Source organism: Dorea amylophila, from assembly GCF_025567265.1.
GTDB classification, from domain to species: Bacteria; Bacillota; Clostridia; order Lachnospirales; family Lachnospiraceae; genus Dorea_A; species Dorea_A amylophila.
This window is the reverse complement of sequence record NZ_JAOQJW010000012.1, coordinates 1-115,343: the sequence shown is the minus strand read 5'-3', so window position 1 is coordinate 115,343 and position 115,343 is coordinate 1. Positions and strand designations below refer to the sequence as shown.

At 40.7% G+C, this 115,343-nt stretch carries 112 protein-coding genes and 3 pseudogenes (1 of these 115 running past the window's edge); 27 read left to right on the top strand and 88 right to left on the bottom strand.

The window, feature by feature from the left end; genetic code table 11:
• From OCV72_RS09230 to OCV72_RS09170, 13 genes are all read right to left on the bottom strand, one after another.
• Positions 1-1,274, bottom strand: the 5' portion of a protein-coding gene (locus tag OCV72_RS09230; RefSeq protein ID WP_055283367.1) for a beta-propeller domain-containing protein. It extends 691 nt beyond the left edge of the window; 1,274 of the gene's 1,965 nt are visible here — the first part of the coding sequence; its start codon is at positions 1,272-1,274; its stop codon lies beyond the left edge, outside the window.
• The gene (locus OCV72_RS09225; protein ID WP_055283365.1) at positions 1,258-1,764 is read right to left on the bottom strand and encodes an RNA polymerase sigma factor; all 507 of its coding nucleotides are present in this window, start codon (positions 1,762-1,764) and stop codon (positions 1,258-1,260) included. The genes OCV72_RS09230 and OCV72_RS09225 overlap by 17 nt, the downstream gene beginning before the upstream one ends.
• A 267-nt stretch (positions 1,765-2,031) precedes the next feature.
• Positions 2,032-4,311 (bottom strand): hydratase, encoded by a 2,280-nt coding sequence (locus OCV72_RS09220; protein ID WP_055283363.1) that lies wholly within the window; start codon positions 4,309-4,311, stop codon positions 2,032-2,034.
• A 68-nt stretch (positions 4,312-4,379) separates the two neighbouring features.
• Positions 4,380-5,465, bottom strand: a complete 1,086-nt coding sequence (locus OCV72_RS09215) for a PucR family transcriptional regulator (protein ID WP_055283360.1) — start codon at positions 5,463-5,465, stop codon at positions 4,380-4,382.
• Between the two features lie 245 nt (positions 5,466-5,710).
• Positions 5,711-6,823, bottom strand: coding sequence for an ABC transporter ATP-binding protein (locus OCV72_RS09210; RefSeq protein WP_028087022.1), 1,113 nt, complete (start codon positions 6,821-6,823; stop codon positions 5,711-5,713).
• A gap of 159 nt (positions 6,824-6,982) precedes the next feature.
• Positions 6,983-7,828, bottom strand: coding sequence for a 16S rRNA (cytidine(1402)-2'-O)-methyltransferase (gene rsmI, locus OCV72_RS09205; RefSeq protein ID WP_055283357.1), 846 nt, complete (start codon positions 7,826-7,828; stop codon positions 6,983-6,985).
• A 3-nt stretch (positions 7,829-7,831) separates the two neighbouring features.
• Positions 7,832-8,596, bottom strand: a complete 765-nt coding sequence (locus OCV72_RS09200) for a tRNA1(Val) (adenine(37)-N6)-methyltransferase (RefSeq protein WP_028087024.1) — start codon at positions 8,594-8,596, stop codon at positions 7,832-7,834.
• Positions 8,586-9,497 carry a PSP1 domain-containing protein gene (locus OCV72_RS09195; RefSeq protein ID WP_055283355.1) on the bottom strand — a complete coding sequence of 304 codons (912 nt, stop codon included), beginning with the start codon at positions 9,495-9,497 and terminating at the stop codon, positions 8,586-8,588. Before OCV72_RS09195 ends, OCV72_RS09200 begins: the two co-directional genes overlap by 11 nt.
• A gap of 4 nt (positions 9,498-9,501) precedes the next feature.
• Entirely contained in the window at positions 9,502-10,491 is a 990-nt protein-coding gene (gene holB, locus OCV72_RS09190) for a DNA polymerase III subunit delta' (protein WP_055283354.1), read from the bottom strand.
• The gene (locus tag OCV72_RS09185) at positions 10,478-11,065 is read right to left on the bottom strand and encodes a nucleoside/nucleotide kinase family protein (RefSeq protein WP_055283352.1); all 588 of its coding nucleotides are present in this window, start codon (positions 11,063-11,065) and stop codon (positions 10,478-10,480) included. The genes holB and OCV72_RS09185 overlap by 14 nt, the downstream gene beginning before the upstream one ends.
• Positions 11,058-12,599: an aminotransferase class I/II-fold pyridoxal phosphate-dependent enzyme gene (locus OCV72_RS09180; protein WP_055283350.1), complete on the bottom strand. Its 1,542-nt coding sequence runs from the start codon at positions 12,597-12,599 to the stop codon at positions 11,058-11,060. The genes OCV72_RS09185 and OCV72_RS09180 overlap by 8 nt, the downstream gene beginning before the upstream one ends.
• Before the next feature lie 31 nt (positions 12,600-12,630).
• Positions 12,631-13,518, bottom strand: coding sequence for a hypothetical protein (locus OCV72_RS09175; RefSeq protein ID WP_055283347.1), 888 nt, complete (start codon positions 13,516-13,518; stop codon positions 12,631-12,633).
• 153 nt (positions 13,519-13,671) lie between these two features.
• Positions 13,672-14,364: a 5'-methylthioadenosine/adenosylhomocysteine nucleosidase gene (locus tag OCV72_RS09170; protein WP_055283346.1), complete on the bottom strand. Its 693-nt coding sequence runs from the start codon at positions 14,362-14,364 to the stop codon at positions 13,672-13,674.
• 200 nt (positions 14,365-14,564) lie between these two features.
• On the opposite strand from OCV72_RS09170, the gene OCV72_RS09165 reads away from it, so the two are divergent.
• Positions 14,565-14,807 (top strand): TIGR03905 family TSCPD domain-containing protein, encoded by a 243-nt coding sequence (locus OCV72_RS09165; RefSeq protein ID WP_028087031.1) that lies wholly within the window; start codon positions 14,565-14,567, stop codon positions 14,805-14,807.
• A gap of 520 nt (positions 14,808-15,327) precedes the next feature.
• Here OCV72_RS09165 and OCV72_RS09160 read toward each other — a convergent pair.
• Together OCV72_RS09160 and OCV72_RS09155 are read right to left on the bottom strand one after the other, a co-directional pair.
• Complete coding sequence (locus tag OCV72_RS09160) at positions 15,328-15,801, bottom strand: DUF6147 family protein (RefSeq protein ID WP_055283344.1); 474 nt, start codon at positions 15,799-15,801, stop codon at positions 15,328-15,330.
• 71 nt (positions 15,802-15,872) lie between these two features.
• Complete coding sequence (locus tag OCV72_RS09155; protein ID WP_055283342.1) at positions 15,873-16,787, bottom strand: DUF4367 domain-containing protein; 915 nt, start codon at positions 16,785-16,787, stop codon at positions 15,873-15,875.
• A gap of 148 nt (positions 16,788-16,935) precedes the next feature.
• Between OCV72_RS09155 and OCV72_RS09150 the strand changes: the two genes are divergently transcribed.
• Complete coding sequence (locus OCV72_RS09150; RefSeq protein WP_055283340.1) at positions 16,936-18,003, top strand: undecaprenyldiphospho-muramoylpentapeptide beta-N-acetylglucosaminyltransferase; 1,068 nt, start codon at positions 16,936-16,938, stop codon at positions 18,001-18,003.
• A gap of 56 nt (positions 18,004-18,059) precedes the next feature.
• On the opposite strand, the gene OCV72_RS09145 is transcribed toward OCV72_RS09150, so the two are convergent.
• Together OCV72_RS09145 and OCV72_RS09140 are read right to left on the bottom strand one after the other, a co-directional pair.
• Positions 18,060-18,623, bottom strand: coding sequence for an RNA polymerase sigma factor (locus OCV72_RS09145; protein WP_055283337.1), 564 nt, complete (start codon positions 18,621-18,623; stop codon positions 18,060-18,062).
• A gap of 20 nt (positions 18,624-18,643) precedes the next feature.
• On the bottom strand, positions 18,644-19,054 hold the full coding sequence (locus tag OCV72_RS09140; RefSeq protein WP_262568955.1) for an HIT family protein: 411 nt from the start codon (positions 19,052-19,054) through the stop codon (positions 18,644-18,646).
• An 86-nt stretch (positions 19,055-19,140) separates the two neighbouring features.
• Between OCV72_RS09140 and OCV72_RS09135 the strand changes: the two genes are divergently transcribed.
• The gene (locus tag OCV72_RS09135; protein WP_055283333.1) at positions 19,141-19,887 is read left to right on the top strand and encodes a sensor histidine kinase; all 747 of its coding nucleotides are present in this window, start codon (positions 19,141-19,143) and stop codon (positions 19,885-19,887) included.
• Here OCV72_RS09135 and OCV72_RS09130 read toward each other — a convergent pair.
• From OCV72_RS09130 to OCV72_RS09055, 16 genes and pseudogenes are all read right to left on the bottom strand, one after another.
• A complete protein-coding gene (locus tag OCV72_RS09130; protein WP_028087038.1) occupies positions 19,843-20,451 on the bottom strand; it encodes a rhomboid family intramembrane serine protease in 609 nt (202 codons plus the stop codon). The genes OCV72_RS09135 and OCV72_RS09130 overlap by 45 nt on opposite strands.
• A gap of 71 nt (positions 20,452-20,522) precedes the next feature.
• Positions 20,523-21,272 (bottom strand): DUF6382 domain-containing protein, encoded by a 750-nt coding sequence (locus tag OCV72_RS09125; RefSeq protein ID WP_055283384.1) that lies wholly within the window; start codon positions 21,270-21,272, stop codon positions 20,523-20,525.
• A gap of 15 nt (positions 21,273-21,287) precedes the next feature.
• A complete protein-coding gene (locus OCV72_RS09120; protein WP_055283331.1) occupies positions 21,288-21,707 on the bottom strand; it encodes a TadE family protein in 420 nt (139 codons plus the stop codon).
• Between the two features lies 1 nt (position 21,708).
• Positions 21,709-22,137, bottom strand: coding sequence for a prepilin peptidase (locus OCV72_RS09115; RefSeq protein WP_055283329.1), 429 nt, complete (start codon positions 22,135-22,137; stop codon positions 21,709-21,711).
• On the bottom strand, positions 22,125-22,964 hold the full coding sequence (locus OCV72_RS09110) for a TadE/TadG family type IV pilus assembly protein (protein WP_055283327.1): 840 nt from the start codon (positions 22,962-22,964) through the stop codon (positions 22,125-22,127). Before OCV72_RS09110 ends, OCV72_RS09115 begins: the two co-directional genes overlap by 13 nt.
• A gap of 104 nt (positions 22,965-23,068) precedes the next feature.
• Positions 23,069-24,463: a DUF5702 domain-containing protein gene (locus OCV72_RS09105; RefSeq protein ID WP_242859244.1), complete on the bottom strand. Its 1,395-nt coding sequence runs from the start codon at positions 24,461-24,463 to the stop codon at positions 23,069-23,071.
• 5 nt (positions 24,464-24,468) lie between these two features.
• Entirely contained in the window at positions 24,469-24,645 is a 177-nt protein-coding gene (locus OCV72_RS09100; RefSeq protein WP_006428847.1) for a Flp1 family type IVb pilin, read from the bottom strand.
• Positions 24,646-24,683: 38 nt separating this feature from the next.
• Positions 24,684-25,889: a type II secretion system F family protein gene (locus OCV72_RS09095; RefSeq protein ID WP_155515223.1), complete on the bottom strand. Its 1,206-nt coding sequence runs from the start codon at positions 25,887-25,889 to the stop codon at positions 24,684-24,686.
• Complete coding sequence (locus tag OCV72_RS09090; RefSeq protein ID WP_070099627.1) at positions 25,889-26,647, bottom strand: type II secretion system F family protein; 759 nt, start codon at positions 26,645-26,647, stop codon at positions 25,889-25,891. Before OCV72_RS09090 ends, OCV72_RS09095 begins: the two co-directional genes overlap by 1 nt.
• Positions 26,595-27,005: pseudogene (locus OCV72_RS09085) on the bottom strand (ATPase, T2SS/T4P/T4SS family); the annotation flags it as partial. The gene OCV72_RS09090 and the pseudogene OCV72_RS09085, both read right to left, overlap by 53 nt.
• Positions 27,006-27,144: 139 nt before the next feature.
• The gene (locus OCV72_RS09080; RefSeq protein ID WP_055151996.1) at positions 27,145-27,441 is read right to left on the bottom strand and encodes a hypothetical protein; all 297 of its coding nucleotides are present in this window, start codon (positions 27,439-27,441) and stop codon (positions 27,145-27,147) included.
• A gap of 131 nt (positions 27,442-27,572) precedes the next feature.
• Entirely contained in the window at positions 27,573-27,953 is a 381-nt protein-coding gene (locus tag OCV72_RS09075) for a TnpV protein (protein WP_055151993.1), read from the bottom strand.
• A 20-nt stretch (positions 27,954-27,973) separates the two neighbouring features.
• Complete coding sequence (locus tag OCV72_RS09070; RefSeq protein ID WP_227218205.1) at positions 27,974-28,363, bottom strand: DUF6262 family protein; 390 nt, start codon at positions 28,361-28,363, stop codon at positions 27,974-27,976.
• 1 nt (position 28,364) lies between these two features.
• On the bottom strand, positions 28,365-29,873 hold the full coding sequence (locus OCV72_RS09065) for a tyrosine-type recombinase/integrase (protein ID WP_227218204.1): 1,509 nt from the start codon (positions 29,871-29,873) through the stop codon (positions 28,365-28,367).
• Positions 29,860-31,590, bottom strand: coding sequence for a tyrosine-type recombinase/integrase (locus OCV72_RS09060; RefSeq protein WP_055151987.1), 1,731 nt, complete (start codon positions 31,588-31,590; stop codon positions 29,860-29,862). Before OCV72_RS09060 ends, OCV72_RS09065 begins: the two co-directional genes overlap by 14 nt.
• Before the next feature lie 18 nt (positions 31,591-31,608).
• Positions 31,609-32,712, bottom strand: coding sequence for a tyrosine-type recombinase/integrase (locus tag OCV72_RS09055; protein WP_055151984.1), 1,104 nt, complete (start codon positions 32,710-32,712; stop codon positions 31,609-31,611).
• A gap of 240 nt (positions 32,713-32,952) precedes the next feature.
• Between OCV72_RS09055 and OCV72_RS09050 the strand changes: the two genes are divergently transcribed.
• The gene (locus OCV72_RS09050; RefSeq protein WP_055151981.1) at positions 32,953-33,750 is read left to right on the top strand and encodes a helix-turn-helix domain-containing protein; all 798 of its coding nucleotides are present in this window, start codon (positions 32,953-32,955) and stop codon (positions 33,748-33,750) included.
• A gap of 469 nt (positions 33,751-34,219) precedes the next feature.
• On the opposite strand, the gene OCV72_RS09045 is transcribed toward OCV72_RS09050, so the two are convergent.
• Positions 34,220-35,107: an aldo/keto reductase gene (locus OCV72_RS09045; protein ID WP_055151978.1), complete on the bottom strand. Its 888-nt coding sequence runs from the start codon at positions 35,105-35,107 to the stop codon at positions 34,220-34,222.
• Between the two features lie 112 nt (positions 35,108-35,219).
• Between OCV72_RS09045 and OCV72_RS09040 the strand changes: the two genes are divergently transcribed.
• Entirely contained in the window at positions 35,220-35,612 is a 393-nt protein-coding gene (locus OCV72_RS09040; RefSeq protein ID WP_207747255.1) for a MerR family transcriptional regulator, read from the top strand.
• Positions 35,613-35,669: 57 nt separating this feature from the next.
• On the opposite strand, the gene OCV72_RS09035 is transcribed toward OCV72_RS09040, so the two are convergent.
• From OCV72_RS09035 to OCV72_RS08965, 15 genes and pseudogenes are all read right to left on the bottom strand, one after another.
• Positions 35,670-36,236 (bottom strand): hypothetical protein, encoded by a 567-nt coding sequence (locus tag OCV72_RS09035; RefSeq protein ID WP_055283378.1) that lies wholly within the window; start codon positions 36,234-36,236, stop codon positions 35,670-35,672.
• 1,204 nt (positions 36,237-37,440) lie between these two features.
• Positions 37,441-39,162, bottom strand: coding sequence for a DUF262 domain-containing protein (locus OCV72_RS09030; protein WP_055150156.1), 1,722 nt, complete (start codon positions 39,160-39,162; stop codon positions 37,441-37,443).
• A gap of 22 nt (positions 39,163-39,184) precedes the next feature.
• A complete protein-coding gene (locus OCV72_RS09025) occupies positions 39,185-41,989 on the bottom strand; it encodes a DNA methyltransferase (RefSeq protein ID WP_055150158.1) in 2,805 nt (934 codons plus the stop codon).
• 110 nt (positions 41,990-42,099) lie between these two features.
• Positions 42,100-42,588 carry a hypothetical protein gene (locus OCV72_RS09020; protein WP_055150161.1) on the bottom strand — a complete coding sequence of 163 codons (489 nt, stop codon included), beginning with the start codon at positions 42,586-42,588 and terminating at the stop codon, positions 42,100-42,102.
• A gap of 57 nt (positions 42,589-42,645) precedes the next feature.
• Entirely contained in the window at positions 42,646-42,966 is a 321-nt protein-coding gene (locus tag OCV72_RS09015) for a helix-turn-helix domain-containing protein (protein WP_013976760.1), read from the bottom strand.
• Positions 42,967-43,090: 124 nt separating this feature from the next.
• The gene (locus OCV72_RS09010) at positions 43,091-43,306 is read right to left on the bottom strand and encodes a hypothetical protein (RefSeq protein ID WP_015525605.1); all 216 of its coding nucleotides are present in this window, start codon (positions 43,304-43,306) and stop codon (positions 43,091-43,093) included.
• A 669-nt stretch (positions 43,307-43,975) separates the two neighbouring features.
• Positions 43,976-44,830: pseudogene (locus OCV72_RS09005) on the bottom strand (CpaF family protein); the annotation flags it as partial.
• A 5-nt stretch (positions 44,831-44,835) separates the two neighbouring features.
• Positions 44,836-45,753: a P-loop NTPase family protein gene (locus OCV72_RS09000; protein ID WP_055283321.1), complete on the bottom strand. Its 918-nt coding sequence runs from the start codon at positions 45,751-45,753 to the stop codon at positions 44,836-44,838.
• Between the two features lie 202 nt (positions 45,754-45,955).
• The gene (locus tag OCV72_RS16805) at positions 45,956-46,165 is read right to left on the bottom strand and encodes a pro-sigmaK processing inhibitor BofA family protein (RefSeq protein WP_028086545.1); all 210 of its coding nucleotides are present in this window, start codon (positions 46,163-46,165) and stop codon (positions 45,956-45,958) included.
• 154 nt (positions 46,166-46,319) lie between these two features.
• The gene (locus OCV72_RS08990; protein WP_055283376.1) at positions 46,320-46,808 is read right to left on the bottom strand and encodes a deoxycytidylate deaminase; all 489 of its coding nucleotides are present in this window, start codon (positions 46,806-46,808) and stop codon (positions 46,320-46,322) included.
• Positions 46,809-46,824: 16 nt separating this feature from the next.
• Positions 46,825-47,454, bottom strand: a complete 630-nt coding sequence (gene upp, locus OCV72_RS08985) for a uracil phosphoribosyltransferase (RefSeq protein ID WP_028086547.1) — start codon at positions 47,452-47,454, stop codon at positions 46,825-46,827.
• A gap of 27 nt (positions 47,455-47,481) precedes the next feature.
• Entirely contained in the window at positions 47,482-48,534 is a 1,053-nt protein-coding gene (locus OCV72_RS08980; protein ID WP_055283318.1) for an L-threonylcarbamoyladenylate synthase, read from the bottom strand.
• A 20-nt stretch (positions 48,535-48,554) separates the two neighbouring features.
• The gene (locus OCV72_RS08975; RefSeq protein WP_055283316.1) at positions 48,555-49,235 is read right to left on the bottom strand and encodes an N-acetylmuramoyl-L-alanine amidase; all 681 of its coding nucleotides are present in this window, start codon (positions 49,233-49,235) and stop codon (positions 48,555-48,557) included.
• 74 nt (positions 49,236-49,309) lie between these two features.
• A complete protein-coding gene (locus tag OCV72_RS08970; RefSeq protein WP_330376577.1) occupies positions 49,310-51,190 on the bottom strand; it encodes a glycosyl hydrolase family 18 protein in 1,881 nt (626 codons plus the stop codon).
• 115 nt (positions 51,191-51,305) lie between these two features.
• Positions 51,306-51,518, bottom strand: coding sequence for a hypothetical protein (locus tag OCV72_RS08965; RefSeq protein ID WP_028086551.1), 213 nt, complete (start codon positions 51,516-51,518; stop codon positions 51,306-51,308).
• Between the two features lie 482 nt (positions 51,519-52,000).
• Here OCV72_RS08965 and OCV72_RS08960 point away from each other — a divergent pair, with 482 nt between their 5' ends.
• Positions 52,001-52,747: an adaptor protein MecA gene (locus OCV72_RS08960; protein WP_055283313.1), complete on the top strand. Its 747-nt coding sequence runs from the start codon at positions 52,001-52,003 to the stop codon at positions 52,745-52,747.
• A 113-nt stretch (positions 52,748-52,860) separates the two neighbouring features.
• On the opposite strand, the gene OCV72_RS08955 is transcribed toward OCV72_RS08960, so the two are convergent.
• Complete coding sequence (locus tag OCV72_RS08955) at positions 52,861-53,082, bottom strand: DUF1858 domain-containing protein (RefSeq protein ID WP_006427234.1); 222 nt, start codon at positions 53,080-53,082, stop codon at positions 52,861-52,863.
• A gap of 435 nt (positions 53,083-53,517) precedes the next feature.
• Entirely contained in the window at positions 53,518-54,399 is an 882-nt protein-coding gene (locus tag OCV72_RS08950; RefSeq protein ID WP_055283311.1) for a C40 family peptidase, read from the bottom strand.
• 274 nt (positions 54,400-54,673) lie between these two features.
• Here OCV72_RS08950 and OCV72_RS08945 point away from each other — a divergent pair, with 274 nt between their 5' ends.
• Positions 54,674-55,081: a Fur family transcriptional regulator gene (locus OCV72_RS08945; protein WP_055283309.1), complete on the top strand. Its 408-nt coding sequence runs from the start codon at positions 54,674-54,676 to the stop codon at positions 55,079-55,081.
• 121 nt (positions 55,082-55,202) lie between these two features.
• Complete coding sequence (locus OCV72_RS08940) at positions 55,203-55,745, top strand: NADH peroxidase (RefSeq protein ID WP_055283308.1); 543 nt, start codon at positions 55,203-55,205, stop codon at positions 55,743-55,745.
• 95 nt (positions 55,746-55,840) lie between these two features.
• On the opposite strand, the gene OCV72_RS08935 is transcribed toward OCV72_RS08940, so the two are convergent.
• The 6 genes from OCV72_RS08935 to OCV72_RS08910 form a co-directional block, all read right to left on the bottom strand.
• Positions 55,841-56,428: an ECF transporter S component gene (locus OCV72_RS08935; RefSeq protein ID WP_055283306.1), complete on the bottom strand. Its 588-nt coding sequence runs from the start codon at positions 56,426-56,428 to the stop codon at positions 55,841-55,843.
• A 113-nt stretch (positions 56,429-56,541) separates the two neighbouring features.
• Positions 56,542-58,386, bottom strand: a complete 1,845-nt coding sequence (locus OCV72_RS08930) for an alpha-amylase family glycosyl hydrolase (RefSeq protein WP_055283304.1) — start codon at positions 58,384-58,386, stop codon at positions 56,542-56,544.
• 9 nt (positions 58,387-58,395) lie between these two features.
• Positions 58,396-60,582 carry an alpha-galactosidase gene (locus OCV72_RS08925; protein WP_055283302.1) on the bottom strand — a complete coding sequence of 729 codons (2,187 nt, stop codon included), beginning with the start codon at positions 60,580-60,582 and terminating at the stop codon, positions 58,396-58,398.
• A 43-nt stretch (positions 60,583-60,625) separates the two neighbouring features.
• Positions 60,626-61,468 carry a carbohydrate ABC transporter permease gene (locus OCV72_RS08920; RefSeq protein WP_055283300.1) on the bottom strand — a complete coding sequence of 281 codons (843 nt, stop codon included), beginning with the start codon at positions 61,466-61,468 and terminating at the stop codon, positions 60,626-60,628.
• Positions 61,468-62,346, bottom strand: coding sequence for a carbohydrate ABC transporter permease (locus tag OCV72_RS08915; protein ID WP_055283297.1), 879 nt, complete (start codon positions 62,344-62,346; stop codon positions 61,468-61,470). The genes OCV72_RS08920 and OCV72_RS08915 overlap by 1 nt, the downstream gene beginning before the upstream one ends.
• A 45-nt stretch (positions 62,347-62,391) precedes the next feature.
• Positions 62,392-63,675, bottom strand: a complete 1,284-nt coding sequence (locus tag OCV72_RS08910) for an ABC transporter substrate-binding protein (RefSeq protein ID WP_055283296.1) — start codon at positions 63,673-63,675, stop codon at positions 62,392-62,394.
• Between the two features lie 235 nt (positions 63,676-63,910).
• Here OCV72_RS08910 and OCV72_RS08905 point away from each other — a divergent pair, with 235 nt between their 5' ends.
• Both OCV72_RS08905 and trhA read left to right on the top strand, forming a co-directional pair.
• Positions 63,911-64,777, top strand: a complete 867-nt coding sequence (locus OCV72_RS08905) for an AraC family transcriptional regulator (RefSeq protein ID WP_055283294.1) — start codon at positions 63,911-63,913, stop codon at positions 64,775-64,777.
• Positions 64,778-64,926: 149 nt separating this feature from the next.
• On the top strand, positions 64,927-65,589 hold the full coding sequence (gene trhA, locus OCV72_RS08900) for a PAQR family membrane homeostasis protein TrhA (RefSeq protein WP_055283292.1): 663 nt from the start codon (positions 64,927-64,929) through the stop codon (positions 65,587-65,589).
• 114 nt (positions 65,590-65,703) lie between these two features.
• Here the strand turns inward: trhA and OCV72_RS08895 are convergent, their stop codons facing one another.
• The 7 genes from OCV72_RS08895 to lepB form a co-directional block, all read right to left on the bottom strand.
• A complete protein-coding gene (locus tag OCV72_RS08895; protein WP_055283290.1) occupies positions 65,704-65,973 on the bottom strand; it encodes a GIY-YIG nuclease family protein in 270 nt (89 codons plus the stop codon).
• A gap of 159 nt (positions 65,974-66,132) precedes the next feature.
• Positions 66,133-66,939, bottom strand: a complete 807-nt coding sequence (locus tag OCV72_RS08890) for a M23 family metallopeptidase (protein ID WP_055283288.1) — start codon at positions 66,937-66,939, stop codon at positions 66,133-66,135.
• Between the two features lie 44 nt (positions 66,940-66,983).
• Positions 66,984-67,934 carry a SpoIID/LytB domain-containing protein gene (locus OCV72_RS08885; protein WP_172677219.1) on the bottom strand — a complete coding sequence of 317 codons (951 nt, stop codon included), beginning with the start codon at positions 67,932-67,934 and terminating at the stop codon, positions 66,984-66,986.
• 93 nt (positions 67,935-68,027) lie between these two features.
• The gene (locus tag OCV72_RS08880) at positions 68,028-70,505 is read right to left on the bottom strand and encodes a glycogen/starch/alpha-glucan phosphorylase (protein ID WP_055283286.1); all 2,478 of its coding nucleotides are present in this window, start codon (positions 70,503-70,505) and stop codon (positions 68,028-68,030) included.
• 33 nt (positions 70,506-70,538) lie between these two features.
• A complete protein-coding gene (gene ileS / locus OCV72_RS08875) occupies positions 70,539-73,694 on the bottom strand; it encodes an isoleucine--tRNA ligase (RefSeq protein WP_055283284.1) in 3,156 nt (1,051 codons plus the stop codon).
• Positions 73,695-74,046: 352 nt separating this feature from the next.
• Positions 74,047-75,615 (bottom strand): D-alanyl-D-alanine carboxypeptidase family protein, encoded by a 1,569-nt coding sequence (locus OCV72_RS08870; RefSeq protein WP_055283282.1) that lies wholly within the window; start codon positions 75,613-75,615, stop codon positions 74,047-74,049.
• 26 nt (positions 75,616-75,641) lie between these two features.
• Positions 75,642-76,199, bottom strand: a complete 558-nt coding sequence (gene lepB / locus OCV72_RS08865; protein WP_055283280.1) for a signal peptidase I — start codon at positions 76,197-76,199, stop codon at positions 75,642-75,644.
• Between the two features lie 261 nt (positions 76,200-76,460).
• Here lepB and OCV72_RS16640 point away from each other — a divergent pair, with 261 nt between their 5' ends.
• From OCV72_RS16640 to OCV72_RS08810, 11 genes are all read left to right on the top strand, one after another.
• On the top strand, positions 76,461-77,612 hold the full coding sequence (locus tag OCV72_RS16640; RefSeq protein WP_155515222.1) for a GGDEF domain-containing protein: 1,152 nt from the start codon (positions 76,461-76,463) through the stop codon (positions 77,610-77,612).
• A gap of 159 nt (positions 77,613-77,771) precedes the next feature.
• Positions 77,772-78,467 carry a GGDEF domain-containing protein gene (locus OCV72_RS08855; protein WP_055283276.1) on the top strand — a complete coding sequence of 232 codons (696 nt, stop codon included), beginning with the start codon at positions 77,772-77,774 and terminating at the stop codon, positions 78,465-78,467.
• An 18-nt stretch (positions 78,468-78,485) separates the two neighbouring features.
• Positions 78,486-79,085 (top strand): RNA polymerase sigma factor, encoded by a 600-nt coding sequence (locus OCV72_RS08850; RefSeq protein WP_055283273.1) that lies wholly within the window; start codon positions 78,486-78,488, stop codon positions 79,083-79,085.
• The gene (locus OCV72_RS08845; protein WP_055283270.1) at positions 79,078-79,827 is read left to right on the top strand and encodes a hypothetical protein; all 750 of its coding nucleotides are present in this window, start codon (positions 79,078-79,080) and stop codon (positions 79,825-79,827) included. The genes OCV72_RS08850 and OCV72_RS08845 overlap by 8 nt, the downstream gene beginning before the upstream one ends.
• Positions 79,828-79,862: 35 nt before the next feature.
• A complete protein-coding gene (locus tag OCV72_RS08840) occupies positions 79,863-80,789 on the top strand; it encodes a transglutaminase-like domain-containing protein (RefSeq protein WP_055283268.1) in 927 nt (308 codons plus the stop codon).
• Between the two features lie 64 nt (positions 80,790-80,853).
• Positions 80,854-81,903, top strand: coding sequence for a type II secretion system F family protein (locus OCV72_RS08835; RefSeq protein ID WP_055283266.1), 1,050 nt, complete (start codon positions 80,854-80,856; stop codon positions 81,901-81,903).
• 15 nt (positions 81,904-81,918) lie between these two features.
• Entirely contained in the window at positions 81,919-82,257 is a 339-nt protein-coding gene (locus OCV72_RS08830; RefSeq protein ID WP_028086577.1) for a sigma factor regulator N-terminal domain-containing protein, read from the top strand.
• Positions 82,254-82,739: a DUF4860 domain-containing protein gene (locus OCV72_RS08825; RefSeq protein ID WP_055283264.1), complete on the top strand. Its 486-nt coding sequence runs from the start codon at positions 82,254-82,256 to the stop codon at positions 82,737-82,739. The genes OCV72_RS08830 and OCV72_RS08825 overlap by 4 nt, the downstream gene beginning before the upstream one ends.
• On the top strand, positions 82,736-83,164 hold the full coding sequence (locus OCV72_RS08820) for a type IV pilus modification PilV family protein (protein ID WP_055283262.1): 429 nt from the start codon (positions 82,736-82,738) through the stop codon (positions 83,162-83,164). Before OCV72_RS08825 ends, OCV72_RS08820 begins: the two co-directional genes overlap by 4 nt.
• On the top strand, positions 83,157-83,660 hold the full coding sequence (locus OCV72_RS08815) for a hypothetical protein (protein WP_055283260.1): 504 nt from the start codon (positions 83,157-83,159) through the stop codon (positions 83,658-83,660). Before OCV72_RS08820 ends, OCV72_RS08815 begins: the two co-directional genes overlap by 8 nt.
• 32 nt (positions 83,661-83,692) lie before the next feature.
• The gene (locus OCV72_RS08810; RefSeq protein WP_055283258.1) at positions 83,693-84,748 is read left to right on the top strand and encodes a type IV pilus twitching motility protein PilT; all 1,056 of its coding nucleotides are present in this window, start codon (positions 83,693-83,695) and stop codon (positions 84,746-84,748) included.
• A gap of 4 nt (positions 84,749-84,752) precedes the next feature.
• Here the strand turns inward: OCV72_RS08810 and OCV72_RS08805 are convergent, their stop codons facing one another.
• The 5 genes from OCV72_RS08805 to OCV72_RS08785 form a co-directional block, all read right to left on the bottom strand.
• Positions 84,753-85,109: an Hpt domain-containing protein gene (locus OCV72_RS08805; RefSeq protein WP_055283255.1), complete on the bottom strand. Its 357-nt coding sequence runs from the start codon at positions 85,107-85,109 to the stop codon at positions 84,753-84,755.
• A gap of 124 nt (positions 85,110-85,233) precedes the next feature.
• Positions 85,234-85,809, bottom strand: a complete 576-nt coding sequence (locus OCV72_RS08800; protein WP_055283253.1) for a DUF4230 domain-containing protein — start codon at positions 85,807-85,809, stop codon at positions 85,234-85,236.
• Positions 85,810-85,822: 13 nt separating this feature from the next.
• Positions 85,823-86,695, bottom strand: a complete 873-nt coding sequence (locus OCV72_RS08795) for a YitT family protein (protein ID WP_055283250.1) — start codon at positions 86,693-86,695, stop codon at positions 85,823-85,825.
• Positions 86,696-86,712: 17 nt separating this feature from the next.
• Positions 86,713-88,731 carry an ATP-binding protein gene (locus OCV72_RS08790; RefSeq protein ID WP_055283248.1) on the bottom strand — a complete coding sequence of 673 codons (2,019 nt, stop codon included), beginning with the start codon at positions 88,729-88,731 and terminating at the stop codon, positions 86,713-86,715.
• 173 nt (positions 88,732-88,904) lie between these two features.
• Positions 88,905-89,375, bottom strand: a complete 471-nt coding sequence (locus OCV72_RS08785) for a pyridoxamine 5'-phosphate oxidase family protein (RefSeq protein ID WP_055283246.1) — start codon at positions 89,373-89,375, stop codon at positions 88,905-88,907.
• 322 nt (positions 89,376-89,697) lie between these two features.
• Between OCV72_RS08785 and OCV72_RS08780 the strand changes: the two genes are divergently transcribed.
• The 4 genes from OCV72_RS08780 to OCV72_RS08765 all read left to right on the top strand — a co-directional run bounded on the left by OCV72_RS08780 (position 89,698) and on the right by OCV72_RS08765 (position 95,120).
• Complete coding sequence (locus OCV72_RS08780) at positions 89,698-90,615, top strand: AraC family transcriptional regulator (protein WP_055283244.1); 918 nt, start codon at positions 89,698-89,700, stop codon at positions 90,613-90,615.
• A gap of 176 nt (positions 90,616-90,791) precedes the next feature.
• Entirely contained in the window at positions 90,792-92,210 is a 1,419-nt protein-coding gene (gene melB, locus OCV72_RS08775) for a melibiose:sodium transporter MelB (RefSeq protein WP_055283242.1), read from the top strand.
• A gap of 33 nt (positions 92,211-92,243) precedes the next feature.
• Positions 92,244-94,487 (top strand): alpha-galactosidase, encoded by a 2,244-nt coding sequence (locus OCV72_RS08770; RefSeq protein ID WP_055283240.1) that lies wholly within the window; start codon positions 92,244-92,246, stop codon positions 94,485-94,487.
• A 3-nt stretch (positions 94,488-94,490) separates the two neighbouring features.
• On the top strand, positions 94,491-95,120 hold the full coding sequence (locus OCV72_RS08765) for a YczE/YyaS/YitT family protein (RefSeq protein ID WP_008371268.1): 630 nt from the start codon (positions 94,491-94,493) through the stop codon (positions 95,118-95,120).
• A 153-nt stretch (positions 95,121-95,273) separates the two neighbouring features.
• Here the strand turns inward: OCV72_RS08765 and OCV72_RS08760 are convergent, their stop codons facing one another.
• Together OCV72_RS08760 and OCV72_RS08755 are read right to left on the bottom strand one after the other, a co-directional pair.
• Entirely contained in the window at positions 95,274-96,626 is a 1,353-nt protein-coding gene (locus tag OCV72_RS08760; RefSeq protein ID WP_055283238.1) for a sensor histidine kinase, read from the bottom strand.
• Positions 96,623-97,297, bottom strand: a complete 675-nt coding sequence (locus tag OCV72_RS08755) for a response regulator transcription factor (RefSeq protein WP_055157894.1) — start codon at positions 97,295-97,297, stop codon at positions 96,623-96,625. Before OCV72_RS08755 ends, OCV72_RS08760 begins: the two co-directional genes overlap by 4 nt.
• A 157-nt stretch (positions 97,298-97,454) precedes the next feature.
• Between OCV72_RS08755 and OCV72_RS08750 the strand changes: the two genes are divergently transcribed.
• Positions 97,455-97,934 carry a hypothetical protein gene (locus tag OCV72_RS08750; RefSeq protein ID WP_055283236.1) on the top strand — a complete coding sequence of 160 codons (480 nt, stop codon included), beginning with the start codon at positions 97,455-97,457 and terminating at the stop codon, positions 97,932-97,934.
• Between the two features lie 143 nt (positions 97,935-98,077).
• On the opposite strand, the gene OCV72_RS08745 is transcribed toward OCV72_RS08750, so the two are convergent.
• The 6 genes from OCV72_RS08745 to OCV72_RS08720 form a co-directional block, all read right to left on the bottom strand.
• A complete protein-coding gene (locus tag OCV72_RS08745) occupies positions 98,078-98,767 on the bottom strand; it encodes a DUF5714 domain-containing protein (protein ID WP_330376574.1) in 690 nt (229 codons plus the stop codon).
• A gap of 135 nt (positions 98,768-98,902) precedes the next feature.
• Positions 98,903-100,270, bottom strand: coding sequence for a GGDEF domain-containing protein (locus tag OCV72_RS08740; protein WP_055283232.1), 1,368 nt, complete (start codon positions 100,268-100,270; stop codon positions 98,903-98,905).
• 448 nt (positions 100,271-100,718) lie between these two features.
• Positions 100,719-102,689, bottom strand: coding sequence for an ATP-binding protein (locus OCV72_RS08735; RefSeq protein WP_081021038.1), 1,971 nt, complete (start codon positions 102,687-102,689; stop codon positions 100,719-100,721).
• A gap of 189 nt (positions 102,690-102,878) precedes the next feature.
• On the bottom strand, positions 102,879-103,352 hold the full coding sequence (locus OCV72_RS08730) for an extracellular solute-binding protein (protein WP_055283229.1): 474 nt from the start codon (positions 103,350-103,352) through the stop codon (positions 102,879-102,881).
• 704 nt (positions 103,353-104,056) lie between these two features.
• A complete protein-coding gene (locus OCV72_RS08725; protein WP_008392833.1) occupies positions 104,057-104,266 on the bottom strand; it encodes a DUF6219 family protein in 210 nt (69 codons plus the stop codon).
• Positions 104,267-104,341: 75 nt separating this feature from the next.
• On the bottom strand, positions 104,342-104,866 hold the full coding sequence (locus OCV72_RS08720; RefSeq protein WP_055176454.1) for a flavodoxin family protein: 525 nt from the start codon (positions 104,864-104,866) through the stop codon (positions 104,342-104,344).
• 380 nt (positions 104,867-105,246) lie between these two features.
• Between OCV72_RS08720 and OCV72_RS08715 the strand changes: the two genes are divergently transcribed.
• Positions 105,247-105,762, top strand: coding sequence for an ImmA/IrrE family metallo-endopeptidase (locus OCV72_RS08715; RefSeq protein ID WP_276554523.1), 516 nt, complete (start codon positions 105,247-105,249; stop codon positions 105,760-105,762).
• Positions 105,763-105,939: 177 nt separating this feature from the next.
• On the opposite strand, the gene OCV72_RS08710 is transcribed toward OCV72_RS08715, so the two are convergent.
• From OCV72_RS08710 to OCV72_RS16800, 11 genes and pseudogenes are all read right to left on the bottom strand, one after another.
• A complete protein-coding gene (locus tag OCV72_RS08710) occupies positions 105,940-106,512 on the bottom strand; it encodes a CDP-alcohol phosphatidyltransferase family protein (protein ID WP_006427153.1) in 573 nt (190 codons plus the stop codon).
• On the bottom strand, positions 106,502-107,566 hold the full coding sequence (locus tag OCV72_RS08705; RefSeq protein WP_005360242.1) for an FUSC family protein: 1,065 nt from the start codon (positions 107,564-107,566) through the stop codon (positions 106,502-106,504). Before OCV72_RS08705 ends, OCV72_RS08710 begins: the two co-directional genes overlap by 11 nt.
• Positions 107,567-107,597: 31 nt before the next feature.
• A complete protein-coding gene (locus OCV72_RS08700; protein ID WP_015559634.1) occupies positions 107,598-108,641 on the bottom strand; it encodes a HAMP domain-containing sensor histidine kinase in 1,044 nt (347 codons plus the stop codon).
• Positions 108,641-109,351, bottom strand: coding sequence for a response regulator transcription factor (locus OCV72_RS08695; protein ID WP_055195604.1), 711 nt, complete (start codon positions 109,349-109,351; stop codon positions 108,641-108,643). Before OCV72_RS08695 ends, OCV72_RS08700 begins: the two co-directional genes overlap by 1 nt.
• Complete coding sequence (locus OCV72_RS08690) at positions 109,330-110,763, bottom strand: phospholipase D family protein (protein WP_055283227.1); 1,434 nt, start codon at positions 110,761-110,763, stop codon at positions 109,330-109,332. The genes OCV72_RS08695 and OCV72_RS08690 overlap by 22 nt, the downstream gene beginning before the upstream one ends.
• Positions 110,764-111,053: 290 nt before the next feature.
• On the bottom strand, positions 111,054-112,613 hold the full coding sequence (gene cls / locus OCV72_RS08685) for a cardiolipin synthase (protein ID WP_006427148.1): 1,560 nt from the start codon (positions 112,611-112,613) through the stop codon (positions 111,054-111,056).
• Positions 112,614-112,648: 35 nt separating this feature from the next.
• Positions 112,649-113,329, bottom strand: coding sequence for a GTP pyrophosphokinase (locus tag OCV72_RS08680; RefSeq protein WP_005360232.1), 681 nt, complete (start codon positions 113,327-113,329; stop codon positions 112,649-112,651).
• 38 nt (positions 113,330-113,367) lie between these two features.
• Complete coding sequence (gene bsh / locus OCV72_RS08675) at positions 113,368-114,345, bottom strand: choloylglycine hydrolase (RefSeq protein WP_005347230.1); 978 nt, start codon at positions 114,343-114,345, stop codon at positions 113,368-113,370.
• A gap of 134 nt (positions 114,346-114,479) precedes the next feature.
• Complete coding sequence (locus OCV72_RS08670; protein WP_006427147.1) at positions 114,480-114,884, bottom strand: hypothetical protein; 405 nt, start codon at positions 114,882-114,884, stop codon at positions 114,480-114,482.
• Positions 114,885-114,891: 7 nt separating this feature from the next.
• Positions 114,892-115,188 carry a hypothetical protein gene (locus OCV72_RS08665; RefSeq protein ID WP_005334864.1) on the bottom strand — a complete coding sequence of 99 codons (297 nt, stop codon included), beginning with the start codon at positions 115,186-115,188 and terminating at the stop codon, positions 114,892-114,894.
• Positions 115,189-115,220: 32 nt separating this feature from the next.
• Positions 115,221-115,343 (bottom strand): annotated as a pseudogene (locus OCV72_RS16800) (ParA family protein); the annotation flags it as partial.

Sequence of the window (115,343 nt, the reverse complement as noted above, 5' to 3'; positions counted from 1 at the left end):
TCATCCAGCGAAAAGGTATCATTCAGATAACCTTTTACTTTTCCCTGTGCTGCTGCCTTTAATTTCCCCTTATTATAAGAAATTTTTCTAAGTGTTGTCACAGTCTGATTATCCTGCTGCCACCCTGATTCATAATAGTAAATATTTTTTTTGCTGACATACATCTGACCGCCTTCAGATAGAATCGCTTTATGATCTGCCGTTTCATCCGGTTTACTGATATCCACGGAACTGATCACTTCGTACATCATTCCACAGTTTTCCGGAGGCAGGCAGATACTGCTTTGGCTCATTGCTTTGTCATTCACCATCGGTACATAAGTGATCGGTTTATCTTTAACCACATTACTTCCTGTATAATACTCACTGAACAGATACAGGTATCCGTCTGCCATGCGCGATGAATTGTAAGTACCGCTCTGTGTTACTTCACCTTCTTTTACCGGCTTTTTGATATCACTGATGTCATAGGTGACTGCCGCAGTTTTTGTCTGTTGCCGGACAGCTGTACCGACCTGCTTTTTATTGTCTGCATCTGTACATTCTTTCTGACATACCGCCACCAGTTTCTTCCGGTCTGTATCTATATAAAATTCCTGGATCGTATATTCTTTTTCCAAAGTAATCTCATTGTATTTTTCCAACTGCCCTTTCCCGGCATCTATGATGTCGATCGTCCGGCCATTATCTTCCCGTACATACAGATACGTTCCATCTGTTTTTGCAATATCTCCTTCATCTACACCGGACTGCCGGACATTGGTTTGCGAATACCCGCCATCTGCGTCCATTGCTGCCGCTGATGTCTCATTCCCACTGCCTGTATCCGCTGCTGCCGATGTCTCATTTCCACTTCTTGCATACATTGCAATTCCTTCGTTACCTTGCGACCGTTTGATATATTTATAGATTTCATCATAACTTTCGGCTATCCTGATCTTCCTGCTGCCGCTGATCTTCCTTTCTGCATTACCTGCTGACATCCTTTTAGAGTCTGTCATTTCATGATGCAGGCTTCCATACTGCCACACTATGATTCCCGTCACAACTGCTACACAGGCTGCTGCAAGTCCGATCCGGTATGAATGAAAATGTTTCTTCTGCTTTTTCCCTTTTAGTAACCGTTCTATATTTTCCGGTCTCAGACTGTCCGGTACCTCTGTGTTTTCTGACAATCGTGCAATCTGATCCACCATATCCTGTTCGCAGTATCCGTTCTGCTTTTTTTCATGTTCATTCTCACGCCGCATACACTTCTCACTCCTTTCTTCCATGCTCTGTTTCTCCGTAACTGCCCAGCACACATTCCATCTTTTTAAGTGCCCGGCTCCGCTTCGATCGTACCGTGTTCGGATTCAGCCGCATCATTTCCCCGATCTCCTGACTGCAATACCCGCCGAATACGGATAATCCGACTAATATCTGTTCTTCTTCCGATAACACGAAGAATGCTTTCTTGACGTCCATTGCCAGATCATAATCCGGTACAACCGGCTGTTCCGGAAGTTCTTCCTCTCTTCCCGGCTCTTCTTTTAATGCCTTCTTCAATCTCTTCTTACATTTATTCGTCAGAATTGTAAATATCCAGCTGCGGAATGCTTCTTCTTTTTTTAATTTATGTATGTTCTCGTATGCCGCAACAACCGCCTCGCTCACTGCATCCTCCGCTTCCTGTGGATTCTTCATCAGGCACAGTGCGTAATGGTACAGATCACGGTAAACTGTTTCATACATTTCCGAGAACCTTTTTACACTGCATATCATATCGTAACCTCCCTCAGATATGAATCTTTTATCACTGTTTTTAATCTTCCGGTAATTATTATAAATCCTATATAGATAAGAGTCTTTTCCCGCTCACATTGTTGCAGGTATTTTATCATATTATACAAGAACTTTCCTTATTTCGGCAGTGTCTACATCTCCGTATAAGGAAAAACAGCAGGAAATCCGTGATTTCCTGCTGTATACATAAGTCCGAATGTCAGATCAAAATTTTCCAAAACAAAACGGTACTAAAAATAAAACATATTATCCTCTGTAATAATTGATCAGACATCCTTTCAGGATGATCTCTCTTTCCGCATCGGTCATATCACCAAGCTTCAGCGTGATCTCTTTCAGAGAATCTCCAACCACATAAGCCTTGATCTCGGCATTCTTATCTTCCACTGCTTTTCTGATCTCTGGCACGAAGATATAGTCGCCGTTACGGAAGCTTAAGTTCTCGTGATCTTCCTCCGTGATAAATGGAAGCATACCCCAGTTGATCAGGTTCGAACGATATCTCTTGGTTGCATATTCGTTCGCAATATTTGCCCAGCCGCCGAGTACCTTCTGACAGGATGCTGCCTGCTCTCTTGCAGAACCATCTCCCGGTTTTACTGCAAAGATCGTGCTTCCGATTCCGAGATTACCTTTTCCTGTCTCCGGATATGTCTCGTGGATCTTATCCATAACCGGTTTCAGTTCATCTAATACTTCTAACGGACACTGTCCTGCTTCAATTGCTTTTTCAGCTTTCTGTACTTCCTTCGCACGGCCTACATAAGCAGGATCTTTTCTGGACAATGCAAATTCTGCAAGTCCCAGAGGGTTGGATCTGTAAGAAGAGGTCTCACCGGATGGAATCAGTTCATCTGTTGTGGTGACCGGATCATGGATCTCAGATACCACTTTCAGAAGTAAGTTTTCCGGAAGTGCTGCCATTGCAGGCCAGTCTTTGATATTTGGTCCGAACTTGATCTCTACCGATGGATCTGCTACACCATGGCTGTCGAAGACACGGTTCGCATAAATGTTCTTATCAAAATGATAAGTCTGTCCTTTATATTCCACATCCAGGTCAGTTGCAGGTGTAAGGAATCCCTTATTCGCTGCTGTTGCTGCGATGGAACGTGCATCCATAAGTGCAACCGATGCGATCTGTCCGCTCTGAAGTTTGGATCCTTCACGGTTCGGGAAGTTTCTGGTTGAGTGACGGATCGAGAATGCGTTGTTTGCAGGGGTATCTCCGGCACCGAAGCATGGTCCGCAGAATGCCGTCTTCACGATCGTTCCTGCTTCCATAAGGTCAGCAACTGCTCCGTTCTTCACAAGTTCCATGTAGATCGGTGTACTTGCAGGATATACACTGAATGTAAACTCATCGGAACCGATATAATGTCCTTTGATGATATCTGCTGCTGCACAGATATTTTCAAATCCGCCGCCGGCACATCCTGCGATGATTCCCTGATCCACATATAGCTGCCCATTTACAATCTTATCCTGCAGAGAATAGTCAACTGCTCCGTCGAGACTTACCAGTGCTTTCTGTTCTACATCATGAAGGATGTCTTTTAAGTTGGTTCTCACTTCATCGATCGTGTATACATTAGACGGATGGAATGGCATTGCGATCATTGGTTTGATCTCGCTTAAGTTCACGTATACCATACCGTCATAGTAAGCAACATCTCCCGGGTTGAGTTCTTTGTAATCTTCACTTCTTCCATGAATGTCATAGAATTCTTTGATCTTATCATCGGTCTTCCAGATGGATGACAGACAGGTCGTCTCTGTCGTCATAACATCGATACCGATACGGAAGTCCGCACTTAACTTACTCACACCAGGTCCTACGAATTCCATCACTTTATTGTTAACATAGCCATTGCCGAATGTCGCACCGATGATTGCAAGTGCCACGTCCTGTGGTCCGACACCTTTCATCGGCTCGCCATCTAAGTAGATTCCGACTACCCCCGGCATCTTAATATCATATGTCTTATTCAGAAGCTGTTTTACAAGCTCCGGTCCGCCTTCTCCCATAGCCATGGTTCCAAGTGCACCATAACGTGTGTGGCTGTCTGATCCTAAGATCATCTTACCGCCGCCAGCCAGCATCTCACGGGCAAACTGGTGGATGACTGCCTGATGAGGCGGTACATAGACTCCGCCATATTTTTTCGCGCAGGTGAGACCGAACATGTGATCATCTTCGTTGATCGTTCCTCCGACTGCACAAAGAGAGTTATGACAGTTCGTAAGTACATAAGGGATCGGAAATTTTTCAAGCCCTGAAGCCCTGGCTGTCTGAATAATTCCAACGAATGTAATGTCATGAGATGTCAGCTTATCGAATTTGATCTGCAGACGCTCCATATTTCCCGAGGTGTTATGCGCTGCCAGAATGTTATATGCCATTGTATTCTTTGCAGCTTCCTGTGGAGTCACATCTTTACCTGTCTTTGCAGCAACTGCTTCTTTTTCTTCCACAATCTCTGTTCCATTCAGTAAATAGACTCCCTTGTCATATAATTTCAGCATGTTTTGTCCTCCTACTATCGTATTATGAATATATTAAAATGTCTGAGTCCAGACATCTGCTAACCTGATTATTCTTTCATATATTTCATATGATCTGCTACCATCATGGCAATCTTGAATGTCAGTGCATCGTCAAATACACGCACATCCAGTCCTGTTTTCTTCTGAATCTTCTCCAGACGGTACACCAGTGTATTTCTGTGCACATACAGACGCCTTGCCGTCTCTGATATATTCAGGTTATTATCGAAGAATGTATAAACAGTCGTCAGTTCTTCTTCTTCGAAAATATCGGCCTTGCCATCTTCGAATACTTCATTCAGGAACATCTCGCAGAGTGATGCCGGAAGCTGATGGATCAGCCGTCCGATTCCGAGTTCATTGTATGCAAGGATCTTCTTCTCTGTATAAAACACTCTTCCGACTTCCAAAGCCATATCTGCTTCTTTGTATGATCTGGATACATCCTTTAATTCTTCTACAATTGTTCCATATGCCGCTCTTACACTTACCATGGCTTCCATATTCAGCGTCGTGACCAGCTCTTTGGCGATCTGTTCTACCTGCGGATAGCTATCGGTAGACTGCAGTGACTTCACAAGAATAATATGTTTTTCATCAATTGCCGTTACGAAATCCTTTGTTCCCGTCGCATACAGACCTTTCAGAGTTTCCTGTACCAGGACATCTCCTTCATTCTTCGGTTCGATCACGAATACGACTCTCTTGAGTTCTGCCGGAATCTTCATCTTCTTTGCTTGATTATAGATATCAACCAGAAGCAGATTATCCAGAAGCAGATTCTGAATAAACCGGTTCTTATCCATCCGTTCTTTGTATACATAAAGAAGATTCCGAAGCTGACTGGCTCCCATACGTCCTGCCAGTTCCATGCCGTCTGCATTTCCATGCAGCATCAATACATATACCGGATCACTGTCTTCATAGATGCGGAACATTCCCATCTCATCTAAGATCATCTCTTCCGGTTCTTCTTCGTCATCACGGAAATCCTGAATCTGGATCTCATACCCGGTCAGAGTCTCATTCGTCCTTACGAGACAGAATCCCTGCATATCCCATATTGCACAGTCAAATCCTGTAATCTCCCTGATATCCTGTGCTGTTTTGTGTAATATCTGATTTGATAACACGCATTGTCCTCCATTTCCTATCCGCAATGCTGTTCTTCGTGTTCTTTTGCATACTTGTATACATTTTAGCACGCTAACGAACTGCATTACGAATACATTATAGCAGATAATCATGCTTTAACAAAGCAAAATTTTATTGTCTGCGAAAAAAACGAAAAGACCGGACGCTTTCTTACGCCCGGTCCTCTTATATTCATCTGTTTTTTACGATAATTGTGGCTCTTATATCAAGCCTTCATTACAGACTAGTTTGTGATTGTAACCTGTGTCTCTTTATCAAAGATATGGATCTTCTCAGCATCCAGAGCAAATTTAACAGTATCACCTGTTCTTGCTGTTGTTCTAGGATCCACTCTTGCTGTCATGCTTGATCCTTCATAATCGAAGTATAAGAATACTTCTGCACCGAGCATCTCATATACACGGATCTTTGCTTCGATTACTGTATTTGGAGAAGCTTCGATGAACATCTGCTCATCGTGCACGTCTTCCGGACGGATTCCGAGAACAACTGTCTTTCCTTCATATCCGCCATCGATCAGCTTCTTAGCTTTTGCCGGTGGAAGCTCGATCTCTGAAGGTCCTGCTACCAGGTATACTTTATTTCCGACTACTTTACATTTCGCATCAACAAAGTTCATCTGTGGTGATCCGATGAATCCGGCAACGAACTGGTTGCATGGATAATCGTACAGAGTCTGTGGTGTATCTACCTGCTGAACAATACCTGCGTTCATAACTACGATTCTGGTTCCCAGTGTCATAGCTTCTGTCTGGTCATGTGTTACATAGATGATGGTTGTACCTAATCTCTGGTGCAGTTTAGAAATCTCGATACGCATCTGTCCACGGAGTTTTGCATCCAAGTTTGAAAGAGGCTCGTCCATAAGGAATACCTTTGGATCACGAACGATCGCACGTCCCATAGCAACACGCTGTCTCTGTCCACCGGAAAGAGCTTTTGGTTTACGGTCAAGCAGTGGTTCCAGATCCAGGATCTTAGCTGCCTCACGAACCATTTTGTCGATCTGGTCCTTTGGTACTTTTCTTAACTTCAGACCAAATGCCATGTTGTCATATACTGTCATATGTGGATACAGAGCGTAGTTCTGGAATACCATTGCGATATCTCTGTCTTTTGGCTCTACGTCATTTACTACTTTGTCCCCGATCTTCAGTTCTCCGGAAGTAATATCTTCCAGACCGGCGATCATACGGAGTGTTGTAGATTTACCACATCCGGATGGTCCTACGAAAATGATAAATTCTTTATCTTCAATCTCAAGGTTGAAATCTTTTACTGCTTCAAATCCATTTGGATAAGTTTTGTTAATGTGTTTTAATGATAAACTTGCCATTGTTATAATCCTCCTGATTTATAATCGTTTTATTTCATTTTGTTACCTGTTTCGTTCTGATAAAAAGTATATAAAAAAAGTTCAACCTGGGTAATACCCAAGTTGAACAATCTTTTTTTCATTTTCTATACAAGTTGACGAACGGAACGTTATTTAAGGTCAAGGTGTCTGTAACAGTGCCTGATAGACGTCTCTTTTCCCTATACCTCTGTCCTTTGCCACCTGTTTCATCGCAGCTTTCTTATCCATGCCCTGTCCAAGATAGAGTTCCATATGCTCTTCCATGCTCATCTCTTCCCATCTGGCTTTTTCTTCACTCCGGATCTCTTCCCTGCTTTTTCCTTCGATCACCATGACGCATTCTCCCTTCGGCTCCTGTACGTCATAATATGCCAGTGCGTCTTCTATCTTTGTGGCAAATACCGTCTCATGCTTCTTCGTCAGTTCCCGGCAGATACTGATGCGTCTGTTGCCAAGCGTCTCCCGAAGCGTCTTCAACGTGCGGACCAGTCTGTGCGGTGCTTCGTAGATCACCATTGTTCTTGTCTCATCTTTCAGTTCATTCAAGACAGCCTGTCTCTCCTTCTTATCCGTCGGAAGAAATGCTTCAAATGCGAATCTTCTCGTTCCAAGCCCAGATATCGTAAGCGCCGTCACACATGCGCAGGCTCCCGGAACAGCTGTAACCGTGATCCCGGCCTCCTGGCACATCTTTACCAGTTCTTCTCCCGGATCAGAGATTCCCGGCATACCTGCATCGGTGATCACTGCAATATCTTCACCATTCTGCAGGCGTTCTACAAGTTTGTGTCCTTTTTCAATCTTATTATATTCATGATAGCTGCTCATCGGTGTCTTAATCTCAAAATGATTCAGAAGCTTGATACTGTTCCTGGTATCTTCTGCCGCGATCAGATCTGCTTCTTTCAAAATCCGCACCGCCCGGAAGGTCATATCTTCCAGATTTCCTATCGGTGTCGCACATAAGTACAATGTTCCTGCCATCTCTTACTCCTCCATCTTATGCTCGCTCTTGTTCATCCCGTACATCTCAAGCAGTTCTTCTGTATAACTTCCATCCTTCTGATATACGATCAGTGGCGGCTCCACCTGCATTCTCGGATTTCCGCCTTTCATACCCTCGATCAGAACCATGTTCGGTTCTTTGTCTATATGCGGATATACCAGCCGCATACGCTTTGGCTCGATTCCATATGCGCACATCTTTGTCATGATCTCCGGAAGCCGGAATGGCCTGTGGACCATGTAGAACCTTCCTTTGACCTTCAATAGTTTCGCACTTTCTCTTAATATATCATCCAGCGTGCAGAGTGCCTCATGTCTGGCAATATACAATGCTGTATTCTGATTCTTCAGTCCGTGGTCTCCGATCATGTACGGGGGATTGGTCGTAATAACTCCAAAAGAGGCGGCTCCGAATATGGATGCTGCCTCCTTGATATCTCCCGTTACAATGTCGATCCTCTCTTCCAGTCCGTTATGGCTGACGCTGCGCCTTGCCATATCTGCGCTCTCCTCCTGGATCTCCAGCCCTGTATAATGCAGGCCCGGATATTTAGCTTCCAGAAGGATCGGAAGAATCCCCGTTCCTGTTCCGAGATCCAGTGCTTTTTCGTGCTTTTTCACATTTGCAAATGCGGACAAAAGCACCGCATCCATTCCAAAACAGAACCGTCCCGGACTCTGGATGATCTCGTATCCTCTGATCTGCAGGTCATCCAGTCTTTCATTCGGAAGTAATTTAGTCATCATTTAACTTTGACGCTCCGTTCTTTTCTTCTAACGCCTTCAGTTCCTTCATCTCTTCTTTGGAAAGTCTTACGTCTTTCTTCTTACGTCTCGGCTTGAATCTCAGTTCTGCTGCCGGATACTCACGGATCTCTTTCTCGTCATTATCCAATGTTACAACAACCTTCACCAGCTGACGGAGTACGTTAACAGACTGGACATCTCCTCTTAAGCCTTCCGGTGTTGTGACATGATCACCATTTGCCGGAAGATGGCTGTTCAGTTCTTCGTATGTCTCCTCTTCATTCGTCAGACAGCACATCAGTCTTCCGCAGACACCCGAGATCTTCGTCGGATTCAATGAAAGGTTCTGCTCTTTTGCCATCTTGATCGATACCGGTGCGAACTCGGATAGATACGTATGACAGCAAAGTGGTCTGCCACAGATTCCGATCCCTCCGCGGATCTTCGTCTCATCACGCACACCGATCTGTCTTAACTCGATTCTTGTACGGAATACACTTGCCAGATCCTTTACCAGCTCGCGGAAATCGATTCGTCCGTCTGCAGTAAAATAGAACAGCACCTTATTATTGTCAAATGTATATTCTGCATCGATCAGCTTCATCTCCAGCCCGTGCTTATGGATCTTCTCCAGGCAGATCTTGAATGCTTCTTTTTCTTTTTCTTTGTTCTTTTCTTCTTTTTTCTTATCTTCGTCTGTTGCAAGACGGATCACGGATTTTAACGGCTGTGTGATCTTATCGTCTTCCACTTCCTTCGGTCCGGTGACTACAGAACCAAATTCCACTCCTCTTGCAGTCTCAACGATAACCTTATCGCCCGTCTCTACCTCCAGTTTTCCCGGCGAAAAGAAATAGATCTTTCCGGCGGTTCTGAATCTAACGCCTATTACCTTCGTCATATGATTAGTTCTCCTTTATGGTCAGGAACAAAAGCTCCATAACCAGATCAAAGTTAACATTCGCTTTCAGTCTGGCTTTCGCTTTCTCAAGGCTCTCCAGGATCAGTTCAATTCCTTCATAAGAGCTTTTTCTCGCCTGTTCTTTTATACTCTGTAACTGGTCTTTGAATACGACCTTGTCAATCTCTTTTGTTGCTTTATACAGTAAGACATCTCTGTACCAGATCATGATAATATCCAGATAATCCGTGATCTCTAATTTATATACAGATATATTCTTAACCGCAGCAACAATCTCACTCAGTTCCATATCATGGATATGCTTCAGGAGCTGTACCGCTTCCTCTCTGATCTCATTAAAATGCTCCGAATTCGCCAGCATGATCGCGCGTCCCACATTTCCCTGGGCAAATGCGGTACACATATCTGCTTTGTAATCCGGTATCTCCAGATTCTCCATCAGATACTTTCTGATCAGTGTATCTTTGATGTTACGCAGCTTCAGCATAACACATCTGGAGTTGATCGTCGGAAGTAACATCTCTGCATTCTCCGTCAGCAGTAAAAATACCGCATATGCCGGCGGCTCCTCGATCGTCTTCAGAATTGCATTTTGTGCCTGCGGTGTCATCAGATCTGCCTGAGGGATAATATATACTTTGTATGGTCCCTGATACGGCTTGATATCCACGGTATTGTTCACCTGTGTACGGATATCATCTACACTGATGCTGTTCGGCTTCTCATGTGTTACGCGGATAATATCCGGATGGTTTCCGCTCTCTGCCTGCCTGCAGGAATGACATTTCCCGCAAGGTTCACTGTTCCCGCTCTCACACAAAAGAGTCGTTGCGAACAGATTCGCAAGCATCCTCTTACCGGAACCTCTCTCTCCATTCAGAATATACGCATGCGACACTCTGTTATTCTCCACTGCGCTACTGATATATTTTAATATGTCTTTGTGACCAACCACATCTTTAAAGCTTCCCATCTCGTATTACCTCTACTATCTCTTCCTTACATCGTACTTTATCGTCATTCTGATATCTTCTTGTAATTCCTGCTGCCGCAAGATTCTCTTCTGAGAAATCCTTCTGATCTGCCAGAAATCTTCTGCAGACTTCTTCGTATCCCGGATGTTCCTGCTGCCGCTCTCTTGCGATCGCACGCATCAGGCGTTCCCCGTCTTCCACTTCAATATAAAGCGGAACCAGATTCTCCTGTCCATAATACGCTTTCATCTTCATATAAGATTCCAGCGTACCGATCATCAGATAATCAGACCCGGTCAGATGAATCTGTCCATCATCTATTGTAGCATATTTCCAGTCACCATACACGGTCTGATAGGTACGAAGTTCAATTATTTTGCCTTCTTCTCCATACTGTTCTAATATTTCATTCGAAACAAAATAATATTCCACGCCGTCTTTTTCACCTTCCCGCATCGGTCTGGTCGTATATAATGTCAGCGTCTTCAGCTCGGGAAGCTCTTTTCTGATCTCTTTATAGACCGTATCCTTACCGGAAGAACTCTTTCCCATCATGTAAAATATCTTACCCATCTATCCATACCTCTATGCTATCTTCTGATTGCAGTCCTTCAATTGAAAAATCGTGTTCCTGATACCAGCAGAGAATCTCCACCGCTTCCTGCGTAATGCGTTCTCCCGGAACGATCAGCGGACTTCCCGGCGGATAGAGGTACGCATATTCCAGGGAAATGCATCCGGCGCTGTCCTTGAAATTTCGTTTTTCCATCTTGCCTGGGTTCACCAAATACAGAATGTCTTCTGAATCCTTCTGGTGGTTCTGGTTCTGCATCTTATCTCTGCACTTCACTGCCTTCGCGATCGTCCACACCTTTTCCAGTGACGGCTGTCTTCCGGAAAGCGGGAGATCCGTGTCGGTCATTTGCATCGGTTTCTGCTCCTGCCCGGCATCTTCCTGTCCGGATCCTGACTTTAACTTTGTATCAATCTCAGCATCAATTGCAAGCAATGCATCCCGCAATCTGTCCAACCCTTCCTGCGTATCCCCTACCGTCGTCATTGCCAGGACATAGGTTCCGGCAAGCATCTCCATCTGCAAGTGATAATCACGAAGCAGTCTCTCATACAATTCATGACTGGACATCGGGGCATGCTTTACAGAAATCACAAATTTAGACCTGTCATATCTGTCTGTATTCTCCGTCCGGATAATCTTCAGATACTTCAGTTTCTTCAATTCTTCCCGCAGGGTATCGATATGTGCCGCATATTCTTTGAAAATACTGCACTTCTGCAGTTGTGTCTCTTCCAGCAGATGAATACACGCATCGATACTTGCCATCAGTATGTACGACGGACTGCTCGTCTGCAGCATATCCAGATACCGCTTTACTTTCCTGCGGTTCACCCGCTCCCCGTTCACATGCAGCAACGCTGTCTGCGTCAGGGCCGGAAGTGTCTTATGAAGACTGTTGATCACAAGATCTGCGCCATACATATTCGCACTCTCCGGGAAATACGGATCAAATCCAAAATGTGCTCCATGTGCTTCATCTACGATCAGCAGGCATCCCGCTTCATGTACAATCTCTGCAATCTTTTCGATGTCCGACACCACGCCGTCATAGGTCGGTGATACGATCATCACCGCACGGATCTTTGGATGTTCTTCCAGTGCTTTCTGCACATCTTCTGCATCGATCTCTGTGCTCAGTCCCAGTTCTGTATCAAACTTTGGATAAAGATAGACCGGATCCAGTTCATTCAGATATATCGCATGATACACAGACTTGTGACAATTTCTTGCCACAAGTATGGAATCGCCTTTTTCAGTTGTTCCTAATATTGCACTTAAGATTCCGACGGTACTTCCGTTAACAAGAAAATGTGTCTCATCCGCATGGTACACCTCTGCCGCTCTTTCCTGCGCTTCTTTCAAAATCCCTTCTGCATGATGCAGGTCATCAAAGCCATCGATCTCTGTAATATCGATCCTGTACGGAGAGGTTCCATCCATCAGATCCAGATTCCTTTTATGGCCCGGCATATGGAATGCGTAATAGTCGGAATCGCTGTAATTCTTTAGTTTATCAAATATATTATACATGCATATATTTTAACAAAATAACATTATATTATCAAGCCATAAACTCCCGCAGAATCTGGCGTATCATCTCGTCCTTTGCAAGCTCCTCCGGTGCATCTTTCTGTTCTTCCGCTTCCGGGCTTTTACTTCCGTCCATACCGGCAAGTCCTGCCGATGCTTTTGCCAGATTTTTTGCGGTATTTTGAGTCCGTTCTCTCCGTCTGTTCTCACGCTGCATATGGACTACACTGTGATCCGGTACCGGGGCAGGTGTCTCTTCTGTTCCGGCTTCCGTCTCCTGTACTTCATCCCTTTGTATCTCATCCTTTTGTATTTCGTCTTTTTGTATTTTATCCTTCTGTATTTCCTCTTCCGCCGGTCCGTTTTCTATGTTTACACGCACGGTCCGCTCCTTCTGATTCATCTTTTCATACTTACGGAGACATACATTTTCCAGATAATCAACCATGTAATTCTTCGCCATCTCCATACAGTAATTCTCGTCCGTTGTCAGGTGGAACAGCCACACCAGGATTCCGAGTCCGCAGCCGGCAGCACCCATCCGCAACGCTTCGTCTCCCATTCCATAGACCTGACAGGTAATTCCCGCTCCCGCAAGTCCGGTTACGATCAGAAGACCGGAACACATCTTTTCCAGTCTCCGGAGCGAATGCAGACGTAATCCACATACTTTGTATTCGTACAGATATTTATCCACAAATACCCCTACATTTTCCACCGTGTCACTGATCATACATGCATGTTCGAATTTCGCCCGGACCAGGCGCATCAACGGATGATTGCTTTTGCTCATACTTCCCGCCGCCTCTATCATACGTTTCATCGTCATACTCACGATACACTTGTCTGCCACTCCAAGTCCGGTCAGCATCCCCATAAGCACAAATAACAACTTCTTGTCCAATAACATTTCCAGCATAATAATAGCCCTCCTTTTTGATATGCATTATACTGTATATCAAAGAGAAGGGCGCTTTATTTCGTTCTTCCTATTCTGCACGGGAAATGCTGCTTTCTGTCACTTTCGTGCATATCCTGTAACATTCTGTACTGCGCAGGTCATCCCGTTATCTTAGATCATCGGAAGCAATTCTTTCATAAGCCTTACACTGTGGGCGATTGCTTTCTTTTCGAATGTCGGATAGTCCATTGTCGCACTGTTGTCGGCTTTATCCGAAATAGCACGGATAATGACATACGAAACTTTGTTCAGGTAAGCGGCCTGTGCGATTCCGGCACCTTCCATCTCTACACACATCGGGTGGAATAATGACACGATTCTTTCTTTCACTTCCTTATCGGAAATGAACTGGTCCCCGCTCGCCACTCTTCCTGTAAATGTATGAATATCCGGGTTCGCTTTTTCATTCGCTGCTACCGCCTTCTTCACAAGCTCCTTGTCTGCCGGGAATGACAATGTATCCATTCTCGGAATCTGTCCTGCCGGATCACCGAATACAGTCGCATCCATATCATGATGCAGTGCATCCGTGGAAATGACCATGTCACCAATATCAATCTGTGCATCAAGCGAGCCGGCAATACCGGTATTGATCAATGTATCTGCTCCGAATTGACTCACCAGAATCTGTGCACAGATTCCTGCATTGACCTTACCGATTCCGCTTCTTACGATTACAACATCTTTTCCGCCGAGTGTTCCCTTGCAGAATACCATACCTGCCATCTCCACGGTCTCTTCGATCTGCATATCTTTCTTCAGTTCTGCAACTTCTTCTTCCATTGCGCCGATAATACCTATCATATATTTATATCCTCCTGTGTTTCACGAATTTACCTATGCCTTATTATAGACGATAGGAAAATGGATTTCAACCGACGAAATGTATGGATAATTTGACGGTTTTCTGTTATAATCGGGAAGTATGACAGTCAACAGATTTTCTGTCTGTTGATACCGAATCATGTAAAACTATGCAAGAACATTATCAGGAGGTAATAGATATGGATTACAAACCAACCGGAGTCTGTTCTCGTCTCATTCACGTAGAACTTGACGGAGATAAAATTGCTAACGTAGAATTCGTAGGCGGATGTGCCGGTAACACATCCGGAATCAGCAGCCTTGTTAAAGGAATGGATGCACACGAAGTCATCAAGCGCCTGGAAGGAACCAGATGTGGTGAAAGACCGACATCTTGTCCTGACCAGTTATCCAAAGCTTTGAGACAGGCACTTGGCGAATAATAGGCCAGCGGCTGATCTGAATAACGCAGACAAAAAAGGATACTCGTCCCCCGACCGGGAGACTTGTATCCTTTTTCATTTTGGTGATTTTTTAATTTTGGTATTTTTTTCTCTTTTTTTTTCACACCCTGCTTTTCCCTCGTCAAAACTTCCGTTGACTGGTTACGAATAAATAATTATTAATAGTTACATTGTTTCTTTCATTGTATTTTCTAATTATTATTCGCTCCTACATATTGTGCACTTACTTATTAATGAATTTATTTATGGTTTTTTTATTGTTGTCTTCTTTTTTATATACATTACCTTATGGTTTGCTTTGTCTGTTTTACCTGTTTCATTCAGCTGTAATCTTCACTTTATCCCAACTACTGTTTGACTGTCATGGTCCGCATGGTTTCTGGTTTTTCCGTCCACTTCTTTACTTTAATCTCTTCATCTTTTGATTTGTAATCTTTTTGTTTTGCTCTTCTTTTTTTAGTCTTATGTTCTTATCCTTCTATGCTTTTTGAGGATTTGGTTACTCTACATAGACACCGTTGGTGAAGGAACTGCTCATATCACTGTTAGCAACATGTGTGCAACGGACACGGTAATAATAGCCGCCTTCAACGTAAAGCGTTCTGTTGGACATAGCTCTGTTGGTATTCTTATTTTCTTTCTTCCAATTATCATAATATGACCATTCTGTGTCTTCTTCTTTGGCACGTTCTACAAGAACAGCTATCTGTACACTTTTAACCACCTGTCTTGCAACTGTTGTTCCACCTGCATAGATTTTTCCATCACCAAGCTTTGTACACTTGGAATAACCGGTTAATAAGTCTTCACCTCTGGTAATCTTCGTATCATACCCTATCGACTCTTCCTCATGCGTTAACTCCGAACCGTCTATCACTTTACCCTCTGCGGCTCTCGCCTCCTGCATGGATGTCATCGACAATCCTCCGACCAGCATTGCGGTCAGACATACAGACACGATTTTCTTCTTCATATCTCACCTCCATTCATACTTTTTTCTGCCCTCATATATTAATACACATAATTTTTCAAAAACTGTCGCTTTTATTTTAGAAAAATTAAATTGTTTAATATTTTTTCAAATTCCTGCTGTTTCATTGTCCCCGTCAATAAATATTCTATATTGTCATATTTAAATTTTGCAACGCAACTTGATTTTTTACTTTCTTTTAATTTATAAATTGTAACTTCAATTGAACAATCCTCTATTTTTTTAGTATATTTTTTTTCAATAGGATCTTCGAAATCAACTCCCCAGGAGTTATCTCTGTATGGAATATTTATAAAATAGGCAATGGTCTTTTCGTTGTATGTATAATACATCTCTGCGATTTGCTTATCTTCATCTAAATTTATTGTATCAAATTTCATATTATTTAAACATATAGCTAATTTAACCACCTCTGTACCAAAAGCATCTCTTATCTCCTGATATGCCTTTTCCTCATCTTCTCCTTCTATGACCTTATTCTCTTTATCTGCATGATTTGAATCTACTTGATCAACCTCTCTATCCCCAACATTCTGCGTCATCATCCGCACAATCCTCTCCGGACCTCCCATACTGGTGATCCCCATTGCCAGCACACAGACAATAACTGCTGCCAGTGCGAGATACATTTTCAAAGGCTTCTTTTTACGGCGGACTTTCTTTCCGGAAGGTTCCTCCGGATCATTTTGTCCAATCCCTACCTTCAGCATCTTGCGTCCCAGCTCCAGAGCCTCGCGATCTTCTTCAGAGAGATGGTTGATTGCTTCTTCTCTTTCTTCTGTTTCTTTCCTGGTCTGCTCCATCTCATATGCACGAATCTGTTCTCTTACTCTTGCGAGGACAGCTTCCTTTGTCCCTTCAGGCACGACAAGACTGGTGTCATTTTCCAGAAATTCTTCTTCCTCTCTGGCAATCTCTTCAAATTCTCTGGCAATGCATTCTTTAAATTCGTCTTTCTTATCATTCATTTTGCTACCCTCAAATTTTTGACTGGTCTGTAAATTTCTCCATAGTTTTGCCACTTGACCTATTTCTTTCAGAAAGTATAATATAGATATAATCTTTATTATATTTGATGTATGCAAGAATAATACATATTCAAGTCTGGAGGTAATTATGAAACGTATTATCTTAACCGGTGGCGGTACTGCCGGGCATGTTACACCTAACATTGCTCTTCTGCCACGCCTGAAAGAATTAAACTATGATATTCACTATATAGGTTCTTATAATGGAATTGAAAAAGAACTGATTGAACAGTTCGGTATTCCGTATCACGGGATCTCAACCGGTAAACTCCGCCGCTACTTCAGCGTACAGAACTTTACGGATCCGTTCCGTGTGATCAAAGGACTCGGCGAAGCCAAAAAACTTGTGAAGATCCTTCATCCTGATGTAATCTTCTCCAAAGGAGGCTTCGTATCCGTTCCTGTTGTTCTTGCCGGTAAAAGCCGTCATGTTCCGACCATTATCCATGAGTCTGACATGACACCGGGACTTGCTAATAAGATTTCCATGCCATCGGCATCAAAAATCTGCTGTAACTTCCCGGAAACCATCGAGCATCTTCCTGCCGGAAAGGCTGTTCTCACAGGCTCTCCGATTCGTCAGGAACTGTTATCCGGTGATAAATATAAGGCATTGGAATTTCTGCACTTCACTCAGGACAAACCAGTGATCATGGTCGTTGGCGGAAGTCTTGGTTCTGTTGCCGTCAACGATGCTGTCCGCAGTGTCCTTCCTGAATTGCTTCAGTCTTTCCAGGTAGTTCATCTCTGTGGCAAGGGCAAAATTGATGAATCTTTGAAAGACCTGGAAGGTTATGCTCAGTTCGAATATATCAAAGACGAACTGAAGGACCTCTTCGCTCTGACAGATCTTGTTATTTCAAGAGCCGGAGCCAATGCGATCTGCGAACTTCTTGCACTGCACAAACCGAATCTTCTGATTCCACTTTCTGCAAATGCAAGTCGTGGTGACCAGATCCTGAACGCCCGTTCTTTCGAACGTCAGGGATACAGTGTTGTTCTTGAAGAAGAGGAACTGAATCATGATGTCCTTCTGAAAGCAATCACGGACCTTTATCAGAACCGTGAGACGTACATTCAGGCAATGAAAAATTCTCCTCAGCAGAATTCCATCGATACCATTATCGATCTGATCGAATCCGTTGTCAGACACTGATCTGCATTTATCTCTGTAATACATAAAAAACAGGTGGTTGTACTTCCACCTGTTTTTTATGTATTGTGTAAGCGGTCATACTCATCTTTGTACCTTTTTATCATCCATTTTCTTGCTCTTTTCAGCATACCTTCCAATGCATATAATGTAACGCCCATCTGCTTAGCGGCTTCCTTCTGCGGCATATCTACATAATATACAAGTGTCACTGCCTGATACCATCTGGCCTTTTTCTGATACAGTTCCCGGAATATATCAATTCCGAGTTTGCGGAAACCTTGTTCCTTGAGCATCGCTATCACATACTCTTCTGAACTGTCATCAACCAGAGCGTCCGGATATTTCTCTTCCGACATCGTTATTTCCTCTAACGACACTTCGCGTTTATGGTCTCTTATATAATTCATGGCTCTGTACTTTGCAAGCATCAGCATCCATGCTTTGATCTGCTGCTTGGATTCATTTCCATTCTGTACATATGCCATGAAGAAGGCATCCTGCGCAATTTCTTCTGCTACGTGATGGTTTCCAGAGTATCTGAGTGCCTCCCTGTATACAACGTCAAAGTATTCGCTATATGCATCCACAAAGGCACTTTCCCCTGTAAACTCTCTTCCCACTTTACGCTCCTACCTTTTATCTACTTAATCTTTGATAAAACATCTTCTTTTTCTTCTTCTGTCAACTCATGCATCGTCCATCCAAGTCCGACTTTGTCATCTTTATGTCTCGGGATCATGTGTACATGATAATGAAATACTGTCTGTCCGGCAGCTTCACCGTTGTTCTGGACAATATTGTAGCCATCGCAGCCCAGTGCTTTTGTGAGCTTTGTGATCATTTTCTTCGCAAGGATCATTGATTTTCCTGCAAGTTCATCATCAATCTCATACAGATTGGCATAATGCTCTTTTGGCAGGATCAGTGCGTGTCCTTTTGCTGCCGGATTGGCATCCAGGATCACACGGAAATCTTCATCCTCATACACAGTCGCTGTCGGAATGTCTCCATTCGCCAGTTTACAAAAAATACAATTCTCATCCTTCATAATCTTATCCTTCTTTCTTTTAAAATTTATGATTGATTATTTAAACCGCCAATGCTAAACTGATACCTCAGAAAGGGGCGGTAATTATTATGTTATCATCGACAGACCATGACAAATTACAACAGATTATGCAGGAAAATCCTGAAAACGAAGCACTTATAAACCGGCTTTTAACCTCTCATCAGATGGAGATCAGTACCATAAGTCACGAGATCCGTAATCCTCTGACACTGGTTTACAGTACACTCCAGCTTATCGAATCACAACATCCGGAAGTCCTTACATTTTCCCATTGGACGGAACTGCATCAGGATATCGAATACATGAAATTTCTCCTGGAGGATCTGTCTTCTTACAATAACGGAGAACGTCTGGAACTTACCCCGGTAAGTGCAAGCACATATTTCCGCAGGATTGCTTTATCCTTCGCTGCTTCTATTGTTGATACAGATATCGAATTTGTTTCCCGTATTCCCGAGGATCTCCCGGAAATATCTGCAGATACCGTAAAGCTCCGTCAGGCAGTTCTGAATCTTCTTCGTAATGCCTGCGATGCACTGAACAAAAAGGCTCCTGATTCCCAGAAGCCGGTCATTACATTCTCTGTCAGTCTCCAGACAGATTCTCTGCATATCGAGGTCAGGGACAACGGTTGCGGTATCGCTCCCGAAGATCAGGAGACTATCTTCGAGCCATTTGTCACTCACAAACCGGACGGGACCGGTCTTGGACTTGCAATCACCCGCCGGATCATCCAGGCACATCATGGAACGGTCACGCTTAACTCCGTCTTACATAACGGAACCACGTTTATCCTTACGCTTCCGGTACAGTAATACTCCCATCAGAAAACCGGCTGCCAGGCCTCCGATGTGTGCCATATTGTCTACGCCGCCACTGGTAAATCCATAATATAATGTCAGCACAACCATAAACACTAATCCTTTGCCGGATATCTCTCCTATCCTTCCCCGGTTACGGATCGCCACATACAGAAGTGCACCGATAATTCCGAAGATTGCACCGGATGCGCCTGCCGATACTGCCATACTTCCTGTCAGTATGTCCCACCATGCAGACAGGATATTCCCTGCAAGGCCGCTTACAAAATATACGATGAGGAACTTTATCTTTCCTATCTCAAGTTCCAGATTCCACCCCATCGCTACAAGCACAACCATATTATTGAAAAGATGATCGTATCCGAAGTGGAGAAACATACTCGTAAACAGCCGGTAATACTCTCCGTTCTTTATCAGATATGGAACATACATTGCCCCATGCTGTAACATGAATCTTCCATCCTCCGTCATTCCCTGAAATGACAGTACCAGAAAGACTATTACATTCACAACTGCCAGTAATACAGTACATGGTGCTTTTATTGTGTTCTTATTCATCTTCTATCGTCCGTTACCTTTCAATCTATTCATTTTCTGTCTTTATCAGTATAACATAGATTACTTAAATATTACAATTCCTCTTCTTCAATATGCAGTCCGTCCCATTCTCCCCATTTTGTTTTTTTATGTTTATTCAGGAAACGCTTTACCGGGATCCACAAATTATCTGTCTCACGCATGATCGAGCTTCCCATCTCCTGTTCCGTAATCCAGTCATGTTCTTCCGTATCGTAATAAGATGTCCGCTCTCTTTTTTCTTCCAGCAGTTCATCTATCATTGTTTTTCTTACTGGTTTTTCCATATCTTTTTCTTCTCTTTCCCCACATTCTGCGATTAGTTTCTCCAGACTGTAATTTTCTTCCATTGTTCCCTTATGCAGCAAAAATGCCAGCCGGACACATTCTTCTTCCTCGTAATCCGCAACTTTCACCATGTACTCTGTCAGCACATGGAATTTCTCCCATAGATTCTGCGTTGCCGGCGGATAATAGCAGAAAAAGAATTGCCCTTCCTCATAAAATATATATTCCGGTTCCAGTAGAATACAGTGGATATCCAGCAGATATTTTCCGGTTTCTTTCAGCACATTCCCAAATTGGTACATAAATTGCCGTATATCCTCCGCCTTTAACTTTGCTCTTGTATACATTGCCTGCATAGATATCTTTCCGCTTACATCATAATCATAATAACTGCTGCCATTCATGCCTCTTCCTGCCACCTTAAGGAATCCTTCCGGTGAATTGGCTTTCAGCATCTTCATCTGATAGTCCTCTTTATATAATACATGTTCTTCTATCGTTATCTTTCGTTCCATTCTTTCATTCCCCATTTATTTCTTTATCCTGCGGATATCCCGGATATACCGTTCCGGTTCTGTTACCACTGCCCTGCTTTCTACCGCAAGTGACATCTTCCGTCTTTTCGCCACGGCCGACACACGGATCTCTTCTTTGCTCACGGAACATACCGCCACGGCTCCCGGAAAGAGGATGCACTTTTTCCCGACCCGCTCCTGAAATAAGGCTTTTAATTCCGCTTCCTGTATTCCGTCCTTTTCTCTGGCTTTCGTACTTCCGACAACAGCAGTCTCGTATGCTGCTCCCGCAATAATATTCTTGTCATGATAATAAAAACATGCCAGGACGCACCCCATAACAAGAAATAATATCATCGGCATCAGCAGGGACATTTCCACTGTAAAGCTTCCGTTCAGAGCATGTTTCTTATCTATGTTTATGATCCGTTCCATCTCACAGTCCTCCGATACATACGCCAAACAGATAGCCCACTGTCAGAAACGGATAGAATGGGAATGCAAGACTCTTCTTCCGTCTCAGGGTCACGCATCCCAGAGCAAGAATCCCCAAAATAAAAAATGAAGTCGCAAGAACTTCCAGAAGTCCCCATACTCCCAGATAGATTCCAAGTATCAGAATCGCCAGACTGTCCCCGTATCCAATTGCTTCCCGTGTAATCTTACTGATTCCTATAAATATCATACCGATCAGCCCGCCTCCCAGCGATACCATCCAGTCTATATTCTGTGTAACTGCCTGATATAGAACCGTTCCTGCCATACACAATAACAGTACATCTCTCGGAACTTTCCTGATCTTATAATCCATAAACGACAGTCCTGTCAGTATGACCATCGCCACAATGCGGCTTACCGTCCACATTTGGAACATGCCCCCTTTCCCGCTGCCTCCGATACCGGTATCGCATAGATTGTCCGTTTTAATCCACTGCATGACAATGAACTATGATACCGGTCTCCAAAATTTGTAATGTATATAGTTCCTGCATTTCCTTTCATGCAATGTTCACATGGATAATATCTGCCGCCACTTTCATTACGAAGATCAGACACCGTACCCATATGTGTCATCCGGATCGACAGATCCAGATAGGAACAATGATAATCTTTGTGATATACAAGACCGTTCTCCGTCACATAGACCGTATCATTTCCCATATCGGATAATCCCTCTTTTTCATATCCGCTCCATGCTTTTATCTTCATGGTTTCCCTGCATTTTACCGGTCTGATACCGAATACCGGCACAGGAATTTTCACCTGATATTCTGCGTTCAATGTTCCAATCCCAGTGCGCACAGACATTCTTGATGCCGAACAGTCCATCCCACTGCTGCCGCCTGCAATGATACTTCTTTCCATCCTTGTCTCTCCGATTGCATAGACGACATCACGCTCTACCTTTGACGGCATCAGTATCTGTGTGATACAGGTGTCTTTTGCCGCCTGTTTTCCTGCATACTGCAGACTGCTCCTGACTGCAGTATGTACTGCCATCATTTCCAGAAGGTACAGCAGTGTCACAACCGCCAGGAAAAACAGCGGTACCGTTGCTGCCGCCTCTACGGTAACGCTTCCCTTTCTTTTATTACGGAATAATTTTTCCAATCGTGTTGAGGCGGATAAAGATACCCTTTCAGATACTGAATGATTGATAGGTTGTGAGGGGGAGAATAAATTATTTCTCATTTTGCGAATCCTGCTCCTTTCTTTATTATTTTTATATTTCCGGGATTTCTAACGATACCTGAAAGGGCATCTTTATCCGCCTCATGTTATTGTTCTTACACGCACTACTGATAGCCGTAATATGTCTGAAATCTATACGATATCCCTCTTCTCAGCTTACACACCGTGTCCACTTCCATTCTTCCGACACAGTAATCGATCCGAAATGACGGCTGGCTGTAAATCGTCTGCATATCCTTCTCGATCACTCCCATGGTTCTTACTGTTAATTTCCCTTTATCTTCCAGGAATAACAACATTCGCACATAGTCTTTGTAGTCCATACCACCTTCTACATCCGCCCCGTCGCCGGTGTCTTCCTCTGTTCCAAGCTTCATAAGACCGGATAATGAGAGCTGCCAGCTTGCATCATCTTTTACAACTGCAGTCTTTTTTCCATTCAGCAATGTTCTCACATCCATCACGGATTCCCCGTATGCCCATGCCAGAAGAATTCCCTGCGCTGCAGCTTCTGTAACCGCCGGTACCGCAAGCAGTGTACATAATGTCCCTGCCGCTGCCCGTGCCTCAGCCTGTCTGGTACTGTTGGTCTGCAGATACAGATAATTCGGCACGAATCTCAGCAGCACTAATTTGTTCGCAACCGCTTCCAGATTCTCCCGGTCACTTTGCCTGCCAGCCAGAATATATTCCACTTCATAGTCCAGGCTCCCACCCTTCGGTTCATCCAGAAAATCCGCAAAATGTTCCTGTATATACCCGCCCAACAATACGGAATCCAGTGTTCCTCCTTCCGATTCCACATCTTCAAATGTTCCGTGACCGGTCTGATTCTCTCGGTTCTCCGGCATGTCCTCTGACACAATCTGTTTTTCTGATACTTGTGTTTCTTTCGGTAATACCAGATTCAAAATCGGTGCCTGCTTCAGTCCTGCTACATGTTCCAACGGATTCTCTTCGCCCGGAAGTTCCATTTCCTGCCCGCTCAGAAGCTCCTCCAGATGATCTGTCTGCGCTTTTTCTTCTCTGGTAATTTCATCTGCCTGCCGTTCCTGATTCTTCCAGATGGAAGTACTCCCAAGATACTTGTCTGCCCATGAGATCCCGTATTTGTGTTTCATGTATTTACCGGCCTGATCCATGAACAATTCCCCATTCTGATCTGTGAACAGCCGGATTCTCTTTATATCATTTTCCATATCAGCACCGTAATATGACAGGCGGTCTAACAAATTCTGCTCACTGTATGTCCCGCTTTCATATCCTGCCTCTATGGCAAATACATCATAATGTTCCAGAAGTTCTTTTTGATATTCCGCAAATACGCACTCCACTGCCCGGTTCATATCTGCCCTTCTGTAATTCTTTGCCATCTGGATGGATGCGCTTTCCGTCAACGCAAGTACAAGCGAGACAAGCAGAATAAATGTCAGTGTCAGATATACCGTTACCTCTCCTCTTACATACCCTGTCGTCATCTCCTTCTTTCCGGTGCTCACCACACTTAAATTCCGGAACTTTCGCTGGTAATCTTTTCGAATATTGTCTGCACCAGACTGGTAAGCTGTGATTTGAAGATGATCACAAGTCCGATCAGTACGACCAGGATCAAGATCACTTCTACCACCCCGATCCCCCGGTCGTCTTTTAATACCTGTAATGCATATCGAATTCTCCACATACTGTATTCCCCTTTCTTCTTTTTCTTTTATTTTTCATCTATATCTGCAATGTCAGAAATGCCGGTACTATCACAATGACCAGTACCACCGCCAGCATAAGAAACATTGGAAGCAGCAGCTTTGTCCCGGCTTCTTCCCCAAGCCTTTTTGCCTGTGCTTTCCGCTCTTCAAATGCCTGTATGGATTCCAGTTTTAACAGTTCTGTCAATCCTTTTGTTCCTTTCCGCAGATTCTGTGACAACAAAGCCCCCAGTCTTATATAAACCTGAACGTCACACCGTCTGCCGAAATTCTCATAGCTCTCCGATTCTGTCACACCACTGTCCATCTCATGACAGGTCTGTATCATTTCTTCATATGCGTACCTCTTTTTCCCTTCTTCTTTTTCTCTCGCATAGCCCTCGGTTACCTTTCTCCAGGCACGCTTTACCGTCATACCTGCTCCCAGATACAATGTCAGTTTGTTAATAATATCCGGATAGTCCTTAAGCATCTGTTTTTTTCTGTCTTTCAGTGCCTTTTTTTCATTCTGTTTCTGTAATGCGCAGAGCAATATTCCGATCATTATGCTCATTGTGAGCACAATCATTCCCCGGTTATTAAACGGATGATAATAACGAAGTTCATTTTTCCCCAGACGTTCCGGCAGAATCAGCGTTTCCTGTTCCCGCTGCTTTTCATCTGCCTTTTTCATATTTTCCGTTACTGTTTTCTTTATCTCTTCCTCTCCGCTTAACTTCTTAGGATATACACAGACCACGCACTGATAAGCTGCCTGTTCTTTTTCATTTTCCGTATAAGTAAGTACCGCATTCAGTTTTACAAGCGTTCCCTTTTCTGCAATATTCTTCTCCTGTATCTCGCCCTTAACATTCATTACATCATACCTGTCCAGTTCCCAGGAGACCGTCACCGGTTCTCCCGGAATCTCTGTGATCAGGTTCAGGTCTGTCTCCACATGATCCGGCGTCTGGTTTTCATTTAGTATCAGCCTGTCCATCCTCCGGATGATCCTTCCGAACAGTTCCTGTATCTCTTCTGTCGTATACCGACGTTCCGATACTTCTATATCCGTTCTTATTTTTTTCTTTGTATTCCCGACTTTTACATCTAAGACTTCCGTCTTTGACCCTTTTCCGTAATCATTCCTCTCAATGGCCGGTTGTAGCTGCTTTACAGAACGAACGGCATCTGCTCCGGTCAGTAATATTCCGGATATGAACAGTACACAAGTCACCCGCATTATACGTCGATTCTCAATATCCTTATTCCCAGATAATAAGCGCCTGCGTAGATTCCAAGACATAATGTCATCACCCCGATTCCTGCCATATTCCCATATAATTCATTCATGAATTCCGGAAAACTAAGTGACATATAACCGATAATTCCATACGGCACTACCGACATGATCTGAAATTCATATTTCTTTGCAGCGAGCATGGTATCGATCTCTCTTTTCACTTCTATCTTGTCTCCGATCTGATTCGCTGTATTACGGATAATACCGATCATGTCCCCACCGCTTTTCTTTGCCGTTACGAATACGGTTACAAAACTCTTTACATCCTCCGACAGAACCTGTTCTGCAAATTCCTCCAACACCTGTTCAACCGGAATATGTATCCGCAATTTTCTCGTAATAACCAATAGTTCCTTAGAAATCCGGGCCTCCGGAGGATAAAGAATTTTTAATTCTTTCTGCGTTTCATAGAATGCATTTTCTACCGAATAGCCTGTGTTCAGTGCTGCCGACAGAGACTGTATCATCTCGCGGAACTGCTTCTGAAATTCCTGTTCCTTTTTCTTTTTCTCTTCTTTCAGAAATTCTCTGTACAGCCATATCCCCAGCGGGATCAGTGCCGGCACAGCCCATATCTTCCGGTAATAAAGCCATGCCGTAATCCCAATGAGTGTGGCAGCCTTTCCCCCGGCTGCCCCACGTTCTTTAAATGTGATATCCTGCTGCCATAAGCTTCTCTCGGTGACAAAGTTCTGCAATTTTTTTCCAGTCTCCGCTGACTTTTCTTTCCATCCTGATTTTTCTTTTTTCTTCATCTTCTGTTACATTCACCGCCTCCTTATATGCTTCTTCAAAGCAATACAGCGTCTGCAGGTGGATTTCTTCCTCCCAGTATCCCAGGACTTCTGTTACTTCCAGGACTTTTCTGGTCTTATCTCTCAGACGGCCGAGATGTACAATGATATCCAGACCGGAGGCGATCTGTCTCTGAATTGCAGGAAGGGGAAGATCCATTCCCATCAGTACCATCGTTTCCAGACGGCTTAGCATGTCCTTCGGACTGTTTGCATGGCCGGTGCTGAGGCTTCCGTCATGCCCCGTATTAAAGGCCTTTATATGGACTCCCTATGTTCCCATCATGCAGAAATACAATAGCTTTACTTAATATACACTGTATATAACGTTATTATCTTGCCATTCCACAGTTGCAAAAAGAAAAGAGCGCCTTTCACAGCCCTCTTTCATATCGACTTTCTCATTCATTTGTCATACTCAACAGTTTTGCAACCAATGTCTCTAAACTTTTTCCCAAAAATGGGACAAAATCTGGTATTGCACCAAATGCCATCCCAATTATTATCATTCGACCACATTCTCTTGCAGATTCCAATGCAAATCCATAACTCAAAACACCTGTCAGAATAAATATAATTGATAAAAAGTAAAGCAAAATATTTCCCAATATCATCGGAATTTTTAATAACCAGTGAATCAATGTCATTACTGCAAGAATTAAATATAAAAACACTTTTATTATGTACTTAACCAACATTTTTAATCCCTCCCTTTTTTATCTTTCCGGACAGCAAGAATCTTGCCATCCGGACTTCCATTTTTTTGCTATCCGGACTTCCACTTTTTTGCTATCCGGGCTGCAAAATTCTTGCTATCCAATACAGTTCATTATCCTTTCGTGTATATCATTTCCGTCAAAATCATCTCTTCTGCATCATGACAAAGGGTATTCATCCTCCTTGTCCATTCCATGTTGTCTTGCCTTTTTAATTCCTCTGTAATTCCTTCTTTCTCCATCATCTGTTTTACTAATTGTTCTTCTCTATCCCTTGCTTCTGCATCAATCTGATTCAAATGCTCGACAAGTTTTCCTTGTAACAACAATATTTGATATTTTGCCTTTCTGTGTTCCTGTAAATAGCTTTTACGAAGCATCCCATATTTCCCATAAGTTGGTTCGATATCTGTAAGTGCCAATTCTGGCAAATAATAATCACCACATAACATATAAGTAAGTCCATTTTTCTCATCATAAATTTCGTTCTGCATAAAATATTCTCCTTTTCTTCCTATAATTGGTCGTACATCTTCAACAGTGTTCCCTTTTTCATTTGACTATATTTCACCTGTAATTCTTCATATTTTTTCTGAAGACTTTCATATTCGTTTTTCGGAACACTATCGGATAATTTCTGTTCTAAACTCTTAATCCGTGCTTCCTGTGCTTTTGCAATAGCATCACTTTTAGGATTTCGCAATATCATTCCCTGTTGTTTTTCCTTCAATTCCATCATGACCTGTTTCACATTCGGATTATTATAGAAAAAACCTCTAGAAAGTCCTGTTAGTTTTGTAAGTTCAGCAACTGAAATTTTTATATTTTTTCTATACATTGTTTCAATAGCTGTTATTGCTGTTTCCGTCATTTCCGCACTTTTTTCTTTTGCCAGTGCTACCATTTTATCGTGTTTCTGCATTTTCCTTTTCCCTCCTGTATTGTGCTAATAATTCATTCATTTCATCTCGTACAGCCTTTGTATCCTCCGCTAATGCTTCGTTTCTTAACCGCCGATAATGTGGTATGGTTCGTGTATCCTTATGCCCCAACAGCCTTGCAATGCTATCATCATCTAATTTCATTTCTGTAAGTTTTACTCCAAAAGTATGTCTAAAACGATGTGTACGAAACTCAAAATAATTTCCATTATCATCCCTGATATCATTTTCATAAATCATGATATTTACATGATATTTCAGCATTGAATCTGTATACAATTTTCCATTATCTTGCAGAAAAATATATTCTGAATCTGGATGCTCCTTTTCTGAAACTTCTATTGCTTTTCTAATCAATTCTGCCAGCTGATCGCTAACTGGTCTTTTGTATTTCCTTGTTTTCTGCTGGATAATAGTTATAAAATAATGTCCAGATTTCTCAGATAAGCAATCCCTTCGCAAAGTCAACGTATCCTCTATTCTTGTACCGAGCATCTGATGTATTATTAAACATCTGCCTAACTGGGGCTTTAATTTTGTTAATGCACAATTAAATCTTCTGATTTCTGCATCTGAATACGCTTCTGGTAAAGCGTTGTCATATGCTCTGCAATCACTGGACAGAAAAAGGTTGCATATATTTCCTATTTCCAGTTCACGCCCTATTTCATCCAACAGATTATCCAAAACCGACAGCTCTGTCGTGTAACTGACTGATGTAAGACCGGTATCCGTTTTTATATAAACCAGATAATCTTCTATCATATCCCTGCTAATTTCTGTAAAGTGCTTTACTTCTGGGAATCGATCATACATGAAACTAGCAAACCGACGGAATCCACGCAATTCACCTTTTATACTACCCATTGCTTTTGTCTGGCAGTGGCTATACAATATTTTCTTTATTATCTCTTTAAATTCTTTCTGCCTGATCTCACGAAAATCTAATCTATATCTTCCACGAATCGGATTACTCCTTGGCACAATATCCAACTTTCTCATATCCCATACATCTTTTTCATTTTCTGGAATATCTGCTGTTTTACACTTCACAACATACTCATAATACATTTTCAGAAAAGAAATCTGAGCGCTACTTTGTTGCTCAACATTCCGCCTATCCGGTCTATTTCTTCTAACATACAGCGCCAATCCTTTTTTATATAAAAATGCTTTATAACTTCTCTCCAGTTCTTCCCATTTTTTATCAGTGATGCTGCTACAACTTGTACACTTCTCATTCAGAAATTCTTTCAACAGATCAAATCTGTAAATATCATTTACTACTGTTGATAATGACAAACGTCTACATCTATCATCGATATACCCATAAATCTCATCCTGCATCTTTTCATTATGAATCTCTGATATGTAGTACACCCTGTTTTCCTTCCATTTCAGTCCTGCCAACTGTTTTTCTGTAGCTTGTTGATAACAGTCATACGAAATCAAATTAATATTACCTTTCATCATCTTCTGCTCCTTTCAATTTAAATGACTGATTTTTAAAGAAATATTTATCTTCAGCCGATACAATACGTTCCGGCATGAAATCAATGTACTGTTTTGTCATATTCTCACTTGAATGTCCTAGATAATCTCGTACCCCTTGTATAGAAACCCCATTTCCGTACATTGAAGTTGCAAGGTTATGTCTGTAATCGTGTGCTCTAAAGATATAATCTCCGCAGGCAATCCCACGAACCTTACACTCCCGAATCATCTGATTTGAAAATGTCTGTCCATTAAATGCACCACCCTTTTTATTTTTGAATAAATACTCCCCATTTTTTATTCCATACTTTTTTTCATAATCATTCACCAGTCCAACCAATAAACTAGGAACAGGAATGACTTTTTCTCTCCGCATTTTGCTTTGATATATGCGCATCCAATTCTCATTGCCTTGTGAATAAAAGGCTCCCGATTTTATTGTGCAAACCTCGCTTTTCCTAATTCCTGTGCAAAACAAAATCAAATACATCAACTGTAAATGCTCTGGGAATGCCGGCAGCTCCTTAATTAGATGAGCAATTGTTTTTTCTGGAACACTTCTTTCATTGTGTTCCGAAAAACCTTTTTTTAAAAATCGTTCCGGATAAAACTTCAACACTTCAATATTTTTCATTTTCAAAAACTGTAGAAATGTATGCATATGTGTGATATATCGGTTAAAAGTGGAATACTTAATATCGGACTCATCCAAAGCAGACACATAATCCGCTATATCTTGCATCTCCAGTTCAGTTACTTTCTTACTCTGTCCATCCAGATATTTTAAAAATTGTGAAATAAAACTTATTGTATTTCGGATATTTGATAAAGACAGATCAGATATCCCGACCAAATATTTTGCGTATAATTGTAAATACCAACGATTTTCTTTTTCGTAAATATTAATAAATGAAAGGCTTTTAACAGGTGAACTGGCATTGATTCTCGATTTATCAAACTGAAACCTATCCATATACCAGATACACGCTTGCCAATTTGTCTCTGAATCTGTTAGAAATAACGTTCTTCTCGCAAACTCAACAATCTTAGAAGCCTGTTTTTTTATAATTTCCGACTCTTTGTTTAAATACAGATAAAATCTGTTTTCATCTGCCTGTTCCATTTCTTCAATATCATCTATTCCGTACTTATCGCAAAACCGTATAAGTGCTTTTAATGGTTCTAAAAAATATCTTCGATGTCTTTGTACCTTATCCATATTCAGAATTTCACACAGCAATATTTTTGTCTGTCGCACCAACTGTGATGAATGTATCCTCGTTAAGTCCCATAACAAATCATTCTTATCGACCACCTGACGAAAAGAGTGTGCTTTCTTCTTATTGGGGACATACAGCAAAAACAATTTGTCTTGCTTAAAAAACTCCTGTTCTACAGAGAAGGGATTTCCTTGTGAATAGACATCCGGCATATTTTCTATTTTTAAACGATCAAATAAGCTCAGTAATTCCGCTTTATATTTTTCTGAAATATCCTCTTTTTCAAGAGAATCCATATACATTTTTCTCGTTTCATAGTTAATATCTGCAGTACACTGTATATCTGTATACTGGAAAAATTTGTATAACCGGTTATAGTATTTTGCTTCTCCATTCGTAACTAAAGATATTTCTTCCTTTAATTTCTCGGATATTTTTTCCTGATATAACTTCGGAACAATTTTTAATACTGCCAAGGTAATCCCTCCTTCCTTTTACAGAAAATCTGCAATTTGGTATAAATCTTCATTATTTGAGTAGTATTGATCTGTCGCTTCTATCAATCGTTCATTATTTTCACCCAAGTATTTAATGGTAGTTTCAACTTTCTTATGCCCCAGGGCAAAACGAATGTCATTCAAATCCCATCCTTCTTTTCTTCTTTCCTCCGCAAAATAGTGTCGGAGCTGATGCGGATGAGAATTGATATCCGTTTTTTGGGATAGCCTTTTCAACATGCTATACACAGAATCCGCATCTAATGGCTCTCCTTTGTTTTTTCCAGTCAATTTTGTAAATAAATACTCCGAGTTCATCAGACTTTTTCGGTTATCAGAAATGTACTTAACCAAGAACTCAAAAGTTGTATTACTTAACAAAGCCATTCTATATTCTGCATTTTTTGCTCTTGCCAAGTTGGTATTGTATTCACGATACCTTACCCGAACCGTTCTTCTTTCAAAATCAATATCTTCGGTATAATGGATTCCCAGAATTTCCCCTAATCTAAGACCGGTTTCTGCCATCATTGCTATCAGCAATCGATCTCTATCATTCGAACAGGCATTTATCAGCTCCTGTATTTCTTCGGATGTTATTTCTTCCAGATTAGGTTCTTCTTCTTTGAAGAAACCTTTAAACGAATTCACTGCATTTTGATGATTTACTCCCATACTGTCAAAATACGATACTTTTTTTACTCGTAAGGCTTTAAGCATTGGCAAAACATCTTCCAGTGCCAAAAACTGGTAGTATCTGAAGACTGCACCAAGATACATATTGCAGGTCTTATTGCTCGTCTGTGTATTATGCTCAGTATGCTTTCCACTCTTAACCCAATACAAGAAATCAATAAAATGTTTATTCTGCTCTGAATAAGATAGCAATATAATCTCATCCAATCCTATCGTTTGCTCCTGCAGAAAATTGTAATAATATGAAAGTGCGAAAGCTGCGGATTTTACAGTATTCGGAGAAGCATTAATCTGATCCAGATGCTTCAAATACTTTGATGGAAGGATTTCAATTTCTTCAATATCAGAAATAATCAAAAAACGTGGTCTATTATCTTTCAAAATCGAAACAACCCTATATTTCAATCCACAGCCCTCCTTCCTTTCTTTTTGATTTGTTTGACTTCTTTGACTTCTTGATTTACATTATACACAAAGACGTCAAAATGTCAATTACGTTTTTGATTTCTTTGACTTTTAAGGGAATATCAATAAAGTATTTTTTGATTTCTTTATGTTTTAAATTGATTTTTAGGGATATAATTGATAAGATAAAATACAAGAAGTCAATTTATACAAAGTCAAAGAAATCAAGAGGAGATTTGAATGAACGAATTTATATCAAATTCAGGCACACTAATAAATCCTGACAGCGTTTACGATCAGGAAAGATTCATCAATATACTTCAAATCATTTTACAGAAAAAAACACAAAAAGAATTATCTGAACAAACAGGCTTAAATAATGCAACCATTTCACGAATGCTCAACGGTGCCCGATCTGGAAGACCATATAAAAGCACTATTGATAAAATTGCAAAAGCCATTGATGATCCAGAACTTATCCAAGAATTATATGATGCAACGGGATATTCTTCTAAAAAAATACGGGAACGAAAAAAGATAATTGCAGACAATGGATTTTCTTTGGATCTCTCTACTGTTCAGGTGCATGAAAAGTTTTTTTCTACCTTAATGCGTGGACTTTCCATGATGACAAGTCTGCATAAAGTTGAATGGACAATAAAATCTGGAACGCCCAGATCATACGATTATTTAATTGAATTAAAAGAGGGAAATATAGATTATTGGTATATTAGATATGTAGATAGAATTACTTCTGATGAAGAAAGGAAAAAAGCCTTAACTGCCATTTATGGAGAATTTGCAAAATTGAAATTGGGCGGAAAAATCAAAGTTTCTTGCGCCACTCCTTCTTACGAAGATTATGATTATTTTGTTACAATTCCACCATTCCAATTAAATACAAATGCTTCAATTATATATTTTGATTCTGAACTCGAAAGATTTGCAGACGAAACCTTTTTAGAGACAGCTTTACCACTTAAAGAAAATATTCCTGTTAAGGATTTTTGTAATCTTACCGAATCACTGATACTATAACTTTTTGATTTTATCACAGAGAGAGTTGCTTATGGCTCTCTCTTTTTTTAACGCTTCCTCCTCCCATATTCTAACTCATTATGGCAAATCATTTTCTAAAGCAAGTATCGCCTAGAGTAACTCAAAATCCCATTTCTGGATTATGATTCTCTGACGAACTTAATGGAGATTACGATTCCCCATACCCTCAATATCACAAAATATCAAATTTTGCTATTAGCTCATAATAAATTTTCGCAGCTATCTGTTTTTGCACTCATAGTTATCAAAAGCTTTTTATAACCATCTGCTTCTACCAGTAACAAAATGTCAATAGTTTTTTAATCACTTTTTCAAAAAAGGCAAAAAAATAGAACGTATAGATTATTTCCATACGCTCTATCTCACATTTCATATTAAATTTTTGAATTCTACAAACTGGAATTTATCTGCTTATGTTACGTACTTTCGTTGCTAACCTTTTCCTCCCTTACCAATCCTTTTTTTCTTTTGTACAGTCATGGTTCTTTTTGCGTTCTTCCACCATATTTGCAAACCATTCCACCTTAGCCGGGTCATAGTGGGAAAAGAAAGCACTCATTTTCGTGTCCAGTGCGGCAATTCTTGCCATATCCTCCGCAGAGAGTGCAAAGTCGAATACATTCAGGTTTTCCTGCATTCGTTCAATATGTGTGGACTTTGGAATCACCACTACGCCTCGTTGCAAATGCCAGCGGAGAATAACCTGTGCTGCACTTTTACCATACTTTTTGCCGATTTCATTCAGCACAGGATTCTGAAACATATTCCCTCTGCCTTCGCCAAACGGAGCCCAGGCCTCAATCTGTACGCTGTACTTGTCCATCCACTTCTTTGCCTCTTCCTGCTGATAGAAAGGATGTACCTCCACCTGATTTACCATCGGTTTAATGCGGGAAAAGGAGCAAATATCCACCAAACGGTCAGGATAAAAATTAGATACACCAATGGCACGAATTTTTCCTTCTTCGTATAGTTCTTCCAGTGCCCGCCATGCCCCGTAATAATCCGAATACGGCTGATGCAGCAGGCAAAGATCAAGATAATCTGTACGTAGCTTTTCCATAGAGTCTAAAACCGACGCTTTAGCTTTCTCATAGCCGTAATGCTCGATCCAGACCTTTGTGGTCAGGAAAATATCTTTACGGTCAACACCGGTTTTTTCGATTGCTGCACCGACCTGCTCTTCATTAAAATAGCTTTGTGCCGTATCAATGGCACGATAGCCGGCCTTTAGTGCATCCAGTACGCAACGTTCGCATTCCTCCTGTGGCACCTGAAATACACCATAGCCCAACTGTGGCATTTTCACACCATTGCTCAAAGTAATATAGTCCATAACAAAAACCTCCTGTTGTATTAAATTTTATTCTGTGATATTATCGTAACAGCCGGTAGTTACTACCGGTCAAGGATTTTTTTCAAAAACAGGAGGCTTTTTTGTGTATTCTATGAAAGAGGCTTGTACTCTCACCAATATGACCTATGAAAATCTGAAATTCTACTGCAACGAGGGATTGGTCCCCAATGTCAAGCGAGACAGACGAAATTATCGTGTCTTTGACGAACATGACATCAAATGGATTCAGAGTCTGAACTGCCTGAAAAGCTGTGGAATGAGCATTGCAGAGATGAAGCAATATCTTGCTTTGTGCATGGAGGGCGAAGGCACAATTCCAGAACGTAAGGTGATTCTTGCGGAAAAAAAAGAAACCTTGCTCCAATCCATTGTTGAACTGCAAAAGGCAGTGGCATACATTGACTGGAAGCAGAGATTCTATGACGATGTGCTGTCAGGCAAGACAGCGTATTACAGTAATCTTGTTCCGGAATTGCTGAAGTGATATATCGGTACAGTTGACACAGCAACTTCCGATTTTCTCAATTCTCCAAACTTGAATTTATTTGGAAGATTTTATTATCCATTCATCAAGAAATTTCATTTGTTCATCCGTATGAAACCAATGCTCTCTATTTTTCATAATAGAAAGTGTTGAATTAGTCCTCTGTACAAATTCAAATATCGTTCCATAAGCGGTAAGATTATCTTTTTCACCATACAAAATGTGCGTTGGGATTTCCCATATAATAGGATTTTCTCTTGCATAGCAAAGATAATCCCATGAAAGAGTCTCTCCAAAGGTTGTCTGAATTTCTTTTTTCTCTTTGAGTTCATCCTCTGTAACATTTGCCCAAATCATCATATCAGCAATAAGCCTTTCCATATCTACAACGGGCGAAATAAAATATGCTTTCTCTATTTGCTGATTTGATAAGGCATTGATAGCAAAATACGCTCCAATGCTATTGGCAATTACTTCGACAGTCTTGTAGTTTCTATAAATTGAATTAAAAAGTAATGGAAATTCTTCTTTTGCTTCCCATGGAAACTGTGCAGTATAGTCAACATAGACTGTCTGCCCGATTTTCTTTGTAAATGTGTTACCCTCTGTTTTTGTATTCATCATTTTTTCCATAATCATTTTTCCTTTCTTTTGGAGCCCCAGCAGAGAGTCATTCCATTGGTCTCTGTCAGAACATTATTCTTTAAATCAGGCCCAAAATGGGCACTTCCAGTTTCACAGGCTACCTATATATAGCCTTTTCATTTTTGCTTGCAAAAAGCCTTGTGATCACAGCACTTTTTTAACGTAAAAAGCGTTTTAATATGATGCAGCCAACGACAAGAAGCATATCTAACAAATATCATTGTCTATCACTTCTGTTTTCTCTGCCGATATCTCTCTGGTTAATGCCTAATAATCTTCCCTGCCAGACAAGACGATAAGTACAGCGTTTGCTTCTATCGTGTTTCCAAATACTTTCTTCCATCATACGATGGTTCTTCATCAAGTTCCAGTCCGTGACGTTTACAGATATCTAAAAACATTGTCCGGCAGGCAGAATCGGCTGCAGATTCAAAATTATATTATTCAAAAATAAATAAAAATGGATTCCACCAAAATACCCATCACCAAAAATGTACTGGACACTTCTATTCATTATATTTGCACCAACAACTTGAAGTTATCTTCCTGCTTACGACTTTCCAACAACATAAACTCCAAATATCATTTTGATAATATAAAGATACTTCTTTCTTACCCCAGAGCAAGATCCACCTGTGTTTAACAATATTGTCTTTCATCACAATATTCTCTCATCAGGTTTTCATCTTGCTGGGGATTCCCCAAACCCATTTTTCTATTTATGCCGAGGTCTCAGTACACACTAGAGCAAGATCCACCCCGGTAATACCATATCGCTATTTTAGCAATATAGTATTTTCCGGACGTAGGAATCTTGCTGAGGATTGTGCTCCCCAGTTCCTCACATTCAGCATAAATATACACTTGGTTCCCCGAATTTTTCCGGTCACAACACAGGGATATAAAATAGGCTAAATATCCCTATATCCCTGTGAAATCACTGTGTGATTATAAAAACAGCAAGGACAGGAAGTGTGGATACACTTCCGCAAAATTGCCAATTTCGGAGCCATATCCAAAATTGAAAAATACATAAAAATCAAAAATCCGAAACCTTACTTGATATCCAAATTTATAATTTTTACAGATTACCAAAAAACCAATATGAGAATTTTACAAATTTTGTACCACCTGTAAAATTCCCATATTGGTTTTCATTCAGCTTTTATGGATTTGGAATATTCTATATTTTCCAAATATTCTGTGCATTAGCTAAGAGCCATTCTGCACGATTTTCTATTTCATGTTCGTTCCAATCATTTTTTTGAAGTACGTCATGTAATGTATAAAGTCCGCTCGCACACAAAAGTAAACCTGGTTTATTTTGTCCCTTTCCTGCCTTTTTTACATTCCATGCAGCATCACGTATAGATGCATTTAAAGCTTGTGGAATAATCGCCAAATTCCCCAATGTCAGTAATAGAGAATCTCTTTTTTTTGCATCATCTTCTGTCGCGCAAGCTCCCCAATTATTTCTCCATTTCTTTGGCATTAAATGTTCCAAACTGTAATTATTAAATCCAAGCAATGCTGTAGAACTATTGTCTGAACGAATTTTACTTTCTAACAAATAAATAATTCCTTTTGATTGCAGATTAACCAGTTTTGATGTTTCAAAGCCAATTTTCATTTCATTATCATCTGGACAATATGTAGTTGCATCACCAATTCCTTTTAAACGTAAAGTTAAAGTCTGCGAATCCAGCACTTTATTCAAAATCAATGAAGTAAATAAATTATTGTAACTTTTAGTAGATGCATGTACCACAACTCTTCTCATTATATAACTTTCCAAAATTCCATACATTTTATTTAGCTCGTTTTTGTCCTGCACGTTTTTTGCAATATATAAAATATATGGTATCATCGTCGTATTTTTTAATCCAAAAATCACAACATTTATACGTTCAATACCTTCTTCCTTCGGTATACTCATTCCACATTGATTTGGCTTCAAATTATTTCTGAAACACTCCGCATATTCTTTCATCTGATCTAGCACAATATTTTTATTGCCACCACAATACTTATTAATGAAATGCTGATAAGACTGAGCAAGCCTGTCTACCCTGGAATACATAAGTTTGTCTTCATTAGAAATATTGTACTGCTTATCCTGAATAAATAATTGAAAATAGGAATCAAAGAATATGTCAATAATTGCTCTCTTTATTCGTCCTGTCTCAATTTCCCTATCCCAATATACTTTAGTCTCATCATCTTTTTCAAATACATCTGCCCATTTTCTTTCATATTCGCCAACAGTCTCTCGATTGAAAAAATAATTTTTTAATAACTCAGATGTAGTAAGATTCACGCCCAAAGAATTAATTGTATCAAAAATCTGCTGTTCGTCTTCATCCGCATCCAAATCAATACGAACAAATTGCGTATTTACAAATATTGTCATAATGTCCAACTTACTTTCGTCAATATGTTCCACAAAATAATTAAATGCTCCTATTATTCTGGACGCCGGCTCTGGATTGTCGATTATTTCCGCTTTGCTTAATGTCATTACTTTTTCAAAAGCCTGTATATCATTCCTTCCATGCCTAAGCGCAATCATTTGACCCATGATTCTAAATTGGCAGTCAAACAGTGCAGTCTGTCCTAATTTTAAGCAAAGCACTTTCATAAAAATCAAAAAAGTTGTTAATCTCTGCTGACCATCAACTATAGTTCTACAATCTGCAAAATTTTCTCCTTGCCTAGGTTTGCGACCTTCTTTTAAAATAATAGAGCCCAAAAAATGTGGTTTTTTTGTCTTTACTACAAACTCCATATCTTCAAGAAGTCGCCCCCAGAGATCTTCTTTCCACACATACGATCTCTGAAAAAAAGGGACTTCCACCAATGTCGAATTATTAAAAATATTGGTAATTAACGCTTTATGTGCATCCATCTTTCTTCGCTACTCCTCTTACTTATCCTTGCATTTTTTGATATAGTTTCATCAATTCTGCAACACACTCTTCTTCTGTCATTTTTATGCCAAAACCATAAGCTGCCATAACTGCCTTATCATTTGCAATATGTGCTTTTCTTAATTCCACTGGCATCGTTAAAGGATCATACAAATCTGCAAGACTGCTATCTGGATATAATGCTCTTGCATCCAATATTCCTTGTGCCGATTGTTCTATTCTTTCTTTTTGTTTTTCCTGTAATTCTGGCCAAGGGAAATTATTATACACATGATTTACTGTGTAACTATAATCACTCTTTAATCTTCCACATATAGCTCTCATCCACGCCATATGTACATTAGATTCAAGTACACCAAAATGATACAATGTTCCCATTGGCATTATTCTAACTTTATCACTACATAGCACACTTTCATCCATGTATCCCATTGGTATATACCTTCTTCGTTCAGAAGATACCTGTGGTATTACTATATAGCTCCCTTTAGGGAAATTGGATACATGAAACCTTGTTGGTGTATCTGCAATTTTTCGTGTACCTGCACTTGTGCTTTGAAGTCGATACTCTCTAACAGCCTCCACTCTTTTCATACATTCTGGCAATTCTCTTAGTTCTTTTGGTGAACAGTTTCCCAAATATAAACAATATCTTGGAGTACGATTAATAAATTCTCTTGCTCCATACCATGGGTGAAAATACTTTTGAGATTTCGGCTCCTGTTTTATAAACTCCTCCATTTCTTCTTTATCAAATAAATAGTATCCCCCATCTATTGGTTTATTTCCAATTCCTATTTCCGGTACACTACAAATAGGGTGTTTTCTACTACCAACAAAAATATCGTCTGAATCAATTAAGTACGCATTAATATTTTCAGCAATTTTCATATCCCCATTCGTATCATAAATGACTTTTCTTTTATTACTTTTAGCATGGCTAAATCCTACAATTACACAATGAACATGTGCTTTTAAATTCGCCTCACTATCCCAACGGAACGTTCTATAAGCAAAATTGATATGTATCCCCATTTCAAATAATGGCTTCCAAAATATTGCAGGCTGTTCACCTTGTGTAATAGTATTGGTTGAAACAAATGCAGTAAATATATCTCTGTTCTGAATGTAATCACTTGCCTTTTTATACCAAGCTGTTACAAAATCCAAGTTTCCAAAATCCTTTATTCCATGAAATACCAGTTCCATATCCTTTTTCTGTTCTTTATTCATCCACCTAGCACCAACAAAAGGTGGATTTCCCATAATATAAGATAGACCTGTTGCTGGAATGACCTCATTCCAATCCAATCTTAAAGCATTTCCTTCTGTAATATTTACATATGTTTTCAAAGGAAGAAAATCATCATTAAATCCATAAACAATACTTTTTGTTTCTTCTAACATCTGAGATTCTGCAATCCATAGTGCTGTCTTTGCAACGGTTACTGCAAAATCATTAATTTCTATTCCGTAAAATTGCTGTATTGAGACTTTAATTGGGTTATGAGCTTCTACTAAAGTCATTTGTCCGCCAACTCTTTCACGTATCACTTCATTCTCCAAACGTCGAAGTGATAAATAAGTTTCTGTGAGGAAATTTCCAGAACCACATGCCGGATCTAGGAATGTAAGAGTTGCTAATTTATTCTGAAATTCATCCAGCTTTTTATCTTTAGTCCGCTTTACCTGAATTTGTTTTATTGCATTAAACTCTTCCTGTAAGTCCTCCAAAAAAAGTGGATCAATGACTTTATGAATATTTTCGATAGATGTATAATGCATTCCTCCAGAACGTCTGGTCTCAGGATTTAATGTAGATTCAAATACGGCTCCAAATATAGTTGGAGAAATATCACTCCAATCAAAATCTTCTGACGCTTTTGTAAGAAGTAATTCTTTAATTTCCTCTGTAAAAGGTGGTATCTCAATAGTTTCATCAGCAAATAACCCGCCATTTACATATGGAAACTGAGCAAGATCTTCCTCCAAATACTCGTCCCGATCTGATATCGGCGTATCCAATACTTTAAATAATTCTATTAATGCTCTTCGACAATCCCTTACTTCATATGTTTCCAAATAATCATGAAACATATTTCTCTTACCCAAAATTCCAGCATCTTCAGCATATAAGCAAAAGACAATCCGTACACATAAAGCATTCAGGCTCTTTAATTTATGCTCTCTTTTTTCTTTCTGTTCGGACGTTTCATCTTTTTCTTTAATATCCGGTATACGATATTGTTTTAAAAACGCATCATAAATAAGCCCAACAATATCTCCTGCTTTTATTGATACTTCCATTTCATGCGATATTGTCTTTACTTCTTTTTTTACCAAGAAATCCAACAATGGATATTTGCTTTGTAATTCATCTAAAGCAATCTTTGTCGGTTCTGGCTGTTTCTGGTTCATATCATAAATCCAAATTTCCGCAAAATTTGACGTAACAATCCACCGAGCTCTTTCATCAAAAGTCAGCTTTCCATTATATCTGTCTGCCTGTTCAAATGGAGTAAGATCAACATCTCCTGAATTCCTGATTTTCTGATCCAATGCTTTTCCAAGACTCTTCTGTTCAATAATTACTCGTGTTTCAGGAATATATACATCAATACGTTTTGTATTTCCATCAATTACAACTTTCTTTTCAAAGTTCAAACGTTCTGTCACATTATCCATTCCCAAAACGTTCGTCAATAAATCAATCCAATAAGAACGTCCATCTTCATCTTCTTTCCCTTTTCCCATCCATCGGTTTACAAATTGACGGGCAGCCTCTCTTTGTTCTGCATCTGTCATGCTTTTTTCCTCCTAAATAATCGTGCATTCACAAATCTTTCTCCGACTATTTTTACATATCATATCCACAGTATATCATAAAATTATTACAGAACAGCATTCATATATCATTATTTGTATTGTGTCTGCACACAAGGAACTTCTACCGCCAAATCATAATAATATTGATACATGATCATGTTATCTTTTGCTTCTATATACACTCTCTGAGCTTCCTTCATCAAGTTATTCCAAATATCTTTCCATTCACTAGGAGCCGAATCTAAAAACCACATATTATTAAATGACATTTCTATCGTCCCCCATAAATCATCTTCTTTACGCTCAGTTTTTATATTCATCTGCATATTTCGTGCAATTTCCAATGCATCTTTTTGTAAAAAAGTGAATTTCACTACTTTTTGAGAATCTGGAACTTTCTTAAAACGACGCATATGAGCTTCTGCCTTTTTAATAATTGTTTCCAATTGTTCATCATGCCATTTTTTATCTTCTAGTATCTCTTCTTCTGACATTTGCGCTTTTTCTTCATTAATTTCTCTTTGCATTTCTTCCAATTCACGCTGTGCAATATCATAATATTTCTTTTCAATCACCATAATCTCCCAACTCCATAAAAAAAGAAACAGTCAACATTTTCGTTACAACTGTTTCCTTTATTTTTGAAGTCCCCGGAGCATTTGTATCACTACATTCTGTTCTTTTTCATCAAGATTATTCCAAATATTCAGAACCTCTTGTTGTGATTCTGATAAGCTTACTGGAACATCCATTCCGGCAAAGAATTGTGCCATTGTTACTCCCAGTGCATCACATATCTTTTCTACAGTAGGCATAGTTGGTAAACTTTCTTTAGCAATAATTTTTCCAATCGAAGATTGAGATATACCAGTCAATTGTGACAGCCGATATTTACTCATATCACGTTTTTTACATAAAGCTATAATATTGTCCGCAATATAATCCTCTGTGCGCAAGTAAATACACCTCTTTCCGATAGTAGTTACCTTAATTGTAACTAGAAATCCGCAAAAATATTAGAGATGTATCTTACAAGTATTTACTAAGGGAAACAGTAGTATTAAAACAAAAAAAATAGAACTATATAAAGTTGTATTCCATTAATGTCAGCTTATTATCTAAATGCTCATATTCTCTTTGTATTTCTTCAATTTTATCATATAGTTTCAGCACTGTCGAACCCTTTATCATTTTATTTTCTTGGCACATCTGCCGGAATTTTTCTTTGTACTCCCGCAGTATTCTTCCTTTTTCCTCTAATTCCTCCAGTGTTTTGATTTCCTCTTTATCTGCCATGTATTTTCCTCCCAAACATAATTTTTAATACATAAGTGATAACCCTTTTTTCGCTGTTGTTCAATTACAACTTATCGCCTTTTTCTCCCATCAATCGACAATCTTCTTTTTGCTATATACATATGATATACTTCTCTTTATACAACCAATTGCTGTTGTATAGCTCACCATTTTTCCTATCTACAACACAAAAAAGTCAAGTTGTGATGGAAAGGAGGTGAGGACATGGAAATAAATTATGCACTTATAGGCAAACGTATAAGAGAATCACTATTTTATCTTATCCCAAATTCATCATCCGCTCCATCCGCCACCTTATATATGAATACCCATTCCAAATATTTGCTTTTACCGGATACTCTTTCCTGTAAACAAATACAGTGTGATATTTAACAAAATGTATTCTACACCAATTATGTATATCTTTCATATATATGTTATTTATACCATTCACCCACTGTTCTAAAGACCATATGTCTTTATCTGACACTAACTCCATTATGAACAGTACATTATAATATTGAATGACACCTACTCTCTTCCTTTCCTCTATTAACCTTTTACACAATAACCTATACTTAATGTTCATATCGTTCCTATGTCTCTCCCTCTAATCTATATTTTCCATCCTTATATACGTTATATATATAATTATTATATAGTACATATAAGTGCCTGAAGCATATCAATTGCTTCCGCCGAGCGCACTTCCCCCACGATGATCCTGTCCGGTCGCATACGAAGTGCCGACTTGATCAGATCCCTGATGGTAACTTCTCCTGTTCCTTCTACATTAGCATTTCTTGCTTCCAGTCTTACCAGATTCTTTACATTTTGAATCTGAAGTTCTGCGTTGTCTTCGATCGTTATGATACGTTCATTTTTGGGTATATATTGCGATAGTGCATTCAAGAAAGTGGTTTTCCCGGATCCGGTTCCACCACTGATGAATATATTGTATCCGGCGGCTACTAATAAAGCCAGAAAACCCGATACTTCTGAATTGATTGACTGCCATTCCATCAGTTTTTTCATTGTAATTGCTTCTTTTGCAAATTTTCGAATTGTAACGATCGGCCCATTTAATGCGACCGGCGGAAGTACGACATTGACTCTCGATCCGTCTGCCAGTCTGGCATCTGCAATCGGCGATGCCTCATTTACCAGTCTGTTGGATCCTGCCACGATCTGCTGGATCACATCCTCCAGTTTATCTCTGGATAAGAATCTTTTGTCTGACTGGATGATCCTTCCTGCTTTTTCAATAAATATATTCTGCGTCCCGTTGATCATGATCTCTGTGATCTGTTCGTCTTCCAGAAATTCCTGCAGCAGATCCAGTTTCCGGAATGCATTGAAAAGTTCCTTTCCAAGCATTGTTTTCTGATCCAACGGCAGATATTCTTCCTGCGAAGCTTCCTGAAGTACTTCATAGATCAACTCTGTCAGTTCTTCGTCCTCCATGTCCCTTGTCATATCCAGTCTGGATAATATCCTTGCATGGAGCTGCTCTGCTTCTATCATTTTCCTCATCCTTCCAGCTCTTTCTTTACCATCTTCTGCTTTACATCGTCATAACCCATCAGATGTAATTCTTCTTCAAACTGGAATAATTTTGCCTGCGCCACCTCCTCTTTTATGACTGCCACATGTATCTCCGTACACATCCTCAAGAGCTCATATACTCCACGGATCCCTTCATCGATATCCAGTATCAGGACTTCATATATGCTCTGTTCTGCAATCTGTTCCACAAACCCTGTCCACTCTTCGATCTCCACTGCCTTCAGATCTTCCGACATCCGCATAGGCAGAAGATAGTCAAGCGGTCCCATATGTTTTACCATACCTGCCAGAGCTGCTCTTAAGTGTTTCTTCTCCTGTCTGGAATAATAAAGTGCATCCGCTACCGTCTGTCCGGCATCCGGAAAATGTCCCCCGATCCCTCCATATACTTCAAGATTCAGGTACAATACATTGTACGTCCTTGCCAGTTCTTTTCCCAGCTTTAATGCATACCCGGTCTTCTTACTCCGGTGCACCGGGGAAAAGATTCCGATGATCCTGACATTCTGCTTTTTCGCTGTCCTAAGGAAAAATCTTTCCGGTTCCCCGGACTGCGTACACTGTTCGATCACCGCTCCCATAATGGCCTCTCCGGACTGGTACTTATTGATAAGTTTCTCATTTGTCTCATGTGCTGCATTTTCCGACTGTGCCAGAACGAACACATTCCCGGCCTTTATCTTCTTCCTGTCTTCTACCGGATAACTGCTTCCAATCAACAGGATATCAACCGGTGATTCCTCCTGCAGTTTTACGGTCTGCTCAACACTGTTACATACCTGTACGCCAAGTGCCAACTCCTTCGCTTTCATAAAAACTTCCGCAAGGGCCGCAGCGTATCTCACTTCCTGGTCACAAATCACCAGATTTCTGCTTACCACATACTATCCCTCCTTCAACACGTTTACACAAAATCTGAAACGTTTGCCGATACGGCATTGAATACTTCTTGAATTTTTTGAATCTAACAATTAGAACTACAAATCAGATGCAAGCTACTTCGTAACTTGTAGGCTGATTATATACTGGATGATTTGTATTTGTCTATGCCCTTTTTAAAAGTTTTCAATCTTTGTGCAATGTTTACATAATTTGATAAAAAGTTATACCGTAAAGTAGAGCAACCCCAGGAAATCCAAAGGATCCGGATGTCAAAAAAGTGATCGGATTCATCCCGACACAGGCAGAAATTCCCTGTCCGTCAAGAAATTCGTTTACAAAAAATATGATCGCGAACCCAATAATTCCACGAATCAGAAAATTTACAATGATTTTTGTTCCCTTTTTTTTCATATTTTTCTCTTTTTTATTACTCTGTTTTTTTATTATATGATGATCTGTATCTGTCTTATACCTTTCATAATTATCAAAAAGCATCTAAAAAAACAGGCTTGAAAACTTTTTCTTTTTTCAAACCTGTCTCATGATCTCTGATCTGCTTTTTATTTTATAACGAAATCTTGATTTCCCGTTCTGTCCGATGGTATTTATGATAATTCACGCCGGCAGAATCGAACATCTTCATGGAAGCCATTACAGCTGCTGTACCTTCATACTTGTTGCTGTCATAGATAACCTCTTTGATCCCGCTTTGTATGATTGCTTTCGCACATTCGTTACACGGGAACAGAGAGACATACAACTTTGCCCCTTCCAGACTTCCTCCACGGTAATTCAAGATCGCATTCAGCTCACTGTGAACCGTGTATACATATTTTGTCTCTAAAGGATCGTCTCCTTCCCGCGCCCATGGAAATACATCATCCGAGCACCCTGTCGGAAGTCCGTTATATCCCATTGACAGAATCTTGTTATCCTGACTGACGATACAGCATCCTACCTGTGTATTCGGATCTTTGGAACGCATTCCGGAAAGCTTTGCAACGCCCATAAAATACTCATCCCAGCTGATATAATCTGTTCTTTTATCTCCCATATACGTCACCTCGCCACTATTTTGTCCCAAAAATACGGTCTCCTGCATCTCCCAGTCCCGGAACAATATATTTATGCTCATTCAGATGATCATCGAGTGCACCGATATAGATATCTACATCCGGATGTGCTTCCTGCAGACGTTTTACACCTTCCGGAGCTGCAATGATACACATAAAACGCATATGTTTTACACCTTTATCTTTCAGCATCTGAAGTGCTGCCACACAGGACCCGCCTGTTGCAAGCATCGGATCTACGACAAATACTTCTCTTTCGTCACAGTCTGACGGAAGTTTGCAGTAGTATTCTACCGGTTCATATGTCTCCGGATCTCTGTAAAGACCGATATGTCCGACCTTAGCAGACGGGATCATATTCAGCATTCCATCAACCATTCCAAGTCCGGCTCTTAAGATCGGCACTACTGCTAACTTTTTACCGCTTAATTGTTTTCCCACCATCTCGCAGATTGGTGTCTTTATCCTGACATCCTCCAGTTTCAGATCTCTTGTTGCTTCATAACACATTAATGATGCGATCTCCCCAACGATCTCTCTGAATTCTTTTGACCCTACCTCTTCGCTTCTGATGTAGCTGATCTTGTGCTGAATCAACGGGTGATCCATAACCTGTACTTTTGACATGTTTCTCCTCCTTGTTGTGAAATGATTCTATACCAATTTTTCTATATGATGTCCTGCAGCTTTCAGAAGACGGTTCATAATTGCGCTTCCGATTCCTGCAGTATCAAACGACTCACTATAGATATAATCTACCTGATCGTCATCAAACTCTCTTAAGATCCCGAACAGATTTGCGGCGATGGTTGATTCATCCGCTCTGGTTCCGATGCATTTTACGTCACCGGCCTTATATTCTGCCACAGTCTCTTCCGTTCCGATAATGCCGACTTTATAGCCCGCACGGGACTTTTCTTTTGCACGCTTATTGATCTCTGCCGTTACCTTCTCCAGTGGACCTTCTATAATGGTCAGATCCGCTTTCGGTGCATAATGACGATACTTCATTCCCGGTGCTTTCGGAACCTGCTTGCTGTCCGGTCTGATCAGCGTCCTGTCGATCGTGACTTCTCCGATCACTTCCTCGAACATCTCTTTTGTAATGGCTCCCGGTCTTAAGATCATCGGTGGTTCTACCGTCATATCCAGTATTGTAGATTCTACCCCGATCTCTACTGCCCCGCCGTCTACGATCATGTCTACCCTTCCGGTAAGATCCTCTGCTACATGCTGTGCGGTTGTCGGACTCGGCCGTCCGGAAGTATTCGCGCTCGGTGCCGCAATGTATCCGCCGCCCGCATCGATTACTTCTCTTGCGATCTCATCTACCGGCATCCGGACAGCTACCGTATCCAGCCCTCCGGTGGTTCCGTACGGCACAATATCACTTTTGTTAAATATCATTGTAAGCGGCCCCGGCCAGTATTTTTCAGCAACCTTTACAGCCTTTTCCGGGACTTCGGAAACAATTTTTTCCAGTGCTTTCATATTCGTGATATGAATGATCAAAGGGTTGTCAGACGGTCTTCCTTTTGCGGCATATATCTTCTTGGCCGCATCTTCATTCAATGCATCTGCTCCCAGACCATATACGGTCTCTGTGGGAAATGCAACCAGACCTCCTTCTTTTAAGATCCGTCCTGCTTCTCTTATAATATCTGTATTATTTTGATTTTTATCAATTTTTTCTAATATTGTTTTCATGATTGTTATTATACTACACTCTAGTTTTCCATACAAGCAAGGATTCCTTCTGCGATCGCTTCCGCAAGCTTCTCCTGATACTTTGGACTGACCAGCTTTGCGGCTTCTTCCGGATTACTTAAGAATCCGCACTCCACAATAATCGTCGGTACTTCCGTCCGTTTCAGAAGATAATAGGTATCATTCGCTTTTGCCTGTCTAGTATTCTCTTCATCTGCCTTCAGCAGCGCTTTCTGCATCACTTCGGCCATTCGCTTTCCCTCTTCCGAATGCGAATAATAGAAGACCTGCGCCCCGTGGATCTGCGCATCCTGATAGCTGTTCTGATGGATACTGACCGCAGCCTGCGGCATCGTCTTATTGATCCGTTCCACTCTCGCTTTCATATCATGGATTTTTTTATTTCCTGCAGCCGGATCTCCAAGCATTACATCCTTTTCTCTTGTCATGACGACCTTCCATCCCTTTTTCTCCAGTCTCTCTTTTGTCTTTTTTGCAATTTTCAGATTTACATCCTTTTCTTTTGCCTGATTCACACCAATCTTTCCTGGATCCTCTCCGCCGTGTCCGCTGTCCAGGACAATACATGGATTCCTTCCTGTAACCCTTCCGCTTGATACCATTTCCTCCAGATGATTACTCATCATGATAAGTACCGCCAGCAGCAGCAATACTATTGCAAATTCTATTTTTTTCCACAAATAAAAATACCTCCTGCAATTCATATATTCTACTATATGACTGCAAGAGATATTTTATCTGTTATTCTGTTTGATTAATTGACATATTTCTGGATCAGATTCCAGATATCCGAACTTTCCTGTCCAAGAGACCACTCAGCTGTACCTGCAAGCTTATATTTCTTCATGAGTTTGAGCTTTGCTTCGATTGATTTGCTGTCTTCCAGCCAGATCTCATATTTGGATCCGTCTGCTTCCCATGTGGCATAGTTCTGTCCGGCCTTCTTATCCCAGGTCGTATCGACTCCGGCCTGTTTGACGATGGCCTGTGCATTATCCATACCATATGCATCACTCTCTACGGTTGCAGAATACTGTTCCGCATCCGTTCCTTTATCACTCTTCAGTTCTTCTTCCGTCTTCGGAGTCTCTTTCCACAGACGTGTAAAGAACGGAATACCGCTGATAACCTTCTCCGCCGGAACCTCTTTTAACGTCTCTGTGATTCCTTCTTTTACATAATTGTAAGAAGATACCGGACCTGCTTCAGGCGAACCTGCATAATACTCATCATATCCCATGATCACTACATAATCTGCTACAATTCCCTGCTCTTTACGGTCATACTGTGTGTTAAAGCTCTTTGGAACATAGTTGTCCACCGACAACACCAGTCCGTTCTGTCTGCATTTTACCGATAATTCACGGATAAATTCAATATAATGTTCTCCGCACTTATCGGAAATCTTTTCGAAGTCTACATTGATACCATCAACGCCGACACGGAGTGCCTCTGCAATCAGCTGCGTGATCAATGTCTCACGTCTGGATGTATAGCTGAGCAGTTCGTAAGATTCCTTCTCCGAACTGATGCCTCCGTCAAAATCCCTGACGGTCATCCACACTTCCACATTCTGCTTATGTGCGTAACTCACATAATCTGCCGATGCGATAGAGCTGATGTTACCGTTCGTATCTGCCACATGGATCCATGTCGGAGCCAGTGTCGTAAGCCCTTTCGTCTGGGCGATCCTCTGCGCCACCGCATTGTTCGCATCCTGGTTCGTCACATTATGCCATGCCATATTGATCGTGTAATCTTTGCTGATATTGGAATAATCCTGCTCTTCAAACTTTCTGGTAATATTCTTCTTTTCTTCGTTCTTCAGAGCTTTGTTCTTTACATATCCGATCACACCATCTGCTGTGCGTACTTTTTTCCAGTTCTGTTCACTCTCAACGACTGTTACTTCATCTTTTTTCTTAAGTTCTGCCAGCACCGGGCTCTTTACTCCGCCCTGATAACGCACCTGTGTATTCTTTTTCACAGTTGCAACATCCGTTTTTCCCCATTTTGTCCTGATCATAACATGATCCGGATTATTTGACACTTCATAATCAATATTCGTGTACTGCTGGACAAAATCCAATGCAATATATGCTGTGTTTCCTTCTGTTTTTAAAATAACGTAATCTTCGCTTTTCTTTTTTCTGGATATAGAGTAATCCTTACTGCCGACATCTACCGATATCATATCTTCCGGGAGCATATACAACAGAACATTTTCATTCGGATCCCAGTAGAACCGGCTGTTGATATAATCTCTTACAATATTATACGCAACATATACTTTTCCACCTGCCAGTTTTCCTTCTGCCTCCACGACTTTATTATCCACCGTGATACCAACCTGTCCATCCTTTTCTATCCCATAATATTTCTTCATATCATATTGTTCTTTTGATGGGCTGTAACGTTTCCACAAAATGATTCCTGCAATTGCTGCAATGATTAATATGATCAACAGGACAAACCGTATCATGCGTTGTCTTTTTCTTCTCCGCCGCATACGCGCACGCTCCGCCGGAGTTCTCTGTCTTTTTGGCGGATGATTGTCTGACGGTCTTCTTCTCTGTGATTTTCCATATGTTCTTCGGTTTTCATATGTGCGGCTACTTCTTCCTCTGTCTTCCATGCTGCACCTCCTACAGGTCACATTATAACAAAACGTAAGATACACGTCATTATATTTCGACATTTTCCTTAAAACTTTCGTCTTAATCTGCGGGGTATTTACATATTTTTCCTGATTAAATTGCTATATTCTGAAACCACAACTCTTTTACATCACCTTTGTCATTGAGCACATAATCTCTCATATATGCCTGATTTTCACACATCGTATGTGCCTGTACAATCTGCATGGGGCTGGCTGGTATTCCATTGATCCTGAGGCTTATATTTTTCTTTTCATAGCCTGTCAGTTCCTGGAACATATTCTTCCATTCGTCATTGTCCCCCATGTTCCTTCCTCCTTTTTACCGGATGATAACTATGAATGTTGCGCATATCTGCAGCGAAGGAGATGCCCGTGATACAATGCTGTTTTTACGCAGCAACAAATTATGTTTCAACTGGAAATAGTCCCCGGCAATTAAATATTTTTCATATTATGTCAAAATTATACTGTGAAATATCTGCCTGAAACGGCTGTGTAATCTGATTTGCTTTTGATAGATCCATCCCACCCGGAACGTGGAATTGAAATATAAATGCCTGGTACGGCGTTCTGTTCCGTCCCCAAAATTAAAATTCAAAAAATTCTCCCTTATTGGTTCTAACAACATAGTTATCAGGGAAAACTATCTTCCAGTAGCGTCATTATATCTGATAAAATTTGAAGAATCAAGTCTTTTTTTATTTTATTATTCCTTTTTGTTTATACTAAATTTATTGAACATCAAACATTTTCTATGATATACTATTTTAGAAGGAAGTGATGATTATGAAGATTGAAAAAATCAGTGACAACCAGATCCGTTGTACTTTGACACGCGCCGATCTGGCTGACCGTCAGTTACAGCTCAGTGAACTGGCATACGGAACCGAAAAAGCAAAATCACTTTTCCGCGATATGATGCAACAGGCAGCCTTCGAATTCGGATTCGAAGCAGAAGACATTCCTCTCATGATAGAGGCAATCCCTTCCGCCGATTCGATCGTGCTGATAATTACAAAAGTCGAGGATCCTGAGGAACTCGATACCAGATTTTCAAAATTTGCACCTTCTTCCATTGCTGATGCCAGGAAAAAGAATACTCCGGGCAAGCTGGAAGGAGCAGAAGGTTTACTCGATCTGCTCGGAAAGGTTCAGGAATCATTTGAAGCACAGGCAGCAAAGTCTGCCCCGGATACCACATCCGCTTCCGGTGATGATACAGAAAAAAAAGATTCCGGTAACAATATCCGGCTCTTTTCTTTCCCTGTGATGGAGAATGTACTGAAAGCCGCCAGACTTCTGGCTCCGATGTACCACGGTTCCAATACTTTATACAAGGACGAACAGGAGGAGATGTATCTGCTGGCACTTGCCCGGTCCGATCACTCCGCCGCAGATTTCAATCGGATCTGCAATATGTTGTCTGAATACGGCGCTTTAGAAAGAGCGTCCGGCGCAACTTTCGCGTTCCTGGAAGAACACTGCAAGACATTTCTTTCCGGAGATGCGGTTCAGCAGCTCGCCAATATTTAGCCGGAATTATGATCCGGAATTGTCATAAAGCTCTGCTATCGGCAGTTCTTTACAAATAACTGCAAAAAAACTCTACAGGAATCCTGTAGAGTTTTTTTATAGTTATTTTTATATTATGCCTGGCTTGCTTCCAGTGTTGCATTCAGTTTTGCAACTAAGAGGTCTGGATCAATTCCGTGTCCCATAGCGCCTTCTTCGATAGATTCCATCTGAGAATGTGGGCATCCGATGCATCCCATTCCTGCTTCCATCAGATCGTCAACAAGCTTTGGACATGTAGAATAATATTTGGAAAGCAGTTCACCAAATGTCATGTCTTTTGTAATCTGTGCCATCTTATCGCCTCCTTTTTATTTCAGTGTTTCCATTATAGTAGCTTTTTACCATTGTGTAAACATTTTCCGCAAATTTATTCTTAATATTTGACTACTCAAATGTCAATATGGATAACTCTTTTTTTCGACATTTCTTCATTTTTATAACAACTCTACAAAACGTGCGTTCTTTTTCTATCCCCGAATAATCCCCCGTTTTTCCCGATTTGGGTGTGGATAACGTGGATAACTTTGTGAAAATCCCCATTTTTCTACATTTTTTGCATTTTTTGATGTGGATAACTTTTTTCATGAATTTTTTTGTATTTTTTATTTTTTGCAGAAATATATCGATTTTTGTGGATTTTGTATATTGTGGATAACTTTCAATTCATGTGGATAGTGTGGATAAAAAAAGAACCGGGGAATTTTTCAGAATTCCTCCGGTCTCTTTTCTTATATCAGTCGTCTTACGGTCACAATATTCGTATAGGTTGCCGGCAGGATCCCGATTCCTTTTGCACTGTTGATCGCATTTACGATCTGCCCATTTCCCATATAGATTCCTACATGGCCATTATATAAGATAATGTCTCCCGCAACTGCCTGATCGTAACTTACCGCCGTTCCCACATTCTCCATATCCCATGTCGTACGCGGAAGTGCGATTCCAAAATGTGCAAATACCGACTGTACGAATCCGGAACAATCCGCTCCGTTTGTGAGGCTCGTACCTCCCCATACATACGGATTTCCAATAAACTGACACGCATAATCTACAATTGCCTGCCCGTTTCCCGCAGCCTGCGCCTTCTGCTCCTCCTGCTCCTTTTGAAGTCTTGCCGCCTCTTCTTCTCTCGATTCGGCATACGTAAATGCATCTTCTGCATTTCCCGTGTCATTGTTCTGCACTAACTCTTCTGCCTTCTTCTGTGCCTCATTTCCTACCGTTATATATCTGGAATACACATACCCGGTCACATTTCCCGACTCAACCTTCGTCCATTCTCCCACAGGACCGGTGATCTTTGCCGCATAATCCGGATATAGTTTTCCAACCCATTCGCTGTCTGTTGTTGGTTCACTTCTTATATAAAGAAACGATTGTACATTTGCGAATGCCATATCTGAATACTCACCCTTTTGTTCCGGTACAAGATGATCATTTACCGGTATTGTCTTATCTGATGTGTAACAATCTTCCAGTATCTGCGTGTTTCCCGCCGCCGGTATATTCTGCGTATCATCTATGTCTGCAGCATGCACCGCCATTGGAAATGCTGTCATGATCCCGGTTAGACTAACCAGGAGCACTCCTTTTTTAAGAATCGAATCCATAAACTCCCTCCTTTATGTTTTCTCGTCTTTTGTAATTGTTACAGAATTGTTACATATGTTACGTTTGTTATTATATCATCCACATACGCTTTGTCAAGTATTTCTTTTATTTTCAAGCATATCATATGTCACCCCACTGTTTCCCATTCGTCTTTTTCTTTTATTTTGTTACATTTTGTTACATTTATTTATCCTTATTGACAAATGATATCAACAGCACTATACTAAAGATATCAATCGTAGTAATTATTATCGTTATCGAAAGGAGGATGTTATGGCTGCTTTAAAATACAGTAAACAGCGAGCCTCTATCAAAGAGTATTTATTACACACAACCGCACATCCTACGGCTGATACCGTATATCTTCATATAAAAGAAGAATTTCCGAATATCAGCCTCGGAACCGTCTACCGCAACCTGAATCTGCTTGCCGACATCGGTGAAGCACTCCGGATTCCGACACCTGCCGGTGGCGATCGTTTTGATGGGCGCTGCGAACCTCATTACCATGTAGTATGCACGAATTGCGGAAAAGTATTCGATCTGGAAATGGATGATTCTTATATTCAAAAGATCAACGAAGATGCTAACGCATGTTTTGATGGAATCATCGAATCTCACACTACACTTTTCCATGGTCTTTGTGCCGAATGCATAAAGAAAAAAAACGAGAATAAATAATAAAATTCATCAAAAACTAATTGACAAAACAATGATATCGTGCTAAATTAATATCAGTAACAATTACTAATATTAATTTCAATAAATCAAAAAACATTTCAAAGAAAAGGAGAACAACATTATGAAAAAATTTGTATGTACAGTATGCGGATATGTTTACGAAGGAGAGGCTGCACCGGCTGAATGTCCAATCTGCCACGCACCGGCTGATAAGTTCAAAGAACAGACAGGTGAAAGAGAATGGGCTGCAGAGCACGTTGTAGGTGTTGCAAAAGGTGTCAGCGAAGATATCTTAGCTGATTTAAGAGCGAACTTCGAAGGAGAATGTTCAGAAGTTGGTATGTATCTTGCAATGGCAAGAGTTGCCCACAGAGAAGGTTATCCTGAAGTAGGATTATACTACGAAAAAGCTGCCTGGGAAGAAGCTGAGCACGCTGCTAAATTCGCAGAGCTTCTTGGCGAAGTTGTTACAGACAGCACAAAGAAGAACCTTGAGATGCGTGTAGATGCCGAGAACGGAGCTACAGCCGGTAAGTTCGATCTTGCAAAACGTGCAAAAGCTGCTGATCTGGATGCGATCCATGACACTGTTCATGAGATGGCTAAAGATGAGGCCCGTCACGGAAGAGCTTTCGAAGGACTTCTCAAGAGATATTTCGGATAAGAATAACGGATTCTGATATCAGAAGAAGAGCGGATACACCACTTAAGGAGTATCCGCTCTTTTTGTTCATTCATTATTTTTTCCACTATCCTGTTCTATGCCATGCGCACATAGATCTTTTTCACCGGCTGGTACAGAACCGCAATTGCGATCACCATAAAGACTGCATTGATCACCGTAGCCGGAAGAGATGTAAATGCTCCCACCGCAGCCGCTGCGAATCCACTTCCAATGATCATCATAGATATGGTTCCCATAATAAATTCCATGATCACGTTGATGCATCCGTAAACCACAGCACAGATCATCGCTGCTCCGTATTCTTTCTTTTTATCACCGGCTGTCTTTTTCTTCAGCATCACAAAGAGTGCTCCGACGATCAGACACTTCAGCGCCGTCTCAACAAACGTCTTTGGCGCATCTTGCATATATCCATTTAACATATCAAAGATGGTAAGTCCCAGCGTTCCGGATACGGCTCCTCTTTTTCCTCCCTGAAGTAACAATCCCATTACGACAAATATATGTCCGAAATGAAGAAATGGTGTTCCGACTGCTGCCGGAAGCGGAATCCTGAAAGACTGGATTCCCAAAAATGTAATTGCTGTAAAGAATGCCGTGATCACCAGATTCTTCACCTTATCATTATGAATGGTCTTTCCTGCTGCTGTATTTGTACTCATTGTACTCTTCCTTCCTGTTGTAATATGTAATGAAAAATAAATTCTGCTGAATATATTAGCACGATAGTGGATTCGTCCAAACAGCCAGTTGTAACATTTCCATACAGGCCAGTTTATTTTTCACACCAAAGGAAGTCGTACCCTCTTAATCTTATATCTTTTAATTCCATCTTTTCACTCGTCAGCAGATTACGATATACTCCATCTTCCTGCATCCACGCTGTCTTCTCCTGATCACTGAAGTTGAATATTCCAAAAAATCTTCTTCCCTTATATTCACGTAATATGCAAAGGACACTGTCATCATGCACATCGTATGTATACACATCTGCATCTTTATCAAATGTTATTTCCTGTCTGCGGATCTTTTCCAGCCGGTCAAGAGTCTGGAAGATACTTCCCTGAACAGTTGTGGGATCATTCTTATTCTCTGCAAGCTCCCACTGCAGCTTACCACGATGGATGTATCTTGAATCTGCACACTTAGCAGGATCTTCTTTATAACTATAGTCGTTCACCTGCCCCAGTTCATCGCCACTGTATAACATCGGGATACCCGACTGTGTCAACATATATGCATGCAGCATAAGATCTTCCCTGACCGCAGTTTCCATTGCTTCTTTGTTTTGTTCAAATCCGGCTTTTTCAATTCCACACATCGATGCCGTTGTCCCACAGAAACGTGCATCCTGCGTTACCGGATCATCATTATACAATTCTCCGCGGCTTATACTTCCCGCTATTTTCCCTGTAAAATAATCATTCAGGTAACGCTTATGTGGGATTTCTTCCATCCCCCACTGTTTCAGGGTCTCATAATCCAGTCCCCATCCGATATCATCATGACAGCGCAGATAGTTTAAAAATACATACTGTTTCGGCAGGTGGTTCAGAATATCCATCTGTTTTTTCAACAATCGGATATCTCGTGCCGCTATGCTGTTCCAGGTCGTTGCCATGGTAGTCACATTATAAAGCATGTGACATTCCGGTTTTTCTATCGTCCCAAAATACGGCACTACTTTTTCCGGTTCCATTACAACTTCACCAAGAAGTAATACGCTCGGACATACAATTTCTGCAATCATACGCATCATACGGACGATTGTGTGTACCTGTTTGAGATTTCTGCAGGTAGTTCCTAGTTCTTTCCAGATATATGGCACCGCATCAATTCTCACAATATCTATTCCCTGATTTGTCAGATACAGGAAGTTATACATCATCTCATTAAACACTCTCGGATTGCGGTAATTCAGATCCCACTGATACGGATAAAATGTCGTCATTACATAATGGCCGTTCTCCGGAAGATATGTAAAGTTTCCAGGGGCTGTTGTCGGAAATACCTGCGGCACTGTCTCCTCGTATTTCTCCGGCACATCATTATTATCATAGAAGAAATACCGGCTCATATACTCTCCTTCGCCATTCCTTGCCCGCTTCGCCCATTCATGGTCTTCTGACGTATGATTCATAACAAAATCCATACACACATTGATATCTTCCTCATGACACTTTTCTGCCAGTTCTGCAAGATCCTTCATCGTACCGAGATCCGGGCGTACCTTACGGAAATCTGCCACCGCATAACCGCCGTCAGATCTGCCTTCCGGCGTATCCAGGAAAGGCATAAGATGAAGACAATTAATGTTGCATTCTTTCAGATACGGAATCTTTTCTTTTACACCTTGCATATTTCCCGCAAAATTATCTATATAAAGCATCATGCCAAGCATATCTTTCCTGTGATACCAGCCGGCTTCCTGCTCTCTTTTTGCATCTCTTTCTTTCAGTTTGCTGCTCCGTTGTCTGTAATACTCATACATCTTGGAACACAATTCCGCGAACATATCATCGCTCTGATAAAGTTCCATGTAAAGCCACCTGAGCTCATCATGATGTTTCTCTAACCTATATTGAAAAATACTGTTATTTTTTTCTACGCTTTTTCCCATTTTTATACTCTACTCTTCTGCTGCCAGATGCATCTGGTATGCCTTGAATTCTCCCATTTCCACAGGCATCGGAATTCCTGCTTCCATAAGTGCTGCACCATTATATATTTTTCCTGTTTCCGTGTCACGATAGATCGCACTACATTTCAATCCTTGAAGCTTTACATAATTCACAGTCATATTTCCATGAATTTCCTGCAGTACGACGTTCAGAAGAACTTCTTTCTGATCTTCGGATACAAATGCCCATGCTGCATATTCCTCCCTCGCAGGATCAGACAGCCGGTAGTACAGTCCCGTCTGGATCAGTGGTGCGAACTTCCGGTATTCTTCCACCTGTAACCGGATCTCCTGCTTCTCTTCTTCGGAAAGTTTTCCAAGATTCAATTCATATCCGAATGTTCCGGCCATTGCCACTACACCTCTGGTATGCAGAGATGTGATCCTTCCTGTCTGATGATTCGGCACTGCTGATACGTGTGACCCTACAGCGGATACCGGATAACCGAATGAAGTACCATATTGGATCTGCAATCTGTCCAATGCATCTGTATTATCACTGCACCAGATCTGCGGTGTATAATACATCATTCCGGCATCAAATCTTCCACCGCCGCCGCTGCATCCTTCGATCAGCAGATCCGGATATCTTGTCACGATCCTTTCCAGAAAATCATATAATCCAAGAACGTAATCATACATGACTCTTCCCTGATCTTCGGTTCCTCTCGAGAACACATCCATAAGGCTCCGGTTCATATCCCATTTCACATACTCAATATTTCCCTGATCCAGGACTTTACAGATCTGATCAAATATATGATCTACAACTTCTTTTCTCGAGAAATCCAACACCAGTTGATTTCTTGCATGAACCGGATTCCTTCCCGGAATAGTAAGTGCCCAGTCCGGATGTTCTCTGTACAGATCACTGTCTTCCGAGATCATCTCCGGCTCCACCCAGATTCCGAATTTTACACCCAGATCATTGATCCTCTTTATCAGATCTCCCAGTGTCCCCCCAAGCTTTTTCTCATTGACAAACCAGTCCCCGAGACCGCTGTTATCATCATCACGTTTTCCAAACCAGCCGTCATCCAGCACCAGCATGTCAATGCCTGCATGCTTTGCCTCTTTTGCCAGTTCGTATAAGGTATCACCATCAAAATCAAAGTAAGATGCTTCCCAACTGTTCACCAGAACCGGACGGACACTTTCTTTGTACTTTCCTCTGCAGATATGCTGTCTGATACATCTGTGCAGATTCTGTGAAAGAAGGTTCATTCCACTTCCGGAAAAAGTAAGAAGTACCTCCGGTGTATAGAATGTTTCTCCTTCTGTCAGCGGATACGAGAACATCTCATCCTGCAGCCCCATAAGCGCACGTGTCTGTCCAAACTGATCTTTCAGTGTCTCACCTTTAAAATTTCCACTATATACAAAAGACATTGCATAACAATTTCCATATTGATCCGTCGTATTCTCATCCGCAAGAATCATCATCGGATTATACTGATGGCTCGAAGTTCCTCTCACACTTCCGATCACATGACTTCCATGTGTGACCGGCTCTCTCTGCATCGTTCTCTCCATTGCATGTCTTCCGTAAAATGTCAGAAGATCATATTTCCCCTGAACAAAATCCAGACATGCAGACTGCGCTTTCCTGATACATATCTTTCCTTCGCCACGATAAACGATCTTCTCGCTTCTTGTGATCACATCATAATCAGGAAGCACACCATACTGCAATGTAACTTCTACGCCTGTAACCGCATCTTCCATTACGATCTCCAGTGTCTGGCTCTCCGTCTCATCCGCATAAACTGCCGGAAGACCCGGAATCTTATATTTTCCATTAAAAATGTGATGCGAACGGTAACGCAGATCACACGCTGTACTTCCATCTGCATTTTCAACGATCAGTGCCGTGCTTCTGTAATCTCCGGTTCCATAGGAAGGATACTCCTGCGGAAGTGCATCCATAGAATATGTTCTGTCATCCCCTGCATCAAACGGATTTCCAGAGAATCCCCTGTCATAATACGTCAGCAGATAATCCATGCAGCTTCCATCTGTTTTCTTTCCATAATACAGGTGCAGGAGGAACCCATAAGGGTCCACCTGCATCTGATACGTTGTATTCTTTGTCTGTATTGTAAATGTCCTGTCTGATTTACTGTAAACAATTCCCATTTTCCAGTCTCCTTTTTGTGTCTTTTTTCCGATTTGTATTTTCTTATTTTACAGCTCCATTTACCACACCGTTCAAGATATGCTTCTGACAGATCAGATAGAAGATCAGGATCGGCAGAAGTGCCAACAGGTAAGAGGCAAATGCCAGGTTATAGTTCGTTCCAAACTGTGTCTGGAAATTAAGCTGTGCCAGCGGCAGTGTGTTCTTTCCTGTGCCTGACATAATAACCAATGGTGTCATAACATCGTTCCACGTTCCAAGTGCTGTCAGAACCGCAACCGTTGCATGCATTGGTTTCATGATCGGAAAGATGATCTTCCAATAAGTTGTCCATGTACTTGCTCCATCCACGCATGCTGCCTCTTCCAGCGCTCCGGGAATGTTTGTCAGATATCCGGAATACAGCAGCACATTCATCGGCATATAAAATACCAGATATAAGATGATCACTCCGGCTCTGTTCGCAAGTCCCATCTGCGCCGTCTGTTTTACGACCGGCATCATCAGGATTGCAAAAGGTACGAACATACCACTGACAACATAAAAATAAATAAACTTATAAAATTTACTATGTGCCTTATTTCTTGCAATTGCATATCCAAGCAGTGAATGGATCAGCATTGCAAGCACTACCGTCACAACTGTGATCAGCAGACTGTTTCCCAATGAGTTCCAGAAATCTGTCACTTTCATCGCCTCTGTAAAATTACTCAGACTGAAATGCTTTGGAAGCGATAAGATTCCTGCGACATCATTCGTCATTTCCGAAGGTTTCTTCAGCGCAATGACAACAGTCATATACAATGGAAATACTACAGTGATCAGCCCTGCGATCAAAAGAATCGTTACAGGCCAGTTTATTCTTTCTTTCCCAACTTTTTTCATTACAACTGTTCCTCCTTCTTACCGGTGATAGTCAACTGCATTACCGAAATCACTACAATCACAATAAAGAAAATAACTGCATTTGCGCTTTGGAATCCAAACTGTCCACCACTCATTCCGTTATTATAGATCAGATATGAGATGGATTCTGTACTCTGGGCAGGACCTCCTTTTGTCAATGCCATGATCTGATCAAATACCATCAGGAAGTTTTTCACACTCAGAACCATATTGATAGAGAAAAATGGAATGATCAGTGGAAATGTCAGGTTCCTGAATTTCTTCCATCCTGTAGCACCATCAATGGCACCTGCTTCATATACATCCTCCGGAACCGTCTGAAGTCCTGAAATATATATGATTGTGTTCATTGCTATCGACTGCCATGCACACACGATCACAATCGCGATCCACGCAAGATTTGTATTAGAAAGCATACTGGAACTAAATGTCTTACTTCCGATCATTTTTCCAAATACAGGGAGGATATACGTAAAGAAATAGTTGAAAATGTATCCTACCACCAGTGCTCCCAGTACATTCGGGATAAAATATGCACCCCTGAGTGCGCTTTTGAACTTGATCTTACTATTTAGTCCGAGTGCCATCAGAAGACTCAATACATTTGTCAAAATTGTCGCCGCAATTGCCAACTTAAATGTAAAGATATATGAGCCTCCGACTCTGGAATCGGTAAACAGATCTTTATAATTACGAAGACCTACCCAGTCGTAACTTCCGTATCCTTTAAAATTGGTAAAACTATAGATGACACCTTTGATCAGCGGCAGCGTATTGAAGCAGAAAAATAATGCAACAATCGGAATCGTGATCAGAAGAAATGTCCGCTTTCTATCATTTAATTTATTCTTTTTCATCGTACTAACTCCTTGAACTTCCGTATTACCAGTAACTTATCTGTCTTAGTCATTATGCGATTTCTCGTAATCTTCCACTTTACGGATAATATCACGATTATATCTTACCCAGTCTGTATCAAATTTCTTAAGAAATGCCTTGCTGTCTTTTTTCATCAGGAATGTCTGGATCTGTGCGTCTACCGCCATTTCCGATGGATAATAATGATCCTGATAGTCAGACATTTTTCCTTCTTTTATATATTCTTTCATTCCTTCAAGGGTTGATGGCAGTTCAAAATCTCCTTCTTTACAAGGAACCGCCTTCTGCGCATCCAGATATGCCTGTACATTCTCATCTTCCAGGAGAAAATCTAACACTTCATATGCTGCCTCTTTATTTTTGCAGTCTTGCATTACGCAGAACTGAAGATCTATTCCTGAGTTCAACTTATTTTCTTCCTTGTTATTATTTGCCGGCATTACAAATGAATCAATCTCCATATCCGGATTCACTGTCTGGATCTGTGGAATTGCATAACTTCCGATCGTATACATTGCGGACTCACCTTTTGCAAATGCCGTACACGCCCCGTTGTAATCATATGCAAACGGGTCATCCGGTCCATATGGAAGCAGCTCCAGCATACGTTCTGCCACTTCTTTATATTTCTTCGAAAATGTTGTCTTTCCGCGGTTCACCTGTGCACACACATCTGCGGGTGCAAGATCTACCGCAACCGCATTCCACGGTGCAAGACAAGTCCATGTATCTTTAAATCCAAAATAAAATGGCTGGATTCCTGCATTCTGTATCTCCTGACACAGGCTCATGAGTTCATCCCATGTAGTTGGTATTTTCCATCCATGTTCTTCGAACATTTCCTTGTTGTAAAGAATTCCTGCTGCATTTGCAACGTATGGTACCGCATAAGTTCCTTTTTCCGGAACAAATTCCAGATTTTTATCAATTTCTTTATATGCCTCTTTAATATCTTCCAGACCCTTATAGTCGCAAATATCCATCAACATGTCAGAATCGATAAAGTTTGAATAGTTCACGTCTCCTCCGATTCCAATAATATCCGGATTATCCTCCCGGATAAATCTCGTCTTCAAAACAGTCATTGCATCATTCGGAGATTCAATTGTAAGATGAATATCATCATGTGTACGGTTGAATTCTTCTTCTATTTTCTCAAATGTTTTTACTGCTTCCGGCTTATACTGCACAAGTTCTATTTCTGTCTTTCCTGTCTTCTCCTTCTGCCCGCATCCCTGCAGCGTCATAGCCCCAGCCATCGTAAGAACCAGTCCGGCACTTACCAGTTTCCTGTACTTCCTATGCATGTTTTTCAAACTCCTTTTGTTCCGTTCCTTCCTGATTTTGAACCTTTCCCGGGATATTTTCTTGTTTTCATCGTCAGGTTTTTTTATTTTTTATTTACAATTGAATTGTAACATACCCTTATGCGTCTATAAATATCATCATATTATATGTTTTATTGCAAAATGCGATTTTTCCCGTTATATATTGAAGTCATCTAGCATTTTGGTATATACTGTTTTAAAAAGGAGGATTCCTATGAGTAATCTTTTATTTTCCGTTTTCCCAAATGAAAATTTTGTTGATATCGGACTTTATCAGTATGGCTGGGAACAATGTGAACCTTCCCATTCTTTTGGACCTGCCGCCAGAAACCATTATATCTTTCACTATGTGATATCCGGAACCGGAACTTTAATGGCCGACGATTCTTCCGGCAATACAATAAAATATCAGGTGAAAAGCGGACAGGGTTTTATGCTATTTCCTAATCAGATCAATACTTACATCGCAGATCAGGATCTCCCATGGGAATATACCTGGATTGAATTTGACGGACTCCGTGCCAAAGAGATTGTCTCTACTGCCGGACTCAGTCCGGATCATCCGGTCTATCATGCCGGTTCGAAAGATCTCCGCAATGAAATGATGAACGAAATGTTATATATTACCAGACATTCCGGTTCCTCCTCCGATTCACCGTTCCATATAATCGGACATTTGTATCTCTTTTTGGATTATTTCATGCGTTCTGCTGCTACAGTGCGCATGAAGCAGAGTGGAAAGATCAGCGATTTTTACATCAAAGAAGCATTATCTTATATTGAGCAAAATTTTCAGAACAATATTACCATTGAAGACATTGCTTCTTTCTGTGGTCTGAACCGGAGTTATTTCGGAAAGATTTTTCACGATTCCATCGGAAAATCTCCTCAGGAATTCCTGATCAGTTACCGCATGACGAAGGCTGCAGAACTTCTGAAACTGACCTCTTTATCCATTGCAGATATCGGAAATGCCGTCGGATATCCGAATCAGTTACATTTTTCAAGAGCATTCAAGAATACCTATGGAACTTCTCCAAGAAGCTGGCGCAATGAAAATAAATTAGAACCTGATATGTAAAAAATCAAGCGGAAAAGGATTATTTTGATTTTAAAAATATTTTCCTTTTCTGCTTGATTTTTTTCTTTTTCTGGTATAATATACACATATAGCAAACATAGTATTAAAAACTACATGTCATATTTTCGACATTCAGGAGGTGCATGACTATGGCAGAGCAGTTAAAAGAACACATTAAAGATCCGGGAAGTGCGATTACACATTTTATCGGAATGCTGATGGCAATATTCGCAGCAATCCCATTGCTTTTAAAAGCAGCACGCGAACCAAGTAAGATTTACATTATCGCAATTGCTGTGTATGCGGCAAGTCTGATCTTACTGTATGCGGCAAGCACAACTTACCATACATTCGATAAATCAAAAAAAGTAAATACCATTCTTAAAAAGATCGATCACATGATGATCAGCGTTCTCATCGCCGGAAGCTACACCCCGATCTGCCTGTTAGTACTTGGCGGCAGAACCGGGATCATCCTTCTTGCGATCGTATGGTCATTTGCCATCGCCGGAATCCTGATCAAAGCATTCTGGGTATACTGCCCGAAATGGGTTTCCTCCGTGCTTTATATCGGCATGGGCTGGACCTGCGTACTGGCATTTACACAATTGCTGAATTCTTTAAGTCCGGCGGCTTTCGTATGGCTGCTGGCCGGTGGTATCATCTACACCGTTGGCGGCGTGATCTATGCTTTGAAGCTTCCGATCTTTAACAGTAAGCACAAATATTTCGGAAGCCATGAGATCTTTCATCTGTTTGTGATGGCCGGAAGTGCCTGCCACTTTGTGGTGATGTATGCTTTTGTACTTTAATGATATTAAGTGAAAAAAGCTGCCGGTGGCAGCTTTTTTCACTTAATATCATTTATTTTTACTTATTCCGCGAGTTCGAATTCATTCTGGATCTTCTCTCCGATCTCGATCTGCTTATCCACACTCTTTTTCACATAAGTTTCCGTTTCCTTGGATCAGCAGTTCCTTTTCTCTCCGTGTCAACTGTTTGATCGCATATTCCCGGCTCATTGCCTCATTCTTCGTCTCATGTTCTTCGTAATACACAAGCTTCACCGGTCTTCTAGTCTTCGTGTATTTTGCACCTTTTCCACTGTTGTGTGCTTTTATCCTCTTATCCAGATCATTTGTCCAGCCTGTGTATAACGTACTGTCTGCACATTTTATGATATAGGTATAATTCATGTAGTTGTCCCCACTTATCCACAATCGGTCTGATTTTTCCTGTAATAATCCACTTTATTTTATCTGTTATCCTGCGGAAAGTCAATTTTATCCACCCCTCAAAAAGAAGGACCGCACAAGAAACGGACAGGGATTTCCGGGAATCCCTGTCCGTTTCTTTTAATCCTGATCCGCCGTATACTCCACCGGATTCACCGGCTGCCCGTTTTTGCGCATCTCAAAATATACATTACAGCCTTCTTTGCTGTAATACTTCGTCGGCTGGCTCACATAACCAAGCACACTCTTCGCTTCTACATAGTCCCCGACCTTCACAGGTACTTCTTTCAGCTGTCCGTATAACAGCTCGTATCCGTTTCCGATGTCTACATTGACCGTTATTCCCGTCTGTGCACTGACATCGATCGACTTGATGATCCCGGGTGCGCCGCAGAGTACCTGGTCTCCCTCTGCACCTTCGATGATCACGGCCGGATTATACTTATACTGATCCAGCGTCTGGAAATATACCGTCTTATCCATGCTGTAGCTCATGATCACAGCCCCGTTCACCGGCCATAGGATGTAGCTGTCTTCTGTAAAGTTGATATTATGACTCTTTCCTGCTGTTGCCTGGGTTCCCGTTCCATTCTGCTCTGACTGATCTGTCATTCCGGTTCCGTCTGATTCGTTTTTCTCATCAACGGTACTCTCATCTGCTGCGCTTTTCTTTGTACTGCTTCCGGTATTCTCACTTTTTACTTTTGATGTTCCGGTTTCTCTTGTCAGATCGCTGTTCTCTTTGTTGTCTTTCTTTGTCTCTTTCTGCCTGCTTTTTTCTTCCGCCTTCGCCAGCTCATTTTTCTGCGTTTTCCTGTAATCATTAAATGTATATGTTCCTGCTATTGCAATTGCTGCCACAAAACATAACACTGCTGCCACGGTAGCACGCCGTTTGGACATAGACGTTTTTTCGTTTTTCTTCATTTCATCACCACCTCTGACCATATTTTTGCCAGATCGTGATGTAGTTATACATTTTTTATAATTTCTGTCACTTCTTTTATATCCGTTCCTTTAAAAAAATATTTTAATATTTTTCTATATCCTTGTTTCTTTTTTGCCATCTCATTCGCTGTGTACTGGCTCATACCGATTCCGTGACCGGCTCCTCTTGTGGTTACTCTTAACTTTCCATTATAAGGCTGCAGCGTAAAACAACTGGAAGCCAGATGATATTTATTTCTGAATTCTTCCCCGCTCATTACCTTGTCTCCCACGCGGATCTTCAATACATATCCCACGGAATCCGTCTCCTGTATCTCCACATCTAGCGTTTCAATACCTGTAGTTTCCTCATTTTCGCCTTTTTGTTCACTCTTCACTTCCAGTATCACCGTCTGTATCTCATTTTCAGCATTTACATCCACGGGGCATTCCACGATTTTCAGATAAGGATACTCTTCCTTTCCAAGCACCTCTTTTGCGTCTCTTGTATATCCGTTACTCAGATTAAAAAATGGTGTCATTGCCAGATCTTTTCCATAGAACAGCACTTGTCCCGCAGTCGATTCCAGTGCGTTTTTTAACTTTCGGTAATTTTCCGCATACCGCATGCCCCACGCAGATTTCATCTGTTTTTCTGTCCAGAATTCGTCTGCTGCTTCTTCCGGCAGTGTGCCGTCTCCTCCGGCTTCCTGAATCATGCGATATACTTCTGTCCGGATGAGCACTGCCTGTGCGTTCAGTGCTTCTTTCTCATAATCTGCCGGCATATCTCTGGCCAGCACTCCGATACAATACTCCTCCACAGGCATCTTTCCGTTTTTCTCTATTTTCACCATCGTTTCATCTGCTTTGGAAGCAGTGATGATCTTCGGTCCATTTATAAATACGGTTATGATATACGGAAGCAAGACTATGATAAGCAGCCAGCAGCCGGCCTGTTTCACTTTTTCACTTATTATCCTGTATCGTCTCATATATTGCACACCTCCCCGACGGCAGAGCCACTTTCCCCGTCCCCACTGGCACAAAAAAGCCCTCCCATACCTTAAGGTATGAGAGGGTTTTTTTTAATATTCCAGTTCATCCTCATTGATCACAACATGATCCAGATGCCAGATATCATCTACATATTCCTGGATCGTTCTGTCTGCCGAGAACTTACCGCAACAAGCGGTATTCTTAAGAGCCATCTTAGCCCATTTGTCTGTATCTTTGTAAGCTTCCATTGCACGGGCCTGTGCATCTGCATAAGAACGGAAGTCTTTTAAGATAAAGTACATATCTGCTCTTGCACCACCCTGATTGTTCAGAAGGCTGTTGTAAAGGTCACGATACATCTCTTTATCACCGTTTGCATAAGTTCCGTCTACCAGCTGGTCTACCACTCTTCTGATATCCGGATCGTTGTTGTAGATATCGTATGGATTGTATCCACCGTTCTGCTCATAGTTGATAACTTCGTCTGCACTCAGTCCGAAGATAAATGCATTGTCGATTCCAACTTCGTCTACGATCTCTACGTTCGCTCCGTCCATCGTTCCGAGTGTCGGTGCACCGTTCATCATGAACTTCATGTTACCTGTTCCGGAAGCTTCCTTGGAAGCTGTAGAAATCTGCTCACTGATATCTGCTGCTGCGAAGATCAGCTCTGCGTTCGATACGCGGTAATCTTCAATAAATACAACTTTCAGTTTGCCGTTGATGCTGCGGTCATTGTTGATCACATCCGCAACTGAGTTGATCAGTTTGATGATCTCTTTTGCACGGATATATCCTGCGGAAGCCTTTGCACCGAAGACGTATGTCTTAGGATAGAAGGACATCTCCGGATGCTCTTTGATCTGGTTATACAGATACATTACATGCAGGATATTCAGCAGCTGACGTTTGTATTCGTGCAGACGTTTTACCTGTACATCGAAGATTGATCTTGGATCTACTTCTACACCGTTGTGCTCTTTGATGTAAGCTGCAAGACGCTCTTTGTTCTTGAACTTGATCGTCATGAATTCTTTCAGAGCCTCTTCGTCATCCAGCCATTCCTTCAGTCCGCTCATCTTGGACAAGTCTGTAATCCACTCTTTTGTGCCGAGCTTCTCTGTTACCCAGTCGGCAAGCAGCGGGTTCGCATGCATAAGGAAACGTCTCTGTGTGATACCATTGGTCTTGTTGTTGAATTTCTCCGGCATCATCTGATAGAAATCTTTCAGTTCCTGGTTCTTCAGGATCTCTGTATGCAGCTTTGCAACACCGTTGACAGAATAGCCTGCAACGATTGCAAGATGTGCCATCTTAACCTGACCGTCCATCAGGATCGCCATCTTCTTTACTTTCTCTTCATTACCAGGATGCTGTGCTCTTACCTGCTCGACAAAGCGGCGGTCGATCTCCTGGATGATCTGATAAATACGTGGAAGGAGTCTTGAGAACAGATCGATCGGCCATTTCTCAAGTGCTTCTGCCATGATCGTATGGTTCGTATATGCACAGCATTTTGTTGTGATATCCCATGCTTCATTCCATCCGAGATTCTCCTCATCAAGAAGAATACGCATCAGCTCTGCTACTGCTACTGTCGGATGTGTATCATTCATCTGGAATGTTACTTTCTCCGGCAGTTTGCTGATATCACCATGTTTCTTTTTAAACTTTGTAATTGCAGCCTGGATACTTGCTGATACGAAGAAATACTGCTGTTTCAGTCTCAGTTCTTTTCCTGCGATGTGGTTATCATTTGGATAAAGCACTTCTACGATATTCTTCGCAAGGTTCTCCTGCTCAACGGCTTTGTGATAATCTCCACGGTCAAAAGAATCTAACTGGAAGTCTACGATCGCTTCTGCATCCCAGATACGAAGTGTATTCACGATGTGGTTGCCGTATCCTACGATTGGATAATCATAAGGGATCGCCATTACAGATTCATAGTTCTCCTGAACGAAGTGTGTCTTTCCTGTCTCATCGTATTCCACACGGATATTTCCGCCAAAACGTACTTCTTTCGCATATTCCGGTCTGCGAAGCTCGAACGGGTTGCCGTCTTTTAACCAGTTATCCGGTGCTTCTACCTGATAGCCGTCTCTGATCTTCTGCTTGAACATACCATAACGGTAACGGATACCGCATCCATAAGATGCATATCCCAGTGTTGCAAGAGAATCCAGGAAACATGCTGCCAGACGTCCGAGTCCACCGTTACCAAGTGCCGGATCCGGCTCCTGGTCCTCGATCACGTTCAGGTCGATTCCCATCTCTTCCAGAGCTTCTTTTACTTCCTTATATGCCGTCATGTTGATCAGGTTGTTTCCGAGAGCTCTTCCGAGCAGGAATTCCATGGACATGTAATATACGGTCTTCGGATCGTCTTTCTCATACTGTTTCTGTGTTGCAAGCCAGTCATCGATGATGGCTTCCTTTACAGCATAAGAAACTGCCTGGAACAACTGCTGCGGAGTTGCCTCTTCTACTTCCTTACGGAACAATGTCTTTACATTGTTCCGTACATCTCTTTTAAATACGTCTTTTTCAAATCTTGGATTATACATTTTCTACTTCCCTTCTAACAAACTGGGCTTTGATTATCTCTTTTCCACACCGATCGTTACAGCTTCTCCATTGATCTTCCACTCTTTCGTGTAGCCTGCAGGTACTGCTTTTGTAACTTCCAGTGCAAGTGTTTCATCTGCGATCGTAGATGCATTGTCTGCAAATACTTTCTCTGCTTTTTCTGTACCTTCATAAGATACTGCGATCTTATCCATAACTTCGAATCCGGCTTCCTTACGCATGGTCTGTACTTTACTGATGATCTCACGTACAAATCCTTCTTCCAGAAGTTCTTCGGAAAGGTTTGTATCCATAACAACTGTAATTCCGTTGTCATTCTCAGATACATATCCCGGCATCTGTGCAGATTCGATCAACAGATCTTCGCGGAACAGAGTCACTTCCTGTCCATTGATATCAAGCTTCAGGGCATCTGTAGCATTTAACTCATCCATTGCTGCATTTCCTTCGAGGTTATCGAGTGCTGCTTTAATACCTCCTAACATTTTACCATATTTTGGTCCCACTGTCTTTAACTGAGGTTTAAAAGTATATGAAGTAAAGTCACGAACATCTTGTGTAAATGTTACATTCTTTACATTTAATTCATCTTTTACGATGTCTTTGTAAAATTCCGGTACTTCAAAATCAGCTTTTACATACATCTGTCCGATCGGCTGACGGTTCTTGATATTTGCAGTATTTCTGCATGCACGTCCCATAACAACCAGCTTCAGAACATTGTCCATATTAGCTTCCAGTTCTGTATCGATATGTGCTTCATTTACAACCGGGAAGTCACACAGATGGATACTTTCCGGAGCGTTCTCGTCCACGCTTCTTACCAGGTTCTGATAGATCTCTTCTGTCATGAACGGGATCATCGGCGCTGCCGTCTTACAGATCTCAACCAGTGCTGTGTACAGAGTCATGTAAGCATTGATCTTATCCTGTTCCATTCCCTTAGCCCAGAAACGTTCACGGCTTCGTCTTACATACCAGTTACTCATATCGTCTACGAAGCTCTGAAGTGCCTTTGCAGCCTCCGGGATCTTGTAGTTGGACAGGTCATAGTCTACTGCCTTGATTGCGGAATTGAGCTTAGACAGAAGCCATTTATCCATAACGGACAGCTTGTCGTATTCCAGTGTGTATTTTGTTGCATCGAAATCATCGATATTCGCATACAGTACGAAGAACGCATAGGTGTTCCACAATGTTCCCATGAACTTTCTCTGTCCTTCTACAACGGCTTTTCCGTGGAAACGGTTCGGAAGCCATGGTGCACTGTTGACATAGAAGTACCAGCGGATCGCATCTGCTCCGTATTTCTCCAGTGCGTCGAACGGATCAACTGCATTTCCCTTGGACTTACTCATCTTCTGACCATTCTCATCCTGCACGTGTCCAAGTACGATAACGTTCTTGTATGGTGCTTTGTTGAAGATCAGTGTAGAGATTGCAAGCAGTGAGTAGAACCATCCACGTGTCTGGTCAACAGCCTCGGAGATGAAGTCTGCCGGGAACTGCTTTTCAAATAACTCTTTATTCTCAAATGGATAGTGATGCTGTGCAAATGGCATAGATCCACTGTCGAACCAGCAGTCGATAACTTCCGGTACTCTGTGCATCTGCTTTCCGCAGCATGGGCACTTGATCGTTACTTCGTCGATGTATGGGCGGTGAAGTTCGATCTCATCCGGGCAGTTGTCGGACATTTCTTTCAGCTCTTCGATGCTTCCGATCGAATGCTGGTGTCCGCATTCACACTCCCAGATATTCAGTGGAGTTCCCCAGTAACGGTTACGGCTGATACCCCAGTCCTGAACGTTCTCAAGCCAGTCGCCGAAACGTCCTTTACCGATGCTTTCCGGAATCCAGTTGATTGTATTGTTGTTGGCGATCAGGTCATCTTTTACTTCTGTCATCTTGATGAACCATGATTCACGAGCGTAGTAAATAAGTGGTGTATCACATCTCCAGCAGTGTGGATAACTGTGCTCGAACTTCGGTGCATCGTAGAGAAGTCCGCGTCCGTCGAGGTCTTTTAATACTTCCGGATCAGCTTTCTTAACGAATAATCCGGCAAACGGAGTCGTCTCTCCCATGTTACCTTTTTCGTCTACCAACTGAACGAACGGCATATCATATCTACGTCCGACCTTGGCATCGTCTTCACCAAACGCAGGAGCGATATGAACCACACCGGTACCGTCTGTCAGTGTTACATAAGTATCGCATGTAACGAAGAATGCTTTCTTGTTCTGCTTAGAAGCGCAGTCATAAGCACACTGGTATAATGGCTCATATTCTTTGTATTCGAGATCTTTACCTTTGTATGTCTCAAGAATCTCGTATGCTTTTGTTCCGTTTTCTTCATCGGCAAGTCTGCCAAGTACGGTATCGAGAAGTGCAACAGCCATGTAATAAGTATAGCCGTCGGCAGCTTTTACTTTCGCATAGTCTTCTTCCGGGTTTACGCAGAGTGCGATGTTGGATGGAAGTGTCCATGGTGTAGTTGTCCATGCGAGGAAGTATGCATCCTCTCCTACTACTTTGAAACGAACGATCGCAGAACGTTCTTTTACATCTTTATAGCCCTGTGCTACTTCCTGTGCAGAAAGCGGAGTTCCGCAGCGAGGACAGTATGGCACAATCTTGAATCCTTTATACAGGAGCTTCTTGTCCCAGATTCTCTTGAGTGCCCACCACTCAGACTCGATAAAGTTATTATCATATGTTACATATGGATCATCCATATCAGCCCAGAAACCTACGGTATTAGAGAAGTCTTCCCACATACCTTTGTATTTCCATACGCTTTCTTTACATTTCTTGATGAATGGTTCCATACCGTATTTTTCGATCTGGTCTTTTCCGTCCAGTCCGAGAAGCTTCTCAACTTCCAGCTCTACCGGAAGTCCGTGTGTGTCCCATCCGGCCTTTCTTGGAACTTCGTATCCCTTCATGGTACGGTATCTCGGGATCATATCCTTGATAACACGTGTCAGAACGTGTCCGATGTGCGGTTTTCCGTTGGCTGTCGGAGGACCGTCGTAGAACATATAAATCTCGTTGCCTTCACGGTCACGCATACTTTTTCTGAAGATGTCATTGTCTTCCCAGAATTTCTCTGTCTGTTTTTCTCTGTCTACAAAATTAAGATCCGTAGAAACTTTCTTATACATATTTACCTCCATAAAATTAAAACATAGAATTAAAAAAAGCTTCCGCCCTGTATAGGACGAAAGCTGTACTTACGTTTATAAACCACCTAACATACCATCATATGTCTTCCCTGTAACGGAGGAATACCGTCAGTTTTTACTCAGTCACTTACCGAAACCTTTCAAAATCTGCAACTCAGAAGTGATATTCAGATATATCTTACTTGCACCGGACTTCCACCATCCCCGGCTCGCTGCTGCGTTCTGTTATATCCTACTGTCTTCGTCAGCGTTTTTCACACCCTTTATTATATGCAACAATCCTAAAATCCGTCAAGGGGTTTTACCTTATTTTTCATGTATCCTCTGTCTTTTATCTTCTCCGGCGTATCAATACAACGATCAGGCTGACGATCAGGATCACCAGTGCCACACATCCTCCGGCGATCATATATTGTTCCGAAGCCGATTTCCCGGCATATTTCTTCTGGCCAAACGCCCATGCTGCTTTTGCTTTCTGCACGAAATTCGTCCAGATGCTCTTTGCGCTTAATTTTCCACCGGAGTTCTTCGTTGTCCCGGAGTTATCCACATTCTCCTTCTTATTATCCACACGTTCTTTCCCTGTACTTATTTTCTGCAGGTATTCTTCCGTGAACTTTGCTGTCGCACTTCCTACCGGATGTCCGTCATAAGTATATTGGATCGTTCCTTTTCCGGTCTTTTCATCTACGTCTGTAATCTCATAGTCTGTATCTTTGTATGAGACATCCTTCGGCAGGATCACATAGCCATCTTCCAGCGGCTGGTACTCATTCCCGCCCGTCTGTGCGGATCCGGCGTCCTCACTTTCATCCGATGCCGTTATGAATTCTTTTACTTCTGCCGGTTTCTTCTCATCTGCCACCGGAATCTTCTGGAAATTATTAAATACATATTCGAACAGATTCTTTGTATCCGGATATATATTCGCTCCATGTGTCCTGAGTACGACACATACCAGTTTCATATTGCCGTTATCAGCCATGGTGATCAGTGTGGATAAGGCATTGGATGTATATCCCGTCTTTCCTGCGACCGCATACTGGTAATAATTTTTATTTTCTTTTATAAGCATCTTATGATGCTGCGGAAATACGTGCTCTTCCGTCGTATCGGATGCCGGGATCGTATAACTCTGCTCCTGACAGATCTTTAAGAATTCCGGATAACGCCAGATCTCCCGGCCGATCAAAGCCATGTCACGCGCACAGGTATAATGATTGTCATCATGAAGCCCGTTCGCATTGACAAAGTTCGAGTTCTTTCCGCCGAGACTTTTGCACTCCTCGTTCATCTGCTGTATGAACCAGTTGTAATCGTGCCCGGCATTCTTCCCGACATTTTCCGCAACCGCATAGGCTGCTTCATTTGCCGAGGCAAGCAGTGTCGCATACAACGCCTGTTCCAGTGAGATCACATTTCCTTCTTTTAATCCTGCGGAAGAATCTCCCGGCTGCATAAAAGATATACAGTCATTCGAAAATGTTACCTGGTCTGACAGGCTACCATATTTTAATGCGATAAGGCTGGTCAGAACTTTTGTGATGCTGGCAGGATATTCATGCCCGTCAATATTCTTCGCATATAAGATACTTCCGGTTCCTGCATCCATCACGATCGCTGCTTCTCCGTATGTTCCCGGTCCTTGCGGCCAGTTCTTCCAGCTGTTCGACTGGATCTCCATCTTATAAGCATCTTCTTCTGCCTTCTTCTCCAGCTCTTCCGGAGTCATGTCTTCTTCTTTTTTCTCTTCTTTCTGGGTATCATCTGCCGCTGCGTCTGCTGCCTGCGCATTCCCGGTGCTGTCCGGCTCCGCATATACCGTACTGTGCGGCATCCCTGCTGCCACCGCAAGTATCACCGCAAGAACTACGGCTGCTATCTGTTTTTTCCCCCGCATAATTTCTATTCTCCTCTGTCGTTTCGTTATGGTCTTCCCATATACCACTCAATCTTTCCTTCAATATCGGACACCTTCACCGTTCCGATCTCCCGCGAATCTCTGGATACTTCTCTGTTATCTCCGAGGACAAATACCTCTTTGTCTCCGACTCTCAGTGGATATGTGATCTTTGACGACTTCTTTTCTGTCGTTCCTATCTCTCCGTCGTATCTTACTTCTTCTCCGTTTACATATACTTTGCCATCCTGGATATTAACCATGTCTCCGGCCACAGCTATGACCCGCTTTACATAATCCTCTCCGGATGGCCGGGCGATCGCCACGATGTCTCCGGCCTTATATTCCTTACATCTTCTGTTATATATAACGATGTTCTTGTCATGAAGTGTCGGATACATCGAATTCCCATCAACAGTCGAGATTCCCATCAGTATATAGAAGATCAGGATCACCACTGCTGCTATCCCCAGGAACTGCAATGTCACGATCAGTCTCTGGACGCGCATCTCTTTCTTTTTCTTTCTGCGCGTCTCGGGATCTACATCTTCCAACACTTTCTTCTTGATTGCATCTATCTCCATATTCTATCCTTTGTCCTTTTCCTGTCTTTCCTGCGTCTTATTCCACGCGTTCTCTATTATAATCCTTTTCCCCGGTTAACTCAACAAAAAAGAACGGCCGCCCCTTTTCCCTGCCTTAATGTTCAGAAAAAATGAAGCAGTCTTCGTGTAAATCACTAAGTGATTTTTACCAGCTTTCACGTAAAAGGTATGAATAATCCAGGATATGTATTGTTTTGAAGGAAACACGGAGATATAATAAAAAAACATGGTGATAGGAAGGTGATAGAAATAATAGTTATAGAAGAAATATTGATAGCAAACGGCTTGACTGTGCTAATGATGTGGTTTCTTTTGCTTTGCAGACGGAAAAACAGAGAAAGTCTCCATGAGGAAGACAAACTATATGACGGAATGGCAATAGTGAACTTAGCGGGGGCATTGTCTGAGACAATTGCTTTTCTGGTAGATGGGAATCAATTTACCGGCTGTAGACAGATCAATTATATCTCCAACAGCATATGTTTTATAGGTACCGTCAGCATAGGTCTGCTTTGGTGTCTGTATGTAGAATTACGCATTTACCGGAATTATAAGAGAATATTCAAAAAAGTAAGAGTTGTAATGTTTCCTTGGATCGTAGAAGTAATTATGGTTTTATGTAATCTGCCCGGAACAGGGATTATGTTTAAAATATCTAAGGAGAATGTATATCAGCGAACTGCCGGTTCACTGGTAGGATATATCTCACTTATATTATATTTTGCTTACAGCATCTATCTGGTGTATCATTCCAAAAAACAGGGAGTTAATGTGAATTTCTTTCCCGTGATATATTTCGTCGGTCCCTGTTTTGCAGGCGTGCTTATCCAGTTCCTTTTTTACGGAATCACATCGTCATGGGTGTTAGTTGCGATCGCATTGATATTTGTGCAGATGCAGACATATGCCGAGAATTTATATATGGATGAACTTTCCGGATTATATAATCGGAGATATCTTAATGCAGTACTTTCTGAAAGGAAATTTATGAAATGTAAATCTTTATATGGAATCATGATGGATGTAAACGCCTTTAAATATATTAATGATAATTTTGGTCATAGTATGGGAGATAAGGCTATCTGTACGTTGGGAAATATACTTTTTAGATCTATACCAGCTGCCGGTATGGCAATCCGCTATGCGGGAGATGAGTTTATTGTATTACTGTCAGGTGTTGAGGAAGAAAGTGTCCTGGCCACAATGAAAGAGATTCATAATAACCTATCCCGTTTCAATGAATCCGGGATAGAACCATTCACTCTAAGCGTTTCCATGGGATATGCAGAATTTGGATCTGAAGATGATGCCGAAGTGTTCCTGATGCATATGGATGAAAAAATGTATGAGGAAAAGCGGAAATATCATTTGTTAAAGAAATCAGATAATTGATAACATAAACCCGGATTATTCACAGCAGACATGAATAATCCGGGTTTATGTTATTCTTTATTTATCAAAACGGCTAGTTTATGTTATACTGAAATTGTTCATACAGATCTATACCACAGATATGAAAATATCCATTTTTGAAAAAGAAGCAGGGAAGTTATGAAAAAATTCAATATTTTTAAAATTGTACAATTGTCTTTACTGATTTTGATAACGTTGATCAGTGTATATCTTTTGATGCAGCCGGAAGTGAAGCAGTATATCTTTGCATCAACTCCCGCAACGATACTGTTCATCATTATCTGGATCGTATTACTTGCAAGTTATGTATTTCTTCTGATTGATTTCAGTATCCTTTCATCGGTCAAATTAAACTATCACAATTTATACGGCGTTGCATATTCCGATCCATTGTCCGGTATCCCGAACCGTTTCAGCTGTGATACGATCATTGAAAAGTATTATGACACAACGCTTCCTGACAATCTGACATGTGTGATGATAGATCTTTCCAATCTTTCGTCCGTGAACAAACTTTATGATCATGCGACCGGAAATATGTTATTAAAAGATTTTTCCAATATCCTGTCTGCCTCCGCGCTGTCCCTTTGTTTTGTGGGACGTAACGGCGGCAATAAATTTCTTGCAATCTTTGAAAATTGCACAGATGACCAGTTGAATACTTTCCTCGCCCGGATTGCCGACCGTGTTAAGCAGCACAACCAGTCACCTTCTGCCATTTCCATTGAATATCGGATCGGTATTGCAAAGAACAGCGAAGAACACCTTGCTGAAATTACCCAGTTGATTGCTCTTGCCTATAATAGAATTTCCGATGAAACAATCGCGCACTAACCAAGGAGGTACTGTTCTATGGATGAATTAGATTATAACTATCTCGCCGAACTTGTTCTCAAGACTCAGCGCGGTGATAGTGAGGCTTTTGCAGAACTTTATACCGCCACATATCAGAAGCAGTACCGTTTTACCTATCGTTATGCAAAGGATGCTTATCTCGCACAGGATATTCTTCAGGATGTATACATTCTGGTGCTGAAAAATATCAACACCCTGAAGAATCCCCGGCTCTTCGTCTCCTGGCTGAACCAGATTACATTCCGCACCTGTTTTGATGTATGTCAGAAGAACAGCCGTCATGAAGAAGAGCTTAACCATGTTACGGAGATGACGCAGGAAAAGGATCCGCATCTGCAGCCGGATTCCATGACACACAATCCGGAAAAGCAGCTCATGGATCATTTCGACCACCCCGTACTCATGGCTTCTGTTCTCGAATTACCACCGCAATATGCACAGGCACTTATTATGCGTTATTTCAACGATATGAGTATCGATGAGATTGCCGATGCCATGAACTGCAGCCACAGCACGATCAAACGTCGACTTGTAAAAGGCAAAAAACTACTTGAGAAACTGCTGAAAAATAAGATGGGAGGCGATTGGTTTGAATAAAAACGCCACCCTTGTATTTCATCCGGATAATTCTTCTTTGAACAACACAGAACATACTGACATTCCTGAACTGGATACACAGACAGCGAACCAATTGCTGGATAATGTATTTGCCGCATGCGATATGGAACCCAGCGTAGTCCCGGTCGAAGTCCTGGAATCCTGGGGAAATTATAAAAAGCACGGCTTCAATCTCGGACGGACTCTGGCATACATTTTCCTGATCGTCCTGATCCTGCTTCCGCTTATGTTCTTCCGGCCATCGATCATCGCAGAACGAACGGATGTCAAATCCGCTTCGGATGCCATATATAGTATTCATATCAAGACACTGCTTCCTTTACATTCCGTAAGTGCCACCATAAACGGGACTCCGGTCCGGCTTCAGGAAGAGGGTTCAAAGGAATTCAAGGCTGCGATTTCCGATAACGGAACACTGAAGATCAAAGCAGTCTCTTTCAACGGACAGGTGGCCGCCAGGTTCTACAAGGTCCGTCATCTCGACAAAGAAAAGCCGGTTCTTAAGGATTCTTATTCCAAAGACGGTTATATCTACCTGGAAGTTATGGATACCTATTCCGGTATCGACTATCCGAATATCGGCGGATACGCACCGGATCACTTTGACACAAAAACCGGAATGATTGTATATCCGGTTCCGGACGCACCTGTAACCGTTACGATTCCGGATAACGCCGGAAACGAGCTGGTACTTCTGCTCTCACCGGTCGATAATAATTAACAGACAATTTATAAATACACAGGAGGATTGCAGATATGAAATACAGATTACATTTATCCTATTTACTTATCGCCATATTCTGCCTTCTTCTTGGGGGTTGTTCCGGCAGTTCTTCCGCATCCCGGAAGGAACACTCCGGTCCCCCCAGAGATTCAACGCCCAAAGTGTTAACCCCGTCAGCTGACGGGGTTACCGTTTATCAGAATGATTTTGCTTCCATTGATACATCGAATACTTCGCAGGGCTATGTTATGGTGAAATACAATGGAACAAATGAAAAAGTAAAGCTTCAGATCACATGTCCCGATCAGAGTTGTTATACTTACCTGATCAGCGACCGCGGAGCATATGATACATTCCCGCTGACAGCCGGAAATGGCTCCTATGCCTTACAGGTTCTGGAAAATGTCGCAGGTGACACTTATACCGTCTCACTTGCCCAATCCATCAACGTCAGCATCGAAGATGAATTCCTTCCTTTCCTGTATCCGAATCAATATGTGAACTTCCATACAGATTCGAAGGCTGTCTCCAAAGGCAGCGATCTTGCAAAAGACACCTACAGTGATCTGGATGTTGTACAGAACATTTACAATTATGTGATTAAAAACATTTCTTACGACACAGAAAAAGCGCAGAACGTATCTTACGGATATGTCCCGGATATTGATGATACGCTTTCTTCCAAAAAAGGGATATGCTTTGACTATGCGGCACTTATGACAAGCATGCTGCGGTCACAGAATATTCCGACCAAACTGGAAGTCGGTTACTCCGGAAATGCCTACCATGCCTGGATCAGCACATATATTGATGACAAAGGCTGGGTAGATGATATCATCCAGTTCAACGGGGATACCTGGCAGATCATGGATCCAACCCTTGCCGCAACCAACGACAGTGCCGCTGTTAAGAAATATGTCGGCGACGGCAGTCATTATATTGTAAAATATACGTATTAATCCCACCATGAAATATGTAGTATTCTATATGGCCATATATGATGGGATATGAAAGGAGACTTTTATGGCAGACAAAACATTCACTCCACTTTCCAATACAGAGATTGCCGCTTTCTGTTCCCAGACCGCCATGATCTTAAGATCCGGTATCTCTTCCATCGAGGGGATCTCGATCATGCTGGAAGATTCACAGAATGCAGGCGAGAAGGAATTACTCTCTGCGGTCAATGATACACTTATGCAGACCGGAAGCCTGACACAGGCACTGGAAGATACACGCGCTTATCCGGACTACATGATCTCTATGGTCCGGATCGGTGAGCAGACCGGCCGCCTGGATGATGTTATGGATTCCCTGTCCGTCTATTATGAGAAAGAGGATTCTCTGGCAGAATCCATCAAGAGTGCGGTTACTTATCCGCTGATCATGATCGTCATGATGCTGCTTGTCATCCTGCTCCTGATCATGAAAGTAATGCCGGTCTTCAATCAGGTATTTATCCAGCTCGGAAGCAGTATGTCCGGCATTTCCCTTGTGATCCTGAATATCGGACAGTTCCTGAACCGTCATATTGCAGTCTTTCTTCTGATTCTTGCCGTACTGACAGGAATGATTTTCTACATATGCTTTTCGAAAAAGCGGTCTCAGAACTTCCAGTCTTTCTTTGGAAAGTTTAAGAATTCCAGACAGTTATATGAGAAGATCTCTGCCCGCCGCTTCGCCAGCGGTATGGCACTTACGTTAAGCAGCGGTCTTCCGCCGGAAGAATGTCTGAACCTTACTATGGATCTGATCGATGACCATGCATTCCGTACCAGGCTGGAAAAATGCCGGGAAGAGCTTTCATCCGGAAATGATTTCAGTGAAGTACTTTTGAGCAATCACATATTCTCCGGACTTTACGCCAGACTGGTGTCCATCGGCGGACGTACCGGTTCCATGGAAGAGATCATGCAGAAGATCGCAGATCAATATGATGAAGATATTGATGTAAGGATGGCCGGAATGATCGCTGCGATCGAACCGACACTCGTCATCATCTTATCCGTGATCGTCGGCATTATCTTATTGTCCGTAATGCTTCCGCTGGTCAGCATTATGGCAGGATTATAGAAGGAGTGGATGCACATGCAGCGTTTTATAAGAGAACGTAAAACTTCATATCTGCGTAATGTTATCATCTCTGTTCTTATCTTCCTGCTGATCTTTGCCGGATTTGGCTGCGGGCTGACTGCCATGAACAAAAAGATGGATCAGGAGGAGATGCAGACTCTTCAGAATGCCATAACCCGGAGTGTAACCACCTGTTATACCCTGGAAGGGAGCTATCCGCAGAGTCTTGGCTACCTGAAAAAACATTACGGACTTCATTATGATGAGAATAAATATTTTGTAGACTATCAGCCGCTCGGTGCCAATATCATGCCCGACATTACCATTATCAGGAAGGAGGCGGATCACCGTTGAGATTCCAAAGACAGAAAAATCATGTCATTGACCTGTTATTCCCGATCGCTGTCCTCTTCGTATTTGCCATTTCTTCCTTCCTTGTGCTGGTCCTGTCTGCCCATATATACAGTTCGCAGACACAGAAAATGAATACCGGCTACACCGTCCACACATCTCTTGCCTACGTGGCGGAAAAGATACGTCAGAACGATTCTGACGGCGGTATATCAGCCGGGACTTTTCAGGGACAGGAATGTCTTGTACTAAAGGGTGGTTCCGGTGATATCCGCTACACCACTTATATCTATTCTTACAAAGGTAAATTAAAGGAACTGACTCTCCGGGACGGCACGGATGCTTCCCCTTCGGATGGCAAAGATATCCTGGCAGTCGCAGACTTCTCTGTCAGCGAGATCAGACCCGGACTTTTCAGATTCACATCCACAGATACGGATGGAACGACTGCTTCTGTCACGATATCAGAAAGGAGCCGCCAATGAAACGAACTTCCAACAGCCGCTCTTCTCTGTTTCTGATCGAACTGATCATTGCCATTCTGTTCTTCTCACTGGTAAGTGCTGTCTGTCTGAGAGCATTTGCACGGTCACACATCCTGACAGAGAATGCCCGTGACCTGAACGCAGCTCTTATGCATGTAGAGAGCACTGCGGAACTTCTAAGAGCAGGAGAATCTGTAGAGGCACAGACTTTCTACTCTTCTTCCTGGGATACCTGTGAAGAGAAGAAGGCCGCTTATATGATAACTGTAAAAGAAAAGGACGCATCCGATGAAGATAGCGGTACGGATGGCCTGACAACTTACCGGATCACCGCAAGGCAGCTTAACAACAGAAGAAAGATCTATTCTTTGAACGTTACCTGCCATACACCATACAGCATAAAGGAGGCTGCCGGTCATGAATAAACGAAAATTTCCTGTTACGAATATCGGCTCTGTATCGCTTCTGATGATATTCATCGTGCTCTGTATGGTTACACTTGCAGCGTTATCATTGTCTACCGCTTCCGGCAGCTATCGGTCTGCACAGACACTTGCCGGTCACACAACCGCTTATTACAGGGCATCCAACAAAGCAGAGAAAAAGCTTGCAGAGACAGAGAAGATCCTGCAGGCATGCTATCATTCCACTTCCGATGCAGACAGCTATTATCAACAGGTGCGTCAACAGCTTGGAATCACCGGCAGCGACGGATCCCTGATCTATTCTTTTCAGACAGCTGTCAACAAGTCACAGGAACTGGAAGTCCGGATCCAGATCACCTATCCGGACAGTTCCGCTACAGCCGGGTCTGACCGGGAAGATTCAGATACTGCTTCTGCATTCTATAAGATCACCTGTTGGAAAATGACTTCTACAAGTGACTGGAATGCCGACAATTCCATTCAATTAATACAATAATGATAAAGACTATATGATATCAGGAGGCATTTATGAATACCACAGAATTACTTGAAAAGGCTGTCAGCGCCGGAGCATCCGACATCTTTGTCGTAGCCGGGCGGCCGGTCTCTATGCGCATACATGGTGATATCCGGATGGAAGACAATACCCGTCTCCTCCCGGATGACACCCGGCGGATCATCGAACATATCTATGAGCTTGCCGGACATCGTGACATCGGCATACTGGAAGACACAGGAGACGATGATTTCTCTTTTGCGGTTCCGGGTCTCTCACGGTTCCGCGTCAGCGCATTCAAACAAAGAGGCTCCCTGTCCGTCGTGATCCGTATTATTTCCTTTACTTTGCCGGATCCTGCCGCATTCGGTATCCCGGAAAAGATCATTCGTTTTGCAGATTTCTCCAAAGGAATGGTACTGGTCACAGGACCTGCCGGAAGCGGGAAATCCACTACCCTCGCGTGCATCATCGACCATATCAATAAAAACTATGACAAGCACATCATCACACTGGAGGATCCTCTGGAATTCCTTCACCGACACAACCGGAGTATCGTAAGCCAGCGTGAGATCAATGTTGATACCGAGAATTATGTCACGGCACTGCGTGCTTCCCTGCGCCAGAGTCCGGATGTGATCCTTCTGGGCGAAATGCGTGATTACGAGACGATGCAGGTAGCCATGACTGCTGCCGAGACCGGTCATCTGTTATTCTCAACACTACATACGATCGGTGCTGCCAACACGATCGACCGTATCATCGACGTCTTCCCTCCAAATCAGCAGAGACAGATCGCAGTACAGCTTTCCATGGTCCTGCAGGCAGTGGTATCCCAGCAGCTGGTACCGACCACAGACGGTGGTATCACCCCTGCATTCGAGATTATGATCGTCAATCCTGCGATCCGCAATATGATCCGTGATAACAAGATCCCGCAGATCGACGGTCTCATCTATTCCTCTGCGGGAAATGATCTGGTCTCTATGGATTCCAGTCTTCTTTCACTTTATAAAAACGGACGCATTACTGCTGACACGGCACTTGCTTATGCATCCAATCCGGAAATGTTAAAAAAGAAGCTGTAGGAGATTACTCCTGCAGCTTCTTAATTTCTTCAATTGTTGCCTCATATTCTTTTGTTACTTTTTCCATTGCTTCCGGTATCCCCGGCTTCTCTCCAGTCCGGTCTCTCAAAAGTTCTGTAAGCTCACTGCTCACTTCATACAGACGGTCAAAGGAAAGATTCTGACATACCCCTTTCAGTGTGTGTGCACCACGAAAAGCTTCTTCGTAATTGTTATCCCCCAAAGCCTGCTTTAACAGTGGATAACTCTGATCTTCAAGGAACTTTAATGTGAATTTCCGGATCAGTGCTTCACTGCGAAGGCGTCTTAAGACATCTTCATAGTTTCCTCCAATCGCTTCATAGCATTCCTGTATTGTCATTTTTTATCTCCTGTCTATATAAGATTTCTTTATTGTAGCACATTCTTTTGCAGAAATTAATGGTTTTCGACATTCTTCACACAATCTCTACATTCTTTTACACAACATATCCGTCATTTCCGGTCTAATTCTGGAAAGACACGATCACTTCTTTTCCATTCGATACATTTTCGAACATGCCCTTGATCACTTTCTTGGCGTTCTTGTCTGCATTTTCAAGAAATCCGTATTCATCCGATCCGGCTTTTTCCTTTGCTTTCTTCTCAGCCTCTGCGACAAGTTCCATAACTGCCTCTTTATCGATACTCATAATCGCAAAATTCGTATCATATATCTTCAGATCACTGGATTTGATCTTAATAGAATCCTCATTGACCGTGCAGTGCGGAATAGATATCTGGATCTTGTCGTCTGTCTCCTTTATGACAGCTTTCTGTACATCCAGTCCCGCAGTCACTGTCGTCTTGTATTGTACGAGAAATCTGTTCTTGTTGATCAGCGGGATCTCTCCCTTTGTGCTCCTGAATACATCCGAGATGATCATCTTCTGTGTCGTCAGCTCCGCTGCATCCTCCAGCGTCGTCTCAAGCGGTATGCTCTCTTCTTTCGGACCGGTAATATGCTTATATATGGCTATCGAACCGATGCTGATCGCAATGGCAAGAACTGCCGCAATGATTATTTTAGCTTTTGTCTTCATATGTTTTCCTCCGTTAAAATGATTTAACTTTCGGCCGGTAGCGCATATCGGATACCGTGTATACGGTTACGAATGCCTCCGGATCTTTTTTACTGACATAATTCATCAGTTTCTGATATTCGTTCTTATCTACGATTGTAATGATCTCTCTGTATTTCTGCATATTGTAAGCACCCATTGCCTCGTAGAACGTTGCCCCGCTGTGCAGCTCATGTAAAATAAACTGGCGCACCTCTTCTTCATATTTTGTAATGATACAGACACGTCTCTTTACATTCTGTCCAAAGATAAAATGATCCAGCACAATACCGTTAAAGTATGTACCAAGCACACTCAGTACAACCGCTTTTTTATCATAGATCAATGCGGAAGAAAGTGCCACACACATTCCTGAGATGGACATCGCTTTTCCCAGTTCGACATGAAGATATTTATTCATGATCTTTGCCACGATATCCAGTCCGCCGGACGACGCATTCATATTAAATAAGATGCTGAGTCCGAAGCTTACAACCAGAATATAACATAACACATCCAGTTCCGTACTATTTGTCAACGATTCAAAATCCGGAAATACATGTTCAAATACTGCCAGATACAGTGGCAGCAAAATACTTGTATATACCGTCTTCGCCCCAAATTCTTTCCCACAGGTTATAAATCCGATCAGCAGTAAGACCACATTCAGTATCATCGTAACCGTTGATACATGTAACGGTACATAATGCGCAATAATGATCGCCAGCGCAGATACGCTGCTGATCGAGGTCTGGCTCGGAATCAGGAAGAAATACACGGCCGCAGCGATGATCCCCACTGCTATCGTCATGACGGCAATTTCTTTTAGATTGTCCGGTGTGACAACCTGTTTTTTTTCTTTGTTCATTTTTTTATTCCCCACTTTTATAAATATTTCATCATCGTTGGCGCAAGAATATTCATATCAACAGGCTTGGCAACGTGATCATTCATCCCGACAGAAAGCGCCTTCTGTCTGTCTTCTGCAAAGGCATTGGCAGTCATAGCTATGATCGGGATCATCGCTTTTTTATCATCCTTCATCTTCCGGATGGTTAATGTCGTATCGAACCCATTCATAACCGGCATCTGAATATCCATAAGGATCATCTTGTAATAGTCCGCATCTGCCTTTTCAATCATGCTGATACATGCAACTCCGTCAGTTGCAACTTCGACAATACACCCTTCTTCTTTCAACAGTTCTGTCGCGATCTCCGCATTGATCTCATTGTCTTCGACCAGCAGGACCCGGACGCCTTTTAGCGACTTCTTACTTCGTGGATTCTGATTTTTCTTCTCTAAAGCTTCTTCTTTTGATGCTTTTTTGCAAGGGATCGTCACTGTAAAAGTGGATCCCTCACCAAGTTTACTTTCCACCTCTATCGTACCACCCATCAGATCCACAAGCTTTTTCACGATTCCCATGCCGATGCCGCTGCCCTCAATATGGGTAATCGTAGAAGTCCGCTCTCTTTCGAACGCTTCAAAGATATGTTTTTGGAACTCTTCTGCCATACCAATTCCATTATCGGTAATACTGATGATCATATCGCACCAGTCTTCCTTCTCACAAGGTCTCTGTGCAACCTTACAGGATATTGTACCGCCCGCATTTGTATACTTGACCGCATTACTTATGATGTTGATGCAGACTTCCGATAAATGTGGTTCATCCACATATACATACGGATACAGGATCTGTTCTGTCATACACAGAGTCTGATTCTTACTTTCTGCCTGTTGCTGGAACATTGTAACACAATTCGTAAAGTCTTCCCGGACATCCGACACGGCATACTGCATTTCGACCTTGTTATTTTCAATTCTTGCAAGATCCAGGACATTACTGAGTAACGATAAAAGTTTTTCCCCGCATACCTGAATGTTATCGATATATCTGCCAAGTTTTTCTGTGTCTTCCAGATGTCTGGATGCCAGATCCGCATAACCAATGATCGCATTCATAGGCGTTCTGATGTCATGGGACATATTGAAAAGAAATGCGGATTTGGCTTTACTTGCAACTTCCGCATTTAATTTAGCTTCCCGCAGTTCTTCCTCCTGCCTCAATTCCCGCAGTTTTTCATCTGTCACATCCCGGTTTGCAAGCAGCACCGATGTAATATTTCCGTCTTTATCATAGTTCTGTGGAACGATCATGGCAAGGAACCATTTCCCATCCTTTTTTTTGAATTCAAAAGACATGGACTCTTTATTACGAAGCCGTGCGGCCATGGTCTGTGTATCAAAAAAATCTATGTACTTTTGTACAAACGGTTCTGCTATCACATCTTTGATGACCTCAAACTGCGAATCCCAGTCTGCGCTTTTTTTCGAAATGCCCAGCTCCATTTTCCGGGACCTTTTCACAAGTTCGATCTTCTTTGTCTTTAAATCCAGACGTGAGATGTGATAATAAGCAGTCCCTAATGCACTAATTGCCCGGTGCGCCTCTTCCACCTGTTTTCCCAGCGTAACCGGGAATTCTTCCCCTGTCATCTGGTCTCTGTCCGGTACTGACTGATGCAGATGCTTAACCAGCCATTTCCCGTTCACCTTTTTATAGATAATGCTAAACCGTGTGTCCATCTCAAAACAGACGGATCCATCTTCAAATAAACCGGTAAAGACTACCGATCCATACGCAAGGACCTGGTCATCACCAAGCTCTGCTTCTTCCTGCTGTAAATCTCTTATTTTAAGTCTGATTTTTCCTCTTTGTTTTACATCGAATTTATATGATTCCTGAAATTCATGCAGATTCCTGAAAAACTCATGCTTTCCTGTTCCGATTATACTACTGTTATCATCAAAGAAGTTTTCAAAGCCTATATCATCTACGGATTCCGTGTCGATATAAAATTTTAAAAGCTGCTCTGTAAGTCGTTTAAAATCATCCATAACCAATCCCTCTCATCCCGTATATCTTGAACAACTTTTTGTTTTTCCAGTTTTCTTGTTTACTTCATTTTAACATAATATCGCAGCACTGGGGACGCTTTTTATGTAATGCACGAATACAAATATAATACAGGCTAATCACCGGTGGAAGCAATAATGCCGAAAACTAAAATTTATTTTACACACGCTTTTGCCGTATACGAATCTACATTTATTTCAATTACACATACCGCATTTACCATTTTTTCATTAATTTCGTGTTCCTCTCCGGTTTGCTCTCTCATAAGAATGCGCAGTGCCGCGCACTTATCCGCTGCATTCTGGAGGATTTTTGCTTTCCCTCGGCACATGACACTCGCATATTCAGCACCATATTTGCATGGAACATCTGCTTCTATAAGTTTTTCTCCGTAATCAATTTCCACAAAAACACTGTTATTTTTCCGAATGCAATCCAGTTTATGCCCCACTTTCGCACTATGAACATAAAATGTTAGTTTCCCGCCGTTTATCTGATAACCGTAATGAAGCGGCACAACATATGGGTATTCATCATCTAATACCCCCAGATGTAAATACTTTGCACTCGACAATATTTTTTCAATCTTGTGTATATCTGTGATTTCTCTATCTTTTCTTCTCATATTATTCCTTCCTTATAATCACATGTCAGTTCTACAATCAGAATTTGCCATTTCACTTATTACTATTTTTTATTTGAAAACTAATTTTATTTTACATCCTTATTTCTTTGCATACAAGAAAAAACACATTGTCTTTTTTGGGGAAACTTATAAAGGAAGAGGCACCATTTAATACTTGGTTTGAAAACTGATGGAAGAATAACACGATACTGTGATAGAATAAGGAAAACGGTTAAACTAACTATTGCTGAGTGAGCAACAGCAAAAGTAAGCATGACTGGAAAGTGCTTGTGATCTTAGGGATTAAGAGAGGATACAGATTATGGAAGATTCTTACGTATTACAACTGTTGAAACCAAAGTTTAAAGATTTTCATTTGTGTTTCTGCGGGTTTGCAGAATGCAAGCCATTACATAGCTACGGGCCAGCCGCAAGACCCAATTATATTTTGCATTATGTAATGAAGGGCAAAGGTATCTATCAGGTCGGCGAAACGAAGTATCAGCTGAAAGAAGGGCAAGCCTTTCTGATCGAGCCGGAAAGCCTTACCTTTTATCAGGCAGATAAAACGGACCCATGGTCTTACCTTTGGGTAGGATTTGGTGGTACGGAAGCACAGAGATTTGTCAGAGATCTTGGACTGAACAGTCGTCAGCTTACATGCGAGTGTGAATATGGAGAAGAACTGAAAGAAATTGTATTTGAAATGCTTCATCATACATGTTCAACTGCAGAAAATCTTTACTATCTCCAGGGGAAGCTCTATCAGTTTTTCTCAGTACTGGCTCGCGGGATTGAAATTCAGCAATATTCGAATGATACAAAAGAAAGCATACATGTGCAGGAGGCAATTTCCTATATAAAGAATTACTATTCACAGAAAATCACAGTGGAAGATATAGCAAATTATTTGGCACTAAATCGAAGCTATTTATATACAATATTTATGAACAGTCTCGGAATCTCTCCAAAAGATTTTTTGACGGAATTTCGAATTTCCAGAGGAAAGGAGCAGCTCGCACTTACAGATCTGTCTGTGGAGGAGATTGCAGTTTCCTGTGGCTATCGTAATTCCCTTGCTTTCGGTAAAGTATTTAAGCAGAAAATGGGAATAACGCCGACCCAATATCGTAACGACAACAGAAAGGATGCCCGAAAACGATTGATCTGTGTACAAAATGAACTGAAAGAATATAAGAAGCATAAAACAATTTATGTGGGAGACATTGAAAAAGAATAGACAAAATGTTTTAAAAAACATCCAATACCTAACATTTGGGATATAACCCTTAACAAAAAGGTATAACGGATGTTTTTTTTGTACGCTATACTTGTATCAACAAACATAAGGAACACGTGCACAGGTTTCTTCACTCAAATAAAAAATAAACAAAGGAGTATTAGAGGAGGAGAATCATGGGAAATCAAAAAGAAACTCAGAAAAATCCGCAATATAAATATGCGTCTACAAGAGAAAAATTATGTTTTGGAATTGGGGCAATCGGTAAAGACGCGATTTGCAATTTAGTAGGAGCATTTTTAATGCTTTATTTTACAGATACATTGTATCTGGCACCGGCATTTGTCGGCGTACTGTTTTTTGTGGCAAGAATATGGGATGCGATCAATGACCCGATGATGGGTATGATTGTTGACAATACACATACACGTTTTGGTAAATTCAGAATCTGGCTTGTAATCGGAACATTGGTAAATTCAGTTGTATTTGTTTTGCTATTCCACAGTTTTAACCTGTCAGGAACAGCATTGTACGTATATGTATCCGTTATGTATATCTTATATGGAATGACTTATACGATCATGGATGTCCCTTACTGGTCATGGCTTCCGAACTTGACAAATGATCCGCACGAACGTGAAAAAGTATCCGTAATTCCAAGATTTTTCGCAAGTCTTGCAGGATTTTCAGTAGCAACATTTGGGCTTTACATCATCAACTACCTGAACAAAGTTGCAGGCGAGAGCAATCTCTACGCAGAAAAAGGATATACACTTTTCGCAATCATTATCGCAGTTATTTTCATCGTTACAATCGGCATTACTGTATTTAATGTAAAAGAGGAATCAACATTAGGTATATCAGCAGAAAAGACAAGTCTGAAACAGGCATTTCAGGTAATTGTAAAAAATGATCAGCTGCTTGCATTTATCGGATTACTTTTGACATTTAACCTTTGTACACAGATTGCAAAAAGCTTTGCTGTATATTATTTCAAATGTGTATGCCATGATGAATATCTGTATTCTATTTTTGGATTTGCGATTATTGCTGAGATGGCGGGACTTTTATGCTTCCCGAAAATTGCAGAAAAAATTAGCCGTGAAAAAGTATACGCATTTGCATGCGGACTTCCGATTGTTGGATTTGTACTGCTCGGTGCAGCAGGATATGTAGCACCACAGAGCAAGGTGTTAGTTATTGTATGTTGTGCATTACTTTTCTTCGGCTCAGGTCTTTCACTTGGAGTAACAACATGCTGTATGGCAGATGTTATCGACTATGGAGAAGTGAAGTTTGGTGTACGAAATGAAAGCGTAACATGTTCTGCACAGACATTCCTTATGAAGGCAGCCATGGCAGCAGCAGGTGGATTAACAGGAATTGGTCTTCAGATTGTAGGATACAACGCAAAAGCGGTAACGCAGAGCACAGCAACCGTAATGGGTATTCGCGTGTTAATGATTGTAATTCCAATCATTCTTGCATTTGCTAGCTTTGGTATTTACAAAAAATACTACATTTTAAAAGGTGAGAAGATGGAAGAAATCACAAGAAAAGTAAATGAAATGCATGCGAAAAAGCAGACAGCTTAAGAGCCAACAATTAAATTGTAAAAGGGGTATTATATGAGACAGATTATTTTTCACGAGGAAACGAAAACTTTCCATTTATACAATGAAAAAATCAGTTATATCTTATGTGTATTAGAAAATGGACATCTGGGACAATTATATTTTGGAAAACGACTTCATGACAAAGCAGATTTTTCTTATCTGGTTGAGAAATGTGAACGCCCAATGACATCATATATATATGAATGGGATCGTACTTTTTCATTGGAACATATCCGACAGGAATATCCTGTTTACGGTACGACAGACTACAGACATCCGGCAATTGAATTGTTGCAGGAAAATGGCAGCAGAATCAGTGAGTTCCAATATGACTGTTATGAGATTATTGCCGGAAAACCGAAACTCTCCGGATTGCCGGCAACTTACACAGAGTCCAAGGAGGAAGCGCAGACATTGCGCATCTTTCTGAAAGACGCTTTGACTGGTGCAAAACTGGCGCTTTTATATACGATTTTTGATGAATATAGTGCAATTGCAAGAAGTGCTTATATTGAAAATGCCGGTGAGAAAAATCTGCATGTATTAAATATGATGAGCTTAAGCCTGGATCTTCCGGATAAGGATTATGAATGGATGCAGTTGTCCGGTGCGTGGTCCAGAGAGCGCTATATAAAGAATCGAACATTGGAGCAAGGCATAACAGCTATCGACAGCATGCGCGGAAATTCTTCTCACGAACATAATCCGTTCCTTGCTTTAAAACGTCACAACACAGATGAAAATGCAGGAGAAGCAATCGGAATAAGCCTTGTATATAGTGGAAATTTCCGTATGCAGGCAGAGGTAGATACACATGATGTGACACGAATTACAGCCGGGATCAATCCGGAAGGATTCGATTGGAAATTAGAACCGGGAGAAAGCTTTCAGACACCGGAAGCAGTTCTGGTTTACAGTGAAAATGGATTAAATGGCATGAGTCAGACATTCCAGAAGCTGTATGCAAAGAGACTCGCAAGAGGGTACTGGCGTGATAAGGCAAGACCGATTTTAAATAACAACTGGGAAGCAACTTATTTTGACTTTACAGAAGATCGCCTTGTAGAGATTGCAAGGAAAGCAAAAGAATGTGGAGTAGAACTGTTTGTCTTAGATGACGGATGGTTTGGCGCAAGAAGAAATGACAGAGCTGGTCTTGGTGATTGGGTGGCAAATGAAGAGCTTCTGCCAAATGGCATCAAAGGCCTGTCAGAAAGAATTGAAGCACTAGGATTAAAATTCGGTCTTTGGTTTGAGCCGGAGATGGTAAATAAAGACTCTGATCTTTATCGAGCACATCCGGACTGGATCTTACAGACACCAGGAAGAAATACATCACACGGCAGATACCAATATGTACTCGATTTTGCAAGAAAAGAAGTAGTAGATCATATTTACGGAATGATGGCAAAGTTATTATCGGAGTCGAAAATCTCATATATTAAATGGGATATGAACCGAAGCATTACAGAATGCTACAGCAGCAAATTTTCTTCAGACAGACAGGGAGAAGTGTTCCATCGTTATATTTTAGGTGTATATGATCTGTATGAACGTTTGACAAATGAGTTTCCAGAAGTATTATTTGAATCCTGCGCCAGCGGTGGCGGAAGATTTGACCCGGGAATGCTGTATTATGCACCACAGGGATGGACAAGCGATGATTCGGATGCAATTGAGCGTCTGAAGATTCAGTACGGAACTTCTATGTGTTATCCGCTCAGCAGTATGGGAAGCCATGTGTCTGTTGTCCCGAATCACCAGGTATTTCGCAATACCCCATTACATACAAGAGCGAATGTAGCATACTTTGGAACTTTTGGATACGAACTGGATCTCAACAAATTGACAGAAGAAGAGATCAAAGAAGTAAAAGAACAGATCACATTTATGAAAGAATACCGAGAAGTGTTACAGTTTGGAACATTTTATCGTCTGAAAAGTCCATTCGAAGGAAATGAGACGGTATGGATGGTGACAAATGAAGACCGCACGCTTGCAATCGTAGGCTACTATCGTGTTTTAAATGGAGTGAATCAGCCGTATAGCCGTGTCAGATTACAGGGATTGAACCCGGATATGATTTATGAAAATGTATGGAATCATACAGAAAATTACGGAGACGAATTGATGAATTATGGATTGATCACATCCGATGTGACAGCTGGTGAAGTGCCAGGGAATGTGACTCCTTGTACCGATTTTGAATCTAGAATATATATGCTGAAAGGCAAAAAAGTTCAGGAGGGAAGATAGATCATGACGAAGACAAAAAGAACCGGCGGAATGGTACTGGGAATATTGTTTATTGGATTATGTGTATCTTTCTTACGACTTTCACAATTTGGCGTGGATCCATTCAGTGCAATGAATCTTGGAATCAGCGGATTTATCGGATGGAGCTTTGGAACGTGGCAGTTGCTTGTCAATGCGATCATCCTTGTAGTTGTATTTTTTCAGGCAAGATCCTGCATTGGTGCGGGGACCATTATCAATATGGTATTTGTCGGATACATTGCAGACTTTATTTGTTATGTAGCGAATGATGTAGTGCAGATTCAGATGAATCTGCCACTGCGTATCCTTGCACTGCTGCTTGCTCAGTTGATGGCATCTATGGGAGTGGCATTATATATGGTCGCAGATATGGGAATCGCTCCATATGACAGTGTCGCAATTATAATCGAGAAACTGACACATCAGAAAATTCCATTCCATAAAGCAAGGATTCTTTCAGATGTTGTTGTCGTGATTATCGGAATCATATTTGCCACTGCATCTGGGGCGGGTATCTGGTCGGTAGTAGGGATTGGGACAATTATAAATGCCTGCTTCAACGGCCCATTAATTCAATTTTTTAAAACAAAACTGGAGAGATTTTACTTGTAAAATCTACGGATTACAATTCTCCAATTCTTGCAAGGCTCATATCCTGAACGGATACGGGCCTTTCTTTTTCACCAGTAGCTTCATCCAAACCTTCACATTGAATAATGAACCCTTCTCTTTGGTAAAAAAAATTGGATATACAGCGATAGCTCCTTATATTTTCGGAAATCGGAAAATAAAACTCGTTCCGATACCTTCGATACTTTCGACGTGAATGGTTCCATTGTGGAGATTTACAATCCAACGCACCATAGAAAGGCCGAGTCCGGTACCGCCACTTTCTCTGGAACGGCTTTTGTCTATGCGATAGAAACGCTCCCAGATTCTGTCCAGGTGTTCCTCACTTATTCCAATACCATCATCTTTCACTTCACCGACAATCTGGTCATTTTCGACCTTCAGGATAACATGGATATGTCCATTTGTTTTTCCGTAATTGATGGCATTGGTTATTAAATTCATCATCATACGCAAAATCAATGTCTGGTCGCCGTTCATAAATAAGTCGTCCTGCTTTTGCAGGGTAATCTCAATATTTTTTTCCTGTGCTTTTGTCTGCAGTTCTTCTATTACAAGTTCGCTTAATAATCCAAAATCCAGTTTTTCCATCAGATGCTGCTCATCCTGTTCGTTTCTGGCGATCATTAACATTTCGCTTGTCAGCTTTGACATTCGTTTTGCCTGCCTTAAGATGACTGCAATCTCTTCCTTATCTTCCGCAGATAAGTTTTCATTTTCCAATAAGTACTCACACTGGGAAATGATAACAGCAACGGGAGTCCGCAGTTCATGGGATACGTCTGATGTGAATTGACGTTCCTTCTCAAACGAAAATTCCAATCGCTCGAACATTCCGTTAAATTTCTCCGACAATTCGTATAATTCATCTTTTGCTTTTGGCAGAGACAATCGTTTGGAAAGATCTTTTCCATTGCTGATGTTTTCAACTTCATCGCAGATAAGATCCACCTGTCTCAATGCCCGTTTGATCATAAAATATCCGATGGCTCCGATCAGAATAATGAGTAATGGGAATACAATCAACAGCATTTTCTCGGATGTCTGCATGAAAAGTTCTATAGAATGTACAGAGGTAATTCCTCGTACCCACATTTCCTCATCATCACCGTAAGTGTAAACGCTGTCATATATCATCCATTTTCGATTTGATCCGGTTATCATTCGCGGTGTATTCGACTTGAGGATAGTTTCTTCTGGAAATTGGGTTGGAATCGTTCCATAAAGTAAGCGTCCGTTTTTGTCATAAATACAAAACATAATACCGTCATCGTAAAATTCGGTATCGCCGTCAAGATAAAAGGAATCATCCTGAAAATTAATATTTGAAGAGAAACCAGTCACTGCGGCACTGATTTCTTCTTCTGTCGCAGAAATTCCAACCTTATCCACAAAAAGAAGGACGAGAACTAAAATAGTCCCAAGGACTACGGCAATGATTCCGGTGTACCATAGCGTAATTTTTTTCTTGATCGTCAGCTGTTTCATTCGTTTTCCCTCATTACATATCCGACACCGCGAACAGTGTGGATGAGTTTTTGTTCATATTGTGCATCGATTTTTTTTCGCAAATAACGAATGTATACGTCGATCACATTGGAACCACCTTCAAAATCAAAGTCCCACGCATTCTGTTCAATCTGCTGTCTTGTCATTACGATATTTTTGTTGCGCATAAGACATTCCAGAACCATAAATTCTTTTGCAGAAAGATCAATTTCATTTCCGGCTCTTGTAACCTTTCTTGTGTCACGATCCAGAATAAGATCTGCTATTTTTAGTTGATTGGATGTAAATTGTGGCTTTCTACGCATCATGACACGGATTCTTGCAAGCAGTTCTTCAAATGCAAATGGTTTGATCAGGTAATCATCGGCACCAAGATCCAGTCCTTTGACACGGTCCTCAATGCTGTCTTTTGCTGTCAGTAACAGAACCGGTGTATCATCTTCTCGTTGCCTTAATTCTCTTAAGATTTCATATCCATCCTTTCCCGGCAACATGATATCAAGAATAATACCATCGTAGGAAGTCATATCGATATAAGCCATCGCTTCCAGACCATCCCCACAGGCATCTACACTGTAATGTTCCTTGACAAGCCTTTTTTTGACAATGTTTCTTAAATCATTCTCGTCTTCTACAATCAGTAATCTCATAATGTAATTATTATAATACCAATCATTTTCGTGTGCTAGAGTCCTTTTTTTCATTTTTTGAAATTACTATTTGTTTTAATCTTTTTTTAATCTTCCCCCCATATGATACATATAACAGCAAAAACAAAACATCCAAGAGACGGAAGGAGAACACGTTATGAAAAAAATATTAGTAGTTTTATTATCCCTCACATTAATATTTGCTTTTACAGGATGCACTTCATCCAATAATGAAGCTACAGAAGATATTAAGACCCAGGAAGTTGTAACATCAAATACAGATGACGATGATGATAACATCAGTAACACAGAAAACGCAGCAGAGAATGTGAACGAAAAGGACTATGATTTTTCTTCTTATGAAGAAGAAATCTGTAATATAACAAAAAGTGTAAACAATGCAAAAACATCTACAAATGCATCTGAGAATCACGAACAATTCTACACTTTGAAAAGGCAGGTAGACGCAGTTGATGACGAACTGGATAAACTTGATGATGAATTTGAGTATGCTTACCAGATGAAAGAGATTAGCTTCGAGACATACAAAGCGAGAGAACGCGCGATTGAAAAACTGGAAGATGAACTGGAATTAGCAGAAGAAGCGCTGGAAAACAAATACGGCATTGATGATTAATTCAATCTGGGCTACAAGAATGTGGCAGAACTTTCTTAATTTCTAAAATCGGGTAGGAGGTAGATAATTATTTTATCTACCTGCATACCTCTGCGATCTGACTACGGCATGAATTATGAACACAGATAAATGCGACTTTTTTCTTATTCATGAAACGGACACCTCTCCTTAATACATTGGTTGTTCTTATCAGAATGAATACACTTTATAACAGGCTTTTCCATTTGTATATTGAAATTCTCTGCCACATAGTCAATTGCTGAGATTATGGCTATATAGGAATCTCTTTTACAACATCTTGGTCCACCAATGCTCCCGATTGCGTCAAGTGCCTTAGAAGTCATTTTATTAGCCAGACCCCAAGGTTCATTTTTAAGTGGAGTCGCTCCTGAGATTATTGATATAAACATTCCTGTACTAATTCCGGCGCCACAAGCACCCCAGAATCCACATACACCGCCTGGAACAGCTTTTCCTCTATTCATCATTTCAAGCAGAGCTTCCGGCAAATCAATCTCACCACCTGCATTTTTATATGCGGTAAGAAGCGCTGAACCAACCATAACATGATGCTCTGGTCCATGCATATGACAGAACGGCTGCGCCATCATTCTTCTTATAATTTCTATCGGATTCTTAGATGTTTCACTAAGACATATGTCTATAATTACACCCATTTCTTTTGTATGGCATTCATTACATACATAATGACCCTGCTCACATCTAGTTTTGCTTAATTCCTTTTTATGGCATAACACGCACTCCATCATTTCATCTTTTTCAAGATATATAATTGGTGCTTTACATATAATACATTCTTCTTTCATTTCCATTTCCTACCTTCCCAAAGCTTCAACAAATGATATTCTTCATAGGCAAATCCCTCATCTACTTCCAAATCAAGTGCTGCATATAAACTCAAAATCAGTAAAAAAAAGAAATCGAACGAATTTCTCTGATTTTTATCATCATCTTCTGTCCATTCCGCTTCTAATGTAATATTGCTTCTTACTCTCATACATTCTTTCATCCGAAGCTTTTGAAATATCAAATATGCTGTTCCACTTTCGCTCCGAACTGAAGACATATCCATACGAAACCGCCATCGACTCGACAAATTCTCCATGCCAGCTTGCCACTCTCTGCTCAAATGTCCTCAGCATATTTTCAAACTGCGGTATGTCTTTTGTAATGATAACAACGAACTCATCGCCGCCCACTCTGTATACCTTGCCATGTTCACTGAAGCTGCTTTTCATACAATCTGCAGCCGCCCGTATAAGCTCATCTCCTGCTACATGTCCAAAAGAATCATTTGCTCTCTTGAGCCCGTTAAGATCCATAGAAACATATACCCATTCCTTACTAAGATTGAGCTTGTTTATGTCCTCCTCATACGCACGTCTGTTATAACATCTGGTGAGTTCGTCCGTATTCGATGTATACCGGAATTTTTCTTTTTCATATTTCTCTTTCATGACCTTCGACAACATATACACCATACAACACGAAGCCAGAATCAAGTATATTCCAACTATAAGAATAGCCAAAAGGCTTCCCTGCTGATAATAAGAATCCTTTACCATTACAGTAACAATATATGCCCCCTCCTGCTTCTCCACACACCGATAATGCCGCATATCAATACTGTCAATTTCCAGGCCTATTTTACTGCTGTCTGTAGCTCCGGCTACGATCTTTGTATCCGAATCTGCAACCAGTATCTCCATATCTTTATACACTGGCATATCCGCAACTACGGTAGAAATCTCATTCTGCCTGACCTCGTTCAGAAGCCGTTTTGGCTCAATACCAACCTGAATCATTTTGTTTCCGGCTTCATTCCAGGTAATCGCGTACATCATTTCTTTAGCTTCGGACGTATTCGGCGTCACATCCTGACACATAGTAAGCTTCTTATCCGTAAGCATTGGCTTGAAATATTCCATCTGTTCTCCTGAATCAAAGCTATATCCAAAATATTTTGGCACAGAACCGCTGTAAATATATCCTTTTGTGTCAAACAAATGTATCTCATCCACAGATATCAACGCCGCAACCTTCTGTAACTCGTCGACATCGTATTCCACCTCTGGTTTCGCATCGATAATATAAGAAACCGCCTTGGCTCTGACTATATAATCATCCTTCAGCGATTTAATAAGCGCTTTTTCACTCTCATCATTTTTATCAAGCACGGTAATAACACGATCTAAAAGTACCTTTGACGTCCGGTCCGCGTTTCTGTCATTAACATACTTTAAAATAAAACCTTCCAACAGTAATGCTGCAGCAATTATCGCAATGGCAGGGACTATAAATTTTCTCTTTTTCATATGCCTCTTCCCGTTTTTTACAACTTTATATTCTATAATGAGTATATCATAAAAACGAAATTTCCGATTGTTTATTTTTTGTTGATATTGTCACTATAACAAATTTATTTTTCATAATACACATGCCCTGATCATTACTTCCATTATTTTTAAATGCCTAATACGGATATGAAGTAGGCTGCACTCTCAAATCCCTATAGAATCGGTAACGCCGGTACTGGATATCAAAATCCCGCACCGGCGTTATTCATTGTAATTATCTTTTTTTCCTAATCATAGAATAGCTGACTGTCATCTCTACAAACGTGAAGTTATTCATTAATTCAGCTTCAATCTCTACAATGGTAAGCATCCCCAACTTGGGGACGATTTGCATCTACAATCCTTCACCTCTATTGTTGCTTTATATAATCCCTGTAACGATGCGATTTTCCTAATGCTCCGACACTTATCTGTCATTTTGTTTCTGCTTCAGTTCCTTTGCCAAACATGTGTCACGTTTAATGTATTTAGCGATTGTATCAGTTAATTCCTCCATGTTAATCGGCTTGGAAATATGGTCATTCATGCCTGAATCCAGGGATTCCTGAATATCATCTATAAAAGCATTTGCAGACAAAGCTATAATTGGAATCCTAACCGCATCGAGGCGCTCTATACCTAGAGCTCGAATGGCTTTCGTTGCTTGGTGTCCATCCATGTTTGGCATCATAATATCCATCAAAATAAGATCGTATGTGTCTCGTGGATGATTTTTAAACAAATTCACGACTTCTTTTCCATCTGATGCGCGTGTTACGGTCATACCGGCATCTTCCAGCATTATCGTAGCAAGTTCAGCATTTAGATCATTATCCTCTGCCATAAGAACATGAACACCTGTCAAATCTCTATGTAGAGATTGTTTTTGTTTTGATTGAATAACTTGTTCTGTCAACTCCAGTGGAATCTCCACAGTGAATGTAGTACCTATACCTTTTTTACTCTCAACAGCAATTGAACCGCCCATCATATCTATATGTTTTTTTGTGATGGCCATGCCAAGACCGGTTCCCTTATATTTAGTTCTGGCATTAGCATCATCTTCTTGTGAAAACGGCTTGAATAATTCTTTCTGGAACTCTTCACTCATGCCAATACCATTATCTTGAACAACATAACGAATTATGATATGTTTCTCATCCGTTCCGGGGTAACTGCTGATATCCAAAGTAATCTTTCCACCGTCCTTTGTGAATTTCACAGCATTGCCAAGAAGATTCACCAGGACTTCTCGAATACGCGTAACATCCGCAAGGACATATGGGTTCTTTGGTCTTTCTCGATGTACTTCAAACTTAAGATCTCGGTTATAAAGAAGTCCATTCATAATCGCCTGGACGTTATCTGTCAATTGAGTAATGTCCACTGGCTCAGGCGAAATGATAACTTTTCCACTTTCAATGCGACTGAAATCCAGAACGTCATTCAACAAAGAGAGAAGATGATTCGAACTTTTTTGAACTTTCTCCAAGCTATCATGAATATCTGAAACCGTGTTCTGGTGAAGCGCAATGTTTGTAAATCCAATAATGGCATTCATCGGCGTTCTGATGTCATGGCTAATATTAAGCAAAAACGCAGATTTTGCTTTGTTGGCAGCATTTGCTTCCTCAGCGGCGGTCATTAATAATTGTTTTTGTTTTTGCTCTTCTGCCTTGCTTTTCTGGTAAACATAATAGGTATATAGACAAATTAAAAACAATACAGCTCCTGCGACTAAACCGCAGATGATGGAAATATGATTCGTCTCTTCAACCATTCCATAAGCTGATTGCATATCCATTTCAATGCAAAATGCGCCAATGATTTCTCCTGTCCCATCATGATTTGCTCTTACAGGATAGCAAGCCGTAAAAATCGGACCCCATGTTGTATCAATGATATCCTGAGAGTACACATTCTCCCCAGAAATAGCCCTATCAATATACGGAACCATTTCTTCCTCAATATAATCTCCAGGGTGTCTTACATCATCCGCATCCGGATCCAAACCGTCTACCACATAAACGAGTTTTCCTTCTTCATTTTTTGTAGCGGTGTAAATATATCGAGTAGAATTCAGTGTTCTGATTTCATTGAAATATGAAGAAATATCCTTATATAATTGCTTCTTTTCATCAGATTGATCTTTGATTTGATCAAAATCTTCTTTGCCGATTCTTCTATTCACAAGTTTGTGTACTGCATCTGCACTCGCTGTGTCACGTGTGATTTCTGTTTCAAGGGCGGTCTTAGTGTAAGAACTTTGCAGAATATATGTGTACGACGCTATTACCAAAATTATCAAAAGTCCCGCAATCACAAAGATACTGCCTGTATTCTTCAGCCTAAGGAATTTCTTTTTCTTCAAATTAACACCTTCTTTTGTTTTCTTCATGTCTTTCACTCAAACATATTTCGTCTGTTAAAACACTATGTTCCGTTTTTTCGGTTTTGTATTTACTAAGTGTCTTTAAGTTTTCTGTTTTATTTTTAAAGTTTATCCACTTTTCATTCTCTTCCCAAAATCCAAATATACACATCAAATTATTTACTTTATCATATCACAGCTTCTATTGATTCGCCATCAACCTTTCAAACCAATCGCTGCCGCCTGAATTATTTCTTGATTTGACCAGTCTTCTGCAAGGTCCATCGAGTAAGGTTTTATACCCTTATCATAAAATTGCTGGCAAACCTGTACGTATTCTTCATAATTTTCCGGAACTTTGATTCCATACTGATCAAACAGTGTCTTGTTGGCAATAATCGTCTGCGGAATTGCACAGATTGGCAACCACTGAATTTCATCATCTGTATCCTTATAATATTCCACTGCATAGGAATAGTACTTAGAAACCACATCATAAGAAGCAAAATCCATAAGATATGGCTGTAAATCCTGCGCATCCGTTCCAGAGAATCGACGTACTGTCATGATGTCCGGCAACTCACCATGCTCTTTAAAATAGCTATATAAATCAGTGTCATTATTTCCAATAATAAATTCAATATCCTGATCTGGAAACTGCTCATGGATATAAGGAGCAATATTTTTCATTAAACGATTTTCCCACAGATACACGGTAAGGTGATCGTCTTTTTTAGATTGTCCACATCCAGCCAAAATACCAGTTACTAAAAGTACACCAGACACCAATGCGGCCAGATAATATTTTGTTTTTTGCGTACGTCAAATTCCTTATTCTTTCGATTAAAACACATTTCAATAGTTTCTTTTTACAAGCCCTTTAGCTTTGTGTCACAGATTTTCATCTGCTTTGTCTCAATTCTTTTAATTATAGCATTTTATTTTTTCACGTCTATATTTTTTTCCCACTGTAAAACAGCCTCTGAGAGTTTCGTTATATAGAGAGGTACAAATAAGAGCAAGATCCACCCAAATATTACCGTATCGCCATTTTATGGCTACGGCATACCTACGGGTAAGTCTCTTGATGGGGATTCCGATTCCCCATACCCTCGTACAGACATCAAAGATATCATTAATAAGGGTGAGATCACTGGTGCAGTTGACATTGACAATATGTATGAATTTGCTTCTTCACACTGCAATGATTTCAAAGATCTCCGCGATGATGAGGACATTGTTATCAATCGGGAGTGGATCCTTAACAAACTTGCCGAAGCAGAAAACGAATAGTATATTTTGTGGCTACACCCCCAAGCCCCTGTGGAATCAATAACACCGGTACTGGATATCAAAATCCCGCACCGGCGTTATTTATTAAAATATTTTGTTTTTTAATCTTCAACACTCTCTACTGAAACTTCTTTTTTCTTCCTACTTTTACCAGAAATCATCTTGTGTCCTGTATAAATAGCCATAATCATGCAAAGCAAAGAACTTGCTGCAAAGTACTTATGGCCTTCTTTTGATCCCTTATAACCTGTATAAAAAGTTCCAAGCATTGTAATCAGTGCACCGATAGACCAATATTTATGTGATTTCATTCAGATACCTCCTGCCGTTTTTCTTAATCATATACCTTTTAAAAGATATATACAAACTGGAATTTGGTGTGTGCTTTATAAATTTTTTCCGATCCACTCAAGTTCGTTCATGGAATCCTTATTTTTTTCAAGTTCATCTCTGGCTGTTGCGTAATATGATTTTTTGAAAAGCATATCCCATGAAAGATATTTTGCCATACAGTCAAACTGCTTATCAATCAGCTCATACTGGATACTGCCTACGGGAGAACCACCTACAACAATTGTGCCAACTTTTTTGTTTTTTAACTGCAATCCACGGCAGTAGCACTTATCAATGATAAGTTTCAATTGTGCTGACATTCCCCACCAATAAACTGGTGTAGCAAAAAGAATCATATCTGCGGCAGCAATTTTATCAATTGTAGAATTTGTATCATCCTTATCGACGCATCCCTTAGAGCATTGACAGACACCACATCCCTTGCATGGTGCAATGTTGAGTTTGTCGGGTTCAATGATTTCAATTTTATTCTTTTCTGACGCTCCTTTTATAAATGCATTGATTGCTGCCAGCGTATTTCCTTTTCTGGCACTTCCATTAATGATTACAATTTTCATGCGTGTATCCTCCAACTCCCGATTTGCACATCAAATCGTTTTCTTCATTCTATCACAACTTCTATTGATCCGCCATCAGTCTTTCGAACCAAGTATTGCTGTTTGACCATTAGCTGTAGCTAATAGAATTGAATACTGTTTCAGCTAATTCATGTTTGCCGGTGGATCACTGACAGACGAAGATAAAATAGCTTTTATGGATGAGATCCAGAGCCTTTATCTGGATTCCAAAAGACGTGCAAAGAAATTTACACCGAAAAAATATCTGAAAAACCAAGAGGAAAAATAATAGAAGGCGGGATTATTGTACACCTAATCTGTTACCTTATAGTTACAAGGATATTTCTGCCCTTTTATTTTTTACTTTTGAGGTGATTTATTTGAGAAACACTTACATATATACAGAAACAAAGAAATTAATCAAGAAATATGGAACCCGAGATCCATTTGAGATCATGGATCAGATGAACATTGTTGTCGGGGAAACTTCCAGATATAAGACACTGAAAGGATATTGTTTTATGAGCTGCAAGACAATCTATGTCATGATCAGCAGTTTCCTTTCAGAAGAAGAAAAGATGATCGTTGCCGCCCACGAATTAGGGCATATCATCCTGCATCGTTCCCAGCTGAAAATGGCTCCGATGCAAGATGATACACTCTACAATATGACGGATAATACAGAATACCAGGCCAATCTGTTTGCTGCCGATCTGCTGATTGAAGATGAGAAAATCGAAGATATGGTTCAGAACGAGGACCTGGATTATTTCGGACTCTGCAGTTCATTGAATGCGACTCCGGAACTAATGAGCTTTAAATTATACAGCCTGACAAAACGAGGCCAGGCTTATCATATGCCGATGGAGATTCAGAGCAATTTCCTGGCGAAATAAAGTAAATAAAGATCCTGTTCTATATATCATAGTATGAACAGGATCTTTTTATAATGATTTATTTTCTATCTAAAATTTTATTAAACCGACTAAAGACTCCATAGTTTGTGTGTTTGACTTACTGTTTATATCTATCTTCTCCTAAATATTTTTCTAGTCATTGCAATATAAAATTGCTTATACAGTCTCTCCCTTAAGAGTCCTGGTATTCTGGATAATATACAGAGCGACCGATATGACCATCATTATAGCGCACAAACCAATCAACAGATCTGATACCATCGGTGTAATGTGGAACCATATAATATGCACCGCTGCAGTTCCATATAATAAAAAGGTTACTATCTTTCCATGCCAGTCTGCACCGTGTACTTTTCCTGTCTTTCGTATCACAAGACATCCACTGACTGCCATATACAGCTCCTTACCTGCCATTATTACGATTAAAAGAAGCATATGCGGAAACCGAGTAAACAGACAGATTAACATCGCTGCCTGTGTCAGCTTATCGGCCACCGGATCAAGTATTTTTCCCAAATTACTAATCATATGGAATCTTCTTGCGATATATCCATCAGCAAGATCCGTAAGACCAGACAGCAATAAGATTTCTCCAGCTAACAGAGGATTTTTCTTTACACAATAGCTCCATATAATTACCGGAATCAGGCAAAGCCGAAAAAAAGAAAGAAGATTAGGAACCGTAATAATTCTATTCAAATTTTCTTCCTGATTCACTTCACTCTGCATGTACGGTCGCCTCACTTTCCTTTTTTTTTGACATAAACCAATAAAATATAACACAAAATGCTAATGCAAACACAACACCAAAAACATTTTGAATCACTCTAAGACTAACCGCTCCTTGTAGTCCATAAGTCTCTGCAGCAATGGCTAAAGCACCAAATGTGTTAAATACTGCCTGCCAGCCATATTGTGCTGAAAGTCCTACACCGATTCCACCAAGAATTCCTATATATGCATAGATTGACGAAGGAAGCAGAAAATATAATACTGTAAAACATATAACACCTGCAATATTTCCGACAATCCTTTTACGGACTCTATAGTGCATATCTTCCATAAATGGCAAAATCGCGGACATGGCCGCAATACCAGCCCACATTGCACGTGGCATATTACAAAGTTCTGCAATGCAAAGGACAATCGGTACGCATAAAATCTGACATATCTGCCATTTTGTTCTGGAAGAAGTGATATCAAATTCTTGTATCAGATCTTTCAGATTTCTTTTATAAGTTCTGTTTTTATGATTTCGATAAAATACGAAGCAGGTAAGTGCTGCACCTAAAGCCATTCCGACTAATCGCATCTGATAGCTTTTTCCCGTAACATCATAACCATATAGCAGCAGATACCCAAGAACCAATGTAGATTGATTAAACATGAATGGATTATGGCATCCGAACAGAATCAACACAGCCAGTGCCGCAATATTTAACAGCATTCCCAATACCGGTGAAAACTGATTTGCTAAATGCGGACATACAGTCATAATTACAAAGAACAAAGCCAAAAGCATCGTAGATTGTCCGGTGTGGATCCCCAGATCCGCATTCCGAAATACCATAAGGCATAATAAAACTACTACACCCACAATACTATTCTCATTTCCAAATAAGATACTGAAAATAGTAACAAATAAAAAACAAAATGCCATTGTAACAGCTATCTTTACCAAATATACCAGTATATGATATGATTTTTCTTTCACTGTTTCACTCTTTTTCAACAGATTTTTAGAACCTGCCTGATTTAACTGCAATTCCTGATAAAATGTCATGTAATTCCTCCTCTATCTGTTTTTCTTAAACTTATATGGCCTCATCTTTCTGTATTGGAAGCTCTACAACAAATCTGCATCCACCATATTCACGGTTTTCTGCTTTGATTGTTCCTCCGGCACTATCTACAATCCGTTTTACAAGTGCAAGACCTAGGCCATTTCCTTCTGCTTTATGAGATCCATCTACCTGATAGAACTTGTCAAATATTCTGGATTTTACATCATCCTCTATTCCTGGTCCTTCATCTTCCAGAATGAACTTAACAGAATCCTGTTCTTGTTTCAGAAACATCGTAATTGTCCCCTTTGAAGGGCTGAACTTAATCGCATTATCCAAAAGATTTATCCAGATATGCATAAAAAGTCCTTCATTCCCAGTATATTTAACTTCCTCCAATTCTACCTGAAAACCAATTTCTTTTTCTGTCCATTTTGTTTCCAATGAAAGAAATGCCTGGCGGATCTGTTCATCCAGACGATATTCTGTTTTTTTCATTGGTATATTCTGATTCTCTAACTTGGATAACAGCAAAATATTACCAACCAATCCGGAAAGTCTTTGGGTGTTAAATAAGATTTTTTCTACATATTCCTCTTGATCCGGAGACAGTTCTTCTCCCTGAAGCAGCATTGTATATCCTTCAATGGCATTAATCGGGGTCTTAAACTCATGAGAAACATTAGATACAAAATCCATCTGCAGCACCTCTGTTGCACGAAGTTCTTTTGTCATAACGTTAAAACTTTGATAAGATTCTCCAACTTCTGCTATACGGCTGTTCGTTTCCAAATGCTGTTCAAAATCTCCCCGAGAAACTTCCTTCATTGCTTTACTAAGCCTAGTAATTGGTTCCAGTAACTTTGCATTAATAAAGGAAGTGATCAGCCCTGCAATCAATGTATTGAAAATCAAAAGCCAGCCAAGCACAGGTATGCTGCCCGGCAGATTAAAAAAATGATTCAAAAAAGCAAATAATAAAGCAGATATAACTGTTGAAAATACAAGTGCCAGCCAGATTGCACCAGTCAGACAGGATCGGATCCGCAATCCTTTTTCTTTCTTTTGTTCCATTATTTTTTCACCACCTTGTATCCAATTCCACGCATTGTTACAATTTCAAAATCCGGGTTATCTTTAAAACGCTCTCTGATTCTTCCTATATGTACCTCTATCGTATGTGGGTCTGCCTCCGTCTCGTATCCCCATACTTCATCCATCAACTGTTGTTTTGTAAATGTTCTGCCTGGCGAAGTTGCAAGCTTATATAAAAGCAGGAATTCTTTTTTAGGCAAAACAAGACTTTCCTTATCAGTTGTAACCGTCATTGCATCATAATCAAACTCTGTTGAACCGATCACAATTTTGTGTTCATTCAGTATCTGTGCACGGCGAAGCAGTGCTCCGACTCTTAAAACCATTTCATTCACATTTACCGGTTTTACCATATAATCGTCACTTCCCGAAAGAAATCCCTGGCGCATATCATCAAAGGAACCTTTCGCAGTGATCATAAGCACTGGTATCTGATATCCTGCTGAGCGAAGTTCTGACACCAGTTCATAGCCATCCATAACCGGCATCATAATATCAGAAATGATCAGATCAATATATTCCTTATCCAATACTTCTAATGCCTGTGCTCCATCCGATGCACTTTTGACTTGATATCCATTCTTCTCAAGCACTTTTTGGAATAGCTGGCTTAATTCTTTATCATCTTCTACAATCAATATTTGAAACACGTTTTCCTTCCTCCTTATTAAAACAGATACCTTGCCCATCCAAGCAGATGCTGTACCAAAAATATTTTTCTCTGACGTTTCTTTGTTAATTCGATTGGCTCTACATGATATGGATCACGATAGGTTCCATCTTCCAATACCTGGCGGGACACTCTTTCATATTCCATCATGCCCTCTTCCAGCTGTTTATTAATATCTTTACTGCGTATTACAAGCATCAGTTCCGTATCCAGATATGCACTTCTCATGTCCATATTAAAGGAACCGATTACAGACAGATCATCGTCAATCAGAATACTTTTTCCGTGGTATGAATAACCGCCTTCATATTCCCAGATATTAATTCCTGTACTTAAGATTCTATTTCTGTTTTTCGCATAATCGGCAGACCCAAATGGGTTCCCATTATTCGCAACTGAATTTGTCATGATAGAAAAATCTGAAACGTTCTCTGCAATCTCCTCCCATGTATTATACATCATATCATTACAGATAATATATGGCGTGTGGATCTTCACACGATTTTTTGCATTTTTCATCAATTCTCCCAACTGATACCACACTACTGGTTCTTTGGAACCTGTGTGAATAGGATTTGACACTAATGCAATCTTTTCTGTCTCAAAAGTTTCGTCCGTATAATCGGTCTCGCAGATTCTTTCCTTATTCTCTTCAAAATATTTCTGATAGCTGTTCTGCAGCTCTAAAACTGCGTTCTTTACAGATTTTCTATTTGCCAGTTTTTTATTGTTATGAAAATAACCACTGTCTTCCTGATTCCATATGGTTTCAAAATACTCTGACAACTGGTTAACTGAATTTTCTTTCTCAGGTTCATCGCAAACCACTAACACGTCTCTGTCATAGTTCTTATGTCCCGGAAAATCACCCAGGAAATAATTATATGTATTTCTTCCCCCAAGAATATATCTCTTTCCATCTGCAATCAAATATTTATCATGCATTCTACCCATCATTTTCCACGGTTTCAACGGATTGGCCTTATTATACAGTTTAATTTCAACATTCTCATGGGAAGATAATCCATAGAAATACGGATTTCCTTCCATATCAATCCAGCTCTCCATTCCATCTACTAACAGACGAATATGTACACCTCTGTCTGCCGCATCATGCAGTGCTCCTAAAATCAATTTTCCACTTTCATCGGATTGAAATGCAAAAGTAGAAAGAATAATTTCCTTTTTTGCATTCTTGATCAAACGCACTCTTTGTAAAAGCGCTTCTGGATTCTTTTCTATGATTACTGCCCGTTCTGTATTTTCACTGCATTCGTTCCATGACCCATTTTTTGTTTCTTTTTTGGTTGTATTGGACACTTCCGGCTGCTTTTTATATGCAACGCAGATTCCGAGCAATTCATAAAAAGCCACACATAAAAAAATTGCCAGTATAACAAGAAGGATTTTACATATTTTATGCTTTTTCATTGTACATCACCTGCTTCCTTTTTATTTCATACTTATACAATACAAAGTCAATCTCAATTTAACCTCAACAAAATTTATTTTTCATAAAAAAATATGACCGGCTTCTTTTTAAAGAAACAGTCATATTTTTATTCTAATATATGAAGGAGCTTTTCTTACTCCGTTGTATTAATCACTATCCATGCAAAATCTTCTTTGTACAACAGACTGTTAGATATAGCAAAAACGGCCTTTCAAAAACAGTTAACTTCTAAATCAACTGTTTTTTGAAAGGTCGTTTCATCAGATTCTTATAGCAATCCAGCAAATAATCTCATAAATAATTGTCCCAGTCGCAAATATGCACTTCGTCCGGTTTGATATTGGTCTGTCACATCACGACATTCTCCCATCGTTCTTATCAGATCATTTTTTATTTCCACAACTGCCTGACAATCTGCCATAAAACAGCCGTTTTCAAAATGGTGATATAAACTTCGATAATCCAGATTAATTGTTCCACAAGTTGCCATACAGTCATCTGCCACACTCATTTTTGCATGACAGAAACCAGGAGTCCACTCATAAACACGAACACCATGTTTAACTAATCCATGATAAAAAGAACGAGTTATATTATAAATGAATTTTTTATCAGGGATACCAGGTGTGATAATTCTTACGTCTACCCCTCGCTTAGCAGCCAGACATAACGCATGCGTCATTTCATCTGTTATGATTAGATATGGAGTCATAAACCAACAATATTTTTCAGCTTTATTTATCATACTGATATAAACTTCTTCTCCTACTTGCTCATTATCCATAGGGCTGTCTGCATAAGGTTGAACAAACCCAGTTTGCTGTGCCGCATAATCATAGTGGAAAAGGTATTTACTAAAATCAGAATCATTAGCATCCTTATCACTTACTGCATTCCACATTTCCAAAAATGTCACCGTAAGCGACTGAACAGCATCTCCTTCTAAACGAATACCTGTATCTTTCCACTGTCCATACGGGTGTGTGTAATTAAAATATTCGTTTGCTAGATTATATCCACCTGTAAATCCGACTTTTCCATCAATAACTGTTATTTTTCTATGATCACGATTGTTCAAAAACAGATTTAAACCTGGCATAAACGGATTGAATACACGGCAATGAATTCCTATTGCTTCCATCTTTTTCACAAAATCTGTGTTAATAAAGCCTATAGAACCCATATCATCGTAGAATACTCTAACTTCCACACCTGCTTTTACTCGCTCTTCCAGAACATCTTGAATCTTATGCCATGCTTCAGCGTCTTCTATCGCATGATATTCCATAAAGATAAACTTCTGTGCTTTCTCCAAATCCTTAAGCTGTGCCTCTAATCCTTTCACTGCTTCATCAAAATACACAATATCCGTATTCTGATAGATTGGATACTGCGAATTTCTTTGTATGTAACTTGCTATATTTCCTGCTTTCGGAATTTTTTCTTTTATTTTGCTCAAACACTCCTGACTGTCCGGAAGCATTGGTAACAATTTGCTATCAATTTCTGCATATCGCTCACGCATTTTATGTGTGCCACCATTCAAACCAATCAACAAATACAGGCCTACACCCATAATTGGGAAAATTAGAATTAAGATGACCCAAGGCATTTTCATAGAGGATGTCTTATTTGATGCGTACAATCCCAAAACCAAGATCCCACTCAAAATCCTTGTAAATAAATTTATGATTTCTGCATATTCATTCAAGCGTGTTACGATAGTAATAATAAAAATCACTTCCAGAAGAATGCAGATTATGGAAAAACACAGCCGTTTTACCCCATTTTTTGTTTTTGCTTTGCCCTCTAAAGTATCTTGTTTCATATATATTCCACCTTCCTACTTGCTCAGTTTTCTTCCTAAATTTCGTGGAACATACCAATTTTGTCTTTTATTCTCTGCATTTCATTATCTGCTTCAATGATAGCTCTTGCAGAATGAAGTAATTCTTCACTTATCTCATCATAGCCAGGCATTTCTTCAATTCCTTTTTTATAGCGAAGTTGATGTTCCAATGTTGCCCAGAAATCCATACCATTGGTTCGAATCTGTAATTCTACACGCATAGGTGTTTTACCCTTAGCAAAAAATACTGGTATTTCAACAATCATATGATAGCTTCGATAACCATTCGATTTTGGATTTTTTATATAATCTTTTATTTCAATAACTTTAATATCATCCTGTTGGGTAATCAAATCTGATATCATATAAATATCGTCAATAAACGCACAAACTATTCGAACGCCTGCTACATCATTGAGATATGTCTGTATATTTTCTGTTGTAAATTCATATCCCATCTTCTGCAGTTTATCGTAAATACTATTGGGCTGCTTAATTCTTGTTTTTATAAAAGAAATAGGATTTCGATTGTTCTCAACTGAAAATTCATCATCCAAAACCTCAAGTTTAGTTTGTATCTCCCGAATAGCACAACGATACATCATCATTAAATTATAAAATTTTGTAGCATTATTTAAAAACTGTAGTGATTCCGGACTGTTCATCCTGAGTTTTTTTACTTCATCTTTTGTCATGGAACTTTCCTTTCTACCTCATCCCTGATTTCAAAACATTATTTATTTTGATAGTTGATTCGTTCTCCTTGAATTACTGGATAACAAATCATTTTATCACTATCCAGATTTTCTACATGCATATCTACTGCACTGATCTGATGGTTTTCATAAGTATTGTAATAATAAATACCTTTTGTAACATTACAACACGACGTATACAATGTGATTTCATATTTTCCATCCGCTACTTCGCAACATCCTCGTTGCTGATCCACAGATCCGAGAATGTGGAAGAATTGGCTAACGCTTTCTTCCTCTGATTCACCTGAAATTGCATTTACCTTTGTAAAAGCTACACGTACAAAGCGTGAGGAAGATGAGAGATCTCCCGGAAGACCTAATCCTCCCATACCTCTACTATATGCATCAAGAGCCAAATTTTCGCAGAAAGTATTTCTGGGCTGTTTAGGAGATAAATACATATAATTATTTAGTTGAAACATCTGCTGTGGAAATGGAGGATTATTCGTAAGCACTCCTACTGGATTGTCATAAATATGCAAACCATCTGACATAGATTCTACCGTAATTGACTCATTCTCATCAGAAATGATCCAGTGTAATTGTGCTAATGGTAATTGCTCGCTGAAAGGAGTATTAACAATATTAATTCGTTCAAGAAGCTCGCGAACTTCAACTAAAGAAGAACACTGACTTAAAATCCACGGAATAAATTCAAACTGTGCAATATTTTCCACATCTGGCTTAATCGCGGCATAAACAGCATTTCCGACAAAATTCAGTCCTGCCATTGCCACTCCTTTTTCATTCATAGCATCATAATACAAAGGATAATCCTCAGCAACATGAGCCATTCCAATAATTGCATAATGATTTTTCATATCGCCAACATGGCGAAAATTAAACGCATAATTACGTGGTGTAATTACTATCTGATCACCATAAGAGAATTCATAATCGAGGGTTCGTCCAAAGTAAAAATCTTTTGTTTTATAAGTTGCTGCTGTACACATGATCGTTTATCCTCCTAAATAGATTGAAATATGTCAATGAGCTTTTTCTTGAACAATATTATAGCACAATTCTTTTATTTTGTTCCAACTTCATACATGATCATAACATGTAAACTTTAAACTATTTTCCTAGATTATTTCTCCATCAGTTTTTCAAACCAGGTATCCATAGCTAGGATGAATTGACCTACGTCTGGCAATTCTTGCAGCATTTCGTTTAGGGTTTTGTGCTTCACATATTTCTGCACATACACCCAACAGGCAACGCTACTGGCTTCTGATACAATGTCAGCTATGGTTTTGCGCATAAGCTCTTCAAATTCAGCAATTTCTTCTTTTGGAACAACATCATACAGTGTTGGTGCCTGATGACTTAATTTTACGCCATTTTCATTTGCATCTTTAAGCAGATTCTTAACTTTTTCTCTTGAGTTCTCCGGTACTTTCATGTACTCCCAGATAAATGCTACCACATCGGACGGTGTGTCTTTTTTTAGTGGTGGTAACTGAATATAATCATTGTTTTCGCTCATTTTCATATTCTCCTCACGATATAATAAAATCAATAATACGTTCTCTTGTCATGTCCAGTACAGTATCTACAAACACTCCTGCAAACAGGATCAGATACAGAATTACACTCAGCGAAAATAGAAATGCAACCTGTACCCAGTCATGATAACAGTATGCAGTCGCTATAATCAATAAAGTGAATATAAATCCAAGGATCCCTCTGACAACCGCATAAGTCTGTACTGTCATTTTTACTGCCAGGCCGATCACAAAAAGGATCAGCCATACCGGCAGTAATAATATCTTTCCAGCAAGTTTTAAAATAAACATGTGCACCTCCTATCTTACCAGTCCTGGCATATCATATCCCTTGCGTAATTGGTTCTGAAATCTACCATGGTCAGGAGAATGCCCTCAATCGCCAGTTTCCGGTTCAGTCTTTTCTTTACTGTAAGAATGGTCTTGATCAGCTGCTGAAGTCCTTT

Bases quoted from the DNA above. Each gene is read 5' to 3' on its own strand.
- OCV72_RS09225 (WP_055283365.1), bottom strand. From the start codon at position 1,764: ATGATATGCAGTGTAAAAAGGTTCTCGGAAATGTATGAAACAGTTTAC.
- OCV72_RS09220 (WP_055283363.1), bottom strand. From the start codon at position 4,311: ATGCTGAAATTATATGACAAGGGAGTCTATTTACTGAATGGAACAGAG.
- OCV72_RS09210 (WP_028087022.1), bottom strand. From the start codon at position 6,823: ATGGCAAGTTTATCATTAAAACACATTAACAAAACTTATCCAAATGGA.
- rsmI (WP_055283357.1), bottom strand. From the start codon at position 7,828: ATGGCAGGAACATTGTACTTATGTGCGACACCGATAGGAAATCTGGAA.
- OCV72_RS09200 (WP_028087024.1), bottom strand. From the start codon at position 8,596: ATGATGACTAAATTACTTCCGAATGAAAGACTGGATGACCTGCAGATC.
- OCV72_RS09195 (WP_055283355.1), bottom strand. From the start codon at position 9,497: ATGACGAAGGTAATAGGCGTTAGATTCAGAACCGCCGGAAAGATCTAT.
- holB (WP_055283354.1), bottom strand. From the start codon at position 10,491: ATGGGAAGCTTTAAAGATGTGGTTGGTCACAAAGACATATTAAAATAT.
- OCV72_RS09185 (WP_055283352.1), bottom strand. From the start codon at position 11,065: ATGGGTAAGATATTTTACATGATGGGAAAGAGTTCTTCCGGTAAGGAT.
- OCV72_RS09180 (WP_055283350.1), bottom strand. From the start codon at position 12,599: ATGTATAATATATTTGATAAACTAAAGAATTACAGCGATTCCGACTAT.
- OCV72_RS09175 (WP_055283347.1), bottom strand. From the start codon at position 13,518: ATGCTGGAAATGTTATTGGACAAGAAGTTGTTATTTGTGCTTATGGGG.
- OCV72_RS09170 (WP_055283346.1), bottom strand. From the start codon at position 14,364: ATGATAGGTATTATCGGCGCAATGGAAGAAGAAGTTGCAGAACTGAAG.
- OCV72_RS09165 (WP_028087031.1), top strand. From the start codon at position 14,565: ATGGATTACAAACCAACCGGAGTCTGTTCTCGTCTCATTCACGTAGAA.
- OCV72_RS09160 (WP_055283344.1), bottom strand. From the start codon at position 15,801: ATGAAGAAGAAAATCGTGTCTGTATGTCTGACCGCAATGCTGGTCGGA.
- OCV72_RS09155 (WP_055283342.1), bottom strand. From the start codon at position 16,787: ATGAATGATAAGAAAGACGAATTTAAAGAATGCATTGCCAGAGAATTT.
- OCV72_RS09150 (WP_055283340.1), top strand. From the start codon at position 16,936: ATGAAACGTATTATCTTAACCGGTGGCGGTACTGCCGGGCATGTTACA.
- OCV72_RS09135 (WP_055283333.1), top strand. From the start codon at position 19,141: ATGTTATCATCGACAGACCATGACAAATTACAACAGATTATGCAGGAA.
- OCV72_RS09130 (WP_028087038.1), bottom strand. From the start codon at position 20,451: ATGAATAAGAACACAATAAAAGCACCATGTACTGTATTACTGGCAGTT.
- OCV72_RS09125 (WP_055283384.1), bottom strand. From the start codon at position 21,272: ATGGAACGAAAGATAACGATAGAAGAACATGTATTATATAAAGAGGAC.
- OCV72_RS09120 (WP_055283331.1), bottom strand. From the start codon at position 21,707: ATGGAACGGATCATAAACATAGATAAGAAACATGCTCTGAACGGAAGC.
- OCV72_RS09115 (WP_055283329.1), bottom strand. From the start codon at position 22,137: ATGTGGACGGTAAGCCGCATTGTGGCGATGGTCATACTGACAGGACTG.
- OCV72_RS09110 (WP_055283327.1), bottom strand. From the start codon at position 22,964: ATGAGAAATAATTTATTCTCCCCCTCACAACCTATCAATCATTCAGTA.
- OCV72_RS09100 (WP_006428847.1), bottom strand. From the start codon at position 24,645: ATGTGGAGAATTCGATATGCATTACAGGTATTAAAAGACGACCGGGGG.
- OCV72_RS09095 (WP_155515223.1), bottom strand. From the start codon at position 25,889: ATGCGGGTGACTTGTGTACTGTTCATATCCGGAATATTACTGACCGGA.
- OCV72_RS09080 (WP_055151996.1), bottom strand. From the start codon at position 27,441: ATGTTGGTTAAGTACATAATAAAAGTGTTTTTATATTTAATTCTTGCA.
- OCV72_RS09075 (WP_055151993.1), bottom strand. From the start codon at position 27,953: ATGCAGAACGAAATTTATGATGAGAAAAATGGACTTACTTATATGTTA.
- OCV72_RS09070 (WP_227218205.1), bottom strand. From the start codon at position 28,363: ATGGTAGCACTGGCAAAAGAAAAAAGTGCGGAAATGACGGAAACAGCA.
- OCV72_RS09065 (WP_227218204.1), bottom strand. From the start codon at position 29,873: ATGATGAAAGGTAATATTAATTTGATTTCGTATGACTGTTATCAACAA.
- OCV72_RS09050 (WP_055151981.1), top strand. From the start codon at position 32,953: ATGAACGAATTTATATCAAATTCAGGCACACTAATAAATCCTGACAGC.
- OCV72_RS09045 (WP_055151978.1), bottom strand. From the start codon at position 35,107: ATGGACTATATTACTTTGAGCAATGGTGTGAAAATGCCACAGTTGGGC.
- OCV72_RS09040 (WP_207747255.1), top strand. From the start codon at position 35,220: ATGAAAGAGGCTTGTACTCTCACCAATATGACCTATGAAAATCTGAAA.
- OCV72_RS09035 (WP_055283378.1), bottom strand. From the start codon at position 36,236: ATGATGAATACAAAAACAGAGGGTAACACATTTACAAAGAAAATCGGG.
- OCV72_RS09030 (WP_055150156.1), bottom strand. From the start codon at position 39,162: ATGGATGCACATAAAGCGTTAATTACCAATATTTTTAATAATTCGACA.
- OCV72_RS09025 (WP_055150158.1), bottom strand. From the start codon at position 41,989: ATGACAGATGCAGAACAAAGAGAGGCTGCCCGTCAATTTGTAAACCGA.
- OCV72_RS09020 (WP_055150161.1), bottom strand. From the start codon at position 42,588: ATGGTGATTGAAAAGAAATATTATGATATTGCACAGCGTGAATTGGAA.
- OCV72_RS09010 (WP_015525605.1), bottom strand. From the start codon at position 43,306: ATGGCAGATAAAGAGGAAATCAAAACACTGGAGGAATTAGAGGAAAAA.
- OCV72_RS16805 (WP_028086545.1), bottom strand. From the start codon at position 46,165: ATGAAAAAAAAGGGAACAAAAATCATTGTAAATTTTCTGATTCGTGGA.
- OCV72_RS08990 (WP_055283376.1), bottom strand. From the start codon at position 46,808: ATGGGAGATAAAAGAACAGATTATATCAGCTGGGATGAGTATTTTATG.
- upp (WP_028086547.1), bottom strand. From the start codon at position 47,454: ATGTCAAAAGTACAGGTTATGGATCACCCGTTGATTCAGCACAAGATC.
- OCV72_RS08980 (WP_055283318.1), bottom strand. From the start codon at position 48,534: ATGAAAACAATATTAGAAAAAATTGATAAAAATCAAAATAATACAGAT.
- OCV72_RS08970 (WP_330376577.1), bottom strand. From the start codon at position 51,190: ATGGAAGACAGAGGAAGAAGTAGCCGCACATATGAAAACCGAAGAACA.
- OCV72_RS08965 (WP_028086551.1), bottom strand. From the start codon at position 51,518: ATGGGGGACAATGACGAATGGAAGAATATGTTCCAGGAACTGACAGGC.
- OCV72_RS08960 (WP_055283313.1), top strand. From the start codon at position 52,001: ATGAAGATTGAAAAAATCAGTGACAACCAGATCCGTTGTACTTTGACA.
- OCV72_RS08955 (WP_006427234.1), bottom strand. From the start codon at position 53,082: ATGGCACAGATTACAAAAGACATGACATTTGGTGAACTGCTTTCCAAA.
- OCV72_RS08950 (WP_055283311.1), bottom strand. From the start codon at position 54,399: ATGGATTCGATTCTTAAAAAAGGAGTGCTCCTGGTTAGTCTAACCGGG.
- OCV72_RS08945 (WP_055283309.1), top strand. From the start codon at position 54,674: ATGGCTGCTTTAAAATACAGTAAACAGCGAGCCTCTATCAAAGAGTAT.
- OCV72_RS08940 (WP_055283308.1), top strand. From the start codon at position 55,203: ATGAAAAAATTTGTATGTACAGTATGCGGATATGTTTACGAAGGAGAG.
- OCV72_RS08935 (WP_055283306.1), bottom strand. From the start codon at position 56,428: ATGAGTACAAATACAGCAGCAGGAAAGACCATTCATAATGATAAGGTG.
- OCV72_RS08930 (WP_055283304.1), bottom strand. From the start codon at position 58,386: ATGGGAAAAAGCGTAGAAAAAAATAACAGTATTTTTCAATATAGGTTA.
- OCV72_RS08925 (WP_055283302.1), bottom strand. From the start codon at position 60,582: ATGGGAATTGTTTACAGTAAATCAGACAGGACATTTACAATACAGACA.
- OCV72_RS08920 (WP_055283300.1), bottom strand. From the start codon at position 61,468: ATGAAAAAAGTTGGGAAAGAAAGAATAAACTGGCCTGTAACGATTCTT.
- OCV72_RS08915 (WP_055283297.1), bottom strand. From the start codon at position 62,346: ATGAAAAAGAATAAATTAAATGATAGAAAGCGGACATTTCTTCTGATC.
- OCV72_RS08910 (WP_055283296.1), bottom strand. From the start codon at position 63,675: ATGCATAGGAAGTACAGGAAACTGGTAAGTGCCGGACTGGTTCTTACG.
- OCV72_RS08905 (WP_055283294.1), top strand. From the start codon at position 63,911: ATGAGTAATCTTTTATTTTCCGTTTTCCCAAATGAAAATTTTGTTGAT.
- trhA (WP_055283292.1), top strand. From the start codon at position 64,927: ATGGCAGAGCAGTTAAAAGAACACATTAAAGATCCGGGAAGTGCGATT.
- OCV72_RS08895 (WP_055283290.1), bottom strand. From the start codon at position 65,973: ATGAATTATACCTATATCATAAAATGTGCAGACAGTACGTTATACACA.
- OCV72_RS08890 (WP_055283288.1), bottom strand. From the start codon at position 66,939: ATGAAGAAAAACGAAAAAACGTCTATGTCCAAACGGCGTGCTACCGTG.
- OCV72_RS08885 (WP_172677219.1), bottom strand. From the start codon at position 67,934: ATGAGACGATACAGGATAATAAGTGAAAAAGTGAAACAGGCCGGCTGC.
- OCV72_RS08880 (WP_055283286.1), bottom strand. From the start codon at position 70,505: ATGTATAATCCAAGATTTGAAAAAGACGTATTTAAAAGAGATGTACGG.
- ileS (WP_055283284.1), bottom strand. From the start codon at position 73,694: ATGTATAAGAAAGTTTCTACGGATCTTAATTTTGTAGACAGAGAAAAA.
- OCV72_RS08870 (WP_055283282.1), bottom strand. From the start codon at position 75,615: ATGCGGGGGAAAAAACAGATAGCAGCCGTAGTTCTTGCGGTGATACTT.
- lepB (WP_055283280.1), bottom strand. From the start codon at position 76,199: ATGGAGATAGATGCAATCAAGAAGAAAGTGTTGGAAGATGTAGATCCC.
- OCV72_RS08855 (WP_055283276.1), top strand. From the start codon at position 77,772: ATGAAAAAATTCAATATTTTTAAAATTGTACAATTGTCTTTACTGATT.
- OCV72_RS08850 (WP_055283273.1), top strand. From the start codon at position 78,486: ATGGATGAATTAGATTATAACTATCTCGCCGAACTTGTTCTCAAGACT.
- OCV72_RS08840 (WP_055283268.1), top strand. From the start codon at position 79,863: ATGAAATACAGATTACATTTATCCTATTTACTTATCGCCATATTCTGC.
- OCV72_RS08835 (WP_055283266.1), top strand. From the start codon at position 80,854: ATGGCAGACAAAACATTCACTCCACTTTCCAATACAGAGATTGCCGCT.
- OCV72_RS08830 (WP_028086577.1), top strand. From the start codon at position 81,919: ATGCAGCGTTTTATAAGAGAACGTAAAACTTCATATCTGCGTAATGTT.
- OCV72_RS08820 (WP_055283262.1), top strand. From the start codon at position 82,736: ATGAAACGAACTTCCAACAGCCGCTCTTCTCTGTTTCTGATCGAACTG.
- OCV72_RS08815 (WP_055283260.1), top strand. From the start codon at position 83,157: ATGAATAAACGAAAATTTCCTGTTACGAATATCGGCTCTGTATCGCTT.
- OCV72_RS08810 (WP_055283258.1), top strand. From the start codon at position 83,693: ATGAATACCACAGAATTACTTGAAAAGGCTGTCAGCGCCGGAGCATCC.
- OCV72_RS08805 (WP_055283255.1), bottom strand. From the start codon at position 85,109: ATGACAATACAGGAATGCTATGAAGCGATTGGAGGAAACTATGAAGAT.
- OCV72_RS08800 (WP_055283253.1), bottom strand. From the start codon at position 85,809: ATGAAGACAAAAGCTAAAATAATCATTGCGGCAGTTCTTGCCATTGCG.
- OCV72_RS08795 (WP_055283250.1), bottom strand. From the start codon at position 86,695: ATGAACAAAGAAAAAAAACAGGTTGTCACACCGGACAATCTAAAAGAA.
- OCV72_RS08790 (WP_055283248.1), bottom strand. From the start codon at position 88,731: ATGGATGATTTTAAACGACTTACAGAGCAGCTTTTAAAATTTTATATC.
- OCV72_RS08785 (WP_055283246.1), bottom strand. From the start codon at position 89,375: ATGAGAAGAAAAGATAGAGAAATCACAGATATACACAAGATTGAAAAA.
- OCV72_RS08780 (WP_055283244.1), top strand. From the start codon at position 89,698: ATGGAAGATTCTTACGTATTACAACTGTTGAAACCAAAGTTTAAAGAT.
- melB (WP_055283242.1), top strand. From the start codon at position 90,792: ATGGGAAATCAAAAAGAAACTCAGAAAAATCCGCAATATAAATATGCG.
- OCV72_RS08770 (WP_055283240.1), top strand. From the start codon at position 92,244: ATGAGACAGATTATTTTTCACGAGGAAACGAAAACTTTCCATTTATAC.
- OCV72_RS08765 (WP_008371268.1), top strand. From the start codon at position 94,491: ATGACGAAGACAAAAAGAACCGGCGGAATGGTACTGGGAATATTGTTT.
- OCV72_RS08760 (WP_055283238.1), bottom strand. From the start codon at position 96,626: ATGAAACAGCTGACGATCAAGAAAAAAATTACGCTATGGTACACCGGA.
- OCV72_RS08755 (WP_055157894.1), bottom strand. From the start codon at position 97,297: ATGAGATTACTGATTGTAGAAGACGAGAATGATTTAAGAAACATTGTC.
- OCV72_RS08750 (WP_055283236.1), top strand. From the start codon at position 97,455: ATGAAAAAAATATTAGTAGTTTTATTATCCCTCACATTAATATTTGCT.
- OCV72_RS08745 (WP_330376574.1), bottom strand. From the start codon at position 98,767: ATGGAAATGAAAGAAGAATGTATTATATGTAAAGCACCAATTATATAT.
- OCV72_RS08740 (WP_055283232.1), bottom strand. From the start codon at position 100,270: ATGAAAAAGAGAAAATTTATAGTCCCTGCCATTGCGATAATTGCTGCA.
- OCV72_RS08735 (WP_081021038.1), bottom strand. From the start codon at position 102,689: ATGAAGAAAACAAAAGAAGGTGTTAATTTGAAGAAAAAGAAATTCCTT.
- OCV72_RS08730 (WP_055283229.1), bottom strand. From the start codon at position 103,352: ATGAAAAATATTGCTCCTTATATCCATGAGCAGTTTCCAGATCAGGAT.
- OCV72_RS08725 (WP_008392833.1), bottom strand. From the start codon at position 104,266: ATGAAATCACATAAATATTGGTCTATCGGTGCACTGATTACAATGCTT.
- OCV72_RS08720 (WP_055176454.1), bottom strand. From the start codon at position 104,866: ATGAAAATTGTAATCATTAATGGAAGTGCCAGAAAAGGAAATACGCTG.
- OCV72_RS08710 (WP_006427153.1), bottom strand. From the start codon at position 106,512: ATGCAGAGTGAAGTGAATCAGGAAGAAAATTTGAATAGAATTATTACG.
- OCV72_RS08705 (WP_005360242.1), bottom strand. From the start codon at position 107,566: ATGACATTTTATCAGGAATTGCAGTTAAATCAGGCAGGTTCTAAAAAT.
- OCV72_RS08700 (WP_015559634.1), bottom strand. From the start codon at position 108,641: ATGGAACAAAAGAAAGAAAAAGGATTGCGGATCCGATCCTGTCTGACT.
- OCV72_RS08695 (WP_055195604.1), bottom strand. From the start codon at position 109,351: ATGGGCAAGGTATCTGTTTTAATAAGGAGGAAGGAAAACGTGTTTCAA.
- OCV72_RS08690 (WP_055283227.1), bottom strand. From the start codon at position 110,763: ATGAAAAAGCATAAAATATGTAAAATCCTTCTTGTTATACTGGCAATT.
- cls (WP_006427148.1), bottom strand. From the start codon at position 112,613: ATGAAACAAGATACTTTAGAGGGCAAAGCAAAAACAAAAAATGGGGTA.
- OCV72_RS08680 (WP_005360232.1), bottom strand. From the start codon at position 113,329: ATGACAAAAGATGAAGTAAAAAAACTCAGGATGAACAGTCCGGAATCA.
- bsh (WP_005347230.1), bottom strand. From the start codon at position 114,345: ATGTGTACAGCAGCAACTTATAAAACAAAAGATTTTTACTTTGGACGA.
- OCV72_RS08670 (WP_006427147.1), bottom strand. From the start codon at position 114,884: ATGAAAATGAGCGAAAACAATGATTATATTCAGTTACCACCACTAAAA.
- OCV72_RS08665 (WP_005334864.1), bottom strand. From the start codon at position 115,188: ATGTTTATTTTAAAACTTGCTGGAAAGATATTATTACTGCCGGTATGG.